Source organism: Actinomadura geliboluensis, assembly GCF_043197915.1.
GTDB classification, from domain to species: Bacteria; Actinomycetota; Actinomycetes; order Streptosporangiales; family Streptosporangiaceae; genus Spirillospora; species Spirillospora geliboluensis.
This window is the reverse complement of sequence record NZ_JBICUA010000006.1, coordinates 448,781-538,174: the sequence shown is the minus strand read 5'-3', so window position 1 is coordinate 538,174 and position 89,394 is coordinate 448,781. Positions and strand designations below refer to the sequence as shown.

84 protein-coding genes, 2 pseudogenes and 1 riboswitch (1 of these 87 running past the window's edge) are annotated in these 89,394 nt (G+C 72.5%); of the genes and pseudogenes, 64 read left to right on the top strand and 22 right to left on the bottom strand.

Annotation, left to right across the window (positions count from 1 at the left end):
• Nucleotides 1-348 precede the first annotated feature (348 nt).
• The 10 genes and pseudogenes from ACGFI1_RS22590 to lysX all read left to right on the top strand — a co-directional run bounded on the left by ACGFI1_RS22590 (nucleotide 349) and on the right by lysX (nucleotide 11,577).
• Nucleotides 349-1,122, top strand: a complete 774-nt coding sequence (locus ACGFI1_RS22590) for an ABC transporter ATP-binding protein (RefSeq protein ID WP_364553343.1) — start codon at nucleotides 349-351, stop codon at nucleotides 1,120-1,122.
• Nucleotides 1,122-3,611 (top strand): ABC transporter permease, encoded by a 2,490-nt coding sequence (locus ACGFI1_RS22585; RefSeq protein WP_392787518.1) that lies wholly within the window; start codon nucleotides 1,122-1,124, stop codon nucleotides 3,609-3,611. The genes ACGFI1_RS22590 and ACGFI1_RS22585 overlap by 1 nt, the downstream gene beginning before the upstream one ends.
• Nucleotides 3,612-3,721: 110 nt before the next feature.
• The gene (locus ACGFI1_RS22580; RefSeq protein WP_386876227.1) at nucleotides 3,722-4,663 is read left to right on the top strand and encodes a Rossmann-like and DUF2520 domain-containing protein; all 942 of its coding nucleotides are present in this window, start codon (nucleotides 3,722-3,724) and stop codon (nucleotides 4,661-4,663) included.
• A gap of 47 nt (nucleotides 4,664-4,710) precedes the next feature.
• Nucleotides 4,711-5,565 carry a pantoate--beta-alanine ligase gene (gene panC / locus ACGFI1_RS22575; protein ID WP_392787514.1) on the top strand — a complete coding sequence of 285 codons (855 nt, stop codon included), beginning with the start codon at nucleotides 4,711-4,713 and terminating at the stop codon, nucleotides 5,563-5,565.
• Nucleotides 5,565-5,981 carry an aspartate 1-decarboxylase gene (gene panD, locus ACGFI1_RS22570; RefSeq protein ID WP_138641653.1) on the top strand — a complete coding sequence of 139 codons (417 nt, stop codon included), beginning with the start codon at nucleotides 5,565-5,567 and terminating at the stop codon, nucleotides 5,979-5,981. Before panC ends, panD begins: the two co-directional genes overlap by 1 nt.
• A gap of 572 nt (nucleotides 5,982-6,553) precedes the next feature.
• Nucleotides 6,554-7,951 (top strand): annotated as a pseudogene (locus tag ACGFI1_RS22565) (L-aspartate oxidase); the annotation flags it as partial.
• A 132-nt stretch (nucleotides 7,952-8,083) separates the two neighbouring features.
• Nucleotides 8,084-8,386, top strand: a complete 303-nt coding sequence (locus ACGFI1_RS44380; RefSeq protein ID WP_449202372.1) for a hypothetical protein — start codon at nucleotides 8,084-8,086, stop codon at nucleotides 8,384-8,386.
• Nucleotides 8,383-9,240 (top strand): carboxylating nicotinate-nucleotide diphosphorylase, encoded by an 858-nt coding sequence (gene nadC, locus ACGFI1_RS22560; protein ID WP_392787509.1) that lies wholly within the window; start codon nucleotides 8,383-8,385, stop codon nucleotides 9,238-9,240. Before ACGFI1_RS44380 ends, nadC begins: the two co-directional genes overlap by 4 nt.
• Before the next feature lie 14 nt (nucleotides 9,241-9,254).
• Nucleotides 9,255-10,037 (top strand): type III pantothenate kinase, encoded by a 783-nt coding sequence (locus tag ACGFI1_RS22555; protein WP_138640185.1) that lies wholly within the window; start codon nucleotides 9,255-9,257, stop codon nucleotides 10,035-10,037.
• Between the two features lie 85 nt (nucleotides 10,038-10,122).
• On the top strand, nucleotides 10,123-11,577 hold the full coding sequence (lysX, locus tag ACGFI1_RS22550) for a bifunctional lysylphosphatidylglycerol synthetase/lysine--tRNA ligase LysX (protein WP_392744467.1): 1,455 nt from the start codon (nucleotides 10,123-10,125) through the stop codon (nucleotides 11,575-11,577).
• Here lysX and ACGFI1_RS22545 read toward each other — a convergent pair.
• Both ACGFI1_RS22545 and ACGFI1_RS22540 read right to left on the bottom strand, forming a co-directional pair.
• On the bottom strand, nucleotides 11,564-12,805 hold the full coding sequence (locus ACGFI1_RS22545; RefSeq protein ID WP_392787506.1) for a cytochrome P450: 1,242 nt from the start codon (nucleotides 12,803-12,805) through the stop codon (nucleotides 11,564-11,566). The two genes, lysX and ACGFI1_RS22545, sit on opposite strands and share 14 nt — an antisense overlap.
• A gap of 202 nt (nucleotides 12,806-13,007) precedes the next feature.
• Nucleotides 13,008-14,030: a LacI family DNA-binding transcriptional regulator gene (locus ACGFI1_RS22540; protein WP_387078148.1), complete on the bottom strand. Its 1,023-nt coding sequence runs from the start codon at nucleotides 14,028-14,030 to the stop codon at nucleotides 13,008-13,010.
• Between the two features lie 490 nt (nucleotides 14,031-14,520).
• Here ACGFI1_RS22540 and ACGFI1_RS22535 point away from each other — a divergent pair, with 490 nt between their 5' ends.
• On the top strand, nucleotides 14,521-14,751 hold the full coding sequence (locus ACGFI1_RS22535; protein ID WP_021591725.1) for a LuxR C-terminal-related transcriptional regulator: 231 nt from the start codon (nucleotides 14,521-14,523) through the stop codon (nucleotides 14,749-14,751).
• Nucleotides 14,752-15,056: 305 nt separating this feature from the next.
• Here the strand turns inward: ACGFI1_RS22535 and ACGFI1_RS22530 are convergent, their stop codons facing one another.
• Nucleotides 15,057-16,037, bottom strand: coding sequence for a C40 family peptidase (locus ACGFI1_RS22530; RefSeq protein WP_240808371.1), 981 nt, complete (start codon nucleotides 16,035-16,037; stop codon nucleotides 15,057-15,059).
• Nucleotides 16,038-16,040: 3 nt separating this feature from the next.
• Nucleotides 16,041-16,247, bottom strand: a riboswitch (cyclic di-AMP (ydaO/yuaA leader).
• A 269-nt stretch (nucleotides 16,248-16,516) separates the two neighbouring features.
• On the opposite strand from ACGFI1_RS22530, the gene ACGFI1_RS22525 reads away from it, so the two are divergent.
• The 7 genes from ACGFI1_RS22525 (at nucleotide 16,517) to ACGFI1_RS22495 (ending at nucleotide 24,585) form a co-directional block, all read left to right on the top strand.
• A complete protein-coding gene (locus ACGFI1_RS22525) occupies nucleotides 16,517-17,047 on the top strand; it encodes an amino-acid N-acetyltransferase (protein WP_392744357.1) in 531 nt (176 codons plus the stop codon).
• Nucleotides 17,044-17,886, top strand: a complete 843-nt coding sequence (locus tag ACGFI1_RS22520; protein ID WP_387078142.1) for an RDD family protein — start codon at nucleotides 17,044-17,046, stop codon at nucleotides 17,884-17,886. Before ACGFI1_RS22525 ends, ACGFI1_RS22520 begins: the two co-directional genes overlap by 4 nt.
• Before the next feature lie 7 nt (nucleotides 17,887-17,893).
• Complete coding sequence (locus ACGFI1_RS22515; RefSeq protein ID WP_392787502.1) at nucleotides 17,894-18,640, top strand: RDD family protein; 747 nt, start codon at nucleotides 17,894-17,896, stop codon at nucleotides 18,638-18,640.
• A gap of 1,216 nt (nucleotides 18,641-19,856) precedes the next feature.
• Complete coding sequence (locus tag ACGFI1_RS22510; protein WP_067629101.1) at nucleotides 19,857-20,180, top strand: histone-like nucleoid-structuring protein Lsr2; 324 nt, start codon at nucleotides 19,857-19,859, stop codon at nucleotides 20,178-20,180.
• Nucleotides 20,181-20,556: 376 nt separating this feature from the next.
• Complete coding sequence (locus ACGFI1_RS22505; RefSeq protein ID WP_392787500.1) at nucleotides 20,557-23,091, top strand: ATP-dependent Clp protease ATP-binding subunit; 2,535 nt, start codon at nucleotides 20,557-20,559, stop codon at nucleotides 23,089-23,091.
• A gap of 155 nt (nucleotides 23,092-23,246) precedes the next feature.
• Nucleotides 23,247-23,651: a VOC family protein gene (locus ACGFI1_RS22500; protein ID WP_392787498.1), complete on the top strand. Its 405-nt coding sequence runs from the start codon at nucleotides 23,247-23,249 to the stop codon at nucleotides 23,649-23,651.
• 226 nt (nucleotides 23,652-23,877) lie between these two features.
• Nucleotides 23,878-24,585: a hypothetical protein gene (locus ACGFI1_RS22495; RefSeq protein ID WP_392787495.1), complete on the top strand. Its 708-nt coding sequence runs from the start codon at nucleotides 23,878-23,880 to the stop codon at nucleotides 24,583-24,585.
• 535 nt (nucleotides 24,586-25,120) lie between these two features.
• On the opposite strand, the gene add is transcribed toward ACGFI1_RS22495, so the two are convergent.
• Nucleotides 25,121-26,095, bottom strand: coding sequence for an adenosine deaminase (gene add / locus ACGFI1_RS22490; RefSeq protein ID WP_392787492.1), 975 nt, complete (start codon nucleotides 26,093-26,095; stop codon nucleotides 25,121-25,123).
• A 175-nt stretch (nucleotides 26,096-26,270) separates the two neighbouring features.
• Here add and ACGFI1_RS22485 point away from each other — a divergent pair, with 175 nt between their 5' ends.
• Nucleotides 26,271-27,050 (top strand): GNAT family N-acetyltransferase, encoded by a 780-nt coding sequence (locus tag ACGFI1_RS22485; RefSeq protein WP_392787490.1) that lies wholly within the window; start codon nucleotides 26,271-26,273, stop codon nucleotides 27,048-27,050.
• Between the two features lie 206 nt (nucleotides 27,051-27,256).
• The gene (locus ACGFI1_RS22480; protein ID WP_392787487.1) at nucleotides 27,257-28,375 is read left to right on the top strand and encodes an NADAR family protein; all 1,119 of its coding nucleotides are present in this window, start codon (nucleotides 27,257-27,259) and stop codon (nucleotides 28,373-28,375) included.
• Nucleotides 28,376-28,378: 3 nt separating this feature from the next.
• Here the strand turns inward: ACGFI1_RS22480 and ACGFI1_RS22475 are convergent, their stop codons facing one another.
• The gene (locus tag ACGFI1_RS22475; protein WP_387075374.1) at nucleotides 28,379-29,257 is read right to left on the bottom strand and encodes an A/G-specific adenine glycosylase; all 879 of its coding nucleotides are present in this window, start codon (nucleotides 29,255-29,257) and stop codon (nucleotides 28,379-28,381) included.
• Between the two features lie 135 nt (nucleotides 29,258-29,392).
• On the opposite strand from ACGFI1_RS22475, the gene ACGFI1_RS22470 reads away from it, so the two are divergent.
• Entirely contained in the window at nucleotides 29,393-29,941 is a 549-nt protein-coding gene (locus ACGFI1_RS22470) for a hypothetical protein (protein ID WP_392787549.1), read from the top strand.
• A 10-nt stretch (nucleotides 29,942-29,951) separates the two neighbouring features.
• Here the strand turns inward: ACGFI1_RS22470 and disA are convergent, their stop codons facing one another.
• The 4 genes from disA to ACGFI1_RS22450 form a co-directional block, all read right to left on the bottom strand.
• Nucleotides 29,952-31,034, bottom strand: coding sequence for a DNA integrity scanning diadenylate cyclase DisA (gene disA / locus ACGFI1_RS22465; protein ID WP_386874626.1), 1,083 nt, complete (start codon nucleotides 31,032-31,034; stop codon nucleotides 29,952-29,954).
• A gap of 113 nt (nucleotides 31,035-31,147) precedes the next feature.
• The gene (gene radA / locus ACGFI1_RS22460; protein WP_392732762.1) at nucleotides 31,148-32,581 is read right to left on the bottom strand and encodes a DNA repair protein RadA; all 1,434 of its coding nucleotides are present in this window, start codon (nucleotides 32,579-32,581) and stop codon (nucleotides 31,148-31,150) included.
• A 51-nt stretch (nucleotides 32,582-32,632) separates the two neighbouring features.
• Nucleotides 32,633-33,691: an alpha/beta fold hydrolase gene (locus ACGFI1_RS22455; RefSeq protein WP_392787484.1), complete on the bottom strand. Its 1,059-nt coding sequence runs from the start codon at nucleotides 33,689-33,691 to the stop codon at nucleotides 32,633-32,635.
• A 34-nt stretch (nucleotides 33,692-33,725) separates the two neighbouring features.
• Nucleotides 33,726-34,424, bottom strand: a complete 699-nt coding sequence (locus ACGFI1_RS22450) for a class I SAM-dependent methyltransferase (protein ID WP_392787482.1) — start codon at nucleotides 34,422-34,424, stop codon at nucleotides 33,726-33,728.
• Nucleotides 34,425-34,586: 162 nt separating this feature from the next.
• On the opposite strand from ACGFI1_RS22450, the gene ACGFI1_RS22445 reads away from it, so the two are divergent.
• From ACGFI1_RS22445 to ACGFI1_RS22405, 9 genes are all read left to right on the top strand, one after another.
• Nucleotides 34,587-35,471 (top strand): sugar phosphate isomerase/epimerase family protein, encoded by an 885-nt coding sequence (locus ACGFI1_RS22445; protein ID WP_138635329.1) that lies wholly within the window; start codon nucleotides 34,587-34,589, stop codon nucleotides 35,469-35,471.
• Nucleotides 35,468-36,064 carry a TetR/AcrR family transcriptional regulator gene (locus tag ACGFI1_RS22440; protein ID WP_386874623.1) on the top strand — a complete coding sequence of 199 codons (597 nt, stop codon included), beginning with the start codon at nucleotides 35,468-35,470 and terminating at the stop codon, nucleotides 36,062-36,064. The genes ACGFI1_RS22445 and ACGFI1_RS22440 overlap by 4 nt, the downstream gene beginning before the upstream one ends.
• A gap of 210 nt (nucleotides 36,065-36,274) precedes the next feature.
• Complete coding sequence (locus ACGFI1_RS22435; protein WP_386874622.1) at nucleotides 36,275-37,024, top strand: ABC transporter ATP-binding protein; 750 nt, start codon at nucleotides 36,275-36,277, stop codon at nucleotides 37,022-37,024.
• Nucleotides 37,021-37,755, top strand: coding sequence for an ABC transporter permease (locus tag ACGFI1_RS22430; protein WP_392787480.1), 735 nt, complete (start codon nucleotides 37,021-37,023; stop codon nucleotides 37,753-37,755). Before ACGFI1_RS22435 ends, ACGFI1_RS22430 begins: the two co-directional genes overlap by 4 nt.
• A 102-nt stretch (nucleotides 37,756-37,857) precedes the next feature.
• Entirely contained in the window at nucleotides 37,858-39,012 is a 1,155-nt protein-coding gene (locus ACGFI1_RS22425) for an LCP family protein (protein ID WP_392787478.1), read from the top strand.
• A 65-nt stretch (nucleotides 39,013-39,077) separates the two neighbouring features.
• A complete protein-coding gene (locus ACGFI1_RS22420) occupies nucleotides 39,078-39,998 on the top strand; it encodes a proline dehydrogenase family protein (RefSeq protein ID WP_392787475.1) in 921 nt (306 codons plus the stop codon).
• Between the two features lie 90 nt (nucleotides 39,999-40,088).
• Nucleotides 40,089-40,883 carry a pyrroline-5-carboxylate reductase gene (gene proC / locus ACGFI1_RS22415; protein ID WP_138635335.1) on the top strand — a complete coding sequence of 265 codons (795 nt, stop codon included), beginning with the start codon at nucleotides 40,089-40,091 and terminating at the stop codon, nucleotides 40,881-40,883.
• A gap of 94 nt (nucleotides 40,884-40,977) precedes the next feature.
• Nucleotides 40,978-41,412, top strand: a complete 435-nt coding sequence (locus ACGFI1_RS22410; protein WP_392787473.1) for a hypothetical protein — start codon at nucleotides 40,978-40,980, stop codon at nucleotides 41,410-41,412.
• Nucleotides 41,413-41,509: 97 nt separating this feature from the next.
• On the top strand, nucleotides 41,510-41,671 hold the full coding sequence (locus tag ACGFI1_RS22405; RefSeq protein WP_386874617.1) for a hypothetical protein: 162 nt from the start codon (nucleotides 41,510-41,512) through the stop codon (nucleotides 41,669-41,671).
• On the opposite strand, the gene ACGFI1_RS22400 is transcribed toward ACGFI1_RS22405, so the two are convergent.
• Complete coding sequence (locus ACGFI1_RS22400) at nucleotides 41,668-42,513, bottom strand: alpha/beta hydrolase (protein ID WP_392787470.1); 846 nt, start codon at nucleotides 42,511-42,513, stop codon at nucleotides 41,668-41,670. The two genes, ACGFI1_RS22405 and ACGFI1_RS22400, sit on opposite strands and share 4 nt — an antisense overlap.
• 300 nt (nucleotides 42,514-42,813) lie before the next feature.
• On the opposite strand from ACGFI1_RS22400, the gene ACGFI1_RS22395 reads away from it, so the two are divergent.
• The 6 genes from ACGFI1_RS22395 to ACGFI1_RS22370 all read left to right on the top strand — a co-directional run bounded on the left by ACGFI1_RS22395 (nucleotide 42,814) and on the right by ACGFI1_RS22370 (nucleotide 48,120).
• The gene (locus tag ACGFI1_RS22395; RefSeq protein WP_364551689.1) at nucleotides 42,814-44,028 is read left to right on the top strand and encodes an acetoin utilization protein AcuC; all 1,215 of its coding nucleotides are present in this window, start codon (nucleotides 42,814-42,816) and stop codon (nucleotides 44,026-44,028) included.
• 11 nt (nucleotides 44,029-44,039) lie between these two features.
• The gene (locus ACGFI1_RS22390; protein ID WP_392787467.1) at nucleotides 44,040-44,897 is read left to right on the top strand and encodes a phosphatase; all 858 of its coding nucleotides are present in this window, start codon (nucleotides 44,040-44,042) and stop codon (nucleotides 44,895-44,897) included.
• A gap of 350 nt (nucleotides 44,898-45,247) precedes the next feature.
• Nucleotides 45,248-45,451: a helix-turn-helix domain-containing protein gene (locus ACGFI1_RS22385; protein WP_021591693.1), complete on the top strand. Its 204-nt coding sequence runs from the start codon at nucleotides 45,248-45,250 to the stop codon at nucleotides 45,449-45,451.
• Between the two features lie 542 nt (nucleotides 45,452-45,993).
• Nucleotides 45,994-46,092: a 30S ribosomal protein bS22 gene (locus ACGFI1_RS22380; RefSeq protein WP_018654693.1), complete on the top strand. Its 99-nt coding sequence runs from the start codon at nucleotides 45,994-45,996 to the stop codon at nucleotides 46,090-46,092.
• Between the two features lie 47 nt (nucleotides 46,093-46,139).
• Nucleotides 46,140-47,135: an NAD-dependent epimerase/dehydratase family protein gene (locus ACGFI1_RS22375; RefSeq protein WP_138635340.1), complete on the top strand. Its 996-nt coding sequence runs from the start codon at nucleotides 46,140-46,142 to the stop codon at nucleotides 47,133-47,135.
• Nucleotides 47,136-47,148: 13 nt separating this feature from the next.
• Nucleotides 47,149-48,120 carry a lysophospholipid acyltransferase family protein gene (locus ACGFI1_RS22370; RefSeq protein ID WP_386874615.1) on the top strand — a complete coding sequence of 324 codons (972 nt, stop codon included), beginning with the start codon at nucleotides 47,149-47,151 and terminating at the stop codon, nucleotides 48,118-48,120.
• Between the two features lie 32 nt (nucleotides 48,121-48,152).
• On the opposite strand, the pseudogene ACGFI1_RS22365 reads toward ACGFI1_RS22370, so the two are convergent.
• Nucleotides 48,153-49,001 (bottom strand): annotated as a pseudogene (locus ACGFI1_RS22365) (RNA polymerase sigma-70 factor); the annotation flags it as partial.
• 144 nt (nucleotides 49,002-49,145) lie between these two features.
• Between ACGFI1_RS22365 and ACGFI1_RS22360 the strand changes: the two are divergent.
• On the top strand, nucleotides 49,146-50,294 hold the full coding sequence (locus ACGFI1_RS22360) for a low temperature requirement protein A (RefSeq protein ID WP_392787462.1): 1,149 nt from the start codon (nucleotides 49,146-49,148) through the stop codon (nucleotides 50,292-50,294).
• Nucleotides 50,295-50,335: 41 nt separating this feature from the next.
• Complete coding sequence (locus tag ACGFI1_RS22355; RefSeq protein ID WP_392787459.1) at nucleotides 50,336-51,490, top strand: cytochrome P450; 1,155 nt, start codon at nucleotides 50,336-50,338, stop codon at nucleotides 51,488-51,490.
• A gap of 8 nt (nucleotides 51,491-51,498) precedes the next feature.
• On the opposite strand, the gene ACGFI1_RS22350 is transcribed toward ACGFI1_RS22355, so the two are convergent.
• Nucleotides 51,499-52,386 carry a hypothetical protein gene (locus ACGFI1_RS22350; RefSeq protein WP_386874612.1) on the bottom strand — a complete coding sequence of 296 codons (888 nt, stop codon included), beginning with the start codon at nucleotides 52,384-52,386 and terminating at the stop codon, nucleotides 51,499-51,501.
• Between the two features lie 144 nt (nucleotides 52,387-52,530).
• Here ACGFI1_RS22350 and ACGFI1_RS22345 point away from each other — a divergent pair, with 144 nt between their 5' ends.
• From ACGFI1_RS22345 to ACGFI1_RS22330, 4 genes are all read left to right on the top strand, one after another.
• Nucleotides 52,531-53,118 carry a hypothetical protein gene (locus ACGFI1_RS22345; protein ID WP_392787456.1) on the top strand — a complete coding sequence of 196 codons (588 nt, stop codon included), beginning with the start codon at nucleotides 52,531-52,533 and terminating at the stop codon, nucleotides 53,116-53,118.
• Entirely contained in the window at nucleotides 53,108-54,064 is a 957-nt protein-coding gene (gene pip / locus ACGFI1_RS22340; RefSeq protein WP_387075407.1) for a prolyl aminopeptidase, read from the top strand. Before ACGFI1_RS22345 ends, pip begins: the two co-directional genes overlap by 11 nt.
• Before the next feature lie 337 nt (nucleotides 54,065-54,401).
• Nucleotides 54,402-55,259, top strand: a complete 858-nt coding sequence (locus ACGFI1_RS22335; RefSeq protein ID WP_392787453.1) for an NBR1-Ig-like domain-containing protein — start codon at nucleotides 54,402-54,404, stop codon at nucleotides 55,257-55,259.
• 130 nt (nucleotides 55,260-55,389) lie between these two features.
• Entirely contained in the window at nucleotides 55,390-55,800 is a 411-nt protein-coding gene (locus ACGFI1_RS22330) for a hypothetical protein (RefSeq protein ID WP_386874608.1), read from the top strand.
• A 236-nt stretch (nucleotides 55,801-56,036) separates the two neighbouring features.
• Here the strand turns inward: ACGFI1_RS22330 and ACGFI1_RS22325 are convergent, their stop codons facing one another.
• The 3 genes from ACGFI1_RS22325 to ACGFI1_RS22315 form a co-directional block, all read right to left on the bottom strand.
• Complete coding sequence (locus ACGFI1_RS22325; protein WP_138635347.1) at nucleotides 56,037-56,447, bottom strand: RNHCP domain-containing protein; 411 nt, start codon at nucleotides 56,445-56,447, stop codon at nucleotides 56,037-56,039.
• Nucleotide 56,448: 1 nt separating this feature from the next.
• Nucleotides 56,449-56,784 carry an RNHCP domain-containing protein gene (locus tag ACGFI1_RS22320; RefSeq protein WP_176200462.1) on the bottom strand — a complete coding sequence of 112 codons (336 nt, stop codon included), beginning with the start codon at nucleotides 56,782-56,784 and terminating at the stop codon, nucleotides 56,449-56,451.
• 213 nt (nucleotides 56,785-56,997) lie between these two features.
• Nucleotides 56,998-58,017: an aminotransferase class V-fold PLP-dependent enzyme gene (locus ACGFI1_RS22315; RefSeq protein WP_392787451.1), complete on the bottom strand. Its 1,020-nt coding sequence runs from the start codon at nucleotides 58,015-58,017 to the stop codon at nucleotides 56,998-57,000.
• 144 nt (nucleotides 58,018-58,161) lie between these two features.
• Between ACGFI1_RS22315 and ACGFI1_RS22310 the strand changes: the two genes are divergently transcribed.
• On the top strand, nucleotides 58,162-59,139 hold the full coding sequence (locus ACGFI1_RS22310) for an ATP-binding cassette domain-containing protein (protein ID WP_392732742.1): 978 nt from the start codon (nucleotides 58,162-58,164) through the stop codon (nucleotides 59,137-59,139).
• Nucleotides 59,136-59,921 (top strand): ABC transporter permease, encoded by a 786-nt coding sequence (locus ACGFI1_RS22305; RefSeq protein ID WP_392787449.1) that lies wholly within the window; start codon nucleotides 59,136-59,138, stop codon nucleotides 59,919-59,921. Before ACGFI1_RS22310 ends, ACGFI1_RS22305 begins: the two co-directional genes overlap by 4 nt.
• On the opposite strand, the gene ACGFI1_RS22300 is transcribed toward ACGFI1_RS22305, so the two are convergent.
• The 3 genes from ACGFI1_RS22300 to ACGFI1_RS22290 form a co-directional block, all read right to left on the bottom strand.
• On the bottom strand, nucleotides 59,899-63,015 hold the full coding sequence (locus ACGFI1_RS22300; protein WP_392787447.1) for an ATP-binding protein: 3,117 nt from the start codon (nucleotides 63,013-63,015) through the stop codon (nucleotides 59,899-59,901). The genes ACGFI1_RS22305 and ACGFI1_RS22300 overlap by 23 nt on opposite strands.
• Before the next feature lie 78 nt (nucleotides 63,016-63,093).
• A complete protein-coding gene (locus ACGFI1_RS22295; RefSeq protein ID WP_301173984.1) occupies nucleotides 63,094-63,960 on the bottom strand; it encodes an HAD family hydrolase in 867 nt (288 codons plus the stop codon).
• A gap of 307 nt (nucleotides 63,961-64,267) precedes the next feature.
• A complete protein-coding gene (locus ACGFI1_RS22290; protein WP_386874603.1) occupies nucleotides 64,268-64,894 on the bottom strand; it encodes a sigma-70 family RNA polymerase sigma factor in 627 nt (208 codons plus the stop codon).
• 154 nt (nucleotides 64,895-65,048) lie between these two features.
• Between ACGFI1_RS22290 and ACGFI1_RS22285 the strand changes: the two genes are divergently transcribed.
• The 8 genes from ACGFI1_RS22285 (at nucleotide 65,049) to ACGFI1_RS22250 (ending at nucleotide 73,543) form a co-directional block, all read left to right on the top strand.
• Nucleotides 65,049-66,338 carry a putative quinol monooxygenase gene (locus ACGFI1_RS22285; protein ID WP_392787445.1) on the top strand — a complete coding sequence of 430 codons (1,290 nt, stop codon included), beginning with the start codon at nucleotides 65,049-65,051 and terminating at the stop codon, nucleotides 66,336-66,338.
• A gap of 1 nt (nucleotide 66,339) precedes the next feature.
• Nucleotides 66,340-66,591 (top strand): glutaredoxin family protein, encoded by a 252-nt coding sequence (locus ACGFI1_RS22280; RefSeq protein WP_392787443.1) that lies wholly within the window; start codon nucleotides 66,340-66,342, stop codon nucleotides 66,589-66,591.
• Between the two features lie 280 nt (nucleotides 66,592-66,871).
• Entirely contained in the window at nucleotides 66,872-67,612 is a 741-nt protein-coding gene (locus tag ACGFI1_RS22275) for a redox-sensing transcriptional repressor Rex (RefSeq protein ID WP_392787441.1), read from the top strand.
• 79 nt (nucleotides 67,613-67,691) lie between these two features.
• Nucleotides 67,692-69,197 (top strand): glutamyl-tRNA reductase, encoded by a 1,506-nt coding sequence (locus tag ACGFI1_RS22270; protein WP_392787439.1) that lies wholly within the window; start codon nucleotides 67,692-67,694, stop codon nucleotides 69,195-69,197.
• Nucleotides 69,198-69,244: 47 nt separating this feature from the next.
• Nucleotides 69,245-70,114 carry a hydroxymethylbilane synthase gene (gene hemC / locus ACGFI1_RS22265; RefSeq protein ID WP_240808271.1) on the top strand — a complete coding sequence of 290 codons (870 nt, stop codon included), beginning with the start codon at nucleotides 69,245-69,247 and terminating at the stop codon, nucleotides 70,112-70,114.
• 128 nt (nucleotides 70,115-70,242) lie between these two features.
• Nucleotides 70,243-71,772, top strand: coding sequence for a bifunctional uroporphyrinogen-III C-methyltransferase/uroporphyrinogen-III synthase (locus ACGFI1_RS22260; protein WP_274704646.1), 1,530 nt, complete (start codon nucleotides 70,243-70,245; stop codon nucleotides 71,770-71,772).
• A gap of 17 nt (nucleotides 71,773-71,789) precedes the next feature.
• Nucleotides 71,790-72,773, top strand: a complete 984-nt coding sequence (gene hemB / locus ACGFI1_RS22255) for a porphobilinogen synthase (protein WP_392732738.1) — start codon at nucleotides 71,790-71,792, stop codon at nucleotides 72,771-72,773.
• Between the two features lie 179 nt (nucleotides 72,774-72,952).
• A complete protein-coding gene (locus tag ACGFI1_RS22250) occupies nucleotides 72,953-73,543 on the top strand; it encodes a bifunctional DNA primase/polymerase (RefSeq protein WP_240808268.1) in 591 nt (196 codons plus the stop codon).
• 69 nt (nucleotides 73,544-73,612) lie between these two features.
• On the opposite strand, the gene ACGFI1_RS22245 is transcribed toward ACGFI1_RS22250, so the two are convergent.
• Nucleotides 73,613-75,289, bottom strand: a complete 1,677-nt coding sequence (locus ACGFI1_RS22245) for a serine/threonine-protein kinase (protein ID WP_392787437.1) — start codon at nucleotides 75,287-75,289, stop codon at nucleotides 73,613-73,615.
• 100 nt (nucleotides 75,290-75,389) lie between these two features.
• On the opposite strand from ACGFI1_RS22245, the gene hemL reads away from it, so the two are divergent.
• On the top strand, nucleotides 75,390-76,685 hold the full coding sequence (gene hemL / locus ACGFI1_RS22240) for a glutamate-1-semialdehyde 2,1-aminomutase (protein ID WP_392787435.1): 1,296 nt from the start codon (nucleotides 75,390-75,392) through the stop codon (nucleotides 76,683-76,685).
• A 17-nt stretch (nucleotides 76,686-76,702) separates the two neighbouring features.
• Here hemL and ACGFI1_RS22235 read toward each other — a convergent pair whose 3' ends face one another.
• Nucleotides 76,703-77,575 (bottom strand): dihydrodipicolinate synthase family protein, encoded by an 873-nt coding sequence (locus ACGFI1_RS22235; RefSeq protein ID WP_392787432.1) that lies wholly within the window; start codon nucleotides 77,573-77,575, stop codon nucleotides 76,703-76,705.
• 1 nt (nucleotide 77,576) lies between these two features.
• Nucleotides 77,577-78,494, bottom strand: coding sequence for an EamA family transporter (locus ACGFI1_RS22230; RefSeq protein ID WP_392787430.1), 918 nt, complete (start codon nucleotides 78,492-78,494; stop codon nucleotides 77,577-77,579).
• Between the two features lie 73 nt (nucleotides 78,495-78,567).
• Here ACGFI1_RS22230 and ACGFI1_RS22225 point away from each other — a divergent pair, with 73 nt between their 5' ends.
• The 9 genes from ACGFI1_RS22225 (at nucleotide 78,568) to ACGFI1_RS22185 (ending at nucleotide 87,730) form a co-directional block, all read left to right on the top strand.
• The gene (locus ACGFI1_RS22225; RefSeq protein WP_301173982.1) at nucleotides 78,568-79,506 is read left to right on the top strand and encodes a LysR family transcriptional regulator; all 939 of its coding nucleotides are present in this window, start codon (nucleotides 78,568-78,570) and stop codon (nucleotides 79,504-79,506) included.
• A gap of 61 nt (nucleotides 79,507-79,567) precedes the next feature.
• Nucleotides 79,568-81,379 carry a serine/threonine-protein kinase gene (locus ACGFI1_RS22220; protein WP_392787426.1) on the top strand — a complete coding sequence of 604 codons (1,812 nt, stop codon included), beginning with the start codon at nucleotides 79,568-79,570 and terminating at the stop codon, nucleotides 81,377-81,379.
• Between the two features lie 73 nt (nucleotides 81,380-81,452).
• Nucleotides 81,453-82,091, top strand: coding sequence for a histidine phosphatase family protein (locus ACGFI1_RS22215; RefSeq protein ID WP_138640596.1), 639 nt, complete (start codon nucleotides 81,453-81,455; stop codon nucleotides 82,089-82,091).
• A gap of 48 nt (nucleotides 82,092-82,139) precedes the next feature.
• Nucleotides 82,140-82,730 carry a TlpA family protein disulfide reductase gene (locus ACGFI1_RS22210; protein ID WP_386874595.1) on the top strand — a complete coding sequence of 197 codons (591 nt, stop codon included), beginning with the start codon at nucleotides 82,140-82,142 and terminating at the stop codon, nucleotides 82,728-82,730.
• Nucleotides 82,727-83,470 (top strand): cytochrome c biogenesis CcdA family protein, encoded by a 744-nt coding sequence (locus tag ACGFI1_RS22205; RefSeq protein WP_138640595.1) that lies wholly within the window; start codon nucleotides 82,727-82,729, stop codon nucleotides 83,468-83,470. The genes ACGFI1_RS22210 and ACGFI1_RS22205 overlap by 4 nt, the downstream gene beginning before the upstream one ends.
• A gap of 1 nt (nucleotide 83,471) precedes the next feature.
• Nucleotides 83,472-85,235 carry a cytochrome c biogenesis protein ResB gene (locus ACGFI1_RS22200; protein WP_392787424.1) on the top strand — a complete coding sequence of 588 codons (1,764 nt, stop codon included), beginning with the start codon at nucleotides 83,472-83,474 and terminating at the stop codon, nucleotides 85,233-85,235.
• 4 nt (nucleotides 85,236-85,239) lie between these two features.
• Nucleotides 85,240-86,250, top strand: a complete 1,011-nt coding sequence (gene ccsB / locus ACGFI1_RS22195; RefSeq protein WP_392787422.1) for a c-type cytochrome biogenesis protein CcsB — start codon at nucleotides 85,240-85,242, stop codon at nucleotides 86,248-86,250.
• Between the two features lie 158 nt (nucleotides 86,251-86,408).
• Nucleotides 86,409-87,413, top strand: a complete 1,005-nt coding sequence (locus ACGFI1_RS22190; protein ID WP_386874592.1) for a hypothetical protein — start codon at nucleotides 86,409-86,411, stop codon at nucleotides 87,411-87,413.
• Nucleotides 87,414-87,457: 44 nt separating this feature from the next.
• Complete coding sequence (locus ACGFI1_RS22185) at nucleotides 87,458-87,730, top strand: hypothetical protein (protein WP_138640592.1); 273 nt, start codon at nucleotides 87,458-87,460, stop codon at nucleotides 87,728-87,730.
• 109 nt (nucleotides 87,731-87,839) lie between these two features.
• Here ACGFI1_RS22185 and ACGFI1_RS22180 read toward each other — a convergent pair whose 3' ends face one another.
• Entirely contained in the window at nucleotides 87,840-88,043 is a 204-nt protein-coding gene (locus tag ACGFI1_RS22180; RefSeq protein WP_021593176.1) for a BldC family transcriptional regulator, read from the bottom strand.
• A gap of 247 nt (nucleotides 88,044-88,290) precedes the next feature.
• Between ACGFI1_RS22180 and ACGFI1_RS22175 the strand changes: the two genes are divergently transcribed.
• Both ACGFI1_RS22175 and ACGFI1_RS22170 read left to right on the top strand, forming a co-directional pair.
• Complete coding sequence (locus ACGFI1_RS22175) at nucleotides 88,291-89,268, top strand: threonine ammonia-lyase (RefSeq protein ID WP_301173980.1); 978 nt, start codon at nucleotides 88,291-88,293, stop codon at nucleotides 89,266-89,268.
• Between the two features lie 45 nt (nucleotides 89,269-89,313).
• A protein-coding gene (locus tag ACGFI1_RS22170) for a DUF4229 domain-containing protein (RefSeq protein ID WP_392787419.1) crosses the window boundary here: on the top strand, nucleotides 89,314-89,394 show its 5' portion. It continues 159 nt past the right edge of the window; only the first 81 of its 240 coding nucleotides appear in the window; the start codon lies at nucleotides 89,314-89,316; the stop codon falls past the right edge of the window.

Genomic DNA, 89,394 nt, shown 5'->3' with positions numbered 1-89,394 from the left:
CCCCCCCCCCCCCCCCCCCCCCCCCCCCCCCCCCCCCCCCCCCCCCCCCCCCCCCCCCCCCCCCCCCCCCCCCCCCCCCCCCCCCCCCCCCCCCCGCTTCTCCGTTCTCCGGGCCTCTCCGTTCTCGGTGCGCAGCCGAGCGAGTTCGCGGGAGCGCGCGCGGGCGGGTCAGCGGGGCGAGGGACGGCGCCGTACGACTCAGGTCGTACACGGGCGGCGCGGATAGCCGGGAGGGGGACGCGGAGCGTGGACGCCGGGGCGATGGCGGCGGCGGCCCGGATTCCTAGCGTGGTTCCCGATCGATCGCGAACGCGACGACGACGCAGCACGACCCATGAAGGAGCCACCGTGACCAGCACGTTCACCGATCCGCCCGGGGGAGCCCCCGCCGCCGCGGCGCCGCCCGCCGTCACCGCCGAGGGCGTGTCGAAGGTGTACGGGTCCGGGGACGCGGCCGTGCATGCGCTGCGCGGGGTCGGCGTCGGGTTCGCCCGCGGCGCGTTCACCGCGATCATGGGCCCGTCCGGGTCCGGGAAGTCGACGCTGATGCACTGCCTCGCCGGGCTGGACACCGTCACCAGCGGGCGGATCATGCTCGGCGACGCCGAGATCACCGGGATGGGCGACCGGCAGCTCACGCTGCTGCGCCGCGACCGGGTCGGCTTCGTGTTCCAGGCGTTCAACCTGCTGCCGACGCTCACCGCCGAGCAGAACATCCTGCTGCCGATGGAGCTTGCCGGACGCAAGCCCGACCGTGCCTGGTTCCAGCAGGTCGTGGACGTTCTCGGCCTGCGCGACCGCCTAGCGCACCGGCCGAGCGAGCTGTCGGGCGGCCAGCAGCAGCGGGTGGCGTGCGCGCGCGCCATCGTCGCCCGTCCCGAGGTCATCTTCGCGGACGAACCGACCGGAAACCTCGACTCGCGTGCGGGCGCGGAGGTCCTCGGGTTCCTGCGCGCGTCCGTCCGGGAGATGGGCCAGACGATCGTGATGGTGACCCACGACCCGGTGGCCGCCTCCTACGCCGACCGGGTGGTGTTCCTACGGGACGGTGCGATCGTCTCCGAGATCTACCAGCCGACCCCTGAGGCCGTCCTGGACCGGCTCAAGTCCCTGGGGGCCTGATGCTGAAGACGACACTGGCGGGCCTGCGCGCCCACAAGCTGCGGCTGCTGCTGACGGCGGTCGCCATCACGCTGGGCGTCGGCTTCATCTCCGGCACGTTCGTCCTGACCGACACGATGAACAAGGGCGTGGCCAAGACGTTCGCCCAGTCTGCCGACAAGGTGGACATCGCCGTCCTCCCGGCTGAGTCATCGGACGAGGGCCTGTCGCCCTCGCTGCTGCAGAAGGTTCGCGGCCTTCCCGGAGTCACTGACGCCCAGGGCGCTGTTAAGGGCGAGGCTGCCTTGGTGGGCAAGGACGGCAAGACGGTCGGCGACTACCCCACGATGGGCATGTCCGTGCCGTCCGGACGGCTGCTGCGCTACGACGTCGACAAGGGACGGCCCCCGTCCAACGGCGGTGAGACCGTCATCGACGGCAAGGTCGCCAAGCGGGAGGGCTTCGCCGTCGGCGACACCGTGACGGTCCTGGACGACAAGAACCGGCCGCACAAGTTCACCGTCGTCGGGCTGGTCGACTTCGGCATCGACCAGGAGGCGAGCATCTTCGGCGCGGTCGGGTTCGACCCGGTGACCGCGGCCCGCATGACCGGCGAGACGTCGTTCCAGGAGATCGACATCGCGGGCACCGTGACCATGTCCGCCGTGAAGGCCGCCGCCGGCCCCGGCCAGCGCGTCTACACGGGGGAGGAGCTGGGCGCGAAGCTGGCGAAGGCGGCGGGCGCCGACACGAAGATCATCCGCACCGGGCTGCTGATCTTCGCGCTGGTCGCGATGCTGGTGTCCGCCCTGGTCATCTACAACACGTTCGCGATCCTCGTCGCGCAGCGGATGCGGGAGATGGCGCTGCTGCGCTGCGTCGGCGCGACCCGCCGGCAGATCTTCGCCGGCGTCCTCACCGAGTCGGCGGCGGTCGGCCTGACCGGCTCGCTGCTCGGCCTCGGCGTGGGCGTCGGCCTCGGGCAGGGCGCGCTCGTGCTGATCAGCAACCTGAACGGCAACGTCTCCGTCACCGGCCCGTCGCTCGCGCTGCGGACGGTCCTGGTCGGCCTCGCGGTCGGCGTCGCCGTGACCGTCCTGTCCGCGCTGCTCCCCGCCCGCGCCGCGACCCGCGTCGCGCCCATCGCGGCGCTGCGCGCCGACGCCGAGCCGGGCGGCGGACGGTTCCGGCTCGGCGTGTGGCGCACCGCCGCCGCCGTCCTGCTCGGCGTCGCGGGCCTCGCCATCGGCGTGTTCGCGGCCCTGGTGATGGAGAAGGGCGAGGCCGCGATGTTCGCGGTGGCCTTCTCCGGCTGCGTCTTCTTCCTCGCGGTCGTCGCGGCGATGCCGGCGCTCGTCCGCCCGCTGGGACGGCTCGCGGGGGCGATCCCGGCGCGGCTCGGCGGCGTCCCCGGGCGGCTGGCGGTGGCGAACGCGCAGCGCGCCCCGCGCCGCACCGCCACCACCACGATCGCGCTGACCGTCGGCGTCGGGCTGATGAGCCTGTTCGCGGTCATCGGGGCGAGCAGCAAGGCGACCGCGAGCCACGAACTGGACGAGCAGTTCCCCGTCCAGTACAGGATCGCCACCCAGAACGGCGAGGCCCTCCCGCGCGCGCTTGGCGAAGACCTGCGCAACCGGCCGGAGGTCGAGAAGGTCGTCGAGCTCCGCGACAAGGAGACCAAGGTCGACGGCGAGGACGCGTCCATCACCACGGTCAGCGCGTCCGCGTGGGGCGACATCGCGAAGCCGGAGATGAAGACCGGCGCGCTCTCCGACCTCAAGCAGGGCACCGCGTTCGTGGACGAGAGCGCCGTGACCGGCTCGGGCTGGAACGTCGGCCGGACGCTCCAGGTCGCGACGCGCAGCGGTACCGTCCCCGTCAAGATCAGCGGCGTGTACAAGATCGGTGGGCAGTTCAACGGGATCGTCCTGCCCGAGGCCGATTTCGCCCGGTACTTCGGCGCCGTGGACCCGTCCGAGATCTTCGTCAAGAGCAACGAGGCCGTCCCCGACGACCGGGTGCGCAAGGCCGTCGACCAGGCGGCGCAGCCGTACCCGGCGGCGAAGGTCGAGTCCAGCGCCGACTTCCAGCAGCAGCTGGAGGACGCGATCGACATGGTCCTGATGGTCTTCGGCGGGCTGCTCGCCCTCGCGATCATCATCGCGCTGTTCGGCATCGCCAACACGCTGACCCTCTCCGTCGTGGAACGGACCCGCGAATCGGCGCTGCTGCGCGCCCTCGGCCTCACCAAGCGCCAGCTCCGCCGGATGCTGTCCATCGAGGCGGTCGTGATGGCGGTGATCGGCGCGGTGACCGGGGTCGCGCTCGGGATCGTGTTCGGCCTGGCCGCGACCAGCGCGATGGCGGACGGTGCCGTGTTCGCCCTGCCCTATCTCCAGATCGCCGGGTTCGTCCTCCTGGCCGGCGCGGCCGGGACGCTCGCCGCCGTCATGCCCGCGCGGCGCGCCGCGAAGACGTCCATCGTCGAGTCCCTCGCGCATGACTGAATGGGAGGGCGGGGTGGCGCTCGTCACCCACCGGACCACGTGACCGGGTCCCATGGGTACTCTGGTTCGCGCCCGTCCGGTACCTACACGTGAGGACTGGAACGAAACCGATGGACCCCAACGTCACGCCCTCCTCCGGCGCGCCCGGAAACGCCCCCCGCGGGGGGACGGAGGCCCCGGAGGACAGGCCCGCGCGGCTCGCGGTCGGCGTCGTCGGCGCCGGCCGCGTCGGCACGGCGCTCGGCGCCGCGCTGTCCCGCGCGGGCCACCGCGTGGTCGCCGCGGCCGCCGTGTCCGACCGGTCGCGGTCCCGCGTCGAGGAGCGCCTGCCCGGCGCGGACGTCGCCCCGCCGCAGGACGTGGTGGCGGCCGCCGACCTGGTGCTGCTGACCGTCCCGGACGACGAGCTGCCCGAGCTCGCGGCCGGCCTCGTCGCCGCGGGCGTCCCCGTCACCGGGAAGCTGGTCATGCACACCAGCGGCCGGTACGGGACGGCCGTCCTCGACCCGCTCACCCGCGCCGGCGCGCTCCCCCTGGCCCTGCACCCGGCGATGACCTTCACCGGACGCCCCGACGACGTGAACCGGCTCACCGGCATCTCGTTCGGCGTCACCTCGCCCGAGCCGCTGCGGCCCGTCGCCGAGGCGCTCGTCCTGGAGATGGGCGGCGAACCGGTGTGGATCACCGAGGACGCGCGCCCGCTCTACCACGCGGCGCTCGCCGGCGGCGCGAACCACCTGGTCACCCTGGTCGTCGAGTCGATGGACCTGCTGTCGCGGGCGGGCGTGGCCGAACCCGGCCGGATGCTCGGCCCGCTCCTCGGCGCCGCCCTCGACAACGGGCTGCGCCTCGGCATCGACGGCCTCACCGGCCCGGTCGCGCGCGGCGACGCCGGGACGGTCTCCGACCACATCGCCGAACTGGGCAAGGTGTCCCCGGAGAGCCGCCGCGCCTACATCGCCCTGGCCCGCCTCACCGCCGACCGCGCGCTCGGCGCCGGGCTGCTCAAGCCCGAAGACGCCGAACGCCTCCTGGAAGCCCTGGCCGATTGACCCTGGTCAGCCACCCCCGTCCCTCCGCCCCCACCTCAGGAGGCCGCTTGAAACCCGTCATCGCGCGGACACGTGAGGAACTGGCCGCGGCGCGCGCGCGTATCGAGGGCACGCTCGCGTTCGTTCCGACCATGGGCGCGCTGCACGAAGGGCACCTGTCCCTGATGCGCGAGGCCCGCCGCAATGCCGACAAGGTCGCCGTCAGCATCTTCGTCAATCCGCTCCAGTTCGGGCCCGGCGAGGACTTCGACCGGTACCCGAGGACGTTCGAGGCCGACGTCGAGGCGTGCGCCGCCGAGGGCGTCGACCTCGTCTTCGCGCCGACCCGCGACGTCATGTACCCCGACGAGCCGCAGGTCACGATCAAGTCGGGGCCGATGGGCGAGGTCGTCGAGGGCGCGGCGCGGCCCGGCCACTTCGACGGGATGCTGACCGTCGTGCTCAAGCTGCTCAACCTCGTCCGCCCCGACGCGGCGGTCTTCGGGGAGAAGGACGCGCAGCAGCTCGCGATGATCCGCCGCATGGTCGCGGACCTGAACGTGCCCGTGCGGATCGTCGGCGCGCCGACCGTCCGCGAACCCGACGGGCTGGCCCTCTCCAGCCGCAACCGCTACCTCTCGGAACCCGAGCGCCGGACCGCCCTCGCCCTGTCGCGCGCCCTCCGCGCCGGCGCGGACGCCGCCGGCGACGGGCCGGACGCGGTCCTCCGCGCGGCCGGCGCCGTCCTCGACGGGGCCGCGGCCGCCGACCCGCCCCTCGCACTCGACTACCTCGTCCTCGTCGACCCGGCGACCTTCACCCCCGCCACCGGCGGCGGACCCGCCGTCCTCGCCGTCGCCGGCCGCGTCGGCGCCACCCACCTCATCGACAACGTTCACCTCCAGCTCGGCAAGGAGCACTGATGATCCGGACGATGTTCAAGTCCAAGATCCACCGCGCCACGGTGACGCAGGCGGACCTGCACTACGTCGGCTCGCTCACCATCGACCAGGACCTGATGGACGCCGCCGACCTCCTCCCCGGCGAGCAGGTCTCGATCGTGGACATCGACAACGGCGCCCGGCTGGAGACCTACCTGATCGCGGGCGAGCGCGGCTCCGGCGTCATCGGCATCAACGGCGCCGCGGCCCGCCTCGTGCAGCCCGGCGACCTGGTGATCATCATCAGCTACGCCCAGCTCACCGACGCCGAGGCCCGCGAGTTCGTGCCCACCGTCGTCCACGTCGACCGCTCCAACAAGATCATCTCCCTGGGCAGCGACCCCGCCGAGCCCGTCCCCGGCACCAAGACCACCCGAGGCGACCTGGTCCACGGCTAACCCCCCGAGCGCGACCTCGCCCGAGGCCGTCCGTCTCTGGGCGCGACCTGTCATGCCCGGACGCGCAGGGCGCGCGAGCTGCGGCGGCGTCCCTCGACCGGGGCCGTCCGACGCATGGGGACGACCTGTCGTGCCTGGACGCGTATGGCGTGCGGCTGTGGGGCCTTGACCGAAGTCGTCCGTCCTGTGAGGCGACCGGGCGTCCGCGGGCGCGCAGGGCGTGCGGAGTGCGGGGACGGGCCACGAACGATGGCGTCCGTCGTGTAGCCGGCCGGGCGACCAGTCGTGCGTGTGCGGCGCAGGGCGCGCGGGTTGTACGAGCGGGGCGGGGCCTCGCCCGAGGCCGTCCGTCGTGTGGGGGTGACCTGTCGTACGCGGCGGGCAGGGTGGGCGGAGTGCGGGGGCGGGTCGCGACCGAGGGCGTCCGTCCTGTGAGGGTGACCAGTCGTGCGTGCGGCGCAGGGCGTGTGAGCTGCGGGGGTGGGCGGTTTCGTTGGGAATGTGGGGGGCGGGCGTTCGGGTTCTCCGGGGTTAGGGTCATAATGACGAGAACCGATTCCGGAGGAGGGCTCATGATCCCTTCCGTTCTCCACGCCCCCGCGCCCGGCTGGACCGCCGAGGCCGACGTCGTCGTCGTCGGCTCCGGCATCGCCGGACTGGTCACCGCACTGCATTGCCGCCCCCACGGGCGGGTCCTGCTCGTCACCAAGGCTCTCCTGGACGCCGGGTCGACGCGGTGGGCGCAGGGCGGGATCGCCGCCGCGCTCGCCCCGGACGACAACCCCGAGGACCACCTCGCCGACACCCTGACCGCCGGGGTCGGGCTGTGCGACGAGGACGCCGTCCGGGCGCTCGTCACCGAGGGGCCCGACGCCGTCCGCGGGCTCATCGAGCTCGGCGCCGCCTTCGACCAGGCCGCGGACGGCGGCATCGCGCTGACCCGCGAGGGCGGCCACCACCGGCGCCGCATCGCGCACGCGGGCGGCGACGCGACCGGCGCCGAGATCAGCCGCGCCCTCCTCGCCGAGCTCAAGGACTCCGGCGTCGAGGTCATCGAGCACGCGCTCGTCCTGGACCTGCTGAAGGACGCCGCCGGACGCGCCGCCGGGATCACCCTCCACGTGATGGGCGAGGGCCAGCCGAACGGCGTCGGCGCCGTCCGCGCCCGTGCCGTCGTGCTCGCCACCGGCGGGCTCGGCCAGGTGTTCTCGACCACCACCAACCCCGAGGTCTCGACCGGCGACGGCGTCGCGCTGGCCCTGCGCGCCGGGGCCGAGGTCGCCGACCTGGAGTTCGTCCAGTTCCACCCGACCGTGCTGTGGCTCGGCGACGGCGCGACCGGGCAGCAGCCGCTGATCTCCGAGGCCGTCCGCGGCGAGGGCGCCCACCTCGTCGACCACGCCGGCGAGCGCTTCATGGTCGGACGGCACGAACTCGCCGAACTCGCCCCGCGCGACGTGGTCGCCAAAGGGATCATGAACCGGATGCACGAGACCGGCGCACCCTGCATGTTCCTGGACGCCCGCCACTTCGGCGCCGCGATGTGGGAGTCCCGTTTCCCGACCATCCTGGCCGCGTGCCGGCACCATGGCATCGACCCCGTCACCGAACCGATCCCCATCATCCCCGCCGCGCACCACGCCAGCGGCGGCGTCCGCACCGACCTGCATGGCCGCACCACCGTCCCCGGCCTCTACGCCTGCGGCGAGGCCGCCTGCACCGGCGTCCACGGCGCCAACCGCCTCGCCTCCAACTCCCTCCTGGAGGGCCTGGTCTTCGCCACCCGAATAGCCACCGCCCTCTACACCGACCTTCCTTCCGCAACCCCGACCACCACACCTGCGACCACCACACCTGCGACCGGCCCGTCCACGACCGGCCCGTCCACGGCCAGCGTGTCGACGACTGGTGTGTCCACGGCCAGCGTGTCTGCGAGCGTCGTGTCTGCAACTGCCGAGCGCGCCGTGCCTGCGGGTGCCGAGCCCGTCGTGTCTGCGACCGCCGAGTCCGTCAGGGGTGCGGCGGAGGCGGCCGGGGACGGTGCGGCTTCGGAGTCGGGGTGGTTGGTGGGGGCTGGGTGTCGGGGGGAGATTCAGCGGATCATGACCTCTCATGTCGGGGTGCTGCGGGGCGCCGCGGGGCTGGAGCGGGCGGTGCGGGAGTTGGAGGGGCTTCCGGGCGGGGACGCCGAGCCCGGGGTGGCGGCCTGGGAGGTCACCAACCTGTACACCGTCGCGTCCGCGATCGCGCTGGCGGCGCGGCGGCGGGAGGAGACGCGCGGGAGCCACTGGCGGGAGGACTTCCCCGAGCGGGCGGACGGCGCGTGGCGCGGGCATCTGGTGACGCGGCTGACGGGGAACGTCCTGACGACCACGTACGAACCTCTGGAAGGAAAGCGCTCATGACACCTGAACTCTCGCAGCGCCTCAGCGCCGCCGGGCTCGATCCACAGGCTGTGGAAAACCTCGTCCGGACGGCGCTGGCCGAGGACGGGGAGGTCGACGTCACCAGTACGCCGATCTTCGCGCCGGACGAGACCGCGGCCGGGGACCTCCGGGCGCGGGAGACCGGTGTCGTCGCCGGCGTCCCGGTGGCCTGCGCGGTCTTCGAGGCGCTGGACGTCGCCTATGAGGCGAAGGCGGAGGACGGCGACCGCGTGGTGCCGGGGCAGGTCCTCATCTCGGTCAGCGGGCAGACCAGGGCCGTGCTGAGGGCCGAGCGGACGGCCCTGAACATGCTCACGCACCTGTCCGGCATCGCGACGGCGACGCGGCGGTGGGCGGACGCCATGGACGGCACCAAGGCCCGTGTACGCGACACCCGTAAGACCCTTCCGGGGCTGCGCGCACTGCAGAAGTACGCCGTCCACTGCGGCGGCGGGGTCAACCACAGGATGGGCCTGCACGACGCAGCGCTCATCAAGGACAACCACATCGCGGCGGCCGGAAGCGTCACCAAGGCTTACGAGGCGATCCGCGCCGTGTACCCGTCCCTGCACATCCAGGTGGAGTGCGACACTCTCGCGCAGGTGCGGGAGGCGCTGGAGGTGGGCGCGACGAGCATCCTGCTCGATAACATGACCGACGCTGAGATGGCCGAGGCGGTGCGCCTTGTAGCGGGGCGGGCGGAGCTTGAGGCCAGTGGTGGCCTTACCCTGGAGCGGGCCCGAGACGTCGCCGTTACCGGGGTGGACTACCTTGCCGTCGGCGCGCTGACGCACTCGGCGCGCGTGTTCGACATCGGCCTTGACTTTTCCTGACCAGCGGGGACCTGATGCTGCTCACCATCGACGTCGGTAACACCCAGACCGTCCTCGGCCTGTTCGAGGGCGACGAGGTGATCGAGCACTGGAGGATCAACACCGATCCGCGGCGCACCGCCGACGAGATCGCGGTGGTCCTGCAGGGCCTCGTTCAGCAGAGCCCCCTGCTGGCGGAGACCGACATCAGCGGCATCGCGCTGTGCTCCACGGTCCCGTCCGTCCTGCACGAGATGCGGGAGATGTGCCGCCGCTACTACGGCGACGTGTCCGCGGTGATCGTGGAGCCGGGCGTCAAGACGGGCGTCCCGGTCCGCATGGACAACCCCAAGGAGGTCGGCGCCGACCGCATCGTGAACGCGCTCGCCGCCGTCCACACGCACGGCGGGCCCGCGATCGTGGTCGACTTCGGCACCGCGACCACGTTCGACGCCGTGTCCGCGAAGGGCGAGTACGTCGGCGGCGCGATCGCCCCGGGCATAGAGATCTCGATAGACGCGCTGTCGTCGCGCGGCGCGCAGCTGCACAAGATCGAGCTGGTCCGGCCGCGCAACGTGATCGCGAAGAACACGGTCGAGGCGCTGCAGTCGGGGATAATCTTCGGCTTCGCCGGCCAGGTGGACGGCATCGTCGAGCGCATGTCGGACGAGCTGGCCGAAGACCCCGACGAGGTGACGGTCATCGCCACCGGCGGCCTCGCGCCGCTCGTGCTGGAGGAATCGCGCAGCATCGACGTCTTCGAGCCGTGGCTGACGCTCATCGGGCTGCGCCTCATCTACGAGCGCAACACCCCGTAGGGGGCGAAGTCGTTCGCGGCGCGTCCGGCGGGCTGGATAGCCTTGGGACGTGAGTGACGAGACCTTCGACGAGCTCCCGGAGCAGATGCGCGTGCGCCGGGAGAAGCTCGACCGGCTCCGCGAGAGCGGGATCGACCCCTACCCGGTGACCTTCCCCCGCACGGCGACCATCGCCGAGATCCGGGCGAAACACCCGGACCTGGAGCCGGGCACCGAGACGGGTGAGAAGGTCGGCGTCACCGGTCGCGTCATGCTCATCCGCAACACGGGCAAGCTGTGCTTCGCCACGATCCGGGACGGCGGCGGCGACCTCCAGGTCATGCTGTCGCTGGCCAACGTCGGCCAGGAGCAGCTCGACTTCTGGAAGCGCGAGGTCGACCTCGGCGACCACATCGGCGTCGAGGGCGAGGTCATCACGTCCCGCCGCGGCGAGCTGTCGGTCATGGCCGACCGGTTCGCGATCACGTCGAAGTGCCTGCGCCCCCTGCCGGAGAAGCACGCCGGGCTGACCGACCCCGAGGCGCGGGTCAGGCAGCGCTACGTCGACCTCATCGTCAACGACGAGGCGCGCAAGATGGCGCGGATCCGCAGCGCGACCGTGCGCGCGGTGCGCGACTTCTGGCACGAGGAGGGCTACCTCGAGGTCGAGACGCCCATGCTGCAGCCCATCCACGGCGGCGCGGCGGCACGTCCGTTCAAGACGCACATCAACGCGTACGACATGGACCTCTACCTGCGCATCGCGATCGAGCTGTACCTGAAGCGGCTCGTCGTCGGCGGCATCGAGAAGGTCTTCGAGATCAACCGGAACTTCCGGAACGAGGGCGCGGACTCCACGCACAACCCGGAGTTCACGATGCTGGAGGCCTACGGCACGTACCTCGACTACAACGACATGGCCGACCTGACCCAGCGGATGTACCAGAAGGCCGTCGTCGCGGCCCTGGGCACCACGGTGGTCGTCCATGACGGGGTGGAGATCGACCTCGGGCTGCCGGAGTGGCCGCGCATCACGCTGTACGGGTCGGTGTCGGAGGCGCTCGGCGAGGAGATCACGCCGCACACGCCGATCGAGGACGTCCGCAAGCTCGCCGACGCCCGCGGCATCTCGTGGGACCCGAAGTGGGGGCAGGGCAGGCTCGTCCAGGAGGTCTTCGAGGAGCTGATCGAGCACACGCTCGTCCAGCCCACGTTCGTCATGGACTACCCGGTCGAGACGTCCCCGCTGACCCGCCAGCACCGCGAGGAGCCGCTGCTCACCGAGAAGTGGGACCTCATCGGCTTCGGGACGGAGCTCGGCACCGCCTACTCCGAGCTGGTCGACCCGGTCGAGCAGCGCCGCCGGCTCACCGAGCAGTCGCTGCTCGCCGCGGGCGGCGACCCGGAGGCCATGCAGCTGGACGAGGACTTCCTGCGCGCCCTGGAGTACGCGATGCCGCCCACGGGCGGGATGGGCGCCGGCATCGACCGGATGATCATGGCGTTCACCGGCAAGGGCATCCGGGACACGATCCTGTTCCCGCTGGTCAAGCCCGAATAGTGACCGGCAGGTCGCGCAGGCCCCGCAGGACGAGGTTGTCCCGGTAGACGAGGCCGCCGCCCGCGGGATCGGTTCCGGCGAGGGCCACGTCGCGCTCGAAGAGCTTCTTCAGCGCGACCTGGCCCTCAAGCCGGGCCAGTGGAGCGCCCAGGCAGAAGTGGATGCCGTGCCCGAACGACAAGTGACGTGGCGTGTCCCGGCCTTCGGTGTAGCGGGTGAGGTCGAGACGGTCGGGATCGTCGAAAACGGCCGGGTCGCGGTTGGCGGCACCGGTCAGTAGTAGGACGAGCCTTCCGCGTTCTACGGGCGTACCGTCCAGCTCGACGTCCTCTAGGGCCGCCCTGAGCGTGAGCTGGACGGGCGGGTCGTAGCGGAGGAGCTCCTCCACGGCCGCTTGGACGTTCTCAGGCCGCGCCCTGAACAGCTCCAGCTGCGCTGGATCGCGCAGCAGCGCCAAGGCGCCGTTCCCTATGAGGTTCACGGTCGTCTCATGGCCCGCCACGAGCAGCAGTACGCACGTCGCAAGGAGTTCCTCCTCCGACAGGACGTCGCCGCCGTCCGAGACGCTCACGAGGGCGCTCAGGAGGTCGTCCTGCGGGCGGGCGCGCCGCTCGGCGGCGAGATCCCGGAAATACGCGGCGAACTCCTCGCGGGCCGTCTCGCGCTGGGCGATCTCGTCCTCCGGCAGGAGGAAGTCGGGGTCGAGGCCGCGGGCGAGGCTGTCGGACCAGCCCTTGAACAGGTCGCGGTCCCGCGGAGGGACGCCGAGCATCTCGCTGATCACGATGACGGGGAGCGGGTACGCGAGCGTCGCGATCAGGTCGACCTCGCCGGACACGCCGTCCAGCAGCTCGTCGACCAGCGCCTCGACCCGCGGCCGCAGCCGCTCGACGAGCCGCGGGGTGAACGCCTTGCTCACCAGCCGCCGGAGCCGGGTGTGGTCGGGCGGGTCCAGGGTGAGGAACGACCGGTTCCGGACCCGCGACTCGCGCCACAGCCCGCCGCCCTCCGGCCGGTGCCCGAACCGGGGGTCGCGCAGGACCTGCTCGCACAGGTCATAGGACGTGGTGACGCGCAGGCCGACCTCGGTGCGGTGCAGGCGGCGCCCACCGGCCGCAAGGCGCCGGTAGTGCGCGTACGGGTCGGCCCGGAACGCCGGATCCCCTGGATCGAAACCGAGCACCGCCGCGGCCTCGGCCTCCACGACCTGGGCTGTCCTGTCCTCCATATCCCCAGTCACCCGGAGATCAGACGACATGTCAATAGTGCTCCGGGCGCCGCGCGCGCCGGGCTTGTCGCCCTGAAGGTCGGGGTTGATCGCTTTCGCGTGCTCCGCCCCGTCTCGGGGGCTAATCCGGCGGGCCGCAGGGGCCATCCCGCACGCGGTGACGGTGGCGGGCCGGGGCCTCATTGCCCCTGGCCCATGGTGGTCAGGCGCTTTCGCGGATCACCAGTTCGGGGCGCTGGACGACCTGCCGGTGCTGGTGCGACTTGCCCTCGCCGATCTCCGCCAGCGCCAGTTCGGCGGCCTCCCAGCCCAGCTCGCGGCGCGGCTGCCGGATCGTGGTCAGCGGGACGGCGGCGCTCGCGGCCAGCTCGATGTCGTCATAGCCGATGACGGCGATGTCGTCAGGGACGCGGACGCCGAGCCGGGTCAGCTCGTTGATCAGCCCGATGGCCAGCAGGTCGTTGGCGCAGAACACGCCGTCCGGCCGCGGGGACAGGGCCATGACCTCGTGGGCGGCGGCCTGGCCCTCGGTGGGGCTAAGGGCGTCCTGGACGAGCGTGATGGGCTCGCCGAGACCCGCCTCAATGAGCGTGCGGGCGGCGCCGTCGCGGCGGTCGACGCAGGGCAGCGGTTCCGGGACGCCGGTCACGAACACGATCCGCTCGCGGCCGATGCCGAGCAGCCGCGCGGCGGCGATCTCCCCACCCGCGAAATGGTCGACCCGGGCCGAGCACGCGTCGGCCGAGTCGCGGTCGATCACCACGACGCTCATGCCGGCGGCGCGCAGCCGGGAGATGTCGCCGGGGTTCCCTCCGACGGGGATGATCAGGACCCCGGCGGCCTGCTGCTCCTCCAGGAGCTCCAGCGAACGGCGCTCCTTGGCGGACGAGTGGTCGCTGGAGAGCCAGAGGGCGTCGTGGCCCGCCTCGTTGAGGGCCGCCTCGGCGCCGCGCGCGACATCGGACGCGTACGGGTTGGCGAGGTCCTCGACGACGATGCCGAAGGCGCGCCGCGGCTGGTCGCCGAACTCGCCCGCGGTGCGCTCGGGGCGCCGCCGGAGCCGGCGCGCGGACTCGTTCCGCACGAATCCGAGCTCCTCGATCGCCGCGCGGACGCGGTCACGGGTAGCTTCGGCCACGAGGTCTGGCCGGTTTAGGACATTCGAAACGGTCCCAACTGAGACTCCAGCCCGCCTCGCGACCTCACGAATACTGGTCTGTGGCAACTCGCTCCTCGTCCCGACCCAGGAGTGTTTCCCCAGGTAGTGGAGTTATGCGCGGTACAGAGCGAATCGAGCGACTACGGAACGTCGCCGATCGGACGCATACCGCATTTGGGCAGCGCTTGACGGGCCGGATCCGGCCGCCTAGCGTTCCGAGCCGAAGCGTAGCTTGAAACGATTCACGATCTTGCTCAGCGGCAAGACGCGGCGAGTCCGACGAGGAGGGCCGGATGCGGATGGCTGGCGATCTCATCCCGTCTCCCTCGGACGACCAACGAGTGAATCGTCACCCGGAGTTCCCCCGTACGACCCCGCAATCGGCCAGGCGGCCACCTCCGGCCAAGCTCGTGAGACAGCAAAGGAACCCGATGATCTAAGTCCGGAGGGCTCCGGACCCGGCAACCCAACGCGCGTACAGATCGAGGCCCAACCCGTGCCTGTGCAGCGGACGGCTGCATCCCCGCGGTCATCACCACGGACGAGGGAGGACGGAGTGGAAACAGCCACACTCGCACGTCGTGGCACCGACGATTTCGGGCTGAGCGAGGAGGAGATCCGGCTGCTCGCCCAGATCGCGAGCGGTGTCACCGCCGATGTGGCGGCACGCAAGCTGGAGCTGAGCGCACGGACCTTGCGGCGCCGGTTGCGGACGATCTGCGACCGGCTGGAGGTCAACACTCCTATCGAGGCCGTGGTGTGGGCGGCCCGGAGGCAGCTCATCTAGCCGGCTTCACCCCCCGACGCTCGCCAGGGGACGGGCGAGCGTCACCGAGAGATCCAGGCGGCGAACCGAACTCCGTCCGACCCCGCAGCGGCGGCGCCGGCGCCCTGGCAGGTAGGTCCCTGCAGGTGGCGTCGCCGCGGACGGCGTTCAACCCCCCATGGATCCCATAGTCATGCGCACCTCCGCAGTCATGCGCACATTCGCGGAGTAGGCGCACACCCACTCAGCCTTGCGCACACCCGTGCTCGCGAGCGCACGCGCTTCGGTGGCGGGAGCCAGGCGTCCCGGACCGAGCGTGGGCCGGGTCAGGCGACGCGGACGCCGCCCGCGAAGGGCCGCCCGTCCATGGAGGCGATCTTCACGACGTCGCCGGTGTGCGGCGCGTGGATCATCTTGCCGCCCCCGATGTACATCCCCATGTGGTGCAGGTCGGCGTAGAAGAACACGAGGTCGCCCGGCTGGAGCTGGCTGCGGGACACGTGGGTGCCGGCGTTCCACTGGCTGCCGGTGTAGTGCGGCAGGTTGATGCCGACCTGCTTGTAGGCCCACATCGTCAGGCCGGAGCAGTCGAAGGTGCTCGGCCCGGAGGCGCCCCAGACGTACGGGCGGCCGAGCTTGCCCATCGCGTACCGCAGCGCCTGCGCGGCCTTGCCGGTGCCGATGACGGGGAGCTTCGCGAGCTGGGACGGGTCCCGCTTGACGATCGTGCCGCGGACCTTCTCGTAGGCGTCGGTGACCTTCTTGCGCTGCGCGTCGAGCTGGGTCCGCAGCTGCTTGACCTGCGCGGCGCGCGATTCGGCGGACTTGCGGGCGCGCTGGGCGGCCTGCATCGCCTGCATGAGGCCGAGCACCTTGGTGCTGTCGCGCTTGGCGAAGTAGTTGAGGGTGGCGGCCTGGTCGAGGACGGCCTGCGGGTCCTGGGAGGCGACGAACGAGACCGTCGGATCGGAGCCGCCCTGCATGTAGCTGGTCGCGGCGAGGGTGCCGACCTTCTGCCGGATCGCCTGGAGCGACTTCTCCTGCCGCTCGGCGTTCTCGGTGGCGACCTCGGCGGCGCGCTTGGACTGCGCGAGCTTCACCTTCAGGCCGTTGTACTGCTCGGTGAGCTGCTCCAGCTGGTCGGCGAGCTTGAAGGCCTGGGAGCGGAGTTCTTTGGTGGACGGCTCGGGATCGGCGTGCGCGACGGCGACGGTGTGCGGAGCGGCCGTCAGCGCGACGAGCGCGCCGGCCACGGTGACCGCGCGGCCGCGGAAGCGTCGAAGGGAAGCAGACCGCGAGTGCTGCACGAGTTCTCCTCTCCTCGACCGCCTACCGGGTTAGCTGACGGGTTGGGGCCGGAGCAGCCCGTCCGCGAGCGTGCGCGGGCCAGGCCGCGGCGCTGCGGATTCACCCCTGCCGGCCGCTGCTTCGGGGCAATCCCCGGAAACGCTCCGAAAGTGGGTCCCCGGCTCCCCGGGGCGCTGGTTCGCGGCCCGTGGACTCGGCGGTTCGGCCTCCGTTCTGCGGGTGGCCGATGTCAGCGATGGACACTAACGGAATGCGGATTGGATGCCAACCAGATCCTGAGAAGTCGCAGGTCGGACGGGCGGGGCGCGCTTCCACCGGCGGCCTCCGGGGGCGCTGAGCGATGTGTTCTGGGTCACTTTCCAGAGGCCCGAGCGGCCTATCTAGTCGCTTTTATCTAGTCACCCTTCTGCTGTGCTCACCACGCGTATGCGCACGCCGACGTTCGGCAAGGTCCGGTGTTCGATAATCTCGCCTGTTTGTGGAGGTCGTGATCCGGCGTGCCCGTACCGCCGATGTTCAGGAGATCCGCAGGCTGGTCGATCTGTACGCCGGGTCGGGGCGACGCCTGCTGAAGAAGTCGACGGTCAAGCTGTACGAGGACGTCCAGGAGTTCTGGATCGCCGAGGACGTCCAGCGAGGGACGCCTGGGCGCGTCGTGGCCTGCGGGGCCCTGCACGTCATGTGGGAGGACCTCGCGGAGGTCCGCTCCGTCGCGGTGGACAAGGGGTACGGCGGACGCGGCATCGGCCACCGCATCGTCGCCCGGCTGCTGGAGACGGCGCGTGAACTCGGCGTGCGGAGGGTGTTCTGCCTTACCTTCGAGGTGGACTTCTTCGCGCGCCACGGCTTCGAGCAGATCCTCGGTACACCGGTGTCGCCTGAGGTGTATGAGGAGCTTCTCCGCTCTTACGACGAAGGCGTGGCAGAGTTCTTGGACCTCGACCGGGTCAAGCCGAATACGTTGGGCAACACCCGGATGTTGCTTCGCCTGGAGGACTGCCCCAAATGAGCGATTCCCCCCACCGCGGACGGCGTTACCAACCGCCGCAGGGCCAGGGTGCCTACGGTCCCCCGCCCCCGTACCAAGGTCCCCAGTGGCAGCAGCAGCCACAGCACCAGCAGCAGCCACAGCAGCAGTGGCAGCAGCCCCAGCAACCTCAGCAGGACTGGGGGCGCTCCTACGAGCCGTCCTACGACCAGTACGGCGACTCCCAAGGCTCCTATGGCGACCCCCACGGCTCCTACGGCGGCTCCCACGGCAGCGAGATGGAACTGGCGCCCATTCACCGCAGGGCCGGCGCCAGGGTCATCGACAACGCCCTCGTCGCCGTCTTCGGGTTCGCGCTCATCCTGCCCGTGACGGTCGCCGCGTTCGGCCTGGGCGGTGAAGGCGGCAACGACGAGGAAGAGGGCGGCATCTGGAACTGGCCCATCATCTTCACCCTGTTCTTCGTCATGTCCGTGCTGCCGTTCCTCTACGAGGCCGTCCAGCTGTCCATGTGGGGGCGGACGCTGGGCAAGCGGATCCTGGGCCTGGGCATCGTGCAGGCCCGTCCTGCGGGCGAGCCGATGAGCACGACGCAGGCGATCTGGCGCGCTGGGATCGTCCACGTCGGCTACCAGGTCGGTGTCTTCTTCTTCCTGGTCCTCGCGGTGATGGTGTGGGAGTACGCCGCGTACGGGATGGCGCTTGTCTGGGTGGGCGGTCTGATGGCCTACCTGTGGGCGATCTGGGACCAGCCTCTGCACCAGGCGCTGCACGACCGTTTCGCCGGCACGCTGGTCATCGACGAGCGAGGCACGTACGAGGAGTACGGCGACGACCAGTACACCGAGTACGCGGAGTAAGTCCGCGATGGCGGTTTTCCTCGCCGACCCGGGGCAGCGCCTGCTCGCGCGTGTGGTCGACACGCTCATCGTCGGTGTGCCCGTCATCGTCGTCGTCCGCGAACTGGTGTCCGGGCACATGGTGGACGTCGTCGCCCCGCCCGCCGTGGCGGGGTGCATGCTGCTGTATGAGGCGGTCCAGCTCGCCCTCTGGGGCCGGACGCTCGGCAAGCGCTTCGCGGGCATAGAGGTCGTCACCGCCCTGCCGGAGGGAACATCCGCCCTATCGGGCGCCAGGGCGGGCCAAGAGGCCGCAGGGGGCGTTGGCGACGCCCAGGGTGCGGCGGAGTCGGGTGCTACGGCCAACGGCGGAGTGAGCTTCCTCCCGGCGTCCGTGCCGGGGTTCGTACCCGCCGCGAAGCCCGCCGTGCCCGCGGAGGCAGGGACGCCCGAGGACGTCTCAGCCCCTCCCTCGCCCGAGCCCGCTCCCGTGGGCGCGCCGGAGGCCACTAGCGCGGAGACGGCCGCCGAGGGGCTCCCTGAGCGGGTGGAGGCCGGCGCCCGGCCCGGCGTTCTGCAGTGCGTTCTCCGGGCGGCGGTTTATTCGCTGCCGATCGCGATCCGCCCGATTCCCGTGGCCGGTGTGCTGGCGAGCGTCTTCTGGGTCGTGAACGCCGGTGTCATCTTCGAGGGGACTCGCCGCCAGGCCGTCCATGACAGGCTCGCGGGGACGCTAGTGGTAAAGCGCGGGACGCCCGATTCCCCGGCCTTCTGAGGGCCACTCGCGCGCGTACGGGCACGCTCCCGGCGCCTTGATCCCTGGTTACGCGTCCGGATGCATCGCAGCACGAGGGTATTCGCTGCCTTCTACATGCTTTTGCGGAGAGATGGCCGGGTCTGTTTCGGACGCACGGGCTTGGCCGGGTCAATCCCAGCTCGTTCCGGTTACGGCCCTGAATCGAGCGGGGATCTGTCTCGTCCCGGATGCCGCCTCCGGATTGAATGCCCCTTCGGCCGCCCCTTGCCGTGCCGCCTGCGGTGTCGCTTCTTAGCGGTACTGGACTTACTCTGGATGGGACAGGGTCTCACCCGGAACGGACTTTCCCGGGCCCATGCGCGCCGTGGGGCGGACAGGGCGGCGTTCGCCCCGGGGATCCCGGCCGGGCGGTTGTTGAAGTAGACAACGGGCGGTCGGATTGTGCCACAATCACCTGATTTCCCTGGCTGAACCATGCGCGGCGCGGTTCGCCGGGGATCACGCTCGGCGACTTCCGCTCACACCCCGCCGGAACCGATTTTCGGCCCGGCTCCCGACCCGGTTATCTCTCCACATCCCCGGGTCAGGGCGATGATCTGTGCATTCCGTTGCCGGCTGATCTCCCGCGCATACCCGTCCGCATACCGGTCCCTTGTGCGCCCATACGCGGTTCCGTGCGGCTTCAGGCGTTCTCCCGCGGCCGTCCGGCGTCGTCCCTGGTCCCCGGCGGGCTCCCGCCCCCGGGCCGGACGGCGGGGCGCTCGATGATTCGCGGCGGGCGGGCCGGTTAGCGCCGTTACGTCAGCGTTAATCGTTGGCGGCGGTGCCGGAGTGCACCGCCTGTTAAGGTCCGATCAGGGACTTTCCGTCCGGAGCGGCTCCCGCGTCCGAAAGCCGGAGCTCCCGCAAACCCCGAACCCCGAGCCGTGCAAACCCGGGCCAAAGCGTGCGCGCCCGCCCAGGTCAGCGTGGTCCGCAGTGACACTGGTCACGCCGCGAAAACCTCGGCCCGCGTCCCGGTGCCCGCAAATTAGGGGATGCCGGGCCGTCACCGGTCCTCGTGCGTCCCGCCGACGCTCCGGAAACGACGAGGCCGATTACGCGCGGTCACCGGCGGAAGGGGACTTCGATCCCAGTGCCGGTTCATCGGGAGTGCTGGAATTGTCATCCGCGGAGTTCTCGGTATATCTTTGTCAACCGATTGAAGTTTGCTCCAGCCGAAAGGTCTGTCCCCATGGCACAGAAGGTTCAGGTGCTTCTCGTCGACGACCTCGACGGTGGCGAGGCGGACGAGACCGTAGCGTTCTCGATCGACGGCGCCTCCTACGAGATCGACCTGAGTGGCGCCAACGCAACGAAGCTGCGGGAATCGCTGCAGCCGTTCGTGGAGAAGTCCCGCAAGGCGGGCACGGTCTCGCGCCGCCGCCGGCAACGCGGCGCGTCCAGCCGGGAACGCAGCGCCGAGATCCGCGCCTGGGCCAAGAACAATGGCATCAAGGTCAATGAGCGCGGACGCATCCCGGCCCACGTGATCGAGCAGTACGAGGCGGCCAACTGAGCCGCTCGCCCGCCGCGGCCCGTCTCCGTTAGCGAGGCGGGCCGTTCGCTTCCGCGGAGTCGTTCGCTTGTGGCGTAGCCGTAATGGGGTTCGGCCCGGACACCGCGCGGTACAGAGGCGGCGCGGGCGGAACTCCGGCCCCATTCGGGAGGTTCGCCCCGCGCCCCGATCGACCTGCGGAAAGCCCCCGTTCGCTTGCGGCGTAGCGGGAACATGACGCACCGATGCGGTAGTTGGATGAGACTGAACAGCGCTTAGCTGGGGAACGTCTCCTGGTGGGAGTGCACCGGGCGGCCTCCTCGGGGCGGGCTAGCATGCGGAAGGACAGTTCCGGACGTTCCGGACTCTGCCCAACCGCTCTGTGAGGAGCGACGAGATGTTCGAGAGGTTCACCGACCGCGCGCGGCGTGTTGTCGTCCTGGCTCAGGAGGAGGCCAGGATGCTCAACCACAACTACATCGGTACCGAGCACATCCTCCTTGGCCTGATCCACGAGGGTGAGGGTGTCGCCGCGAAGGCTCTGGAGAGCCTGGGTATCAGTCTTGAGGCGGTGCGGCAGCAGGTCGAGGAGATCATCGGCCAGGGTCAGCAGGCGCCGTCGGGGCACATTCCGTTCACTCCGCGTGCCAAGAAGGTGCTGGAGCTGTCGCTGCGTGAGGCGCTGCAGCTCGGCCACAACTACATCGGCACCGAGCACATCCTCCTTGGCCTGATCCGTGAGGGCGAGGGCGTGGCCGCCCAGGTGCTGGTGAAGCTGGGCGCCGATCTGAACCGGGTGCGTCAGCAGGTCATCCAGTTGCTGCACGGCTACCAGGGCAAGGAGCCCGCCGCGTCCGGCGGCCCCTCGGAGTCGGCCCCCTCCACCTCCCTCGTGCTGGACCAGTTCGGTCGGAACCTGACGCAGGCTGCGCGTGAGGGGAAGCTTGACCCGGTGATCGGCCGGGACAAGGAGATCGAGCGGGTCATGCAGGTGTTGTCCCGCCGTACCAAGAACAACCCGGTCCTGGTGGGTGAGCCCGGCGTCGGTAAGACCGCCGTGGTCGAGGGCCTGGCGCAGAAGATCGTCAAGGGCGAGGTCCCCGAGACGCTGAAGGACAAGCAGCTCTACACCCTGGACCTGGGTGCGCTGGTCGCGGGATCCCGCTACCGGGGTGATTTCGAGGAGCGCCTGAAGAAGGTGCTGAAGGAGATCCGCACCCGGGGCGACATCATCCTGTTCATCGACGAGCTCCACACGCTGGTGGGTGCGGGAGCGGCCGAGGGCGCGATCGACGCCGCGAGCATCCTGAAGCCGATGCTGGCGCGGGGTGAGCTGCAGACCATCGGCGCCACGACGCTGGATGAGTACCGCAAGCACCTGGAGAAGGACGCGGCGCTGGAGCGGCGGTTCCAGCCGATCCAGGTGGCCGAGCCGTCGCTGTCGCACACGATCGAGATCCTCAAGGGGCTGCGGGACCGGTACGAGGCGCACCACCGGGTGTCGATCACCGACAGTGCTCTGGTGGCGGCGGCGCAGCTGGCCGACCGGTACATCAGTGACCGGTTCCTGCCCGACAAGGCCATCGACCTGATCGACGAGGCCGGCTCCCGGATGCGGATCCGGCGGATGACGGCGCCGCCGGACCTGCGCGAGTACGACGAGAAGATCGCCGATGTCCGCCGGGACAAGGAGTCGGCGATCGACGCGCAGGACTTCGAGAAGGCCGCGGCGCTGCGCGATAGCGAGAAGCAGTTGCTGGGGCAGAAGGCGCAGCGGGAGAAGGAGTGGAAGGCCGGCGACATGGACGTGGTCGCCGAGGTCACCGACGAGCTGATCGCCGAGGTGCTGGCCACCGCGACCGGGATCCCGGTGTTCAAGCTGACCGAGGAGGAGTCGACCCGGCTGCTGCGCATGGAGGACGAGCTCCACAAGCGCGTCATCGGCCAGGAGGACGCGATAAGGGCGCTGTCGCAGTCGATCCGCCGCACCCGCGCCGGGCTGAAGGACCCCAAGCGTCCCGGCGGCTCGTTCATCTTCGCCGGCCCGTCGGGCGTCGGGAAGACCGAGCTGTCCAAGACGCTGGCGGAGTTCCTGTTCGGGGACGAGGACGCGCTGATCCAGCTGGACATGTCGGAGTTCATGGAGAAGCACACGGTCTCGCGGCTGTTCGGGTCCCCGCCCGGCTACGTCGGGTACGAGGAGGGCGGCCAGCTCACCGAGAAGGTGCGGCGCAAGCCGTTCTCGGTGGTGCTGTTCGATGAGATCGAGAAGGCGCACCAGGACATCTTCAACAGCCTGCTGCAGATCCTGGAGGACGGTCGTCTCACCGACGCCCAGGGGCGTGTGGTGGACTTCAAGAACACCGTGATCATCATGACCACGAACCTGGGGTCCAAGGACATCTCCAAGGGCGTGTCGATGGGGTTCGCGCGGCAGAACGACGAGCAGGGCTCGTACGAGCGGATGAAGGCCAAGGTGTCGGAGGAGCTCAAGCAGCACTTCCGGCCCGAGTTCCTCAACCGTGTCGATGACACCGTGGTGTTCCACCAGCTCACCCCGAAGGAGATCATCCAGATCGTGGATCTGATGATCGCCAAGGTCGACGAGCGGCTCCGCGACCGCGACATGGGCATCGAGCTGCGGCAGGAGGCCAAGGACCTGCTCGCCCTCCGCGGCTATGACCCGGTGCTGGGGGCGCGGCCGCTGCGCCGCACGATCCAGCGGGAGATCGAGGACACGCTGTCGGAGAAGATCCTCTACAGCGAGCTCAAGCCCGGCCAGATCGTGATCGTGGGCACCGAGGGCTTCGACCCCGACAACCCCGACACGGCCGACAACGCCAAGTTCACCTTCAAGGGCGTGCCCAAGCCCACCGGCGTCCCCGACAGCCCGCCCCCCATCGAAGGCGCGGTCAACTTCAACAAGGACTGACCCACAATCGCATAGCCCAACGCGCAGGGGCCCGTAGCCGGAACCATCCGGCTGCGGGCCCTTCCGCATGCAGTCTGTCAACGGCCGCATGTACGGAGGCCGCGCGGGAAGAAGTACCCGCCTAGCCGGCAGATCCGAGACATGCAGGAGCAGTCGTGAGCCCCTCCCCAGGCATAGCCTTGTCCGCCCCCGTCCTGGACGCCCCGGACCCCCACGCATTGGCCGGCTTCTACCAGCGCCTCCTGGGCTGGACGGTCGTCCAGGAGCACGCGGACTGGGTGAAACTGCGCCCGCCCGGCGGAGGCACTGGCCTGTCCTTCCAGACGGAGCCGATCTACCGGGCTCCCACCTGGCCGGCCGCCGACGGCAGCCAGCAGATCATGGCCCATCTCGATTTCGAGGTCGATGATCTGGAGGCGGCCTGCGAGCGCGCGAAGGCCGCCGGTGCCCTCCTGGCGGACTTCCAGCCCGAGGACGACGTCCGCGTCTTCCTGGACCCGGTCGGCCACCCGTTCTGCCTCTTCCTCCCAGAGCCCGAAGCCCCACCGGTACCCGCCTGAGAACGCGCCCACCGCCTCGGACGGCCTCCGGCCCCACACCGGCGGCCGCATGACGAGAAGCCGCAGGCGCGGACGAACACCGACACCCGGCCCATGTCCCCGGTCTCGGTCGCTGCTCGTCCACCGGCTGTCCACAGAATCCGGTTCCACCTCCCGGCGCTCCCGCCGTCCCGGACGATTCCAGTGGACGCCCGGAGATGTCGGAGGCGAGGCATAGTGTTCGAACATGCGATCGAATATGGTCGGGGCGGCGGCGGAGTTCCGGCGGCGGCGAGCGCAGGCGCCGACCGCCGAGGCGCGCATGGCGGAGGCGTTCCGGCGCGACGTGCGGGCACGAGCGCCGGACCGTCTCCCGATCTTCCGGTCTCGGCTGCAGGGCGAACTGCTCGCGCGCCTGCTGCTGGGGCCGGTCCGCGAAATGTCGATGCTCGACCTCGCGGTGATGCTCCGCACCGACCTCGCGTCCGTGATGCGCGAGGTGGAACGCCTGGCGCGGGCGGGCATCCTCACCCTCCGCCGCACCATGGCCGGACGACTCGTGACGCGCGACACGACCAGCCCCCTCTACCAGCCGCTCGCCCACCTCCTCATGCTGACGTTCGGGCCGGCGGCGGTGGTGGCGGAGGAGTTCGGCAAGCTCTCACCCGTCCGGGAGCTCTACCTGTTCGGCGCTTGGGCCGAGCGATACGAGCACCCGGCCGGTGAGCAGTCCGGTGACGTAGAAGTACTGGTGATCGGCGACCTTCAGCCGGACGCCGCATTCGACGCGGCCCAGGAGACCGCCGCCAGGCTCGGCATCCCCGTCCACCCGGTCGTCCGCACTCGCACCCAGTGGGCGGACGACACCGACCCTTTCCTCCGCGAAATCCGCACCGGCCCCCTCCACCCGGTCCCGACCGAGCACTCCCCGCACCGTCCAAACCACACCCCCTGACGACGGCCCAAGGCGTCGACCCACCAGCCGTCCAGCCACCACATGACCCCAGATCAGCCGACCGTGGGCAGACGATGCCGGGCATGTGGTGCGAGAACGGCAGGTCAACCGGTGCCGCCCTCGCGCCTGCCGAGAGGTGGACAGCGGGCGGCGAGCCAGGGCCTGCTGGGACGGGGCCTTTGGACGGCGGGGCCGGGAGGCCATGGCGTGTCGTGCTCTGAAGCGGGGCGGCGGCCGGTGCGCCAACAGGTAGCGCGGCTCGGCGGGTGGTGGGTTAACGGGCGGCGAGTCGGCGCTGGCATGGACAGGTCCGTGCGTGGATGGTCGCGTTCCGCGGCTTGTTGGAGTGAGTGCCTCTACGAGACAGGGCCTAGTCGGGTCATCGCCCGCCACGCACCGGTGGCTTCCCCCCCCGCAGGGCGCTGGCCTCCCGCAGGGCGCTGGCCTCCCGCAGGGCGCTGGCCTCCCGCAGGGCGCTGGCCTCCCGCAGGGCGGTGGCCTCCCCGCGGGGGTGCGGGTGTTGGGAGGGGGTGGGTTAGGGGGTTGTTAGCCAGGTGGTGATGGCCTGGTGGAGGTCGGTTTTGGTGGTGGGTGAGGCGAAGGATGCGTCTACGGCTGCTTTGGCCAGGGCGGCTAGGGCGTGGTCGTTGTAGGCGAATGTGTCGCGGACGTGGGTGTACTCGGTGGTCAGGGAGGTGTCGATCAGGGCGGGGACGTCGGTGTTGAGTGTGACGATCAGGCCCGCGTCTCGGAGGCGGGGGAGCGGGTGCTCCTCCAGGGATGGGGCGAAGCCCAGGGCGACGTTGGAGGTCGGGCACACTTCGAGGGGGATTCCGCGTTCCCTGACCTCGGCCACGAGATCGGGGTCGTCCAGGATCCGGATGCCGTGGCCTAGGCGTTCTGCGCGGCCGGGGCCGAGGGCCTGGCGGATGCTGGCGGGGCCCTCTCCCTCGCCGGCGTGGTGGACGACGTGCAGCCCGGCGTCGTGGGCGGCGGCGAACACCTCGGTGAACGGGTCTCCCGGGTGCGCCTCGTCGCCCGCCAGGCCGATGGCGACCACGCGGTCGTGGCGCCGGGCGAGGTCGAGCGTCCGCCAGGCGCGCTCGACGGAGCGGCGCCGGGAGTGGTCGAGGATGAGGCGGCACTCGATTCCGAATGCGTCCTCCCCGGCCTCCAGGCCCTCCAGGACGGCCTGGAGGGGCATGGCCAGGTCACCGAGCCGCTCGCCGTGTCCGGCGGCCGTGAACGAGACCTCCGCGTACCGGACGCCCTGTGCGGATTCGTCCGCGCAGAACTCGTAGGCGATCCGCCGGAAGTCGGCGGGGCGCCGCAGGCAGGCGCGGACGAGATCGTTCTGCGCGAAGAAGGAGGTGAAGTCGCCGAGCGCCGCTGTCTGGTCGGGGACGTCCACGCCGTTGGCCGCGCCGATCTCCCGGAGCGTCCCCCACCGGACGGTGCTCTCCAGGTGGACGTGGAGGTGTGCTTTGGGAAGGCTCAGCAGATCGCGCACGGCGGTACGCTACGGCCCCCCACGGCGAGCTGACCAACGATTATCCGTGGGGTGGCGGGGAGGCCGGGACGTCCGGTCCTTGCGCAGGTGCGCAGGTGAGCCGGTTGATCTTTGGAGCTTCCAGTCTGGTGCAAATGGTTCGTTGGGGTGGTTGGTTCGTGGCTAGGCTTGCGAGGTGAAGGTCCGATCTCTTGCTTTTCGCACGGATCTGTTGATCCGCCGGTTGGCCGGCTCCGTCATCGTTGATCACCCGTCCCACCAGGTGGTGCGGACGCCCGCTAACCCGAATTTCTGGTGGGGCAACTTCGTGCTCGTCGCTCCCGACGCGCTCACGGACGCTCCCGAGATCTTCGCTGCGGAGTTCCCGGAGGCGTCTCACCTGGCGATCGGTGTGGACGGGACCGAGGGTGAGGCAGGCCATCGCCCGGACTGGGAGCGGCTCGGGATCGGTGTCGAGACCGATGCGGTCCTTACGGCCTCCTCGCTTCGAGCCCCGGGATCGGTGGAACAAGCGGTCCTGCGTCCGCTGATCGATGACGACTGGAAGCAGGCGGAACAGCTGCGGCATGCGTGCGACGAGTCGGAGCCGTCGGAGGAGAACGCGGCGTTCGTGATGGCGAAACTCGCTGAGGAACGGCGCATGTGCGCGGTGGGCGACGCCACCTGGTTCGGCGCGTTCGTGGACGGCGAGATGCGCGCGGGGTTGGGTGTCGTCCTCGATGGCCGAGGGCTCGCCCGGTACCAGCATGTCGAGACCCATCCCGAGTTTCGGCGACGAGGTCTGGCCTCGGCACTTGTCCACTTCGTCGGGGTGGAGGCCATGTCCAAGGGAGCACGGACGCTCGTGATCGTCGCAGATCCGGAGGGCGAGGCGATTCGGATCTACCGATCACTCGGATTCGTCGAAACGGAACGCCAAGTCAGGCTCCAGCGCACGGCTGACGGTGCGTCGTAGAGTCCTGGCACGTTGACTTGAGTGGCCGATCGTGTGCCGTGCTTGGAGCTTTAGTGGCTTCGAAGTGAGTGTTGGTCGGCCATTGTTGTTGACCGTGGTGGGCGGGGCCTAAACGTGGTCCGGCTCGTGGGGTCGGTCTTTTTGTTTCGGGTGTTCGCCCTTGTTGGTGGTGCTCGGGCTCAGCTTGTAGTTGAGGAGTTCTCGAGGTGCAGCGGATCTATCGGGTTGAGGACGGGCGGCGCATCGATGGTGTTGCGCGGCCCGTTTTCATCCACAACATGTCGTATCACCTGACCGACCTGCTCGTGTTCGCGGACGGCGCGATCAACTGTTGGGACTGGGTTGATCTGGACGGACTGCGGGAGAAGCTCGACTCCGGCTGGGTGGTGACGGAGGTTCCCGAGGGCGGCGAGATCAGCGCGTTCGAGCTGGGGCGCTGGAAGGCCGCCGAGCCGATGTTCGGTCTCACGGCGGAGATGCTGCTGGGCGAGGTGGCGGACGACATCGAGCGGCTGAACGGACGTCCCGACTCCACCGGCCGGTGCCTGGCCGTGCTGGACCGGTATCTGGAGTCGCGTGACGAGGCCGATCGGCTGGCGTTGCGGGAGGCTTACCTGGCGATCCCCGCGCACAAGCGGCACTACTCGCTGGGGGACATGGACAACAAGGATCGGCCGCTGGTCTACCTTTGCACCGATATCGGTGAGCCGCCGGTAGGCGGGTGGTTCAGTGATGACGAGGTCACCGAGGCCAAGCGAGAATGGGCGCTGGAGTATTTTGCCAGAAGGGATCGTGATCGCGCGGAGTATGCGGCCAGGCGGCCGGCGGACGACCCGGTGGAACCGGTGGCGGGGACGTTGCACTTCGGCGGGCGCGTGTATCCGAAGGGGTCCCCCGAAGACGCTGGAATTACTGCGCTCCAGAACGATTACCCGCGCCCGATCGAGGTCGGCGGTGTTGTTTATCCGTCTGTTGAGCACGCATACTGGGCACTTTCCACCGACGATGCTGGTGCTCGCGAGCTGATTTGTGCGGCTGAGCGCGGTTATGGTGCCCGGAAAGCCGCTGAGGAGGCGCCGCGCGTCCAAGGGTGGGCGCAGGCGCGGACGGCGGTGATGGCCGGTCTCCTGCGCGCCAAGTACGCGCAGCATCCGGATCTCGCGGAGATTCTGGTCGGTACCGGTGATGCGCCGCTGGCCTACAGCGGGACGGATTCCGACCACTGGAACACGCGCGGCGGGGCAGGCCGCAACTGGGCGGGGCGGCTGCTCGAACTCGTCCGGTCCGAACTGCAGGCGGAGCGGGCCGGGATCCGGCTGCCCTGACGCTCAGTGGGGCAGGGCGTAGCGGCCGTCATCCAGGGGGTCGACCAGGCCGTCGGCGATGAGGGCGTCCAGGGCGCGTTCGCGTTGGACGGCGTCCGACCAGACGATGTCGAGGGCCGGCTTCTCGACCGGGCCCTCGGCGTCCCGCAGGACGGCGAGGATGCGGCCGCGGCATTGGCGGTCGGTGCCGGCGTACGTCTGGCCCCGGCGCGGCGGGCCGTCGTAGGCGGGGCGTCCGGCCGCGTGCCAGGCGCACTTGTCGAGCACCGGGCAGTCGACGCAGCGGGGCGTGCGGGCGGTGCAGACGAGCGCGCCGAGTTCCATGGCGGCGACGGCCCAGCGGGCGGCGGTCGGCGCGTCGGGCGGCAGGAGGCTCTCCGCCAGCTCGACCTCCGCCCTGGTCTGCGACTTCGGCGGGTACTCGGTGCCGGAGAGCAGCCGGGCCAGGACACGCCGGACGTTGGTGTCGAGGACGGCGTGCCGCTGCCGGAACGCGAAGCTGGCGACGGCCGCGGCCGTGTACGCGCCGATGCCGGGCAGTGCCAGCAGGTCGGCGTGGGAGGACGGCACCTCGCCGCCGTGGCGTTCGGTGATCGCGCGGGCGGACTCGTGGAGGCGCAGGGCCCGGCGCGGGTAGCCGAGCCGCCCCCACGCCCGGACGGCCTCCCCGGACGGTGCGGCGGCCAGCGCGGCGGGGGTGGGCCAGCGGGCCATCCAGGCGTCCCAGACGGGCAGGACGCGCGACACCGGGGTCTGCTGGAGCATGATCTCGCTGACCAGGACGCCCCACGGGGTCGCGTCCGGGGCCCGCCACGGGAGGTCCCGGGCGTTCGCCTCGTACCAGGCGAGGATCGGGGCGGTGTAGACGGAGTTCAGGTTCATGGCGCGCCGCCATTGTGGCACGCGGCGGGTCGTCCCCTCGTTCCGGTCCTGCGAATGCATACTGCCCGTATGTTTCCGAATACTGGGCGTCACTCGGGTGGTTCTGGGTTGGACCAGTACTGGCGGCGTCGGGCGGTGGCGTTGGCCGCCGTTCTGGGCGCGGTCGGCCTGCTGGCCTGGGCGTGCGCCGGGACGGGCGGGAGCGAGCAGGTCCGGAACGCGGGCGCGGCGGAGAGCGCGAGCCCGCCGCCCCCGCCCACCGCGATGCCGACGGTCACGGTCACCACGACGACCACGCCGGAACCGGACCCCGAGAAGGACGGCGGCCCCTGCGACGACGATGACCTGGTCATCAACATGTCCGCCTTGCAGAGCACCTACAGCGGCTCCGCGCGGCCCGAGTTCAGGGTCACGGTCGTCAACACCGGCCAGGGTTCCTGCAAGTTCGACACGGGTGGGCTGGACGTCCGCATCACGTCGGGCTCGGATCGCATCTGGTCGTCCGCCGGCTGCCGGCGAGGCGCCGCCCCGAAGGAGACGCTCCGCCGCGGCATCCCGTTCGTCGACAACGTCACGTGGGACCGCACCCGGGGCTGCAAGGGCAAGGTCAGCGCACGTCCCGGCACCTACGTGGCCCAGTTGAAGGGCGCGAAGGTCGAGAAGCAGATCTTCCGGCTGCGCTGAGGCGCGCGGGTCAGACGTAGCGTTCCAGGATGGAGGATTCGGCGAGGCGGGACAGGCCCTCGCGGACGCTGCGGGCGCGGGACTCGCCGACGCCGCCGACGGCCTGGAGGTCGTCGATGCTGGCGGCGAGGAGCTTCTGCAGGCCGCCGAAGTGCTCGACGAGGCGCTCGACGACCATGCCGGGCAGCCGGGGGACCTTGGCGAGCAGGCGGAAGCCCTTGGGGCTGACGGGCAGGTCGAGGGCGTCCGGGCCGGCGAAGCCCATCACCTCGGCGACCGTGGACAGGTCGAGGAGCTCGTTGGCGGACAGGGTGTCGAGGGACGACAGGATGGCCCCGACGCCGCGGGCGCGGGTGTCGTCGGACGGGTAGTCGCGGACGATCAGCTCCCGGTCGGCGTCGACGCCGGAGACCAGCTCGTCGAGCTGGAGGGACAGCAGCCGGCCGTCGGTGCCGAGTTCGACGACGTAGCCCTCGATCTCGTCGGCGATGCGGCGCACCATCTCCAGGCGCTGCACGACGGCGCTGACGTCGCGGACGGTGACGAGGTCCTCGATCTCGAGGGCGGAGAGCGTGCCGGACACCTCGTCGAGCCGCAGCTTGTAGCGTTCGAGCGTCGCCAGGGCCTGGTTGGCCTTGGACAGGATGGCCGCCGAGTCTTCGAGGACGTAGCGGATGCCGTCGAGGTACAGCGCGATGATGTGCATCGACTGGCTGACGGAGATGACGGGCAGGCCGGTCTGGCGGGCGACGCGCTCGGCGGTGCGGTGCCGCGTCCCGGACTCCTCGGTCGGGATGGTCGAGTCGGGCACGAGGTGGACGGCGGCGCGGACGATGCGGCTGTGGCTGTCGTCGAGGACGATGGCGCCGTCCATCTTGGCGAGTTCGCGCAGGCGGGTCGCGGAGAACTCGACGTCGAGCTCGAAGCCGCCCGTGCACAGCTCCTCGACCGCCTTGTCGTAGCCGAGCACGATCAGGCCGCCGGTGTGGCCCCGGAGGATTCGCTCCAGTCCGTCGCGGATCTGGGTGCCCGGGGCCACCGCTGCCAAGGTGGCGCGGCGTCGTTCGTCATGACCCTTGTCGTGTGATGGCACCTGACCCCCGGAGGTCGCTGGACGGCGTCAGTTTACCGAGGAGGGCCGCGCACTGGTTCCTCCCCAGGTCGCAAGCGTGCGTTGTGTGGAGTAATACTCTGGCGTGACCCGTTTCACGGGGCCGTAAACGCGACCTGGAGCGCCTGTTTCAGGCTGTCGACCTCCATCACCTTCATGCCCTCGTAGCTGCTGAGCTGCGGGTCGGCGCGCTTGAGCGGGGACCCGTCGGCGAGTTCGAGGGAGCCGCGCGGGACGACGGCGTGCTTGAACCCGAGCCGGGCGGCCTCGGCGAGCCGCCGCTGGACGCCGGGCACGACGCGGACCTCCCCGGCGAGGCCGACCTCGCCGAGCGCGATCAGGCTGGTGGACAGGGCCTGCTCGACGGTGGAGCCCGCGACGGCGAGTGCGAGGGCGAGGTCGACGGACGTCTCGTTGAGCCGTACCCCGCCGACCGTGGAGACGTACACGTCCTGCTCGTGCATGGAGATCTTGCAGCGCTGCGCGAGGACGGCGAGGACCATCGCGACGCGGGAGGTGTCGAGGCCGGACGTGGCGCGGCGCGGCGCGGGCAGGTGCGACTTCGCGACGAGCGACTGCACCTCGGCGACGAGGGGGCGGCGGCCCTCCAGCGTGACGGTGACGCAGGTGCCGGGGACGGCCTCGTCGCGGCGGGTGAGGAACAGGCCGCTCGGGTCGGGCAGCCCGACGATGCCGACCTCGGAGAGGTCGAAGCAGCCGAGTTCGTCGGTCGGCCCGTAGCGGTTCTTCACGGCGCGGATCATGCGGAGCCGGGAGTGCCGGTCGCCCTCGAAGTACAGGACGACGTCGACGAGGTGCTCCAGCAGGCGCGGCCCGGCGATCGCGCCCTCCTTGGTGACGTGGCCGACGAGGACGACGGTGATGCCGTGCTCCTTGGCGACCCTGATCAGGTTGGCGGCGACCTCGCGGATCTGGGTGACGCCGCCGGGCGCGCCGTCGACCTCGGACGTCCCGATCGTCTGGATGGAGTCGACGACGAGCAGCGTGGGCTCGACGGCGTCGATGTGCCCGAGGATCGCCGACAGCTCGGTCTCGGCGGCGAGGTAGAGCCGGTCGGTGATCGCCCCGACCCGGTCGGCGCGCAGCCGCACCTGCTCGGCCGACTCCTCGCCCGTCACGTACAGGACGTTCTTGGCGCGGGTGTCGCCGTTGCCCTCGGGGCCGGTGGAGGCGAGCGCGGCGACCTCCAGCAGCAGCGTCGACTTGCCGATGCCCGGCTCGCCCGCGAGCAGCAGGACGGCGCCGGGCACGATGCCGCCGCCGAGCACCCGGTCGAGTTCGTCCAGGCCGGTGGGGCGGGTCTTCGCGGACCGGACGTCCACCTGCCCGATCGGGCGGGCGGGCGCGCTGACCGGCCCGGCGGTCACGACCCGCGCGGGGGTGGCGGACGCCGCCTCGGTGACCGTCCCCCACGTCTGGCACTCGCCGCAGCGCCCCACCCATTTGGACGTCTGCCAGCCGCACTCCGAGCACCGGTAGGCCGCCTTGGCCGTCTTCGCCTTCGCCATGGGACGGAAGCGTAGAGCCCGCCTGCGACAGCGGGCCCGCGGCGGCGCGGGTCAGGTGTTCTTGCGGGCCCGTTCGATCAGGTCGCCGAGGTGGTCGGAGACGACGCCGGGCCGCTCCATCATGGCCATGTGCCCGGCGGTCGGGACGACCTCCAGCCGGGCGGACGGCACGCACGAGGCGATCTTGAGGCTGTGCTCGATGGGGGTGAGCATGTCGTTCTCGCCGCCGAGGACGAGGGTGTCGGCGCCGCCGAGGGCGGCGCAGTCGCTGATCACGTCGGTGGTGATCATCGAGCGCAGGAAGGCGGCGAACGCGTCCATCCGGGTCTCGGTCATCATCTGCTCGGCGAACGCGACCGCGGCGGGGCTCGCGTCGGGGCCGAACGCGACGAGGTCCTCGACGAGGGTGGCGGCGTCGCGGCCGAGGTGGCGGACCCGCTCCACGGCGCCGGAGCCGGCGCCGAACGCGTCGAGGGCGCGGGGCAGGACGCGGTGCGTGGTGCGCGCGAGCAGCGCGGGCATGCCGAGGGTGATCTCGCCGAGCCCGCCGGACGAGGTGCACAGCAGCCCGGCGGCGAGGATCTTGCGGCCGACCAGCTCCGGGTGCTCGTCGGCGTACCGCATGATCGTCATCCCGCCCATCGAGTGGCCGACGAGGACCACGGGCGTGTCGGCGGGGACGGTCGCCTCGATGACGGCGGCGAGGTCGGCGGCGAGCCGCGGGATGGCGTAGCCGTCCCGGTCGCCGCCGTCGGAGCGGCCGTGGCCGCGCTGGTCCCAGAAGACGAGCCGGCCGAGGCCGCGCAGCGCCTTGCGCTGGAAGTGCCAGGAGTCCTGGGTGAGCGTCCAGCCGTGCGAGAACACGACGGCGAGGTCGGTGCGGTCGTCGCCGTCGATCTCGGCGTACAGCCGGGTGCCGTCGTCGGCGCGGACGGGGACGGGCCGCCCGCGCAGGGAGCCGAACGGCTCGCCCGCGAACGGGTCGGGACGCAGCTGGAGGCGGCGCATCGCGCGGCGCTGGGCGACCAGCCCGGCGCCCGCGCCGGCGGCTCCGGCGGCGGTGGCGGCCAGCAGCCCGCCGACGGCTCTCCCGGCAGTGACACGGCCCATGTCGGTCCTCCCGTATGACCAACTAGTCAGTAACTCAGGGGCAACGCCACCACAAATTCACGGCATAGTCCACCTCCAGGCCCGGATGCTCGCGCAGGCACGCGTCGGCGAGGTCGGGCGGGAACTCGATGCGCAGCACGGCGGCGAGGTCGTCGCGGCTCTGGAACGCCCACCGGATCGTCAGCGGCTCGCGGGCGTAGCCGCGGCGCGTCCAGAACCGCTCGACGGCCTCCGGGTCGTACTTCGGCAGGCTCCGCCGGAACCAGCGGCCGAACGTGGAGCGGGTGGCGTCGTTGTCGATGACGAACACGGCCCCGCCGCGCCGGACGACCCGGTCGAGTTCGGCGAGGCCCGGTTCGCAGCCCGGCCCGAAGAAGTAGGCCCACCGGGCGTGCACGACGTCGACGGAGGCGTCCGGGAGCGGCAGCGCCTGCGCCGCGCCCACCCGGACGGTGACGTTCGGCAGGTCCCGGGCCCGGCGCGCGGCGGCCGCGGCGAGCCGGGCGTGCGGCTCCACGCCGACCACCCGGTGCGCGTCGGCGGCGAAGAACGGCAGGTGGAAGCCCGTCCCGCAGCCGAGGTCGAGGACGTCGGCGCCCTTCCACGGGCGGATCGCGCGCATCGCGTCGGCGAGGACACCGTCCGGGTCGACGGCGCGGTTCTCCAGCTCGTAGACCTGCGGGGAGTTCCAGATGTTGGGGCTCGGCACGGCGCCCGGCGCGATATCGGCCACGGAGACAGAGCGTAACCGCCGCCGGGCGGGCGATGCGGGCCGTCGCGCGGCGACGCGTCCAGGATCACTCCGGCCGGTTGTTTCATCGGCGGCGCCGCCGCATAGGCTTTGCCTTGCGAACCTGATGAACATCGTCGAGCGATCATTCCTGGCGAGGAAGCCTTGACCCCGCAGCACAACGGCGTCAGTACACCGGCTCTTCGGGTACCGGACGCGCCGATCACGCTCTCCACCGCGTCGGTCTACCCGGAGAAGGTACCGAGCGCGTTCGAGATCGCCGCGCTGCTGGGCTACGACGGCATCGAGGTCATGGTCTCCACGGACGCCTCCTCCCAGGACCTGAACGTCCTGCGCCGGCTGTCCGACTACCACCAGGTGCCGATCAAGTCGATCCACGCGCCCTGCCTGCTGCTGACCCAGCGGGTGTGGGGGCGCGAGCCCTGGGGCAAGCTCGTCCGCTCCAAGGAGGTCGCCGAGGAGCTGGGCGCGGAGGTCGTCGTCGTCCACCCGCCGTTCCGCTGGCAGCGCGACTACGCCAAGGAGTTCGTCGAGGGCCTCGCCCGCATGCAGGACGAGACGGACGTCCTGTTCGCGGTGGAGAACATGTTCCCGCTCAAGGCGCGCGGCGCCGAGGCCGGCATGTACCTGCCCGACTGGAACCCCGTCGACCAGGACTACCCGTACGTCACGCTCGACCTGTCCCACACCGCCGTGTCGGGGTCGGACGCCATCGACATGGCCGGGAGCCTGGGCGACCGCCTGCGGCACATCCACCTCGCCGACGGCGTGGGCATCACGAACAAGGACGAGCATCTCGTCCCGGGGCGGGGCAACCAGCCGTGCGGGCCGATGCTGGAGAACCTCGCCGAGGGCGGTTTCCGGGGGCACGTCGTCCTCGAAGTGAACACGCGGCGCGCGTCCAGCCGGGTCGAGCGGATGGAGGACCTCGCCGAGGCCCTGGCGTTCGCCCGGCTGCACCTGGCCGCCTCCGCGCACACCTGGGAGGTCACGCCGGCCGGGGAGATCACCCGCCGGGGCGTGCGGTGACGGAGGCCGCGCGGCGCGGCGGCCGGGGCCCCGGGCGGCGCCCCGGCCCGACCGAGACGCGGGAGAAGATCCTCGCCGAGGCCCGCGAGCTGTTCGCCGAGAAGGGCTACGACGGCGCCTCGCTGCGCGCGATCGCCCGCGCCGCCGGGGTGGACCCTGCGCTCGTCCACCACTTCTTCGGCAACAAGGAGGGCGTGTTCATCGAGGCGATGCGCTTCCCGGTGGACCCATCCGTCATCCTGCCGCGCATCATGGCGTCCCCCCGCGACCGGCTCGGCGAGACGATGGTCCGTATCTTCCTGGACGTGTGGGGCGACGACGACCGCCGCGCGCCGATGCTGGCGATGCTGCGCTCGGCGATGACGAACGAGCGCGCGGCGGCGCTGGCGCGCGAGTTCGTCACGGTCGCCCTGTTCGGGCGCGCCAAGCAGGCCACCCAGGCGCCGCCGCTCGGCATCCAGGCGGCGGCCGGGCAGATGATCGGCCTGATGATCCTGCGCTACGTGCTGCGCATCGAGCCGATGGCCTCCGCCACGGAGGACGAGCTGATCGCCCTGGTCGCCCCGACCCTCCAGCGCTACCTGACCACCTGACCGGCCGCCTCCGCACTTCCCGCTAGCCTCCGCGTTTCCCCTGGCCTGCGCGTTTCTCCCACCCTCCGCGTTTCTCCCGACCTCCGCGTTCCCCCGGGTCTCCGCGGTTCCGCCGCCTCGGCGGCCCCTCGTCTTCGCCTTCCCTTCGGCCGCTCTGTCCTTTCGCCGTACGTCTTGACCGGGGGACGGTCGCGCGCCTAAATTCAACGCATGATGAGTTTCAGCCCGGAGGGCGCGGCCGAGCCGGCGGTGCGGGTGCGGGATCTGCGGGTCGTGCGCGGCGGCCGGGAGGTGCTGCACGGGCTCTCCTTCGACATCCCGCGCGGCTCGATCGTGGGCCTGCTCGGCCCGAGCGGCTGCGGGAAGACCACGCTGATCCGGGCGCTCGTCGGCGTCCAGATCGTGGCGGGCGGCACCGTGACCGTGCTCGGCGAGCCCGCCGGGTCGGCGGGGCTGCGGCACCGCGTCGGGTACGCCACGCAGTCGCCCGCCGTGTACGCCGACCTGACCGTCGCCGAGAACCTGCGCTACTTCGCGTCCGTCCTGCGCGCGCCGCGCTCGGACGTCGACCGCGTCATCGACGAGGTCGGGCTCGGCCGGAGCCGCGACCAGACGGCGGGGACGCTGTCCGGCGGGCAGCTCAGCCGCACCAACCTCGCCGTGGCGCTGCTCGGGTCGCCGGAGCTCGTCGTCCTGGACGAGCCGACCGTCGGCCTCGACCCGGTGCTGCGGCAGGAGCTGTGGGAGCTGTTCCGGGAGCTGGCCGACCGCGGCGCGACCCTCGTGGTGTCCAGTCACGTGATGGACGAGGCGGGCCGCACCGACCGGCTGCTGCTGATGCGCGAGGGCGTCGTCCTCGCCGACGGCACCCCGGACGGGCTGCGCGCCCGCACCGGCGCGCCCGACCTCGAGGCGGCGTTCCTGCATCTGATCACCGAGAAGGCCGGGAGTCCGACATGAGCACGGCGATCACCCTCGCCACGACGCGGCGCATCCTGGCGCAGCTCAAGCACGACCACCGCACGCTCGCGCTGCTGATCGGCGTGCCGGCGCTGCTGATGATCCTGCTGCGGTACGTGTTCGACCAGCCGATGGTCTTCGACCGGATCGGCCCGATGCTGCTCGGGCTGTTCCCGTTCACCGTCATGTTCGTCGTGGCGAGCGTCGCCACCCTCCGGGAGCGGACGAGCGGCACCCTCGAACGGCTGATGACCATGCCGCTCGGCAAGCTGGACCTGCTGCTCGGCTACGCGCTCGCGTTCGGGCTGATCGCGCTGGTGCAGGTCGCGGTGGTGCTCGCGATCTCGCTGACCTGGCTCGGCCTCGACCTGAGCGGCTCGCTCGGCTCGCTGGTGCTCGTCTCCCTGCTGGACGCGCTGCTCGGCATGGCGCTCGGCCTGTTCGCCAGCGCGTTCGCGCGGACCGAGTTCCAGGCCGTGCAGTTCATGCCCGCGTTCGTGCTGCCGCAGACGCTGCTGTGCGGGCTGATCGTCCCGCGCGAGGACATGGCGTCCTGGCTCCGGGCCATCGCGGACGTCCTGCCGCTGTCGTACGCGGTGGAGGGCATGCAGGAGATCAGCGCCCGTCCCGACTTCACCGGCACCCTGGGCGTGGACGTGGCCGTCATCGCGGCCTTCACGGTCGCCGCTCTGGTCCTGGGCGCCGTGACGCTCCGCCGCCGCACGGCCTAGCACCCCGCGCCGCCCCGCGCCGCCCCACCTGGTCCAGCCTCAACCGGACAGGTGGGGCAAAGTGGTCTATCCACGGTCGATCCTGCTGATAGCTTCTGCGCCATGACCGCGCCAGAACATCCCGGGTCGCACGGGCCCCACGCAGCGCCGCCCGCGCCGCGGGGCGAGGGTGCGCCGCCGCAGGCGGGCAACGGCGAGAGCGACGACGCGTTCTGGGCCGGCCAGGACGGCACGGAGCGCAAGCGCAAGCGGCGGTGGCCGCGCGTCCTGATCGCCGTGGGCGTGTTCTTCGCGCTGCTGGCGGCCGGGATCGCCGGCCTCGCGTGGCAGCGCCAGTCGTCCTACCTCGGCAACATCGACCGGGCCAAGGGCGTCATGCCGGGCGAGGGCGCGAACCGGCCGGGGCCGAACGTGGAGGGCACCGAGAACTGGCTGCTCGTCGGGTCCGACTCGCGCGAGGAGGGCGCCACGACCGGGGAGGGCGGCGACGTCTGGAAGCCGGGGCAGCAGCGCACTGACACGATCATGCTGCTGCACCTGCCGGCGGACCGGAAGAAGGCGTACATCGTCTCGTTCCCGCGCGACTCGTGGGTCGAGATCCCCGGCTACGGCAAGCAGAAGATCAACGCGGCGTTCTCGTACGGCGGGCCGAAGCTGCTGATCGAGACGATGGAGAGCCTCACCGGCATCCGGATCGACCACTACGGCGCGATCGACTTCGAGGGCTTCAAGACGATGACGGACGCGCTCGGCGGCGTCACCGTCAACATCAAGCAGAAGGTGTACGACCCGGCCCGCAAGAAGGCGTGGGAGGCGGGCCCGCAGAAGCTGAACGGCGAGGAGGCGCTGCTGTTCGTCCGGCAGCGCTACAACCTGCCGAACGGCGACTTCGACCGGATCAAGCGGCAGCAGGCGTTCCTCGGCGCCCTCGCCAGGCAGGCCACCGACCGCGGCACGCTCACCAACCCCCTCAAGATGGACCGGTTCCTGTCCGCGCTCACCAAGTCGATCAGCGTGGACGAGGGCGTGTCGGGCGGCCACCTGCGGTCGCTGGTGCTGAGCATGCGGAACGTCCGGGCGTCGGACGTGAAGTTCATGACGCTGCCGTTCAAGGGCACCGGGACGCGCGCCAAGCAGAGCGTCGTGCTGCTGGACGGGGCCAAGTCGAAGCAGCTGTTCGAAGCGGTCAAGACCGCCCGCATGGCCGATTACGTGCGGCAGCACGGGGGCGGGAACAACCTCGGCACCGTGTCGTGATCGCCGGGCGGCCGCGGGCTTAACCTGGGACGCGGAGGCACGGACGAGAACCGGGGGTGCGCAGAGTGCTTCGTCAGGCGTTGCTCGCCGCGTCGCGCAGTGGCGGCGCGCGCAGGGTGGTGGAGACCGCGCCGTTCACCGGCGACGTAGTCCGGCGCTTCATCGCGGGCGAGACGATCGAGGACGCGGCGCGCGTCACCGAGCGGTTGACCGGCGAGGGCCTGCTCGTCACCCTGGACGTCCTGGGCGAGTACACGCACGACAAGGGCCGCGCCGAGGTGAACGTCCAGCGCTACGTCGAGCTGCTGGAACGGCTGGGCGACGCGGCTCTCGGCGTACGTGCCGAGGTGTCGATGAAGCTGTCCGCCGTCGGGCAGACCCTTGACGAAGACCTTGCCTTGGAGAACGCCAGGCGCGTCTGCGCGGCCGCACAGGACGCCGGTACGACGGTGACGCTCGACATGGAAGAGCACACCACCGTCGACTCGACTCTCCGGATCATCCATGAACTGCGGCGCGACTTCCCGGACGTGGGCGCCGTCATCCAGTCGTATCTGCGGCGGGCAGAGGAGCACTGCGCGGAACTGGCCTACGAGGGGTCGCGCGTAAGGCTGTGCAAGGGCGCGTACGCGGCCCCTGCGGCGGTGGCCTTCACTGACAAGGAAGAGATCGACAAGTCGTACGTCCGCTGTATGAAGGTCTTGATGGCGGGCAAGGGCTACCCGATGCTCGCCAGCCACGACCCCCGGCTCATCGAGATCGCCGAGGCGCTGTCGGTGCTGCACGACCGCGACCCGGGCACGTTCGAGTACCAGATGCTCTACGGCGTGCGCTCGCAGGAGCAGCGCCGGTTGGCCGCGCAGGGCGCGCAGGTGCGCGTCTACGTCGCCTACGGGCCCGAGTGGTACGAGTACTTCATGCGCCGCCTGGCGGAACGTCCCGCGAACCTCCGCCTCTTCGTGCGGTCCTTCACCAGGCGGTCCTGACCCGGCTCGCCGGGCGGTCCTGACCGGTCCGCGGCGCGGGCGCGCCGCTAGGCTGGACCGGTCGTTACGTCCCCACGTCAAGGTTTGCCGATGATCGCGATTCTGGGTGCCGGGAAGATGGGCGAGGCGCTGCTGTCCGGGGTGCTCCGGGCCGGCCGCCGCCCGTCCGAGCTGATGGCGACCGCGCGCCGGGAGGAGCGCGGCGCGCTGCTGCGCGAGCGCTACGGCGTGGCGGTCGTGCCGAACGCGGAGGCGGCCGCGACGGCGGAGACGCTGATCCTCGCGGTGAAGCCGCAGGACATGGGCGCCCTGCTGGAGGAGATCGGCGGGCACGTCCCGGCCGGCCGGCTGGTGATCTCGATGGCGGCGGGCATCACCACCGGGTTCATCGAGGCCCGGCTGCCGGAGGGCGTCCCGGTCGTCCGCGTCATGTCGAACACGCCGGTGCACGTGGACGAGGCGATGAGCGTGATCTCGCCCGGCTCGCACGCGGCGGAGGAGCACCTGAAGCTGGCCGAGGAGCTGCTGTCCCCGGTCGGGAAGGTGCTGCGCATCCCCGAGTCGCTGCAGGACGGCGCGACGGCCCTGTCCGGCAGCGGCCCCGCGTACTTCTACTACCTGGTCGAGGCGATGGTGGACGCCGGCATCCTGCTCGGCATGCCGCGTGCCGCCGCGCTGGAGATGGTGATCCAGTCGGCGGTCGGCGCGGCGGTGATGCTGCGCGACTCCGGCGAGCACCCGGTGCTGCTGCGCGAGGCGGTCACCTCCCCGGGCGGGACGACGATCTCGGCGATCCGGGAGCTGGAGCGGCACGGGGTCCGCGCCGCGGTGCTGGAGGCCATCGAGGCGGCCCGCAACCGGGGCCGCGAGCTCGCGAGCGGCTGAGGACGGCCGCCTCCGGGCCCCTTCGGCGGCTTTCTCATGAAAAGTTCATCTTTGAACATTGAGCCGGCCCCGGGGGTGCGCTCGTGTTAGGGGTATGGGACTCATACTCCGCCTGATCGTCGCCGCCGGGCTGGCGGCCGACGCCGTCGTGCACTGGATGTTCGCGCCCGACATGGCCTACGTCGAGGGCGGGTCCCTCGGCGGCGACGACCTCTTCCGGATCCAGGCGGCGGTCGCCGCCGTGGCCGCCGTCATCGTCCTCACCTACGCGTCCCGCTGGGCGTACGCGCTGGCGTTCCTCGTCGCGGCGAGCGCGGCCGGCGCCGTCGTCCTCTACTACTACGTCGACCTCGGGCCGGTCGGCCCGCTGCCCGACATGCATGAGCCCGTCTGGTACCTCGACAAGACGATCAGCCTGGTGGGGGAGGCGGGCGCCGCGCTCGCCGCGCTGGCCGGGTTCTTCGTGGCGGGCGGCCGACGCCGGCCGGAGGAGGAGGCCCTGGAGCGCGAGTCCGCGGGCCGCTTCTAGCCCGGCCGCTCCGGACGATCAAGATCGTCGTTTTCGCCGCGACGCCGCCCCCGCCCGGTTACCCTCCAATTGATCTTGGAACTCGGGGGAGAACAGGATGGAACAGCGGCGCGAACGTCCGGCCGGGACGCCGATCCCGGCGTCCGCCCTGCACAGGGCACTGCTGAAGGCTCGTGTCCCGCGCTTCATGGCCGACCACGCGGCGGCGCTCCTCGCCGGGCTCACCCGGCGCGGCGGTCGGCGGGACGGCCGCGACTAGGCGGCCTTCGTGCGGCCCTTCGACCGGCCGGTGACGGACTGGATGAAGCGGGCCGCGTCGGTCATCGCCTCGCCGGCCTCGGGCAGGACGCGGTTCAGGATCTGGAAGACGTGCATCTGGCCGTTCCAGACCTGGAGTTCGCAGTCCCCGCCGGCGTTGCGCAGGGCGTCGGCGAACGCCTCGGCCTCGGTGCGCAGCACCTCGGCGCCGCCGACCTGGATGAGGACGGGCGGCATGTCGGTCCAGGCGCAGGTGAGCAGGGCGAGCCGCGGGTCGTCGAAGCCGGCCGGGCCCACCACGAGCCGCGCGATCCGGCGCGCCGACGCGGCGCTGATGTAGGGGTCGCGGGCGCGTTCCTGCGCCTGGATGGACAGCTCGCAGGTCAGGTCCACCCAGGGCGAGAACAGCGCGATGCCGGCGGGGTTCGGCAGGTCGAGCCGGCAGATCTCCCCGGCGAGCACGGCAGCGAGGTGGCCGCCGGCCGAGTCGCCCGCGATGACGATGCGGGACGCGGGCACGCCCCGCGCGAGCAGCCACCGGTAGGCGGCGACGGCGTCCTCCAGCGGCGCCGGGAACGGATGCTCGGGGGCAAGCCGGTACCGCAGCGCGAGGACGGGCAGCCCGGTGTCGTGCGCGAGCCGCGACGTCATCGGCCGGTGGGTGCGCGGCGAGCAGGCCACGTAGCCGCCGCCGTGCAGGTAGAGCACGGCTCCGCGGGGCCGCCTGCTCTTCGCGGCGGCGTCCCGAGGGGCGACCCACTCGCCTCTGACCTGGCGCTCCTCGCCGTCCTCGTCCTGCCGCTCGTCCAGTCCCTCGATCCGCACACCGGGGTGGGGCCGCATCAGTAATGAGGCGGCGTCCACGGTGGAACGGGCGGTCCGGAGCCCAGTGGTGTGGCCGGGGAGGTACTGCAGGAGAGGCCGGACGCCCAGGCGCAGAGCGCTGCTGATCGCTCGGCTGCGAACGCTCGGGCTGTCCATGGACCCCCCTTTGATGTTTTCGTGTCGTGTGATCGGTATGCCCGTTTTTGGCGGGTAACTCACGTCACAGTGCCGGAACCGGGCCGGGGCGCCCGGCGGGCGTCCCGGCGGACGCCCGGACATGTGAGCCAGGCCACGTGATGCTCGCGATACCGTGAGGTCATGAGCGGTCCCGATTCGTCCCCATCCTCCGATCCCGAGAACTGCGGGCTGGCGGTCTTCTGGGACGAGCGGCTCATCTCCTACGACTTCGGTCCCGGGCACCCCATGAACCCCGTGCGCGTCGAGCTGACGATGGCGCTGGCGCGCGAACTCGGCGTCCTGGACCGTCCCAACGTGCGGGTGTCGCCGTTCGAGGCGGCCGACGACAAGCTGCTGCGGCTCGTCCACGAGGAGTCCTACATCGCGGCGGTCAAGCACGCCGGCGCGACCGGGCTGCCGGACGGGCGGCACGGGCTCGGCACCACCGACAACCCGATCTTCCTCGGCATGCACGACGCGTCCGCCCTGGTCGCGGGCGCCTCGGTCGCCGCCGCCGAGGCCGTGTGGACGGGCGCGGCCGAGCACGGCGCCAACATCTCCGGCGGCCTGCACCACGCGCTCCCCGGCGCCGCCAGCGGCTTCTGCGTCTACAACGACCCGGCGATCGCGATCGCGTGGCTGCTGGAGAACGGCGCCGAGCGGGTCGCCTACGTCGACATCGACGTCCACCACGGCGACGGCGTCCAGGCCGCGTTCTACGACGACCCGCGGGTGCTGACGATCAGCCTGCACGAGTCGCCGCGCACGCTGTTCCCCGGCACCGGCTTCCCGGACGAGACGGGCGCCGAGGGCACGGCCGTCAACATCTCGCTGCCGCCCGGCACCGGCGACCGGCCGTGGCTGCGCGCGTTCGACGCGATCGTCCCGCCGCTGCTGCGCCGGTTCCGGCCCGACGTCCTCGTCACCCAGCAGGGCGCCGACGGGCACGCGCTCGACCCGCTCGCGCACCTGATCCTCAGCGTGGACGGGCAGCGGACGGCCTACGAGCGGCTGCACCGGCTGGCGCACGAGACCGCCGGCGGCCGCTGGGTGCTCACCGGTGGCGGCGGCTACGAGCTGGTCCAGGTCGTCCCGCGCGCGTGGACGCACCTGCTCGCCGAGGCGGCGGGCGGGCGGATCCCGCCGGACACCGCGACCCCGGAGACGTGGCGCGACTTCGTCCGGCTGCGGACCGACGAGATAGCCCCGCGCCGGATGACGGACGGGACCGACGTGGTGGAGTACGGCAGGTGGGGGGACGGCTACGACCCGGCGAACCCGGTCGACCAGGCGATCCTGGCGACGCGGCGGGCGGTCTTCCCCGAGCACGGCCTCGACCCGATGACCGACGAGTGAGGCCGACGACCATGGAGACGGCACCGAGCCGGGGCGAGCTGCGCGCCCACCTCGTCCGGACGATGATCGCCGGCGAGGTGGCGACGCCGCGCCAGAACAACCTGCTGCACTACCGGCGGATGGCCGCCGGGAACCCGTACTACCAGTTCGGCCTGGAGCTGAAGCCGTCGTGGACGGAGCGGACCGTGCTGGAGATGATGGTCGAGCGCTGCGGCGTCGACCCCGACCCGGCGCACCTGTTCGGGGACGACACCATCGACCCCGACATCACGATCGACATGCTGGAGGCGATGGGCGAGCGCATCGGCCTCGCCGCCCGCCGGCGGGAGAACGTGGTCGTCGCGACGGGCCATCCGGCGACGCTGACGCCGCTGTACCAGGCGGTCGCCCGGGCGCTGGCGGCGGCGGGCTGCCGGGTGCTGACGCCCGCGGCCGGCTGGACGTACGAGATCGAGACCGGGTACGGCGGTTCGGACCTGCGGCGCATTGTGTACGCCGAACCGGGCGTCGCGATGCTGGAGGGCGACGACCGGCGGACGCACCACACGCACGACCCGCACCCGATGGAGGCCATGCTCCGGGAGCTCTCCTCCGGGGCCGCCCCTAGCGCTTCCGCGGGTCCTGCGGAAGCTAAACCTGATATCTGGCCGGATCTGGCCATCGCCGATCACGGCTGGGCCGGCGCGGCCGGCCAGGCGGGCATCGACACCGTGGGGTTCGCGGACTGTAACGACCCGGCGCTGTTCGCCGGCGCCGCCGAAGGCAAGATCGACGTGGTCGTGCCGCTCGACGACGGCGTCTCCCCGCACCACTACGCGCCGCTGACCGCCTACATCCTTGATCGCGCCGGCCTTCTCCCGTCGGCCTGAGTCCCCTTACCGCCGGGCTGGACGGGGCTGGCGCCCGCTTCACCTGTCACGCGGTGTGACAGGGCGGCCGTAGCGGGGCGCATGGGCTTGCGCGGCGCCATCGGTGACTGCGGAACCGCAGGTCAAAGCGTGGTCCTGGTTGACAACCGTTCGTCGCGACACGGTCAGTGCCGTCGCGTCCACGCTGCGTGCGGGAGCAGCACTGTCACCCGGGGGTCAGGTCGGGGACGGAAATGTGCGGAACTCCCCTCTTGCGACTCCCGATACGCGATTTACGCTGGAGAAGTACACGTGCGTGATCAAAGTCACCCGAAGGGCCGGTGCGCGGCACGTGTGGAAGAGGGCGTCCGATGACCTCAGGCGAGCGACCTCTGAGCGAGGTCAGGTTCCTGACCGTGGCCGAAGTGGCGGCGGTGATGCGGGTGTCCAAGATGACCGTCTACCGCCTCGTCCACTCGGGCGAGCTTCCCGCGATCCGCGTGGGCCGCTCGTTCCGGGTTCCCGAGCAGGCCGTCCACGACTACCTGCGCGACGCGTACATCGAAGCCGGATAGCGGGTAAGGGCGGGGCATGAGCCACGACCCCGCCGCGAACTCGACACCCGGCCGCGCAGGGGGCGTCGGGGCGATCCTCGCGGATCGTCCCGGAGCTGGGGAAGCAGGACGAGGACCGGCCGGCGGCCGCACCGCGGCCACCGGAGCCGGCGTCCGGGGAACGGGGGCGAGCAGCCCCCGCGCTCCGCGATCCGGCGAGACGGTCCGGACACCGAGCGGGACGGGCGGCAGGTCCGCCCGCCCCGGCGGAACGGTGCCCGGCGCCGTGCGACGCGCGGTGCCGGACGCCGCGGTCGCCACGTCACGCACGCGACACGTTCGACACGTGTCATGTGTGCGGGAGAACGGGGCGCCGGCGTGCGCCGCGGCGGGGCCGACGGGACCGGTCCCGGGCATCGCGGCCCGCGCCGCGGGTGGGGTGCGGCATGATCTCCATCTGTTCGGCGGTACCCTTGGGCGGCGGACCGTGCGCGCTCACCGAGCCATGCTCGCTTGCGGCGCGGTCGCCTCCTGCACAATCCCGATACGCCGAGCGAGGTCCCGTGGGCTCTGTCATCAAGAAGCGTCGCAAGCGCATGGCGAAGAAGAAGCACCGCAAGCTGCTGAAGAAGACGCGCATCCAGCGCCGCAACAAGAAGTGATCACACCGGCAGCTCAGCCGTAAGGGGTGGGGCGCACAGTGTCCTCCATGCCCACCGCCGCGGCCCGTGTCGTCCTCGTCACGGGCGTGTCCCGTTTCCTGGGGGCGCGGGTCGCGAACGCGCTCCAGGCGGACCCGGGCATCGAGCGCGTCATCGGCGTGGACACGGTGCCGCCCACCGAGGGCCTCGGGCGCACCGAGTTCGTCCGCGTGGACATCCGCACGCCCGGCATCGCGAAGATCATCGCGTCCGCCGGGGTGGACACCGTGGTGCACCTCAACCTGGTGACCTCCTCCTCCGCCTCCCGGGCGAAGGCCAAAGAGCTCAACATCATCGGCACGATGCAGCTGCTCGCGGCGTGCCAGCGCTCGCCCGACATGCGCAAGCTCGTCGTGCGGTCCTCGGCCGCCGTGTACGGGTCGTCGCCGATGGACCCGGCCGTGTTCACCGAGCGGGACGAGCCCGCCGAGCCGCCGCGGTCCGGCTACGCCAAGGACGCGGTCGAGGTGGAGGGCTACGTCCGGGGGCTGATGCGGCGCCGCTCCGACCTGACCGTGTCGGTGCTGCGGTTCGCGAACTTCCTCGGCCCCGGCGTCGACTCGCCGCTCACCCGGTACCTGCACCTGCCGGTCGTCCCGACCGTGCTCGGGTTCGACCCGCGGCTGCAGTTCGTCCACGAGGACGACGGCGTCGAGGTGCTGCGCCGCATGACCACCGAGGACCACCCCGGCTGCTTCAACGTCGCCGGGGAAGGGGTGCTGCTGCTGTCCCAGGCGCTCCGCCGGGCCGGGCGGCCGTACCTGCCGGTCCCGTCGCCGTCCATCTCGGTGCTCGGCGACATGGGGCGCCGCTTCGCCGGCCTGTCCGGGTTCTCGCCCGAACTGCTGCGCTGGCTGACCTACGGCCGGGTCATCGACGTCACCGCCCTGGAGACCGAGCTGGCGTGGCGTCCCAAGTACAGCTCCGAGGCCGCGTTCGCCGACTTCGCCGCCGCGCAGGGCCTCGGCCACGGCCGCCTCACGCATCTGCTCGGACGCGCCTGAAAGGGAGGCCCGGATGATGAACGCCCGCCACCTGGACGACGACGAGGGCGCGCAGGTCATCCCCCTCGACACCGGCCGCCGCGACACCGGCGACGGGCCGGCGGGCGGGACGGCCGACGGAGCGGCCGGCGGGGCGGACGCCGGCTCCGGCGGGAACCCGCTGGAGCGCGGCATCACGTCCGGGCTGGCGTTCCTGCGCCGCCGGCTCGCCGGCGAGTACGAGGTGGACGAGTTCGGCTTCGACCCCGACTTCAACTCCACCGTCCTGCTGCCCTTCGCGCGCGCCCTGTACGAGCACTGGTTCCGCGTCGAACTGGTCGGCCTCGACAACGTCCCGGAAGGCGGTGCCCTGCTCGTCGCCAACCACTCGGGCACCGTCCCGGTCGACGCGCTGATGCTGTCGGTCGCGCTGCACGACAACGTCGACCGCTGCGTCCGCCTCCTCGGCGCCGACCTCGTCTACCAGATCCCGGTGCTCGGGCACCTGGCCCGCAAGGCGGGGCACACCCTCGCCTGCCAGGCCGACGCGGCGCGCCTCCTCGCCAAGGGCGAGCTCGTCGGCGTCTTCCCGGAGGGCTTCAAGGGCGTCGGCAAGCCGTTCAGCGAGCGGTACAAGCTGCAGCGCTTCGGCCGCGGCGGCTTCGTCGGGACCGCGCTGCGCGCCGGCGTGCCCATCGTGCCCTGCGCCATCGTCGGCGCGGAGGAGACCTACCCCAAGATCGCCGACCTGCGGCCGCTGGCGCGGCTGCTCGGGCTGCCGTACTTCCCGATCACACCGACGTTCCCGCTGCTCGGGCCCGGCGGGCTGGTCCCGCTGCCGTCCAAGTGGGTGATCCAGTTCGGCCCGCCGATGGCGCTGGACGAGTACGGTCCGGACGCCGCCGACGACCCGATGACGGTCTTCGAGATCACCGACCATGTCCGCGAGAAGATCCAGCACATGCTGTACGAGGCGCTGCTGCACCGCGGCCCCGCGTTCCTGTAGCCAGGGCCGCGGCCGGGGTCAGCCGACCGGGATCAGCCGACCGCGAACCCGTGGAGCTTGCCCGGGTTCAGCACCCACAGCAGCCGGTCGACGCCCGCGTCCGACGCGCTGATCGCCAGCAGCGCGAACGGGTCGCCGTCCCGCGACACGAGCGCCGCCGGGCGGCCGTTCGCCTCGACCCACGCGACCGTCGCGCCCGGCCAGAACCGGGGCGCGAACGCCACGACGAACTTCGCGACCCGCGCGCGTCCGGCCACCGGGATCCGCGAGGCGCCGCGCACCGCGCCGCCGCCGTCGCTGTAGCTGACCGCGTCCTCGGCGAGCAGTTCCTCCAGCGCGCCGAGGTCGCCGGTGCGGGCCGCCGCGATGAACGTCTCCAGCAGCCGCCGGTGCTCGGTCCGGCTCACCGGGGTGCGGCGCTCCGCCGCGATCCGCCGCCGCGCCCGGCTGGCGAGCTGCCGCGCGTTCGCCTCCGTCACCCGCAGGATCGCCGCGATCTCGGCGAACGGGTAGTCGAACGACTCGCGCAGCACGTACGCCGCCCGCTCCGGCGGGGACAGCCGCTCCAGCAGCAGCAGGACGGCCAACTCCACGTCCGCGGCCTGCTCGGCGCCCGCCTCCGGGCCGCCGCCGGTGTCCACGGGCTCGGGCAGCCACGGGCCCACATAGTGCTCGCGCCGCTTCCGCGCGGACCGCACCACGTTGATCGCCAGCCGGGTCGCCACCGTCACCAGGAACGCGGCCGGGTCGCGCACGTCCGCGCGCTCCACCGTCTGCCAGCGGAGCCAGGTCTCCTGGACGACGTCCTCCGCCTCGGTGGCGCTGCCGAGCATCTGGTAGGCGATGCCGAACAGCCGGGGCCGCATCTCCGCGAACACCGACGCGGCGTCGTCGAGCGAATCGTCCGTGGTGGTCCCCTCCGCCGCTCCGGCCCCGACCGCCCCAGTTTATTTCGCCCGGCTCCGGGAGCACGCCCGGCCCGCTCGATCCCCGGCGGGAGCGGGCCGCCGCTCTAGGGTGAGCGGATGCCGTCGATCCGCACCCGGATGGTTCCGCGCGACCTGGCCGAACCGCACCGCGCGTCCAGCCCGCTGGAACTGCTCTTCGACCTGACCTTCGTCGCCGCCGTCTCCCAGGCCGCCGGACGGCTCGCCCACGCGATCGGGGAGGGGCACACGGGGGACGCCGTCGCGCCGTTCCTCGCCGTGTTCTTCGCCATCTGGTGGGCGTGGATGAACTTCACCTGGTTCGCGTCCGCGTACGACACCGACGACGTCCCCTATCGGGTCATGACGTTCGTGCAGATGGCGGGCGTCCTGCTCCTCGCGGCCGGGGTGCCCGCCGCGTTCGACGGCGACTTCGCCACGGTCACCTTCGGGTACCTCCTCATGCGGGTCGGCCTGGTCGGCCTGTGGCTGCGCGCCGCCGCCGCCCACCCCGAGGGGCGCGCGACGGCGCTGCGCTACGCCGGAGGCGTCTCGCTCGTCCAGGTGCTGTGGGTGTCCCGGCTCGCGCTGCCGGACGGCGGGCCGTGGTGGGTGTTCCTCTTCCTCGTCCTGCTCGACCTGTCCGTGCCGCCCATCGCCGAGCGCAGCGGCATGACGACCTGGCACCCGCACCACATCGCCGAACGGTACGGGCTGTTCACGATCATCCTGCTCGGCGAGAGCGTCCTCGCCGCGACGAACGCCGTGCAGGACGTCGTCGCGCACGGCCTGCACGCCGACCTCGTCACGATCGCGCTGGCGGGCCTCGCCATCCTGTTCACGCTCTGGTGGATCTACTTCTCCGAACCCGCCGGCGAGGGGCTCGCGGCCCGCCGCGACTGGTGCTTCGTCTGGGGCTACGGCCACTACCTGATCTTCGCGGCGCTGGCCGCGCTCGGCGCCGGGCTGGAGGTCGCGGTCGCCTCGGCCGGGGAGGCGCACGTGGACGAGCGGACCGCGGTCGCCGCCGTCGCCGTCCCGATCGCCGTGGTCCTCGTCATGCTGTGGGCCCTGCACGCGCCCATGCGGCGGACCGTCCTGCGGCCCGAGCTCATCGGGATCACGGCGGTCCTCGTCCTCCTCACCGCGTTCGCCGCCCCCGGCATCGGCGTCGCCGGCGGCGTCATCATGATCGCGGCCCTGCTCGTCCTGCTGCTGGCCGCCACCCTGGCGCGGCGCGCACAATGAGGAGTCCGCGCATGATCGAGCGGCCCTGAGTTGGAGGCGCCATGGACGTCCCGTTCGACCCGTTCGCCGGTCCGGGACCGGCCGGGCAGGCCCATCCGCGCCTGGACGAGCTGCGCGAGGCGCATCCGGCGTTCCGCAGCACCGCCGGGCGGGGCTTCTGGGTGCTGACCCGCTACGACGACGTCCTCACCGCGTTACAGGACCCGGCGACGTTCTCCAGCCGCGCGATCGCCGTCACCGACCCGAACCCGCCGTACCAGTGGATCCCGGTCATGCTGGACCCGCCGCTCCACACGACCTGGCGGCGCCTGCTCCGCCCGTTCTTCACCCCGGTGGCCGCCGCCGCGCTCCGCGACCGCATCACCCGGCACTGCGCCGGCCTGATCGACGGCCTCGTCGCCAAGGGCTCCTGCGACTTCGTCACCGACTTCGCCCGGCTGTATCCGACGACCATCTTCCTGGAGCTGATCGGCCTCCCGATCGAGCGGTTCGAGGAGTTCCTGGCCTGGGAGTACGCCATCCTGCACGCGCCGCCGTCCAGCGGCGGGCGGGCCGCGGCCATGGCGGAGGTGGCCGCGTGCTTCACCGAACTGATCGCCGACCGCCGGGCGCACCCCCGCGACGACCTGGTCAGCGCCGCGACCTCCTTCACCGTCGACGGGCGTCCCGTCACCGACGAGGAGCTGCTGCAACTGTGCACGCTGCTGTTCCTCGCCGGGCTCGACACCGTCGCGGCGCAGCTGTCCTACATCTTCTGGCACCTGGCCGGGAACGACGCCGACCGGGCCCGCGTCACCGCCGACCCGGACGCCGTCCCCGACATGATCGAGGAGATGCTCCGCGCCTACGCCATCGTCCTGCCGGCGCGCAAGCTCACCCGCGACGTCGAGCTGCACGGCTGCCCGATGAAGGCCGGGGACATGGTCATGCTCCCGCTCGCGATGGCGAACCGCGACCCCCGCGCCGTGCCCGCCGCGCCGTCGTCGGTCGACCTGGACCGTCCCCCGACCCGCCACCTGGCCTTCGGCGCCGGCCCGCACCGCTGCCTCGGCACCCACCTCGCGCGCCTCGAACTGCAGGTCGCGCTGACCGAGTGGCACGCCCGGATCCCCGACTACCGGATCACGCCCGGGGAGCGTCCGCTCGAACACGCCAGCCTCGTCCTCGGGCTGGACACGCTGCCGCTGAGCTGGTGAGGCCCGCCTCAGTAGGGGAAGTCCTCCGCCTCGTCGACGTAGCGGGCGAGCCACGGCGCCACGTTCGGGCGGGGGAACGCCTCCAGGTCGTTGAGGTAGTGCTCGGGCGCGAGGAGCTGGTCGTCGGGGAACGGGCCGTCGCCGTAGTCGTAGCTCACGGTCGCCTCGCCGCGGTCGGTGACGGTCAGCACCAGCCGCCACCAGGGCCCGGCGGGCATCTCCGCCGCGGCGAGCCGCTGCTCGCGGACCAGCACGGCGACCGGCTCCGGCACCGGCGCGACGACCGTCCGCCGGCGGGACGTGAACCGGAGATGGGCGATCTCGGCGGACACCGTGAACGCGAACTCCGCGCGCAGCCACTCCCATCCCGGCGGCCCCAGCATGGCCAGTTCCTGCACGATCGGCTCGATCAGCCGCGCGGCCCGCGCCGCCTCCGCGCCGCCGGCGCCCGCGGCGCCGCCCGGCTCGGGGCCGACGACGGTGAACTCGCCGGCGGCCGGCCCGTCCTGGTCGCCGTCCTGCTCCAGCCAGCGCACGAACTCGGCCATGTACTCGTCGGCGTCGAGCCCGGCGCGCGGGGGCCACGTGTCACGCGGGGGCCGGGGGTCGTTCCCGGACTGGACGGCGCGCTCCCGCGCGGTGAACTCGTCCTGCGCGACCTGCGGCGGCACCGACGACGACACCTCCTCGACGCGGCCGGAGTCGCCCACCAGGAACACCGACCGCCCCACCGGGATGTCGAGGAACGCCATCGGGTCGCTCTCGTCGACCTCCACCGGCGCGTACACGCTCCAGCCCGCCGCGAAACGGTCCGCCGCCAATCCGGTCGTGGGGTAATCCAGGCCGCGCGAGCGGATCCATTCCACCACGAGGGAAATCGCTTGCGCGGCGTCCATTCGTCCGGCCTCCTGCGTGTCGTTCAGGTCACCCTATGTGGTGAGCCGGTCGCACGGAAGCGGCCCGGCGACACCGGAGCGCGGAGGCGCATCTCACAGCGCGGGCCCTTTCCCGGTGCGGCACGGAAGGACCATTCTGAACCGATGGAGGCGACCATCGCCGGTGACCACATCCTTTTCCAGCGGTACGGCTTTCGGGGGGCCACGGTCCACCCCGCCGGGATGATCACGCGTGAGCGGATCCGCGACGCCGACTGGAAGGCCATGCGTCCCGAGATCCGGACGACCTCCGGCGAGACCCTGTTCCTCTCCTGGCGGCAGCAGGCCGAGCTTGAACGGTTCTGCGGCCGCAACGGCGTCGTGAGGAGATTTCGCTTCGACGTCTGGGGAGATCTCCTCGAACCGTTCCTCGACACCCGCTTCGAGCCCGAACAGGAACGCGCGACCCTCGCCCGATTGGGCGGCGCCGGATTCTCCTCGCGGGAGGTCGCCGAGATCCGGCGGCGCCTCACTCCGCTGATGCACGCCTACAACTTCGACGCCATGGTGTGGGAGTGGGCCTATCTCGGCCTGTTCGACCTCCTCAACGCCGCGAATGCGCCCGTCGTCGACCAGGGCATCCGGGACGGGCTTGGTGAACCGGCGGCGTTCTACGACTGGACAATGGCGATCGCCGACCGGCCGCGTTCGTCCGAACTCGGAATCGAGGGAAGCGAAGCAGATGCATCCTGAGCGCGCGCCGTACGAGACGGGAATGCTCGATGTCGGTGACGGCGAGCGGGTGTACTGGGAGGTCTGCGGCAATCCCCGGGGCAAGCCGGCGCTGGTCGTCCACGGCGGTCCCGGGTCGGGGTGCGGCCCGGGCATGCGCCGCTTCTTCGACCCGGAGCGCTACCGCGTCGTCCTGTTCGACCAGCGCGGCTGCGGGCGCAGCACCCCGCACGCGAGCGACCCGGAGACGGGCCTGGAGCTCAATACCACCTGGCATCTTGTCGCCGACATGGAACGGCTCCGCGAGCACCTCGGCATCGACCGCTGGCTGCTGTACGGCGGTTCGTGGGGCTCGACGCTGCTGCTCGCCTACGCGGAGGAGTACCCGGAGCGCGTGTCGGAGATCGTCATCGCGAGCGTCACCACCACGCGGCGGTCGGAGATCGACTGGCTCTACCGGGGCGTCGGGCGCTTCTTCCCCGAGCAGTGGGAGCGGTTCGCCGCGCGCGCACCCGGTGCCCGGACCGGCGGCGAGATCACCGCCGCCTACGCGCGCCTGATGGAGCATCCCGATGCCTTCATGCGGGAGCAGATCGCGGCCGACTGGTGCGCCTGGGAGGACGCCGTCCTGTCCGGGGAGACGAAGGGCGCGGCGAACCCGTACGGCGATCGCCCGCCGGCGGCGCGGTTGGCGCTGGTGCGCATCTGTGCCCACTACTTCTCGCACGGCGCGTGGCTGGACGAGGGGGTGCTGCTGCGGAAGGCGAACCGGCTGGCGGGCATTCCGGGCATGCTCGTCCACGGGCGGCTGGACATGGGCGGGCCTCTCGGCACGGCCTGGGAGCTCAGCCGGGCCTGGCCCGGCTCGGAACTGATCGTCGTGGAGGACGCGGGCCATCTGGGGAGCGCGGCGGTGCGCGGCCATGTCGTCAGGGCTCTCGACGCCTTCGCGGCGGGAGCGGCGTGACCCCCGGGGACGCGTTTTAGCCGGAACCGGCCACGGCTGCGAGGTTTGAGCAAGGGGGCCGCGGGTGAAGCGCGGGGGTCCGCCGGTGGCGCGGCTGCGTGACCTGGGGGCGTCAGCGCGTCCTGACAGCGCTTTCACCGGCGGCGACATACCGGCGTTGGTCCACTGAAAATTGCGATGGTTGCGCCGGGAATAGGACTTCTGCAAGATCATGGCTGGTGTACTCCGCGCGTCCGGGAAACCGCGGCGCGCGGCGGGACCTCCGTCACCGATCGCCTCCGGTCAGCGGACGGCAGGACTGGAGCAAGCCTTGCCCGAGGGCGCCAGCTCAACGCCGGTGGAAGCAAAGCGAGAGCGGCAGGAACGGTTCGCCAGGGACCTGCGGGCCCTGCGCGCCGCCGCGGGCAACCCGTCGTTCCGCACCATGGCCGGCAAGTCGGGCACCGTCAGCCACACGACGCTGCACGAGGCGGCGAAGGGCATCCGCTTCCCGAGCTGGCTGACGACGAAGGCGTTCGTCGAGGTGTGCGGCGGCGACGTCGAGGAGTGGCGCGCCCGCTGGTCCGCCGCCCTCGGCACCGAGGAGGCCCCCGAGGCCGAGGCCGGCGTCACGGAGCCGGTAGCGGACGCGGAAGACCCGGACGAGCACCGGGACATCGTCGAGGTGCCGGGTGACGGCCCCGGGAGGCCGGTGCGCAGGTACGTCGTTGTCGGTGCGGCCTGCTGCGGGCTGCTGATCGCCGGGGCGGCGTCCTGGTACCTGCGGCAGGCCGACGATGACGTGCGTCCCGGGACGCGCGCCACCGAGGCCCGGGAGACGCCGCCGCCCAGCCCTCTCATCAGCGGCGACAGGAGCACGTTCGTCCGCGACGTCACCATTCCCGATGGGACGTCGGTGAAAGTCGGCCGGCGGTTCGTCAAGACGTGGGAGATCAAGAACAGCGGGACCGCGCAATGGCACGGGCGATTCCTGCAAAGGGCGGATCTGCCGGCTGACAACGGAACCTGCTCAACGCCCGGAAAGGTCCGGGTCCCCGACACCGCGCCCGGAAAGCGAGTGCGGATCAGCGTCCCCGTCGTCGCGCCGAGCCGTCCGGGCTCCTGCTGGGTCGGCTGGAAGATGGTGGACGGCCGCGGACAGCAGTTCCTTCCCGGCGCCAGACCCATCTACTTCGTGGTCAACGTCGTCGAGTAGCCGGTACGCCCGGCCAGGGCTGTCAGACAATGTCACGCCTTGTCAGGTGCCATACCGGACAACACCGCCCACTGCGAGTCTGGCGCCGTCCGCGCTCGAACGGACCCCGAACAGAAGGGCGATCGACGTCATGAACCTCGCCAAGACGGCCCTGGCCGGCCTCCTCGCCGTGCCCGCGGTCGTGGGAATTCCCGCCGTCGCCAACGCCGAATCCGCGCCCGGCTGCTCCGGCACCGTGCAGATCGGCAGCACCGCGCACATTTACTCCGGCGGCCAGACCTTCGCCTCGGTGAAGCAGTTCAAGGGCTGCGGAAAGAACTGGTCCTACGTGTACGTGTGGGAGGGCTACCGCAATTCGCACAGCTCCTGGAACGCGTGCGCCGCCGTCGGCGACAACAACACCAGGACGCTCGAAGGCACCCAGTGCCGGACCAAGACCAAGGAGGTCTGGTCGCTCGGCACCAACACCCTCGCGCACTGCACGCAGGCGATCGGCTGGATCCCGAACGGCGCGTCCGCCAAGACCAGCGAGCGCTGCTGAGAAGAGGAGCGCGGGGGGGGGGGGGGGGGGGGGGGGGGGGGGGGGCGGGGGGGGGGGGGGGCGGGGGGGGGGGGGGGGGGGGGGGGGGGGGGGGGGGGGGGGGGGGGGGGGGGGGGGCGGGGCGGGGGGCCCGCGCCCCCCCCCCCCCCCCCCCCCCCCCCCCCCCCCCCCGGCCGCGGCCCGGCCCCCCCCGGGCGGGGGGGGGCCCCGCCCCCCCCCCCCCCCCCCCCCGCGCTTCACAGGGTGAGCATCGTGCGGGTGGCGATGGCCCCGTCCTGGAGCGGTTTCAGGGCCAGGCGCATCAGGACCAGCACGTTGTCGTCACCGGCGATGCGGTTGGCGCTGACCTTCTCGCAGGTCTGGCACTGATGGATGATCATCCACTCGCCGTCGGAGCGCGCGGACAGCGTCAGCGGCTCCATCCGCCGGCGGCACGCGGACGCCCGGTCGCCCGGAACGCGGTGGTCCACGTGCAGGCTGACCAGGCAGTTCGGGCAGTGGTTGCGGTGGGCGCTGCCCGGCGCGTCCAGGGACACGTCGAGCCGGCACCCCACGCAGCGGAAGGCGCCGGCGCGCCCGCCCTCGATGTGCAGGACGTCCTTGTGCCGCTGGGGCCGCCGCCCCCGCGGGCTCTTTCGCCGCGGCATGTCAGAACGACCCGAACGGTTCGAGCGGGAACGGCGGCTGCGCCAGCGGGCGCACCGCCATGCGCATGAGAATGAGTTGGTTGTCGTCCGAGCACACCGGGTTGGACGTGAGCAGGTCGCAGCCCACGCAGCGATGGATCACCATCCAGTCGCCGGTGCGGAGCACCGCGATGGCGATGGGCATCATGCGCGAGCGGCAGTCGCTCCGGCCGCCTTCGATGTGGTCGGTGACGTGCTCTGAGTGCAGGCACGCAGGGCAGTGGTTGCGGCGCGTACCGTCAGACGCGCGGACGGTGACGGTCAGACCGCATTTGATGCAGAGAAAGGTGTCGGACACCCGGATGCTCCTTGCTGAGAGTCGTCAAAAGACAGCAAGAGGCGGCCGAGCGGTCTCGGCGAACGGCTACGGAATGCGCCGAGTAACGCTCGGCACGGGCCGGGTCATAAACCCTCTTCCTAAGGCACAAGGCCAGGTACATGCGATCTGGTCGGCTCACCAGCGTAGACACCGCCCCACGCCGCACGCGACTGGTTTTCTCGGCCCTCCGTGTCAGGTCAGCGCTGCGATGGCGGTGTCAACGTCGGCTTCCGTTGTGTAGAGGTGGAAGGCCAGGCGTGCCGCGCCGTTGCGGACAGAGGCCCGGATGCCCGCCGCCGCGAGCCGCTCGGCCGCGTCCGGGCGGGTGACGGTGGCGATCGCGCTGTCGCCGGGCGGCAGGCCGAGGCCGCTCCGGAACCGGTTGGCCATCCGCAGGTCATGGTCGTGGATCGGGCCTACGCCGATCTCCAGCAGCAGCTCCAATGTCGGGGCGGCCGCGACGTAGGAGAACCAGGGCGCGGCGATGTCGAATCGGCGGGCGTCCTCGGCCAGCCGCAGCGGCGGGCCGTACGAGGCGTCGCTGTCACCGGCGTACCAGTTGGCGGCGAGCGGCCGGATGCGGTCGCGCACGGCCGGGCTCACATAGCAGAAGGCGGTGCCGCGCGGGCACATCAGCCATTTGTAGGCCGAGACGGCGAGGACGTCGAAGGACGTCGCGTCGACCGGGAGCCAGCCGACCGCCTGGGTGGCGTCGGCGACCACGAGCGCGCCGTGCGCGCGTGCCGCGGCGACGACCTCGGCCGCCGCGGCGACCTCGCCCGTCGCGGACTGGACGAGGCTGAAGGCGACCGCGTCGGTGCGCTCGTCGATCGCGCGGGGCAGGTCGGCGGGCGGCACCGTGTGCACGTCGAGGTCATGCACCAGCCAGGGGAACAGGTTCGAGGTCTGTTCGATGTCGGGGACGACGACCCGCGAACCGGGCGGCAGCGAGGCCGCGACCGGGGCCAGTACCTGCGAGGCGGAGGCGCCCACGGCCACGTCGCCGGGCGCGACGCCGACCAGGCGCGCGAACGCGGTGCGCGCCCGACCGGTGGACCGGTCCCATTTGTCCCAGCCGTTGGCCCCGCGGCGCCACTCGGCCAGCGCGCTCTGCAGCGCATCGAACGCGGGCGCCGGCGGTACGCCGTAGCTCGCGGTGTTCAGCCATCCCGGCTCCAGGTCCCACAGATGTACCGCGTCAGCCAGATTCACCCTGGTGAGCCTAAAAGGGGGCAGAGCGGCAGCCCGCAGTGGGTGCGCGGGCGAGTGACCCGGCGCTTGCGGGCGCCGGGTCGCGAAACCTTGTGAAGCCGGGGTGAAAGCGGGGTGAAAGCGGGGAGCCCCAGTGTTCTCCGCATGGCGATAGAGGCGAGGCAGACGGCCATCTCGGTGGTCGGGCTGCGTAAGGCGTTCGGGGAGAAGACCGTCCTCGACGGGCTGGACCTGGAGGTGGCGCGCGGGACGGTGTTCTCGCTGCTCGGGCCGAACGGGGCGGGGAAGACGACGGCCGTGCGGATCCTGTCGACGCTGATCCGGGCGGACGGCGGCGAGGCGCGGGTCGCCGGGTGCGACCTGATGCGCGACCCCGACGGGGTGCGCAGGGCGATCGGGGTCACGGGGCAGTACGCGGCGGTGGACGGGCTGCTCACCGGGCGGGAGAACCTCATCCTGATGGCCGACCTCCACCATCTGGGGAAGGCCGCCGGGCGGCGGGCCGCCGACGAGCTGCTGGAGCGGTTCGACCTGGTGGAGGCGGCGGGCCGGACCGTCGCGACGTACTCGGGCGGGATGCGGCGGCGGCTCGACATCGCGATGACGCTGATCGGGAGCCCGCGGATCATCTTCCTGGACGAGCCGACGACCGGGCTCGACCCGCGCAGCCGCCGGACGACCTGGGAGATCGTCCGCGGCCTGGTGCGCGGCGGCGTGACGATCTTCCTGACCACGCAGTACCTGGACGAGGCCGACCAGCTCGCCGACCGCATCGCGGTGCTGGACGGCGGCCGGATCGTCGCCGAGGGGACGTCCGAGGAGCTGAAGCGGCTGGTGCCGGGCGGGCACGTCCGGCTGCGGTTCGCCGGGCCGGGCGAGCTGGACGCGGCGGCGCGCGTGCTCGGCGAGGCCGCGCGGGACGACGACGCGCTCGCGCTGCAGGTGCCGAGCGACGGCGGCGTCCGGTCGCTGCGGGCGCTGCTCGGGCGGCTGGAGGACGCGGCCGTCGAGGTCGGCGAGCTGTCCGTGCACACCCCCGACCTGGACGACGTGTTCCTCGCCCTCACCGGCCAGAAGGAGCAGAAGGAACAGAAGGAGCAGAAGGAGGAGGTCGCACGATGAGCGCGCTCGCACTGGCGATGACCGACTCCGCGACGATGCTGCGCCGCAACCTGCGGCACGCGCTGCGATACCCGTCCCTGACGCTCGCGGGCATGATGATGCCGATCTTCATCATGGTGCTGTTCGTCGGCGTGTTCGGGAACGTGCTCGGGGACGGCGTCGGCGACGCCGCCAAGGGCGACTACATCAACTACGTGGCGCCGGGGATCATCCTGATGGGGATCGCGTCCGGGTGCCTGCAGACGTCGGTCTCGGTGTGCGTCGACATGACCGAGGGCATCGTGGACCGGTTCCGGACGCTCGGCATCGCGCGGGCCTCCCTGCTGACCGGCCATGTGATCGGCAGCATGATCCAGACGCTGCTGAGCACGGCGGCGGTCGTCGGCGTGGCCGTCGCGATGGGGTTCCGGGCGAGCGGCGGCGTCCTCGACTGGCTCGCCGCTGCGGGGCTGCTGGTGGCGCTCACGTTCGCGCTGACGTGGGTCGGCGTCATGCTCGGGCTGCTGGCGAAGAACCCCGAGGGCGCGAGCAACACGCCGATGATCGTGCAGTTCCTGCCGTTCTTCGGCAGCGCGATCGTCCCGCCGGAGTCGATGCCGGCCGGGGTGCGGTGGTTCGCCGAGTACCAGCCGTTCACGCCGATCAACGAGACGCTGCGCGGCCTGCTGACCACGACGCCGGACGGGGCCGACGCGACGGCGGCTGCGGCCTGGTGCGCGGGGCTCGCCGTGGCCGGCTACACGATGTCGAAGGTGCTGTTCAACCGGAAGGCGCCTCGGTAGCGAGCGCCCGCGCGGCGTTCCAGAGGCCCTCGCGGGAGAGGCCGGCGTACTCCGCCACCGCGGCGCGGTACGCCGGCTCGTCGGCGTCGAGGGCGGCGCGGCGGGCGGCGGCGGGGGACATGGTCGGCTGGAAGGAGCGGCTGAAGTGCATCCGCTCGGCCAGCGCGATCCGGCGTGCGGCGCGGGTCCGGTCCTCGTCGATCATGGCGAGGGCCAGCAGGAGCGCGCCGCAGATGGGCAGGTCCATGACGGCGGGCGGCAGCGGGTGCGCCGCCTCGGCCAGCAGCGCGGACAGCTTGCCGGGCAGCCCTTCGGCGAGGTCTTGGACGAGGTCGAGCCGCCCGTGCCGCGCATGGGCGACGACGGTGACGCAGTGGGTGTCCACCGTCCACGGGTCGAGGCCGAGCGCGGGGGCGGGGAGCTCCTCGTCCGCGAGGCGCGACGCCGCCTCCCGCCACAGGCGCAGGCCCTTCTCGGCGTCGCCGCGCCCGAACGCGATCTCCGCGCGCGCGCCGAGGCTGAAGGTGGCCATGCCCGGCGAGTCGTACGGGCCCTCGGAGATGGACTGCTCCAGCAGCCGCTCCGCCTCGTCGAGCCGGCCGAGGTGGAGGTGGACGGCCGCGAGCGCCCACAGCAGCCCGAACATGTCGGGCCAGCCGTAGCGGTCGAGGAAGTCCAGCGAGGCCCGCAGGTGGTGCGCGGCCTCCGCCGGCCGGTCGACCTGCATCAGCAGCTCGCTGAGCCGCGAGTGGGCGATCAGCCGCAGCCAGGGCGAGGGGGCGGTCTCCGCCGCCTCCGCCATCGCCTCGGTGGCCTCCAGCGCGCCCGGCAGGTCGCCCTCGTGCTCGCGGATGTAGCCGGTGACGCAGTCCGCGAGGGCCGCGAGCAGCGGCCGGTCGCCGGCGCGCATCCGGTCGAGCGCCGCGCAGTCGGGGCCCAGGATCTCGGGCGCCGACCCGACCAGGACCGCCAGCGCCCGGACGAGGCCGTCCGGCTGCACGGGCGGGAGCCGGCGCAGCGCGACGAGCGCGCGGGTGACCTGCGGCCCCTTCAGCATGACTGTGGTGAGGACGCTCAGCGCCAGCGCCGTCCGGGTGACGCCGACGTCCCGCGGGCCGGGGCGGAACCGGCTCAGCACGCCGGCGGTCTCCTCCACCACCGTGATCATCCGGCTGAAGGCGGACTCCAGCGTCCACAGGCCGCCCAGCACCGCCGTGGCCGCCGCGACCGCGGGGCCGTCCCGCCGGGCGAGCCCGTGCCGGAGCGCCTGGAGGAGGTTGTCCTGCTCGGCGCGGACGCGGTCCAGCGGCGCGACGGGATCGGCCCCGAACAGCTCCTCGTGGTGCGCGGCGCCGAACTCGCGCGCCCAGGCGAGCAGCCCGTCCACCGCGCGCTCCGTCTCCCCTTCGGCCTCGCGGTGGGACGCGCTGAACTCGCGGACGCTCTCCAGCATCAGGAACCGCGTGCCCGCGCCGTCCTCGGCCGTGGCGAGCAGCGACTGGCCGACGAGGTCGTCCAGGACGTCGAGCGCGTCGCCGTCCAGCAGGTGGCGGGCCGCGTCCAGGGTGAAGCCGCCGGAGAAGATCGACAGCGCCCGCATCGCGGCCTGCCGGGACGGCGACAGCAGGGCCCAGCTCCAGTCGACAACGGCGTGCATCGTCCGGTGCCGGGACGGCGCGTCGCGGGCGTTCCCGCGCAGCAGCGCGAACCGGTCGTCCAGCCCGCGCGCGATCTCCGGCACCGACATGACCCGGACGCGCGCCGCCGCCAGCTCCACCGCGAGCGGCAGCCCGTCCAGGTGCCGGCACAGCTCCTCGACGGTGCCGGGCGGCAGGCCCACGCCGGGACGCGCGGCCGAGGCCCGCTGCCGGAACAGCTCGACCGCCGCGTCCAGGCCGAGCGCGGGCAGCGGGTACACCGACTCCGACGACAGGCCCAGCGGCGCGCGGCTCGTGGCCAGCACCCGCACGTCCCGCGTCATCGACACCAGGGCGCCGACGAGGGCGGCGACGCCGTCGACGACGTGCTCGCAGTTGTCCAGGACGAGCAGGACCGGGCCGGGGCCGAGCGCGTCCACGATCCCGGGGAGCGTCCCGCCGGGGCGGCGCGGCGCCCGCCGGGCCTCGCCGACGCCGAGCACCGACGCGACCTCGCCCTCCACGTCCCCGTCCCGCGCGACGCCGGCCAGCGTGACGACGTGCACCGCGCGCTGCGGCGCGTCCCGCGCCACCGCGTGCGCCAGCCGCGTCTTGCCGAGCCCGCCCGTGCCCACGATCGAGGTGACGCGGGACGTGCGCAGCAGCTCCAGGACGGCGGCGAGGTCGCCGTCGCGGCCGAGCAGCGGGTTCGGCTCGTGCGCGACACCGCGCCGGACCACCGGGGCCTCTTCGCGCAGCAGCTCCTCCTGGACGCCTTGCAGAGCAGCGCCGGGATCTGTCCCGAGCGAGTCGCGCAGCGAGCGCCGGTAGGTCTCGTAGCGGGCCAGCGCGGCGGACGGCCCCGCCGTCGCGGCTTCGCACCGCAGCAGCTCGGCGAGGACCTCCTCGTCACGGGGGCACTCGGGTGCGACAGCGCGCAGCGCGTCGAATCCCTCCTGATGCCGTCCGAGCCGGGCCAGCGCAAGCGCGCGCGCACGGCGCAGCGTCCCGTAGGTCGAGGTGCGCTCCGCCCGCAACACGGAGAGGGGGTCGCCCCCTTCATCCGGTGTCGGCGGCCCGTCCCACAGCGCGAGCCCTTCCTCCGCATGCGTCAGCGCCGCCGCGTGGTTCCCGTCCCTGGCGGCCTGTGCACTCGCCTCCGCAGCGAGCAGCACGGCGCACGCGTCCACCTCGGATCCGTCGAGCCCCAGCCGGTAACCGGTGGGCGTGCTCTCGATGACGTCCGCGCCTAGCTGCGACCGCGCGCGCGACACCACGACTTGGAGCGCCTTGGCCGGGTTCTCTGGACGATCGTCCGCCCAAAGCCCTTCGACCAGCCGTGCAACGGACGCACCGCCCCGCCCCTCGGCGGCGAGCAGCGCGAGCAGCCCCCGCACCCGTGGGCTCGTGACGTCCCGCCCCCGGCAGGCGACCCGCGACAGCAACGTCAGTTCCACGGGGACAGCGTAGGGCGTACCCGAAAAACGCGATAGGTCTCGACTTCCTGCCCCGGACGCGGACGGGAAGGGCGCGAGTCAGGCGCGGTAGTGGCGGCGGAGGGCCACGCCGGCGGCGACGCCGCCGGCCAGGGCGCCGGCGCCCGCCGCGGCGGGCAGGGCGATCATGGTGACCTTGCGGCCGGTGCGGAAGTCGTGGATCGGCCAGCCGTGGTCGCGGGCGTGGGCGCGCAGCTCGGCGTCGGGGTTGACGGCGTGCGGGTGGCCGACGGCGGTCAGCATCGGCAGGTCGTTGATCGAGTCGCTGTAGGCGGAGCAGCGGGCGAGGTCGAGGCCCTCCCGGGCGGCGAGCGCGCGGACGGCCTCCGACTTGGCCGGGCCGTGCAGCAGGTTGCCGACGAGCCGGCCCGTGTAGACGCCCTCGCGGGTCTCGGCGACGGTGCCGAGCGCGCCGGTGAGGCCGAGGCGGTGCGCGATCGTGCGGGCCACCTCGACGGGCGTCGCGGTGACGAGCCAGACCTGCTGGCCCGCGTCCAGGTGCCCGAGGGCGAGGGTGCGGGTGCCGTGCCAGATGCGGTCCGCCATCACCTCGTCGTAGATCTCCTCGCTGAGCCGGACGATCTTGTCGACCCGCTGCCCGGCGACGAAGGCGAGCGCGGCCTCCTTCGCGCTGCCGATGTGCTCGGAGTTCTCGCTGCCGCGCAGCCGGAACGCGGCCTGCCCCCAGGCGAACATCGCGAGGTCGCGCATCGTGAACAGCTTGCGGGCGGCCAGCCCCCGCGCGAAGTAGTAGATCGACGCGCCGCGCATCATCGTGTTGTCCACGTCGAAGAACGCCGCGGCGGCGGGGTCGGGCACGGGCAGCGGACCGGGCGGGGCCGCTGCCGCGGCGGCGGCCTCCCCGGCGCTCTTGTGGTCCACGTCGCGTTGCCAGAATCGCCGCATGAGGCGAAGCCTAGTCAACCGCCTCCCCGCGCCCCTCCTCCCGGCGGCGGTTGCGGCACTCTTCATCCCGGTCGCCCGCGGCCGCCACCAGCCGTTCACGCAGTACTTCGCGGAACCGCGGATCCGGCCCCGTCCCCCCGCCCGCCCGCAGCCGGGCGAGCACGTTCCCCTGCTCGATGGTGCTTCCTCGTCTCGTCTTCACAGCCCGGTTCTCATCGGCCGCTCCCTCGCGGTGTGCCGGGCGCGCCTGCGCCTCTGACCGGAGAAACGATCGGGCGGTGGGCCGGGTTACGGCCCACCCGGCGCGTCAGCGGCGCAGATCGTCGGGGAGCATGCGCGCGAGGGAGCGGACGGCGCGGTACTGCAGCGCCTTGATGGCGCCGGGCTTCTTGCCCATGACGAGCGCGGTCTCGGCGACCGACAGGCCGTGCAGGAACCGCAGGACGACGCATTCCTGCTGCTCCGAGCCGAGCCGCCGGACGGCGAGCAGCAGCGTCCGGTTGGTCAGCGCGTCGAGGACGGTCCGCTCCGGCCCCTCGTGGTGGCGGTCGGGCTCGATCAGCTCGGCGGTGCAGACCTCCAGCCGGTAGCGGCCGGACTTGAAGTGGTCGGCGACGAGGTTCCGGGCGATCGTCACCAGCCAGGCGCCGAAGTCCTTGCCCTGCCAGTGGAAGTCGCAGATGCGGCGGAGGGCGCGCAGGAACGTCTCGCTCGTCAGGTCCTCGGTGAGGGAGTGCGTCCCGACCCGGTAGTAGATGTACCGGTAGACGAGCTCGACGTAGTGGTCGTAGAGGGAGCCGAACGCGTCGGCGTCGCCGTCCCGGGCGCGCAGGACCAGCGCCTTCAGGACCTCCGCCCGGTCGGATCCGGGCTCGGCGCGCCGGGAACGCCGAGGAAGCGGGATGACCCCGGCATCGAGGGACAAGCTGCTCATGCAGTTCTCCTCGGGGCGTACGCGACCTCCGGCGTGATCTGCCACTCTAGATACCGGAAGGTACGGGAAGCAATGGCCGGTTTCGTGGGGCCTTTCCCGCTCTTCAACGGCGCGGTTACCCGTCCGCTCGCGGCATCGGGCACCATTAGGCGCGATGGTCTCCGCTCTTCTCGCGCTTCTGGCGACCCTTGGCGCCCTGGCCGCCACCGGGTTGCTGGTTCAGCGCGCCCACAAGGACCGGCTGCTCTACCTCATCGCGTGGTCCTTCACCCAGGTCGGGCTGACGCTCGCCCTGCTGTGCATGGCCCTCGGCTTCATGATGGGGTTCAACGGCCCGCTGTTCCGGGTCATGGAACTCGGCGCCGCGCTGATCGGGCCGGTGTGGCTCGCGCTCGGCATGGTCGAGCTGATCGCGCGCTACGTGCAGGTGCGGTTCGCGGGATGGCTGTTCGCGATCTCCTACACGGTGGTCGCGATCGTGATCCTCATCCTTGACCCGCTCAAGGGCTCGCTGTCCAAGAGCCTGCCCAAGCCGGGCTCCACCTACGACGCGCTGCCGCTGCTGCTGATCGACGGCGCGCACGTCGTCGCGGTGGTGTCCCTGGCCGCGTGCACCGGCGTCACCGCGTGGCTCGCGAGCAAGCAGGACCAGGAGGCCGCCGAGCTGCTGATCCCGGTCGCGCTGGTCGCGCTCGCGGGCGTGCTGGTCGTCAGCGGCACCCGCGGGTTCCTGCCGGCGCCGCTCGCGGTGATCGCGCTCGGCGCCGCGGTCGGGCTCGTCTGGTACGGCGCGATGCGCACGATCCCCGTCTACGACGAGGACGGCGACTACGACGAGTACGAGGGCTACGACGACCAGGACGGCTACCGGCCCCCGACCGGCTACGAGGAGCAGCCGTACGCGGCGAAGCCCGAGCCCGTCCCGGCGCCGACCCCCTCGCCCGAGCCGCGCCGCGGCGAGCTGCGCTTCCCGGAGCCGTCCGTCGAGGAGCTGCGCTTCTCCGACAACCCGGCCGGGCCGACCGCCGTCGACGGCCTGGGCGGCCCCGCCGGGCTGCCCGGCCTGCCCGGCCTGCCGGGCGCCCCGGCGCCCGCGCCCGGCGGTGACCTGGCGAACGCGTGCGGCCAGATCACCGTCTACACGCTGCTGGACGGCCGCGAGGACGCCTTCGACCGGCTCGCCGCCGACCTGGTGAAGGCCGCGCTGGCGGCCGAGCCGGACACGGTGATCTTCGCCTGCCACGAGGTGGTCGGCGGCCCCACGCAGCGGATCTTCTACCAGCTCTTCCGGGACGAGGCGGCGTTCGCCGCGCACCGGGGCCAGGCGCACCTGCGCCGGTTCCTGGCGGAGTCGCGCACGCACGTGCTGGCCACGAACGTGATCGAGCTGAAGCTCGGCCCGGCCAAGGTGCCGCTGCCGGCGCCGGGGGTCCCCGGGAGGTGACATGCCGGACGAGATCATGATCACGCTGCTCGGCAAGCCGGGCTGCCATCTGTGCGACGACGCCCGCGCGGTGATCGAGCGGGTCGCCGGCGAGCTCGGCGTCGCATGGGAGGAGCGCGACATCACGCGGTCGGAGGCCGACTACGAGCGGTACTGGGAGCAGATCCCGGTCACGCTGGTCAACGGCGTCCAGCACGACTTCTGGCGGGTCGACGAGGACCGGCTGCGCGCCGCCGTCGGCAAGCTCCGCTGACCGGCGAAAACCCGCCGGGGGTGTCGGGTCGGTCACATCCGAACGACATTCGGGTTGTGGGCCCGTAGGCTGGAAGGCCCAGTAGGGCGGCGTTTCCGCGCGTCCGCCCGGCCCGTCCGACCGGGGGGTGACTTTGTGCGCGTGTTCACAAAGGCTTAACCTGGTGGCCAGCCCTGGGGGCGGTCGGGCCGCGGTCGTCAGGCCGTCACCGAGCCGCGCAGGCCGGGGCGAGGGGGCCATCCGGCGCCCCGTCCCCAGCGTCGAGCTTGAAGAGCAGGCCGTGACACCTCGACAGAACCGGCACCGCGACCGCGCGGGCCGCGGCATCCCCGAAGCCACCGTGGCGCGGCTCCCGGTGTACCTGCGGGCGCTCACCGGGCTCCAGGAGCGCGGCGTCGCGACCGTCTCCTCCGAGGAACTGGCGGCGGCCGCCGGCGTGAACTCGGCCAAGCTCCGCAAGGACCTGTCCCACCTCGGCTCCTACGGCACGCGCGGCGTCGGCTACGAGGTCGAGTACCTCGTCTACCAGATCTCCCGCGAGCTCGGCCTCACCCAGGACTGGGTGATCGCCATCATCGGGGTCGGTAACCTGGGCCGTGCGCTGGCCGGCTACGGCGGTTTCGCGTCCCGCGGCTTCCGCGTGGCGGGCCTGCTGGACGCGGACGAGGCCATCGTCGGACAGGAGATCTCCGGCATGACGGTGGCGCACATCGACCGGCTGGAGGACATCATCGCGGGCCACGGCGTGTCCATCGCCGTGATCGCGACCCCCGCGGGCGCCGCCCAGGGAGTCTGCGATCGCGTGGTGGCCGCGGGCGTGACCAGCGTCCTGAACTTCGCCCCCGTCGTGCTGTCGGTGCCCGACGGGGTCGACGTGCGCAAGGTCGACCTGTCGATCGAGCTGCAGATCCTCGCGTTCCACGAGGCGCGCAAGGCCGGCGGGCCGGACGGCTTCGCCCCGCTGGCCGCGGGCGACGCGCCGCCCGGGACTTCGCAGTACGTAGAGACGGTTGAAGCATGAGCCGGGTCGAGCGGGGGACCGGAACCGGGACCGGCGGCGGGGCGGGCGTGAGGCGGGCGATCATGAGCGAGGACGCGGCATGAGCATTCTGGTGGTGGGTCTCAGTCACCGCAGCGCGCCCGTGGCGGTGCTGGAGCGGGCGGCGGTGGCCGGGGACGACCTGGCCAAGCTGCTGCACGCGGTGCACGACTCGGCGAACGTCGTCGAGGCCGCGATCGTCTCGACGTGCAACCGGGTCGAGATCTACGCCGTGGTCGACAAGTTCCACGGCGGCGTGTCCGCGATCTCCGAGCTGCTGGCCCTGCACTCCGGCGTCCCGATGGACGACCTGTCCCGGCACCTGTACGTCCACTACGAGGAGCGGGCCGTCCAGCACGTGTTCGCGGTGGCGTGCGGGCTGGAGTCGATGGTCGTCGGCGAGGGCCAGATCCTCGGCCAGATCCGGCAGGCGTTCAAGCTCGCGCAGGACGAGGGGACGCTCGGCCGCGACCTGCACGACGTCCTGCAGCAGTCGCTGCGGGTGGGCAAGCGCGCCCACCACGAGACCGGCATCGACAAGGCCGGCGCGTCGCTGGTCAGCGTGGGCCTGGACGTCGCCGCCCGGCACCTCGGCCCGCTGGAGGGGGTGCGCGCGCTGGTGGTCGGCGCCGGGTCGATGAGCTCGCTGGCCGCGGCCACGCTGAGCCGCGCCGGGGCGGGCGAGGTGGTGATCGCCAACCGCACGCACGCGAACGCCGTCCGCCTCGCCGAGTCGCTGGACGCCCCGTCCCGCGCGATCGACCTGGCCGACCTGGACGACGCGCTCGCCGGCGCCGACCTCGTGGTGTCCTGCACCGGCGCGACCGGCCTGGTCCTGACGGCCGCGCAGCTGGCGGCGCGCGGCGTCGGGGACGACGGCCGGCGCCGCTTCTTCCTGGACCTGGCGCTCCCGCACGACATAGAGCGGTCCGTCCGCGAGCTGCCCGGCGTCGAACTCGCCGGGCTGGACGACCTGCGCACCGCGCAGGAGGCCGCGAGGGCGATCGGCCCGGCGGCCGTCGAGGCGGTCCGGCGGATCGTGTGCGAGGAGGTCGAGGCGTTCCTCAGCGCCGCCCGCGCCGCCGCCGTCGCGCCGACCGTGGTCGCGCTGCGCAGCAAGGCGGCGAAGGTGGTGAACGCGGAGCTGGCCCGGCTGACCGGCCGGCTGCCGGAACTGGACGACCGGGACCGCAAGGAGATCGAGCAGACCGTGCGGCGCGTGGTGGACAAGCTGCTCCACGCGCCGACCGTCCGGGTCAAGGAGCTGGCGGCGGCGCCGGGCGGCGACTCCTACGCCGACGCGCTGCGCGAGCTGTTCGACCTGGACCCGAAGGCCCCCGAGGCGGTGGCCCGCGCCGACATGCGCGAGGACGAGCCCGCGGCCGAGATCGCGCCGGAGTGCGCGGAGGCGGACTGCGTCAGCCCCGCGCCCGTGTCGGCGAACACCGTGGCGAGCGCCGTGCCGCCGGACGGTGTCAACGTGGAGACGGTGAACGCCCAGGCCGCGAGCGTCCGGGCGGTCAGCGCCCGGCACGCGGCCCCGGGGCGTGAAGGAGACGAGACGTGACTACTGGCAAGGGCCGCGCGCTGCGGCTCGGCACCCGCAAGAGCCTGATGGCGACGACGCAGTCGCAGGGCGTCGCGGACGCGTTGACCCGGCTGACCGGGCATGCCGTGGAGCTGGTCGGGGTAACGACGCAAGGTGACGTCTCCAAGGCCCTGCTCGCCCAGATCGGCGGCACGGGCGTGTTCGTCAACGCCCTCCGCGACAAGATCCTGTCCGGTGAGGTGGACTTCGCCGTGCACTCGCTGAAGGATCTGCCGACCTCGGAGACGCCGGGCATCGCGCTGGCCGCGACGCCGCGCCGCGACGACCCGCGGGACGCGCTGTGCGGGCCGTCCAAGCTGGCCGACCTGCCGCGCGGCGCCCGCGTCGGCACCGGCTCGCCGCGCCGGGTCGCGCAGCTGCGCGCGCTCCGCCCGGACCTGGAGATCGTGCCGATCCGCGGCAACGCCGACACCCGGCTCCGCAAGATCGCCGACGGCGAGCTGGACGCCGTGGTGCTGGCGCACGCGGGCCTGAAGCGCATCGGCCGGCTGGCGGAGGTCGGCGAGGTCTTCGACCCCGACCAGATGCTGCCCGCGCCCGGCCAGGGCTCGCTCGCCCTCGAATGCCGCGCCGACCGCACCGACCTGCTGGAGCTGCTTGGAACGGTCGACGACGCCCCGACCAGGCGCGCCGTCACCGCCGAGCGGACGATCCTGGCGGTGCTGGAGGCGGGCTGCTCCGCTCCCGTGGGAACATACGCTGCCGAAGTAGATGAAGAGCTGCATCTGACCGCGACCGTCGCCGCGTACGACGGGAGCCGGCAGATCAGGCTGTCCGCAAGCGGCCACCCGGATGCCGCCGAGCAGATCGGCCGCGACCTCGCGGCCCGGCTGCTCGCGCAGGGGGCCGACCAGTTGATGGGGGAGCGCGATTGAGCCCCGCCGCGAAGAGCACCGCCGCCGAGAGCAGGGCGGGCGAGAGCAAGGCCGCCAGGAGCACCAAGGGCGCGGCCCCGGGCGCGTCCCCGGCGGCGCGCCGGACGACGGAGCCGGGGACGGTCGCGATCGTCGGCATGGGCCCGGGTGACCCGGGGCTGCTGACGCTGCGCGCCGCCGCCGAGCTGGAGCGCGCCGACACCGTCATCGTCAGCCGCGCGCACTGCCCCGACGACGTCCTCGCGCACTGCCGCGCGGACGCCGAGATCGTCGACACCGCCGAGGGCGACCCGGTGAAGATGGCCGTCCGCGCCGCCAAGGCCGGCCGGCGCGTGGTCCGGATGTTCGCCGGCGACCCGGGCGTCGCCTGCGGCCTGGCCGCCGAGGGCGCCGCGCTGCACAAGGCGGGCGTGCCGTTCGAGGTCGTGCCGGGCGTGTCCGCGGTGACCGGCGTGCCGGGCTACGCGGGCATCCCGCTGACCGACCCCGAGCACCGCGAGTTCCGGTTCGTGGACGCCTCGTCCGGCGGCGTCGACTGGGAGGCGTTCGCGAGCGACTCCGCGACGCTCGTCATCACCGGCGCGGAGGGCGCGGTCGCCGACGTGGCCAAGGGCCTGGTCGCGGCCGGGCGCCCCGACTCCACCCCGGCCGCCATGACGAGCCTCGGCACCACCACCGAGCAGGAGACGGTCGTCTCGACGCTGAGCAGGCTCGCGGCCGACACCAAGGGCATGGAGTCGCCCGCCATGATCATCGTGGGGGACGTCGTGGCCTGGCGCGACCGGCTGTCGTGGTTCGAGACCAAGCCGCTGTTCGGCTGGCGGGTGCTGGTGCCGCGCACCAAGGAGCAGGCCGCGACCCTGTCGGACCAGCTCCGCGGGTACGGCGCCGTCCCGGACGAGGTCCCGACGATCTCCGTCGAGCCGCCGCGCACCCCCCAGCAGATGGACCGGGCCGTCAAGGGCCTCGTCACCGGCCGCTACGAGTGGGTGGTGTTCACCTCCACCAACGCGGTCAAGGCGATCCGGGAGAAGTTCGTCGACTACGGCCTCGACGCCCGCGCGTTCGCCGGGCTGAAGGTCGCCGCCGTCGGCGAGCAGACCGCCGCCGCGCTGGTCGAGTTCGGCATCCAGCCCGACCTCGTCCCGGCCGGGGAGCAGTCCGGCGAGGGCCTGGCCCGCGAGTGGCCGCCCTACGACGAGGACCTCGACCCGATCAACCGGGTGCTGCTGCCGCGCGCCGACATCGCCACCGACGTGCTGATCGCCCGGCTGACCGAACTCGGCTGGGAGTGCGAGGACGTGACCGCCTACCGGACGGTCCGCGCCGCGCCGCCGCCCGCCCCGATCCGCGAGGCGATCAAGGGCGGCGGGTTCGACGCGGTGCTGTTCACCTCGTCGTCCACGGTGAAGAACCTGATCGGCATCGCCGGCAAGCCGCACAACGTGACGGTGATCGCGGTGATCGGGCCGCAGACCGCCAAGACAGCGCAGGAGTACGGGCTGCGCGTCGACGTGATGGCGGAGAAGCCGTCGGTATCGGCCCTCGCCGAGGCGCTCGCGGAGTACGGTGCGAACCGGCGGGCGGCCCAGATCGAGGCGGGGGACCCGCTCCGCAAGCCCAGCCAGATGCGCCGGGGGGCCCGGCGCCGGAAGTAGACCATCCAGAGGAACCCATGTCCGCACAGTTTCCCGTCGCCCGGCCGCGGCGGCTGCGCCGCACGCCCGCGCTGCGCCGGCTGACCGCCGAGACGCGGCTCGCGCCGGCCGATCTCATCCTGCCGATGTTCGTCAAGGAGGGGATCACCGAGCCGCAGCCGGTCGCGTCCATGCCGGGCGTGTTCCAGCACACCCGCGACAGCCTGCGCAAGGCCGCGCACGAGGCGGCCGAGGCCGGCGTCGGCGGCATCATCCTGTTCGGGATCCCGGCGGTGAAGGACGGCACCGGCTCCGCCGCCGACGACCCCGACGGGATCGTCCAGCTCGCGCTGCGCGACCTGGCGGCCGACCTCGGCGACGCCGCCGTCGTCATGACGGACCTGTGCCTGGACGAGTACACCGACCACGGGCACTGCGGCATCCTCACCGACGCGGGCGAGATCGACAACGACGCGACGCTGGAGCGGTACGCCTCGATCGCGGTCGCGCAGGCCGCGGCCGGCGCGGCCGTGGTCGGCCCGTCCGGCATGATGGACGGCCAGGTCGGCGCGATCCGGGGGGCGCTGGACGCCGCCGGCCACCCCGACGTCGCGATCCTGGCGTACTCGGTGAAGTACGCGTCGGCGTACTACGGCCCGTTCCGCGACGCCGCCGAGTGCGCGCCGCAGTTCGGCGACCGCTCCACCCACCAGCAGGACCCGGCGAACGCCGACGAGTCGATCCGCGAGGTGCTCCTCGACCTCGACGAGGGCGCCGACATGGTCATGGTGAAGCCCGCGGGCGCCTACCTCGACATCGTCCGCCGCGTCCGCGACACGGTGGACGTGCCCGTCGCCGCCTACCAGGTGAGCGGCGAGTACGCGATGATCGAGGCCGCTGCCGAGAAGGGCTGGATCGACCGCGAGCGCACCATCATGGAGTCGCTGGTCTCGATCCGCCGCGCCGGCGCCGACATGGTCCTCACCTACTGGGCGGCCGAGGCCGCCAGGATGGTGTCCTGACGCAGGCCAGGACGGTCCCTAGTTACTTAGGGTCGTTTTCTGGGGGTTGCCGTGTCTGGGCGTGACACGTGCGGGCATCATCGGTAACCAAGGAACCCACGCGCGACCTTGGGCTATTGGGGGGCGAGATGCTGGCGGTCACTGGGCACAGGCGGCAGAAGGCGGCACGGAACAACCGGATGGCCGCGGTCGCGCGGGAGTACGCGGAGCTCGGATGGCCGTGCTATCCGGGCGCCCACGTCGGCGCCGACCGGGCGTGCTCCTGCGACCGGATCGGGTGTCCCGACCCGGGCGCGCACCCGGTATCGGCGGCCTGGGCGCACCAGGCCAGCGTCGACCCCGACGTGATCGCGCGCTGGTGGGAGAAACGCCCGCAGGCCAACATCATCCTGCCGACGGGCCGGGTCTTCGACGTGTTCGACGTCCCGGCCGCCGCCGGCGCCATCGCCCTCGACCGGATCGAGCGGGACGAGCTTCCCGTCGGTCCGGTCGCGTCGTTCGGGGGCGAGCGGTACCTGTTCTTCGTCGCGACCCGCGGCGCGCCCGTCGACGAGGACGAGTGGTGGTCGTGCCATCTCGACACCCTGCCGGAGGACGTCGCCGAGACGCCGGGCATGCGGTGGCACTGCCGCGACAGCTACGTGGTCGCGCCGCCGTCCGTGCTGCCGTACGGGCGCGAGGTGGCCTGGGTGCGGCCGCCCGAGCGCGACTCGCTGCCCGACCCGCTGCGCCTCCTGGAGGTCCTCGCGGACGCCTGCGAGGGCGCCTGACCCCGCGCCGGGCCTGACTCGGCGCGGCGCCTGTCTCAGCGCCGCGCCTGACCCCGCCCCGCGCCCGGCTCAGCGCGGGGCGTTGATGGCGGGCGCGGCGCCCCACTTGGTGTAGGAGCCGTGCTGCACCTGGTTGCGGCCCTTCTCAGCCCCGGCGCGCACCCAGAACTTGACCGGGCGCTGCCGAGCGTCGAGCTTGATGGCGAAGGTGATCTTCTCGACGCCGGTCGCCTGCGCCATCCGCGCGTACATGGGGCCGACGCCGGGGGCCTCCGCCAGCTTCGCGGCGGGCGCCTCGCCCTCGTAGATCGCTCCCGACTTGGCGAGCTTCGTCGCCGTCCGCAGCAGGGTGGTGAGGTTCGCGACGGAACTGCCCTGGCGGACCTGGTCGGCCACCGCCGGGTAGCCGCGCCCGCCGAACGCCGACGGCCGCCACTGCTTGCCGACCCGCACGTACAGCCGGTCCTCGACGATCACGGCGCGCACCGGCTTGCGGGCCGCGCCCGACCCGGTGATCGTCATGGAGTGGGCCGCGGGGCCGAGCGTGCCCTTGCCGCTGAGGGGGAAGCCGCAGCAGCCGGTCTGCCAGTAGCTGAACGTCGCGCCCGGGGTCTGCGCGACGGCCCGGTCGATCCGCTCGATGAGCGGCGCCGGGTTCACCCCGCCGGCCGGCAGGGTCGGCTGGGGGCTGCTGGTCTGCGCGGGCGTCGGCACCGGTTCGGGCGGCGGCGACGCCTTGTCGTCCTTCTTCAGGAGCGTCGCCGCGCCCGCGCCGCCTCCGGCGAGGACGACCAGGGCGACGGCCGCGGCCACCCACGGCACGCGGGAGCGGCGGCCGGGCTGCTTGCCGGCGACGACCGGGTTCCGGCCGCTGCTGCGGGACGGCTTGGGCTTCGGCGGCTCCGGCTGCAGCGCGGCCTGCGCGGCGAGTTCGGTGAGCCGGCCGCGGCCCTGCGCCTCCCACGACGGCCCGTAGGCGGAGACGGCCGCGTCCTCCAGCGCGCCGAGGAAGTCGGCGGCGGACTTCGGGCGGTGCTCCGGCTCCTTCGCGAGGCCCTGGTGGACGAGCGTGCGCAGCGGCCCCGGCACCTCCTCGGCCGGGACGGCCGCCTCGCGGTGCAGCCGCGCCATGTTGCGCCCCGCGTACGGGGGGCGGCCGGTGAGGCACTCGAAGAAGACCGCGGTCGCGGCGTACAGGTCGGTGGCGACGGTCGCGGGCTCGCCGTCCCACAGTTCGGGCGCCGCGTACTGCGCGCCGGACCGCACCTCGGTGCCGGCGGGCGCCGTCGCGAAGTCGGTGAGCCGGGCGTTGCCGTCGGCGTCGACCAGGATGTTCGACGGCCGCAGCGCGCCGTGCACGACGCCGTGCTCGTGCGCGGCGGCCAGGCCGAGGAGCACCCCGCCGAGCAGCGACAGGGCCGCCAGGGGGCCGCTCGGGCCCTGCGCGGCCAGCACCCGGCGCAGGCTGACGCCCTCGACCCACTGCATCACGATCGCGGCGCCGTCCGCGGACTCCACGAAGTCGTAGAAGTCGACCACGTTGGGGTCCTCGAGCTGGGACAGGGGACGCGCCGCGGCGCGGAACCGCGCCAGAAACGCCTCGTCGGCCGCGAGCGCGCCGTCGAGGTATTTGATCGCGACCTTCGTGCCGGTCGGGTCGTCGACCGCCAGCACCACGCGGCCCGAGGCGCCCCTGCCGAGCTCCCGCTCGTGGGTGAAGCCCGGGACCGTCCAGCCGTCAACCACGTTGAAAGCCCATCCCTCCGATGTCGTACTTGGTGGAATATCGGCCCGTACGGCGCGAGGTCAAGGCAAGTCGCCGAACTGCAACTGAGAGACTGCAACCGTGACTGATTTCGATCGCTCCCGCCAGCTGTTCGACCGTGCCGCCGGGGTCGTGCCCGGCGGCGTCAACTCGCCGGTGCGGGCCTTCGGCGCCGTCGGCGGGACGCCCCGCTTCATGGCGTCCGGGCAGGGCCCGTACCTGACGGACGCCGACGGCAACACCTACGTCGACCTGGTGTGCTCCTGGGGTCCGCTGATCCTCGGGCACGCGCACCCGGCCGTGGTCGAGGCGGTGCGGGACGCGGCGGGCCGCGGCACGTCCTACGGCGCGCCCACCCCGGGCGAGGTGGAGCTCGCCGAGGAGATCGTGGCGCGCACCCCGGTGGAGAAGGTCCGGCTGGTCAACTCCGGGACCGAGGCGACGATGTCGGCGATCCGGCTGGCGCGCGGCTTCACCGGACGCACCAAGATCGTGAAGTTCGCGGGCTGCTACCACGGGCACGTGGACTCGCTGCTCGCGGCGGCCGGGTCGGGCGTCGCCACGTTCGGGCTGCCCGACACGCCCGGTGTCACCGGCGCGACGACCGCCGACACGCTGATCCTGCCCTACAACGACGTCACCGCCGCGGAGATGGCGTTCCACGAGCACGGCACCGACATCGCGTGCGTCATCACCGAGGCCGTCCCGTGCAACATGGGCGTGGTCCCGCCGCTGGACGGGTTCAACGCGCTGCTGAAGCGGCTGTGCGAGCGGTACGGGGCGCTGCTGGTGGTCGACGAGGTGCTCACCGGGTTCCGCGCGTCCGCGTCCGGCTGGTACGGGATCGAGGGCGTCGCCGGCGACCTGATGACGTTCGGGAAGGTGATGGGCGGCGGGCTGCCCGCCGCCGCGTTCGGCGGCCGCGCCGACATCATGGACCACCTCGCCCCGGCCGGGCCCGTGTACCAGGCGGGCACCCTGTCCGGGAACCCGCTCGCGACCGCCGCCGGGCTCGCCACGCTGCGCAACGCCACCGCCGACGTCTACGCGGCCATCGACCGGTCGGCGGAGATCGTCGGGAAGGCGGCGTCGGAGGCGCTGGAGCGGGAGGGCGTGCCGCACGTCCGGCAGAACGCCGGCAGCCTGTTCTCGCTCTTCTTCAGCGACGCGCCGGTGGGCGACTTCACCGCCGCGCAGCGGCAGGACTCCAAGGCGTACGCGGCGTTCTTCCACGCCGCCCTGGAGCGCGGCGTGTACCTGCCGCCGTCGGCGTACGAGGTGTGGTTCCTGTCGGCCGCGCACGACGAGGAGGCGCTGGGACGCATCCTGGACGCCCTCCCGCACGCCGCCCGAGCCGCCGCCCAGGCGTCGTCCTAGCGGGCCCTGGCCGCCGCCTAGAGGGCCTGGAAGGCCGCCATGGCGGCGGCGACGGATTCGGGGCGCGGTGCGCACAGGGGAGCGCGCACCGCCGGGTCGTCGATCAGCCCGACCTCGGCCAGGCACGCCTTGAGGACGGCGGGCGCCGGTTCGCTGAACAGCGCGTCCGCCATCGGGAGCAGCGCGTTGTGGAGCTTGAGGGCGTCCGTCCCGTCTCCGCGGGCCATCGCCGCGTAGGCGGACGGCGCGAGGCACGCGCACGCGGCGATGCCCCCGGCCGCGCCGAGCCGCAGCATCGGGTAGATGTACGCGTCGTCGCCGCAGAGGATCGCCTTGCCCGGGTTGGACGCCAGCACGGCCAGTGTGTCGTGGTCGATGCCGCCCGCGCAGTGCTTCATCCCGGTGACGCAGTCGAGCGCGAGGATCCGCAGGAGGGTCTCGGCGGACAGGGCCTTACCCGTTCGGTACGGGATGTTGTAGGGCAGGAGCGGGACGTCCACGGCCGCGCCGATGGCGGCGAAGTGCTCGACGACGGCCTCGTCCGACGGGCGCAGGTAGTAGGGGACGACGACCAGCAGCGCGTCGGCGAACGCGGCGCGCTCGCGGGCCTGCTCGATCGAGTCGGCGGTGCCCATCGTCCCGGCGCCGACGATCAGCGGGACGCCGGACTCGCGGGCGACGCCGCCGCACACCTCCAGGACGGTCCGCCGCTCCTCGGGCGTGAGCATCGCGGCCTCGCCGGTGGTGCCGAGCGCGACCAGGCCGTCCACGCCGTTCGCCAGGCAGTGGACGGCGAGGCGTTCGAGCGACGCGGCGTCCACCTCGCCGGTGCGGGTGAAGGGCGTGACGAGCGAAGCGTGCATTCCCCGCATGTCTGCTACCGCGTGCATGTCAGCTCACCTCACGGGTTCGGAGCCTGCGGAGGGCCGCGCGGGGCCACCGCGGCCGGACGGTCCCGGCCGCGACCCCCGCGATGATCAGCGCGGCGCCGGCGAGCTGCACCGCCGTCATCCGCTCGTCCAGCAGGAACGCCGCCGACACCAGCCCGAACGGCGGGACGAGCAGCGAGTACATGGCGACCGTCCCGGCCTCGTACCGGCGGATCAGCCAGCCCCACGCGCCGAAGCCGAACAGCGTGGCGGCGTAGGCGATGAACGCGAGCGAGGCGACCCCGGCGACCGACAGGTGCCGGGCGGAGTCCGGCAGCGCCCCCGGCCCCTCGAAGACCAGCGACAGCGCCAGCAGCGGGAGGGGCGGCACGAGCGACATCCACACCATGAACCCGAACGCGTCCACCGGCTCCTTCGTGACCTGGTTCATCCGCCGCATCCCGACGTTCGCCAGGCCCCAGCCGGCCGCGCCGCCGAGGCAGACCAGGAACGCCCCGACCGGGGAGCCGCCCTCCGCCCGCGCAGCGCCGAGCAGCGCGACGCCGCCGAACGCCACGACCATGCCCGCGACCTGCCGGGCGCCGAGCCGCTCGCCGAGCAGCGCGCCCGCGAACAGCGCCGTGAAGACCGCCTGGACCTGGAGGACGACCGACGCGAGCCCCGCCGGCATGCCCATGTTCATGCCGAGGAACAGCAGCCCGAACTGCCCGACGCCGAGCGGCACCCCGATCAGCATGAACCAGCGCGCGGCCACCGGCGGGCGGCGGACGAGGAACACCGCGGGCAGCGCGGCGGCCGTGAACCGCAGGGCGGCCATCAGCAGCGGAGGGAAGTCCTCCAGCGCCACCTTGATGGGCACGAAGTTGAACCCCCACAGCGCCGCGATCACGGTGGCCAGCAGGACGTGGCGCGATCTCATCCCCCGATCGTGCCCCCGCCATTTTCTTTAGGACAAGCGAGAAATGCTTGACATCTCGTTTTAGTATTGCTTCATGCTTGATCTGGAACGGCTGCGCGCCCTCCATTCGGTCGCGACCTACGGCTCGGTCAGCGCCGCCGCCGACGTGCTGCACGTCACCACCTCGGCGGTGTCCCAGCAGCTCGCGAAGCTGGAGCGGGAGACCGGGCAGAAGCTCCTGGAGCGCAACGGCCGCGGCGTCCGGCTGACCGACGCCGCCGAACTGCTCGTCGCGCACGCCGAGCGGATCCTCTCCCTCGTCGAGCAGGCGCAGGCCGACCTGGAGGCGCACCGCGGCTCCGTCGTCGGCCAGCTCACCCTCGCCGCCTTCCCCACCGCCGTCCGCGGGCTCGTGCCGAGCGCGCTGCGCGCCCTGCGCGCCGACCACCCCGACCTGCGCGTCCTGCTCCGCGAGGAGGACCCGATGCGCAGCATGCCGCTGGTCTCCCGCGGCGACCTCGACATGGCCGTCGTCCAGGACTGGAACAACGAGCCGCTGCCGCTGCCCGAGGGCCTGCGCAAGGGCGTCATCTGCGACGACGTCGCGGACGTGGCGCTGCCCGCCGACCACCCCCTCGCCGGCCGCGACACGATCGACCTCGGCGAGCTGGCCGGTGACCCGTGGATCAGCTCCGTGCCGGACAGCATCTGCTGCGACTGGCTGCTGCGCACGCTCCGCGCCGCCGGCAGCGAGCCCCGCATCGACCACATGGCCTACGAGTTCGCGACGCAGCTGTCCCTGGTCGCCGCCGGGCTCGGCTGCGTGATCCTGCCGCGCCTCGGCCGCTGCGACGTCCCGCCGGGCGTCGCGATCGTGCCGCTGGCCGCGCCGCTGTCGCGCCGCGTGTACGCGGTGTGGCGGGAGGAGGCGGCCCGCCGCCCGGCGATCCGCGCCGCCGTCACCGCCCTGCGCGCGGCCGTTCCCGCCGACGTTCCCACGGACGCTCTCGCCGACGTCCCGGCCCCGGCCTGACCTGCCCCGCGCCCGCCCCGGGTCGCCACGCGCGAACCTTGTTCGGTAGGTTCTCGCGATCATGGAAGGCGAGTGGCGGGTCGGCGGGTACACCGAGGTGCGCGAGCTGGGCGCGGGCGCCCAGGGGCGGGTCGTGCTCGCCCGGCACGACGCGTCCGGTACCCCGGTGGCGATCAAGTATCTGGCGGCGCGGGCGGACGAGGCGGACCGGGAGCGGCTCCGCCATGAGGCGCTCATGCTCGGCCGCGCGAACAGCCCGCACGTGGCGCGCCTCTTCCGGCTCGTCGAGGGGCCGGACACCGCCGCGATCGTCATGGAGGCCGTGGACGGCGTCTCCCTCAAGGAGGTGCTGGCGCGGCACGGCGCGCTCGGCCCGGAGGCGGCGCTGGCCGTCCTGAAGGGCTCGCTGCTGGGGCTGGCCGCCGCGCACGCGGTCGGCGTCGTCCACCGCGACTACAAGCCCGCGAACGTCGTCGTCCCTGCGGACGGGCGGAGCCGCCTCGTCGACTTCGGCATCGCCACCCCCGCCGGGGAGGAGGCGGGCGGCGCCGGGACCCCGTACTACATGGCTCCGGAGCAGTGGAGCAGGCACGTCGCCACGCCCAGGACCGACGTGTACGCCGCGACCTGCGTCTTCGTGGAGTGCGTGACCGGACAGCGGCCCTACAGCGGTGGCCGTGCCGAGCTGATGCGGGCGCACCTCACCGGCGAGATCCCCGTCGATGCCGTGCCCGAGGCGCTGCGGCCGCTCGTCCTGCAGGGCATGGCCAAGTCGCCGGAGGAGCGCCCGGCCGGCGCCGCCGCCTTCGTGGACGACCTGGAACGCACCGCCCAGGCCGCCTACGGCCGGGACTGGGAGGCCCGGGGCGTGCACGCCCTGTCCGCGGGCGCCGTGGCGCTCGCCGCGCTGTTCCCGCTCGCCGCCTGGCTGATGCCGGGCGCCGCTGGTGCGGCGTCCGCCGCCGGAGCCGGCGCCGCAGGAGCCGCCGCGGGGACGGGCGCCGCCGTCGGAGCCTCCGGCGCCGGGGTGTCCGGGGCCGGGACGGCGTCGGTCGCCGGGAAGGTCGCCGCGGGCTCCGCCGTCAAGGCGTTCCTCGGCAGCGGCGCGGGCCTCACCGCCGTCGCGGTCGGCACGGTCGCGGTCGTCGGCACGGGCGCCATCGCCGTCCAGCAGGTGACCAAGCAGGACCCCGCGCCGCGCCCCTCGGCGACGGCCCGGGTCGCCGCCACCGTCGCGGACGTGAGGCCGTGCATCACGCGGGCGCCGGGCGCGGTGATCACCCCGACCGACGGCCCGGCGAAGGTGACGCTCCCCGCGCAGGTCACGATGCCGAAGAACGCCGCCGTGTACCGCTCCGGGCAGGGGCTGCTGATCGGCCCGGCAGGGGCGGAGTGCGAGGCGTCGGTCGGCGCGAACGCGGGCGCCAGCTCGGTCGGCGACTTCGGGACGGCCCTGGTCGAGCAGAACTGGCAGGGCTCGGTCGGCGGCATCCGCATCCAGATGTGCACGTACTTCCCGGACTCCGCCCAGGCGCAGCGCGAACGCGCGCAGGGCAACGAGTGCTCGTCCATCCTGTCGACGCGCACGCCCCTGGCGACCGGCGTGCCCGGCTACCAGGCGGTGCTCACCCGCGGCCCCGGCACCGACAACCTCCCGCCGTCGCCCGCGGTGAAGGCCGAGCTGGCCGTCCTGACGCCGCGCGGCGTCACCTGGCCGATCACCTGCACGGCGCCGGCCGCCCAGTCCGCCATCTGCGACGCCGCGCTCTTCTACTGGTTCACCCAGCGGCTGGAGGACGCCAAGCCCCCGAAGGCCGACCTCGACCGCGCCGCGAAGGCCATCTCCGAGTTCGTCGCCTCCACCCGCATCTGACCCCGCCGAGCGCGCCGCCGTACTGGTGGGACCGGGGACGGGCCGGGTGGAGAGCGCGGGTAACCTGACCGCGATGACTGACACGACGATCGTTCACCTGCTCCGGCACGGTGAGGTGCACAACCCCGAGGGCGTCCTGTACGGGCGGCTGCCCGGGTACCGGCTGAGCGAGGACGGCGTCCTGATGGCGAAGGCCGCCGCCAAATGGTTCACCGACCGGGACGTGACCGCGCTGTTCTCCTCGCCGATGCAGCGGGCGCTGGAGACCGCCGCGCCCCTCGCGGACGCGATGGACCTGCCCGTCACCGTGGACGACCGTCTGATCGAGGCCGACAACCACTTCGAGGGGCTGACGTTCGGGGCCGGGGCCGGGTCGCTGCGCCGCCCCGAGCACTGGCGCCACCTGGTCAACCCGGTCAAGCCGTCGTGGGGCGAGCCGTACAAGCAGCTCGCCGCCCGGATGCGCGCCGCCGTGATCAGGGCGCGGGAGGCGGCGCGCGGGCACGAGGCCGTGTGCGTCAGCCACCAGCTGCCGATCTGGATCCTGCGGCTGCACGCCGAGCACCGCCGGCTGTGGCACCACCCGGGCCGCCGCGAGTGCGGGCTGGCCAGCCTGACGAGCCTGACGTTCGAGGGCAGCCGGCTGGTGGAGGTGGCCTACTGCGAGCCCGCCGCCGGCATCGCGAAGGGCCCCAGTGTCGCGGGTGCCTGACCGCACCGCTAAGTTGAGTACTACGTCTTGTAGTAGTAGGAGGGTCCGTTGAGCCCCCGAGTCTCCCCGCTGCGCGCCGCCGCCGCTGCCGCCGCGCTCTGCGGCCTGCTGGCCGGCTGCGCCGGGACCAACGCCTCCGGGAGCGGGCCGGACGGCGGCGACAACCGCTTCATCGCCGGCGACGGCAACATCACCGAGTACAAGCCCGCCGGCCGCAAGGGCCTCCAGGACGTCTCCGGCCAGCGCCTCGACGGCAAGGCGTTCCACCTGTCGGAGCTCAAGGGCAAGGTCGTCGTCGTCAACTTCTGGGCGTCGTGGTGCGCGCCGTGCCGCGGCGAGGCGCCGTCGCTGGAGCAGGTCTACACCGAGAAGAAGGCCGAGGGCGTCGAGTTCCTCGGCGTCAACTTCAAGGACTCCAAGGCCAACGCCCAGGCGTTCGAGCGCAAGTTCAAGGTGACCTTCCCCAGCCTGTACGACGCCGACGGCCAGGTCACGCTGGCGTTCCGGGAGGTGCCGCCGAGCGCGATCCCGAGCACCCTCGTCCTCGACCGGCAGGGCCGCGTCGCCGCCCGCATCATCGGCGCCACGACGTACTCCAAGCTGAACCCCCTGGTCGCCAAGGTCGTCCAGGAAAAGTGAGTACGGTCAGCGAGACGGTGGTCGGCGGGTCGCTGGTGGCGGCGGCGCCGCTCGCCGCGCTCGCCGGGCTCGTCTCGTTCGCCTCGCCGTGCGTCCTGCCGCTGGTCCCCGGCTACCTGTCGTACGTGACCGGGATGACCGGCGCCGACCTCGCCGACCAGCGGCGCGGGCGGCTCGTCGCCGGGGCGCTGCTGTTCATCGCGGGCTTCAGCGTCGTGTTCGTCAGCTACGGCGCGGTCTTCGGCGGGCTCGGCCGGTGGCTGCTGGAGTACCAGGACACGATCACCCGCGTCCTCGGCGCCGTCACGATCGTGTTCGGGCTCGCGTTCATGGGGCTCATCCCCGGCCTCCAGCGGACCCTGAAGTCGGGGCGGCTCCCGGCGGCCGGGCTGGCCGGCGCGCCGCTGCTCGGCGTCCTGTTCGGGCTCGGCTGGACGCCCTGCATCGGGCCGACGCTCGGCGCCGTGCAGGGCCTCGCGATCGCCGAGGCGAGCGCGGAACGGGGCGCGCTGCTGTCGCTGGCGTACTGTGTCGGGCTCGGCCTTCCGTTCGTGCTCACCGCGATCGCCTACCGCAGGGCGCTCGGCGCGTTCGGAGCCGTGAAGCGCCACTACCCCCTGGTCATGCGGATCGGCGGGGGGATGCTCGTCCTCATCGGGGTGCTGCTGGTGAGCGGCCTGTGGGGTGACCTGACCATCGAGCTGAAGTCGTGGATCAGCGGCTTCGAACCGGTGATTTGAGATGACTGACACCAAGCACGACCTCAAGGACGACCCCCGGGAGTCCGGGACCGAGGCACCCGCCGCGCGGCAGGCGCCGACGGAGGTGCCGCACCCGAAGGGCATCGGCCCGCTCGGCTGGCTGCGGTGGGGCTGGCGGCAGCTCACCACCATGCGCACCGCGCTGATCCTGCTGTTCCTCGTGGCGCTCGGCTCGGTGCCTGGGTCGATCCTGCCGCAGCGGGGGCAGGCGCCGGAGAAGGTCGTCGCCTACCTGGACGAGCACAGGACGCTCGGCCCGTGGCTCGACAAGTTCTCGATGTTCGACGTGTTCGCCGCGCCCTGGTTCGCGGCGATCTACATCCTGCTGTTCGTGTCGCTGGCGGGCTGCGTGCTGCCGCGGGCCGTCCAGCACTACAAGTCGATGCGGGCGCGCCCGCCGGCGGCGCCCCGCAACCTCGGGCGGCTGCCGCAGTCGGCGAAGTACGAGACGGACGCCTCCCCGGAGGAGGTGCTCGCCGAGGCGCGCACGGCGCTGCGCGGGCGCCGGTTCCGGGTGGACGAGTCCGGCGGCGCCGTCGCCGCCGAGAAGGGCTACCTGGGCGAGTCGGGCAACCTGCTGTTCCACCTGGCGCTGCTCGCGCTGCTGTTCGCGCTCGGCCTCGGCAACCTGCTCGGCTACCGGGGGAACGTGCTGCTCACCGAGGGCAAGACGTTCGCGAACTCGCTCGGCCTGTACGACCAGTTCGAGCCGGGGCGCGCGTTCACCACCGGCGAGCTCGCCCCCTTCACGATGACGCTGGACGACTTCAAGGCGACGTACGAGACCGACGGCGCCAAGCGCGGCCTGGCGACCGACTTCAACGCGCGGGTCCGGTACCGGGAGAGCCCGGACGCCGAGGAGAAGCCGTACGACCTGAAGATCAACCATCCGCTGATGGTCGGCGGCGCGAAGGTGTACCTGCTCGGCCACGGGTACGCGCCCGCGTTCACCGTCCGGGACGCCAAGGGCAACGTCGCCTTCCAGGACACGGTGCCGTTCCTGGAGATGGAGCCGCGCAACCTGACGTCCGAGGGCGTCATCAAGGTCCCCGACGCCCAGCCCGACCAGCTCGCCTTCTACGCGATCCTGTGGCCGACGGCGGTCGCCAGCGAGGACGGCAAGCAGATCGTGTCGGGGTTCCCGGCGCCGCTGCGCCCGGTCGTCACGATCACCGCGTTCAAGGGCGACATCGGCCTGGACTCCGGCACCCCCCAGTCGGTCTACAAGCTGGAGGGGATCGGCAAGACACTGCAGCCGGTCAAGGACGGCCAGAAGCTGCTGGAGCCGGGGGAGACGTTCAAGCTCCCGAACGGGGCCGGCTCGATCACGTTCGACGGGCTCAAGGAGTGGACGAGCCTGTCGGTCAACCGCGACCCGGGCCGCATCCCGGCCCTGGTCGCGTCCATCCTCGCGGTGCTGGGCGTGGCGACCTCGTTCATGGTCCGGCGGCGCAGGGTGTGGGTCCGTGCGAGCGCCGGGAAGGGCGGGCGTACGGTGGTGGAGGTCGGCGGTCTCACGCTGGGGAACCCGACCTCGGAGTTCGACGACATCGTGACCGCGCTGCGCGGTCCGGCGGACGGGCCCGCCCCCGAGCCCGAGTCAGGCGAGCCCGAGTCCGACGAGCCCGAATCCGGTGAGCCCGAATCCGGTGAGCCCGAGTCGGGCGAGCCCGAGTCAGGTGAGCCCGGCCCCGACCCCGACGCCGATCAGGAATCCGGGTCGGCGCCCGAACCGAAGGAGTGACGAGGTGAGCACTGCCGACCTCGCGAACCTGAGCGACAAGCTCATGCTGACCACCGTCGTGATGTACATCGTCGCGATGGTCGCCTACGCCGCCGACCTGGGCTTCGGCCGCCGCCGCGCGGCCGCCGCCCCGGCGGCCTCGGCGGAGTCGGCGGAGGCGCCGGCGAAGGTGCTGGTCGGCGCCGCGGGCGCCGAGACCGTCGCGGGCGGCGCCGGCGGCGGCACCGCCGCGGCCGAGGCGGGGCAGGACGGGGCCGAGCCCGGCCGCGTCCGCGCCGACTGGGCCCGGCTCGCGATCCTGCTGAACGTCCTCGGCTGGGGCGCGCACCTCGGCGTGCTGGTGACCCGCGGCCTCGCCGCGAACCGGTGGCCGTGGGGGAACATGTACGAGTTCCTCACCGCGATCGCGTTCGCCGCCGTCACCGCGTTCCTGGTCGTGCTGATCCGGTACCGGGCGCGCTTCCTCGGCGCGTTCGTCATGATCGCCGCCGCCGTCGCGCTCGGCGTCGCGAACATCTGGCTCTACGACTCGGTCGGCCCGGTCACCGCCGCGCTCAACTCCTACTGGATCGCCCTGCACGTGTCCGCCGCGATCATCGCGACCGGCGCGTTCACCGTGGCGGGCGCCGCGACCCTCCTCTACCTGGTGAAGGACCGCGCGGAGGCCCGCGGCGGCGCCGCGGAGGGCGGCGTGCTGTCGCGGTTCCCGTCGACCGACGGCCTGGACCGGCTGTCGATGCGGGTCACCACGTTCGCGTTCCCGATCTGGACCGCCGCCATCATCATGGGCGCGATCTGGGCCGACCAGGCGTGGGGCCGCTACTGGGGCTGGGACCCCAAGGAGATCTGGTCCTTCATCACCTGGATCATCTACGCCGCCTACCTGCACGCCCGCGCCACCGCCGGCTGGAAGGGCCGCAAGGCCGCGGTCCTGTCACTGGTCGCGTTCGCCGCGCTGATGTTCAACTTCTTCGGCGTGAACTACATGTTCTCGGGCCTGCACTCCTACGCCTGAGCGAAGCGAACCAGGGGGGCGTGGGGGCGTCGCGCGTCCCCGTGAGTGACTCGCGGGGATGACGGGATGTCGGGTTCCGGCTTACCCTGCCTCCGGGGACCCGGTCCAGCGGCGCACGCCGCTCGATACCCCGCGGGTCCCGCGGACAGAGGAGCCCGATGCGCTTCAAAGGCGTCCACCGCAAACCCCGGGAGCAGCGGGCCCGGGAGGTGCTCCGCGGCGGCCGGTTCCGACCCGAGGCGGGCCGGGACGGTGCCGGCGGGGACGAGCTCGCCTACGCCTCGTCCCCGCCCGACTCGGGGCGGACGCGGCCGCGCAGCAACCAGCCGCGGGACCGGTTCGGCCGGTTCCGCAAGGCGGGCCGCGACGACGACTTCGCGGTGGAGGGCCCGGACGCCGGGCCGGCCGGCGCGGACACCGCCGGCGGCCCGCGCGGGCTGACCGGCCGGCTCGCGCGGCGCGGCCACGGGCGGCCGCGCGCCGGCGACTACTCCTGGAGCGACTTCGAGCTGGACGACGACCGGCTCCGCGTCGAACCGCACCCGCCCGGCATGCCGCACGCCGCCGACGGCCGCCGCCACTGCGGCGTGCTGGAGGACGTCCTGCACCGGCAGTGGGACGTCCGGGACGGGCCGCCGCCGCCCGAGGTGATCGGCGCGGTGGAGAGCCTGGCGTCGCTGCCCGAGCGGCTGAAGGAGAAGCTCGCGGCCGGGCTGGACGGCATCTACGTGGGGCCCGGCGGGGTGCCGCAGCTCGACGACATGGGCCACCTGCGCGACCGGCCGCTGCCGTCCGGCCGCGCCACCTGGGACATCTGCGCCGGCGCCTACGGCGACCGCAAGATCGTCGTGGGTGACCGGCCGTCCCCGACCCCGGACGTGATGCTGCACGAGGTCGGGCACGCCCTCGACGACATCGACGGCCCCGACGGCGAGTGGACGTCCGACAGCCCCGCGTTCCGGAAGCTGTACGAGGAGTGCCTGCCGCATCTGGCGAGCGGCTTCCACCGGCAGCCGGGCGCGCTCGGCCGCCGCGAGTTCTTCGCCGACGCGTTCGCCGCGATCTCCTCCCGGCAGCGTCCCGCGCTCGTGGATATGCTCGCCGGCAACATCAGGACGGCCCTTGAGGTCATGCTCTTCTTCAACCGCGAGTACGGGATCTAGGACACCGTGATGACGGCGACGGCAGACGGCGAGGGTGATCGACGATGTACGTGATCCGGCTCCCCGACGGCACGCTCCGGGTCCCGCACAGCGTGATCGCCGGCGCGGACGGCTCCGAGCCCGGATCCGGCGCGCGCGAGGGACGGATCATCGCCGACGCCTATGTGGAGATCGGCCCGGACGACCCCGACTACGACCGGCTGCTCCGCGAGTCGCTCACCGAGGAGGAACTGGAGGACCGGCGGCGCCGCTGGCGGGACGAGGACGCGGACCTGCTCCGCCGGTTCGAGGAGTGGAAGGGGGACGCGGAGGACTGAGCGCCGGAGGGCGCGGGGAGCGCGGGGCGTCCCCGGGGCGGTGCGATGCCCCGGCCGCCCGGCTGGTTGGACCGTCGAGGGCGCGGCGGTCCGGGCGGCCAGAGCCTCGTCAGCGGGCCGAGTGCTCGGCGACGGGCTCCTCGCCGCGCAGCAGCGCGTGCACCTCGGACTCGCGGAAGCGCCGGTGGCCCCCCGGAGTGCGGATGCTGCTGATGCGGCCCGCGGCGGCCCACCGGGTGACCGTCTTCGGGTCGACCCGGAAGAGGGCGGCGACCTCCCCTGGGGTCAGCAGGCGCTCGCTCGTGCTCTCCACGTTTTCTCTCCCCCTTTGTCCCGCTCTCGGCGCGGGTGGACTGTTTACAGTGTGGCGGGTCAAGACCGATTTCTCCCTTGTTTTCGGAAAAGATCACCGACCGTAGTTTCCCGAGCAGGAGCGATCGCGCTCGGTATTCGGCACTGTGGCCACCGCTCCCGCACTGACCCCATTTGACCTGCCAAGTCACGGGGGAAACGGGCTGGGGCGCGCCTGCGGCGCGGTGCGCGAAGTAGTCTTCGAGACCATGTCCGATCTTGTTTCGCTGCCGGAGATCGAGCGGGCCGCCGAGCGCGTCGCGGGCGTCGCCGTCCGGACCCCGCTCGTCCCGTTCCCCCGCGACCCCGCCCCCGCCGCCGGCGAGCCGGAACTGCTGGTGAAGGCCGAGTCGCTGCAGCCGATCGGCGCCTTCAAGGTGCGCGGCGCCTACGCCGCCATCTCCGCGCTCCCCGAGGAGCAGCGCGCGGCCGGGGTCGTGACGCACTCCAGCGGCAACCACGCGCAGGCCGTCGCCTACGCCGCCCGCGCCCTCGGCATCAAGGCCGTCCTGGTCATGCCGCACACCACCCCCGGCGTGAAGGTCGAGCGGTGCATCGCGCTCGGCGCCGAGGTCGTCTACGTCGAGCCGACCGGGCAGGCCCGCGCCGAGACCGCCGGCAAGCTCGCCGCCGCGCACGGCTTCACGCTGATCCCGCCCTACGACGACGCGCGGGTCATCGCCGGGCAGGGCACGGTCGGGCTGGAGATCGTCAAGGACCGCCCGGACGTCGACGTTGTGCTCGTCCCGATCAGCGGCGGCGGCCTCATCGCCGGCGTCGCCGCCGCCGTGAAGGCGCTGCGGCCCGAGGCGAAGGTGATCGGCGTCGAGCCCGAACTGGCCGCCGACGCCCGCGACTCCCTGGCCGCGGGACGACCCGTCACCTGGGACGCCGAGAAGACCGGCCGCACCCTCGCCGACGCGCTGCGCGTCCAGCGGGTCGGCGACCTGCCGTTCGCCCACCTGCGCGCCCACGTGGACGGCATCGTCACCGTGACCGAGGACGAGATCCGCCGCGCGATGCGCCGGCTGGCCCGCGAGGCCCGCCTGATCGCCGAGCCGGGCGGCGCCGTCGCCACCGCCGCCTACCTGGACCGCCGCGCCGAACTGCCCGAGGGGCGCACCTACGTCTCCGTCCTGTCCGGCGGCAACGTCGACCCGGCGCTGCTCCTGGACGTCCTGAGGTGACCCCGGGGACGGAGCGCGCGGGACCGGGGTTAACCTCGAAGGGTCATGCGCTCCGTCATCCTCTACACCATCGCGCGGGCCGCGATCTTCGCGGCGACCGCGGGTGTGCTGGCGCTCTTCGGCGCC

Coding starts and splice junctions, on each gene's coding strand:
- ACGFI1_RS22585 (WP_392787518.1), top strand. CDS start 1,122: ATGCTGAAGACGACACTGGCGGGCCTGCGCGCCCACAAGCTGCGGCTG.
- ACGFI1_RS22580 (WP_386876227.1), top strand. CDS start 3,722: ATGGACCCCAACGTCACGCCCTCCTCCGGCGCGCCCGGAAACGCCCCC.
- panD (WP_138641653.1), top strand. CDS start 5,565: ATGATCCGGACGATGTTCAAGTCCAAGATCCACCGCGCCACGGTGACG.
- ACGFI1_RS44380 (WP_449202372.1), top strand. CDS start 8,084: ATGACCTCTCATGTCGGGGTGCTGCGGGGCGCCGCGGGGCTGGAGCGG.
- nadC (WP_392787509.1), top strand. CDS start 8,383: ATGACACCTGAACTCTCGCAGCGCCTCAGCGCCGCCGGGCTCGATCCA.
- ACGFI1_RS22555 (WP_138640185.1), top strand. CDS start 9,255: ATGCTGCTCACCATCGACGTCGGTAACACCCAGACCGTCCTCGGCCTG.
- lysX (WP_392744467.1), top strand. CDS start 10,123: ATGCGCGTGCGCCGGGAGAAGCTCGACCGGCTCCGCGAGAGCGGGATC.
- ACGFI1_RS22545 (WP_392787506.1), bottom strand. CDS start 12,805: ATGGAGGACAGGACAGCCCAGGTCGTGGAGGCCGAGGCCGCGGCGGTG.
- ACGFI1_RS22520 (WP_387078142.1), top strand. CDS start 17,044: ATGAGCGATTCCCCCCACCGCGGACGGCGTTACCAACCGCCGCAGGGC.
- ACGFI1_RS22515 (WP_392787502.1), top strand. CDS start 17,894: ATGGCGGTTTTCCTCGCCGACCCGGGGCAGCGCCTGCTCGCGCGTGTG.
- ACGFI1_RS22510 (WP_067629101.1), top strand. CDS start 19,857: ATGGCACAGAAGGTTCAGGTGCTTCTCGTCGACGACCTCGACGGTGGC.
- ACGFI1_RS22505 (WP_392787500.1), top strand. CDS start 20,557: ATGTTCGAGAGGTTCACCGACCGCGCGCGGCGTGTTGTCGTCCTGGCT.
- ACGFI1_RS22495 (WP_392787495.1), top strand. CDS start 23,878: ATGCGATCGAATATGGTCGGGGCGGCGGCGGAGTTCCGGCGGCGGCGA.
- ACGFI1_RS22475 (WP_387075374.1), bottom strand. CDS start 29,257: ATGAACCTGAACTCCGTCTACACCGCCCCGATCCTCGCCTGGTACGAG.
- radA (WP_392732762.1), bottom strand. CDS start 32,581: ATGGCGAAGGCGAAGACGGCCAAGGCGGCCTACCGGTGCTCGGAGTGC.
- ACGFI1_RS22455 (WP_392787484.1), bottom strand. CDS start 33,691: ATGGGCCGTGTCACTGCCGGGAGAGCCGTCGGCGGGCTGCTGGCCGCC.
- ACGFI1_RS22435 (WP_386874622.1), top strand. CDS start 36,275: ATGATGAGTTTCAGCCCGGAGGGCGCGGCCGAGCCGGCGGTGCGGGTG.
- ACGFI1_RS22430 (WP_392787480.1), top strand. CDS start 37,021: ATGAGCACGGCGATCACCCTCGCCACGACGCGGCGCATCCTGGCGCAG.
- ACGFI1_RS22425 (WP_392787478.1), top strand. CDS start 37,858: ATGACCGCGCCAGAACATCCCGGGTCGCACGGGCCCCACGCAGCGCCG.
- proC (WP_138635335.1), top strand. CDS start 40,089: ATGATCGCGATTCTGGGTGCCGGGAAGATGGGCGAGGCGCTGCTGTCC.
- ACGFI1_RS22410 (WP_392787473.1), top strand. CDS start 40,978: ATGGGACTCATACTCCGCCTGATCGTCGCCGCCGGGCTGGCGGCCGAC.
- ACGFI1_RS22405 (WP_386874617.1), top strand. CDS start 41,510: ATGGAACAGCGGCGCGAACGTCCGGCCGGGACGCCGATCCCGGCGTCC.
- ACGFI1_RS22400 (WP_392787470.1), bottom strand. CDS start 42,513: ATGCGGCCCCACCCCGGTGTGCGGATCGAGGGACTGGACGAGCGGCAG.
- ACGFI1_RS22395 (WP_364551689.1), top strand. CDS start 42,814: ATGAGCGGTCCCGATTCGTCCCCATCCTCCGATCCCGAGAACTGCGGG.
- ACGFI1_RS22390 (WP_392787467.1), top strand. CDS start 44,040: ATGGAGACGGCACCGAGCCGGGGCGAGCTGCGCGCCCACCTCGTCCGG.
- ACGFI1_RS22385 (WP_021591693.1), top strand. CDS start 45,248: ATGACCTCAGGCGAGCGACCTCTGAGCGAGGTCAGGTTCCTGACCGTG.
- ACGFI1_RS22375 (WP_138635340.1), top strand. CDS start 46,140: ATGCCCACCGCCGCGGCCCGTGTCGTCCTCGTCACGGGCGTGTCCCGT.
- ACGFI1_RS22370 (WP_386874615.1), top strand. CDS start 47,149: ATGATGAACGCCCGCCACCTGGACGACGACGAGGGCGCGCAGGTCATC.
- ACGFI1_RS22360 (WP_392787462.1), top strand. CDS start 49,146: ATGCCGTCGATCCGCACCCGGATGGTTCCGCGCGACCTGGCCGAACCG.
- ACGFI1_RS22355 (WP_392787459.1), top strand. CDS start 50,336: ATGGACGTCCCGTTCGACCCGTTCGCCGGTCCGGGACCGGCCGGGCAG.
- ACGFI1_RS22350 (WP_386874612.1), bottom strand. CDS start 52,386: ATGGACGCCGCGCAAGCGATTTCCCTCGTGGTGGAATGGATCCGCTCG.
- ACGFI1_RS22345 (WP_392787456.1), top strand. CDS start 52,531: ATGGAGGCGACCATCGCCGGTGACCACATCCTTTTCCAGCGGTACGGC.
- pip (WP_387075407.1), top strand. CDS start 53,108: ATGCATCCTGAGCGCGCGCCGTACGAGACGGGAATGCTCGATGTCGGT.
- ACGFI1_RS22330 (WP_386874608.1), top strand. CDS start 55,390: ATGAACCTCGCCAAGACGGCCCTGGCCGGCCTCCTCGCCGTGCCCGCG.
- ACGFI1_RS22325 (WP_138635347.1), bottom strand. CDS start 56,447: ATGCCGCGGCGAAAGAGCCCGCGGGGGCGGCGGCCCCAGCGGCACAAG.
- ACGFI1_RS22310 (WP_392732742.1), top strand. CDS start 58,162: ATGGCGATAGAGGCGAGGCAGACGGCCATCTCGGTGGTCGGGCTGCGT.
- ACGFI1_RS22305 (WP_392787449.1), top strand. CDS start 59,136: ATGAGCGCGCTCGCACTGGCGATGACCGACTCCGCGACGATGCTGCGC.
- ACGFI1_RS22295 (WP_301173984.1), bottom strand. CDS start 63,960: ATGCGGCGATTCTGGCAACGCGACGTGGACCACAAGAGCGCCGGGGAG.
- ACGFI1_RS22290 (WP_386874603.1), bottom strand. CDS start 64,894: ATGAGCAGCTTGTCCCTCGATGCCGGGGTCATCCCGCTTCCTCGGCGT.
- ACGFI1_RS22285 (WP_392787445.1), top strand. CDS start 65,049: ATGGTCTCCGCTCTTCTCGCGCTTCTGGCGACCCTTGGCGCCCTGGCC.
- ACGFI1_RS22280 (WP_392787443.1), top strand. CDS start 66,340: ATGCCGGACGAGATCATGATCACGCTGCTCGGCAAGCCGGGCTGCCAT.
- ACGFI1_RS22270 (WP_392787439.1), top strand. CDS start 67,692: ATGAGCATTCTGGTGGTGGGTCTCAGTCACCGCAGCGCGCCCGTGGCG.
- hemC (WP_240808271.1), top strand. CDS start 69,245: ATGGCGACGACGCAGTCGCAGGGCGTCGCGGACGCGTTGACCCGGCTG.
- hemB (WP_392732738.1), top strand. CDS start 71,790: ATGTCCGCACAGTTTCCCGTCGCCCGGCCGCGGCGGCTGCGCCGCACG.
- ACGFI1_RS22250 (WP_240808268.1), top strand. CDS start 72,953: ATGGCCGCGGTCGCGCGGGAGTACGCGGAGCTCGGATGGCCGTGCTAT.
- ACGFI1_RS22235 (WP_392787432.1), bottom strand. CDS start 77,575: ATGCACGCGGTAGCAGACATGCGGGGAATGCACGCTTCGCTCGTCACG.
- ACGFI1_RS22230 (WP_392787430.1), bottom strand. CDS start 78,494: ATGAGATCGCGCCACGTCCTGCTGGCCACCGTGATCGCGGCGCTGTGG.
- ACGFI1_RS22225 (WP_301173982.1), top strand. CDS start 78,568: ATGCTTGATCTGGAACGGCTGCGCGCCCTCCATTCGGTCGCGACCTAC.
- ACGFI1_RS22220 (WP_392787426.1), top strand. CDS start 79,568: ATGGAAGGCGAGTGGCGGGTCGGCGGGTACACCGAGGTGCGCGAGCTG.
- ACGFI1_RS22215 (WP_138640596.1), top strand. CDS start 81,453: ATGACTGACACGACGATCGTTCACCTGCTCCGGCACGGTGAGGTGCAC.
- ACGFI1_RS22200 (WP_392787424.1), top strand. CDS start 83,472: ATGACTGACACCAAGCACGACCTCAAGGACGACCCCCGGGAGTCCGGG.
- ACGFI1_RS22190 (WP_386874592.1), top strand. CDS start 86,409: ATGCGCTTCAAAGGCGTCCACCGCAAACCCCGGGAGCAGCGGGCCCGG.
- ACGFI1_RS22185 (WP_138640592.1), top strand. CDS start 87,458: ATGTACGTGATCCGGCTCCCCGACGGCACGCTCCGGGTCCCGCACAGC.
- ACGFI1_RS22175 (WP_301173980.1), top strand. CDS start 88,291: ATGTCCGATCTTGTTTCGCTGCCGGAGATCGAGCGGGCCGCCGAGCGC.